This is a genomic window from Plantactinospora sp. CNZ321 (genome assembly GCF_004217235.1).
This window is the reverse complement of record NZ_SHKQ01000001.1, coordinates 1,907,140-2,020,665: the sequence shown is the minus strand read 5'-3', so window position 1 is coordinate 2,020,665 and position 113,526 is coordinate 1,907,140. Positions and strand designations below refer to the sequence as shown.

Genomic DNA, 113,526 nt, shown 5'->3' with positions numbered 1-113,526 from the left:
GAACAACCCGCGGGCCCGTACGGGCCGCAGACCTCGTGGCTGACCGACCCCGACGGGTACCGCATCGAGCTGGTCCAGTGGCCACCGGGGCACCCTGACGGAATAACCGCCGCCGACTTCGGATAGCCCGCCGTCCGGTCTGATCAGGGCAGCATCGTCAGATCCCTTCCTCGGTCATCCGTTGCAGGGTGTCCCTGGCCACCACCCAGCTGGTGCCGGCTCCGGCAGCGTTCTTGAGCGCCGGCTCGGTCCACGGTCCTTCCCGCCACCATCCATCGACCTGGTAGTCCTGGAAGGTCCGGCGACCGTGCGGCGTCGAGCACGTGTACACCACGTGGTAGATCGACGGGTGCCAGTCCATGTCGCCCTCGCTCGGGACACAGCTCGGCTCCAGCCGGTTGACGATCGCCTGCATCGCCGCCCGGTAGTCCGGGAGGTACGTGGTGGTGGGAAGCCCTGCCGCGACCCGCGCCTGGAGCCCGACCGCGTAGAGCGAGGAGATGGCGAAGCCCAGGTGGTCCGCTTCGGCGTCCGAACTGACGGCGGCAAAGACGCTCCTGGCCTGGCGCGCGTGCAGCGCGACCTCAAGCGCATAGTCCTGCAAGGGGTCCTCGCCGAGTTCGGGCAGGGTAGGGACCTCCAGGATCGCGTGCCGGGCTGCGCCGACCCACGGCGCCGCGGCGACCGCGTCCAGATGCGTCATGATCGCGTTCTCGGCCTCGCTGACCGCCGTGACAAACTGCTGTAGCGCCTGGATGATCTGCTGCTCGGTCAAGTTCCCACCGCGAGCCTCCAGGAACAGGTGGAAAGCGATGTCGCCGAGCTTCTTGATTGAATCGACGCCGGTCGCTCGCACGGGCGCGGCCGTACCGGACAGGGTCATTGCTGCCGTTAGCAGCAGTACGCTGATGCCGCGTGACAATCTCGGTCTCACGCCAGGACTCCCTCCTCTGTGGCCGCGACAAGCTCAAGCCCGTCAATGCGGCACCGGTTGCGGGGTAACGCTGCCAAGCGCGACCGGACAACGACTGAACGCGACGCCGACGAGTCCCGGACCGCTCGGACCAGCGCGAACACCTTCACCGGGTAAGGCGACGACCCCTGTTGGGGAAAAGTGACCTGACGTAGCTGAGAAGACCAGGGACGGCGGCCCGCTACGGCGGTCGAACTTCCGGCGCCGGGTCTGGCTGCCCTCGCTGATCCGGGCCGGGCTGCTCGGCCGGATCATCGCAGTGCCTCCGTCCGTCCGTTCGGCGAACTCCTCGTCAACCTTGGGCGGCAGCGGTGGCAGGCAAACTGGTCGGATAACAATGGGGTAACCCTGTCCGCAGAGTTCACCACCGAGCGGGCTGCGGTGGCTCATGTGGCGCAGAACGCTATAGGCGCGGGTGATGGGCCATGAGCAGGCGTCGACCCCGCTCAACCGATACACCCACACCCCGGACGACTACGCCGACCGGGTCCGCCGGACCTTCGCTGACGACTCGCTGCCTTTCGAGCCTCCGAATCCTCCGGAGCCTCCGAAGCAGCCCGACAGACCCGCGAACAAGGCGGCATGACCAGCGTGAATGCGCTTCACCCTGACAAGCGACGACCCCCGTCGGGGGGAGACGGGGGTCGTCTGGGGTTCGGCTCCGGGGGGGTCGAGCCGAACCCGCCCGGCGGTCACGGGGGGTGCGACCGCCGAGGTCTGCCGCGCACAGAGGATATGAAAGTTCGTCGTAACTACAAGCATGCCTGAGTCGACCCGTATACGTCGAGTGGCGTTAACTTCCACTCCCTGCGAAAGTCAGCTCCGGCGCTGTGACCGTGATCACCCTGGGACTGATCGGCCGATCAGGGGGGAACCGGTCGTCAGGCACCAAAGGTGACCCCGCGCACCCGCTGACCATAGACCATCCAGCTAGACTTTCGCGCCGTGGGCCGAAGCGCCGCTTTCTTCGATCTGGACAAGACCGTCATCGCCAAGTCGAGCGCGTTGGCGTTCGGTCGGCCGTTCTACCGGGACGGGCTGATCACACGCCGCGACGTGGTCAAGTCCGCGTACGCCCAGCTCATGTTCCGGCTGGGCGGCACCGACGAGCAGACGATGGCGCGTACCCGCGACTATCTGGCGGCCCTGTGCAAGGGCTGGCGGGTGGAGCAGGTCCGGCAGATCGTCGCCGAGACGCTGCACGAGCTGATCAACCCCTACGTGTACGCCGAGGCGGCCGCCCTGATCGAGGAGCACCAGGCGGCCGGCCGGGACGTCGTACTCGTCTCCGCCTCCGGCGAGGAGATGGTCCGGCCGATTGGTGAACTGCTCGGTGTCGCCGACGTGATCGCCACCCGGATGACCGTGGTGGACGGACGGTACAGCGGCGAGGTGGAGTTCTACGCCGCCGGCCCCAGCAAGGTCGACGCGGTCAGCGAGCTGGCCACTAAGCGTGGCTACGACCTCTCCGCCTCGTACGCCTACTCCGACTCGGTCAGCGACCGGCCGCTGCTGGAGTGTGTCGGGCATCCGAGCGTGGTGAACCCGGACCGGGCGCTGCGCAAGCTCGCCGTGGAGAACGGCTGGCCGGTGCTGGAGTTCCGGCACCCCATTCCGCTCGGTCGCCGGCTCCGGGAGCGTCCCGCCGTGCCGGTGGCGGCGGCGGCCATCGGGGTCGGCGTCGGGGTCGCCATCGGCATCGCCTGGTACGGCCGGCACCGCCGGACCCGCGCCACCACCGCCTGAAAGGTGTCAAGAAGGGCCCCTTCATCTACAGAATGCGATAAGAAAGGGCCCTTCCTTACGCCAGTACCTCGTCGCCGATCTCGGCCAGCCGCTCCGCGCCGACCTCCACCGCCGTCGCATAGTGCCGCAGCCACGATCGGAGCCCGTCCGGCGTACCGGTGGCGAAGGCGCCGGCCGCGCCCACATACTCCGGTTCGCGCTCCGCGTGACCGAGGTCGACCGCGACCAGGCCGCGCGGGTCGAATCCGGTGGAGATGAGGGTAAGCCGGGCGGCGGCCCGGGCAACCACCCCGGACGGTCCGGCGAAGGGCCGCAGCGCCAGCAACTCCCCGTGTACGACGGCAGCCAGCACCACCGGCGACACCGACGTCCCACGGGCGACCAGTCCGGCCAACCCGTCCAGCCGGACGCCGAGTGCGTGCGGCACGGCAGGCGAGGCCGCGGCGGGCCCCGGCTCCGGGGCCGGCCGGCCGAGTGTCTCCTCCGGCACCGTCCCTCGGGCGGCCAGGGTGTGCAGCCGGGCGAGCACCTGACGGGGGACCTTCGGCCACAGGTCGACCAGCCCGGGCAGCGCCCCGGCGACCCGGAGGGCTCCCTGCAGCACCGGGTCGGTCACGGTGCCGGCGCGGACCGCTTCGCGCTCGTGGGCGTACCCCTCCAGGGCGGAGCTGGCCACCGCGGACCTGAGGCTGACCTCGGCCGCGACCTGGCCGCCGTGCCGGCGCAACGCGCGATGCCGCAACGCCTGGTCGACCCGCTCGCGCGCCCGGTCGACGGCGGGCGCGACGTCGGCGAGGTCCAGCAGCGGGGCGAGCGGGTCGGCGGCCATGCTGTCACCGTAGTTGCCGGCCCGGCGGGCCGGCGCCGAGCACCCGAACCCGACCGGCGAGCGCCGTAGCGCGGCCATTCGGCGCGTCGGGTGGCGCGAGTGGTGCACACCCCTCGCCCCGGCTACCAGGCCCGATTAACCTCCTACCGAACGACCCTGACGCGACGCCTGAGGAGCCACCACCATGAGCGAGACTCTGGCAAACCTGTTGCAGGAGACCCGGCAGTTCCCGCCGCCGGCCGACCTTGCCGCCGCCGCCAACGTCACCGCGGACACCTACGACTCCGCCGCCGCGGACCCGTTGGCGTTCTGGGCGCGCCAGGCGGGCCGGCTGGACTGGTCGAAGGAGTGGGACCAGGTCCTCGACTGGTCCAACCCACCGTTCGCGAAATGGTTCGTCGGCGGCCGGCTCAACGTCGCCTACAACTGCCTGGACCGGCACGTCGCGGCCGGGCACGGCGACCGGGTGGCCATCCACTGGGAGGGCGAGCCCGGCGACAACCGCACCATCACCTACGCCGACCTGCTGGCCATGACCAGCCAGGCGGCGAACGCGCTCACCGACCTCGGGGTCACCGCCGGTGACCGGGTGGCGATCTACCTGCCGATGATCCCGGAGGCGGCGGTCGCGATGCTCGCCTGCGCCCGGATCGGCGCCACCCACAGCGTGGTGTTCGGCGGTTTCTCCGCCGACGCGCTGACCAACCGGATCCAGGATGCCAGCGCCAAGGTCGTGATCACCGCCGACGGCGGGTTCCGCCGGGGCAAGCCGTCGGCGTTGAAGCCGACCGTCGACGAGGCGGTCGCCAAGTGCCCGACGATCGAGCGCGTACTGGTGGTCCGGCGTACCGGGCAGGAGGTGGCCTGGAACGACGACAAGGACCTCTGGTGGCACGAGGCGGTGGAGACCGCCTCGACCGAGCACACCGCCGAGGCGTTCGACGCCGAGCATCCGCTGTTCATTCTCTACACCAGCGGTACGACGGCGAAGCCGAAGGGCATCCTGCACACCTCCGGCGGCTATCTGGCGCAGACCGCGTACACCCACCACGCGGTCTTCGACCTGAAGCCCGAAACCGACGTCTACTGGTGCACCGCCGACATCGGCTGGGTGACCGGGCACTCCTACATCGTGTACGGCCCGCTGGCCAACGGTGCCACCCAGCTCATGTACGAGGGCACCCCGGACACCCCGCACAAGGGCCGGTTCTGGGAGTTGGTGCAGAAGCACAGGGTGACGATCCTCTACACCGCGCCCACCCTGATCCGCACGATGATGAAGTGGGGCGACGACATTCCCCGGGGGCACGACCTCTCCTCGCTGCGCCTGATCGGCAGCGTCGGCGAACCGATCAACCCGGAGGCGTGGATCTGGTACCGGGAGAACGTCGGCCGCGGCGAGTGCCCCGTCGTCGACACCTGGTGGCAGACCGAGACCGGCGCCATCATGATCTCCCCGCTACCCGGGGTGACCTCGGCCAAGCCGGGCAGCGCGATGCGTCCGCTGCCGGGGATCACCGCCGACGTGGTGGACGACCGGGGCCAGTCGGTGCCTAACGGCGGTGGCGGCTTCCTGGTGCTGCGCGAGCCGTGGCCGGCGATGCTGCGCACCATCTGGGGCGACGACCAGCGGTTCATCGACACCTACTGGTCCCGCTTCGAGGGCCTCTACTTCGCCGGTGACGGGGCGAAGAAGGACGACGACGGCGACCTGTGGCTGCTCGGCCGGGTCGACGACGTGATGCTGGTGTCCGGGCACAACATCTCCACCACCGAGGTGGAGTCGGCGCTGGTCTCGCACCCGTCGGTCGCCGAGGCGGCGGTGGTCGGCGCGACCGACCCGACCACCGGGCAGGCGATCGTCGCCTTCACCATCCCGCGCGGCACCGTCGACGCCGAGGGTAATGCGGGCGAGGCGCTCATCGCCGAGTTGCGGGAGCACGTCTCGAAGACGCTCGGCCCGATCGCCAAGCCCCGGCAGATCATGCTGGTACCGGAGCTGCCGAAGACCCGGTCCGGGAAGATTATGCGCCGGCTGCTACGCGACGTGGCCGAGAACCGTTCCCTGGGTGACGTCACCACCTTGCAGGACTCCTCGGTGATGGATCTGATCTCGTCCGGGATGCGTTCCGGCAAGTCCGACGAGGACTGAGCACACCGGCGAGGACTGAGCACACCGGCGAGGACTGAGCGCACGATCACGCGCGATGGGCGGACCCGACACGGGTCCGCCCATCGTCGTTCCAGGGCCGGCCGGCAGAGGCTTGCAGGGTCGCGGACACCGGCAGACCTGGAGCGATCTAGCGAGGTTCCGGTCGTGGCCGAATCGTGATATTGAGATGCCCGAAAATAGGCGACCGTTAGAACGCTTTCGCCCTGATTAGACGTAGATCGGATCACCCGGACGAGCAGTTCCGGACCCGTGACAGCCTCCGATGGATCTGCAAGGGTGGTGAACGCTTCCTGATGACAGTGCCCGCCATGAGCTGGCCTGTCCTGTAACACTTCCACAAAGGAGGAGGACCTTTGAGGAGACGAGTCACAGCGGGTCTGGCGGGCGCCACGGCCGCGCTGTTGGCCGCGAGCGCGGTCGGCGCGCCGGCCTATGCCGCTCCGTCGGCGCCAGCTCCCGTGGACCGGGAACCCCAGGGTGCGGCCCACCGCGCAGACAACCTGCCCGACCCCCTCGCTGACCAGCACCAGCAGGCCCGGCGAGAGGCGATCGCCGCCCTTCTCTCCGGTAAAGCCAAACTGCAGACCCGGAACGGTTCGAAGGTCATCCAGATCAAGGCCGACCGGTTCGTCGAGTACCAGCAACCGCCGAAGACGGACCCGATCTTCACGATCCTGGTCGAGTTCGGCAACGAGAAGGATCCGCGGACCGGCGGTACCGACGGTCCGCTGCACAACCAGATCGCCGCGCCCGACCGGGTGTACGACGGCGGCGCGACTGACGACAACAGCACCATCTGGAAGCCGGACTTCAACCGCCAGTCGTACCTCGACCTGTTCTACGCCAAGGGCAAGGAGTCGATGGCCGACTTCTACCTGAAGCAGTCGGGTGGCCGGTACTCGGTCGGCGGCGACGTCAGCGACTGGGTGAAGGTCCCGTTCAACGAGGCCCGCTACGGCAGCAACGAAATCCCGGAGCGGGACGGCTACTGGAACTTCGTCAAGGACACCGCGACCTCCTGGTACGAGTCGCAGGTCGCCGCGGGCAAGACCCCCGAGCAGATCCAGCAGTACCTGGCCCAGTTCGACGTCTGGGACCGGTACGACTACGACGGTGACGGCGACTTCAACGAGCCCGACGGCTACGTCGACCACTTCCAGGCGGTACACGCCGGCGAGGGCGAGGAGGCCGGCGGCGGCGCCCAGGGCCCGGACGCGATCTGGTCGCACCGCTGGGCCGCCTTCCCCGACCTGCAGGGCAGCGCCGGGCCGGACTTCAACAAGCTCGGTGGCGTGCAGATCGGTGACACCGGTATCTGGATCCGGGACTACACCACGGAGCCGGAGAACGGCGGTCTGGGCGTCTTCGCCCACGAGTACGGCCACGACCTCGGCCTGCCGGACCTGTACGACACCCGGGGCGGCGACAACGGCGTCGGCTTCTGGAGCACGATGGCGTCCGGCTCGTGGCTGAACCACGGCAAGCAGGACATCGGCTCGACGCCGGGCTACTTCGACCCGTGGTCCAAGCTGTACATGGGCTGGCTGAACCACTCCACCGTCGAGTGGGACAGCGGCACCACGTACGCCACCCTGGGTGCGGCCGGCGACACCGACGGCCTGGCCCAGGCGATCGTGGTGAACCTGCCCGACCAGGAGGTCTCCACCGAGTTCAACACCCCGTTCGCGGGTGAGTACGAGTGGTGGGGCGGCAGCGCCGACGACCTCAACAGCACCCTGACCCGGACCCTCGACCTCACCGGGGCCAGCACCGCCGCCATCACGGCGAAGGCCCAGTACGAGATCGAGGAGGACTACGACTTCCTCTACGCGGAGGTGTCGACGAACGACGGCTCGACCTGGACGCCGCTGCCCAACGAGCTGATCGAGCCGGGCGAGACCGGCATCGACGGCTCGACGAGCGGCGAGTGGATCGACCTGACCTACGACCTGTCCGCGTACGCCGGGCAGACCGTGCAGTTCCGCTACCGCTACCAGACCGACGGCGGCCTGCACTTCGAAGGTCCGTTCCTGGACAACATCTCGCTGGTCGTCAACGGTGCGGCGGTCTGGACCGACGGTGCCGAGACGGTCGACCCGGCGTGGACCGCCCGCGGCTTCACCCGGTTCACCGGCACCCAGACGGAGCTGGCTCGGCACTTCTACATCGCGGAGTTCCGGACCTACTACGGGTACGACAAGACCCTGAAGACCGGTCCGTACAACTTCGGCTGGCAGAACAGCAAGCCGGACTTCGTGGAGCGGTTCAAGAACCACCAGGGTCTGCTGATCTGGTACGTGAACTACGCGTACGGCGACAACAACACCATCGAGCACCCGGGCTTCGGCCTGAACCTGCCGGTCGACGTCCGGCCGGGTCCGATCACGGTGCCCGGGGTCGGCAACATCACCAACCGGCGGGGCGGCTACGACGCCACGTTCAGCCGGTTCGCCAAGCCGGCGCAGACGTTCCACCTCAACGGGGTACCGACCACGGTGCCGAAGTTGAACCCGGTGACGGTCTTCAACGACTCGGACCCGAACCGGTACTGGTCGGCGCAGAACCCGATGAACTCGGTCAAGGTCGCCGGTACCGGCACCAAGATCGAACTTCTGTTGCAGAACCACCTGATCGCGGACCTGGCGATCATCAAGGTCTCCAACTGAGTCCTTGAGGAACGTTCGGTGACCCGATGTTCTGACGTTCACTGATCCGCTGATCTGACGTACCACGGTCGGGGCCGGAGGCGCATACCGCGCTTCCGGCCCCGCTCGGTTCCGCCTCAGGGTGTCCCCGATCGGCGTAGGCGGCGGGCTCACCCGCGCTGGGCCAGCCGGCCGAGGCTCACCCGCCGGGGCGGGCGGTCAGGTCGAGCCAGCCGTAGCGGTGTGCGCAGGGCGGACCGGCCGCGATGCCGAGCCGCCGGTCGTCCAGGTCCAGCAGCACCGAGTAGACCGTCTCGGAACGCTCGGCCGGCGGCATCCGCTCGTCGACGTGCCGACAGATGCTCTGTGGAAAGCTCGCGTGGTCCCGGAAGAGCCCGGCGAGGTCGTCCTCGCCGATCTTGCCGGCCGCCGCCTTCGCCGCCAGTAGCCGCCTGGCCCGGGCCGACCGGAACAGCGACGAACCGCCCTCGTCCTTGATCGTGTCGTAGACCGGCAGCCCCGTCTCCAGGTGATTGGCGTGCGTGAGGTACCCGTCCACCGGGTGCAGCCAGCCCACGTCCCCGGGCACCAGCTCCAGGTCGATCAGCTCGCCGCCGACCTCTGCCGCCTGCCCGAGCAGCAGGTTGATCGAGCTGTTCCGGGTGCCCCGGCAGGCCGCCTTCACCGCCTCGGCCAGGCAGTCCGCCTCCAGGGCCGCCCGCAGCAGCACGTGGTACGGCACGCCCGGCTCGACCCCGGGCCCGGGCAGTCCGTCCCGGTCACAGCCGAGCATGTTCACGCAGACGCCGACCCCCGCCGAGTTCAGCCCGGTCTTGGCGACCATCCCCGCCTCGGTCAGGGTCAGCACGGTCAGTCCGCGCTCGTCCTGGGTGGCCAGCAGCAGCATCACGTCCCGCTGGTCGGGATGCCAGTCCCAGTTCTGCCCGAGCAGCAGGTGCCCGTTGCCGGTGTGGGTACCGAGCACGGCGACCGCGGTACAGCCGCCGGCATCCGCATGCGACTGGGTACCCGCGCCTCCCGGCGGCGTACCGGCACGTCCCGGCGGCGTACCGGCACGTTCCGGCGGCCCACCGGCGGCTCCGGTCGGCGGGCCGGAGCCGAGGTCCCGGTGCCGGCCGTAGATCAGCTCGGTACGCGCGTTCAACGCGTAGATCTGCTCGACCCGGGCCCCGGCGCCCTCGGCCACCCCGTCCAGCAACTCGGCGACCCGGGGATGGTGCCGCCGGGTGGCCTCCCGGAAGGCCCGCCCGGCGAGGGTCACCGCCGCCTCGTCCCATCCACCCTCCGCACGGAACCGGCGCAGGTAGAACTCCAGGTTGGCGGTGATCAGATCACGGGCTGCGGCACCATACCCCGTACCGCACTCGGTCGGGGTGCCCTGCACCCGGATCAGCGGCACGGGCAGGTCGGAGTGGTCGAGCCGACGCGCGGGAGTCATTCCAGCACGCTAGCCCGGTCGCCCGGTAGACGTCACCGGTGTTCCTGACCTGCCGGTCAGGAATTTGCAGCCGGCACACCCACCGGCTCGGGGACTTCCCGGACGATCCCCTGATCCGTAGGTTGCGCCGGATCAGTTTCGTGCCGGTGGCCCTAGGCTGGGGACATGTGGGAGCGAACCGGCCGGGTCAGCGAGGACCGGCGAGGCGGGCGCGGCGCGCTGTGTCCCGAGACGGGAAACCCCGGCGAGCGGGCTCCATCGGCCGGACCGGCCTTGAGAGGTGGGACGGCCGGACCCGCCCTGGAAGGTCGGGCGGCATGAGCGAGCACGGTGCCGGCCGCAGGCCGGTCGTCGACGAGTCCTGCGTACTTGTGGACGGTCCGTGGACGCACCGCTTCGTCGGCGCCAACGGCAGCCGGTTCCACGTCGTCGAGGCCGGCAGCGGACCGCTGGTGCTCTTCCTGCACGGCTTTCCCGAGTTCTGGTGGGCCTGGCACGAGATGCTGCCGGCGGTAGCCAACGCCGGTTACCGCGCGGTCGCGGTCGACCTGCGCGGCTACGGCGCGAGCGACAAGCCGCCCCGGGGGTACGACGGCTACACCCTCGCCGCCGACGTGGCCGGACTGATCCGGGCCCTCGGCGAACGCTCGGCGGTGCTGGTCGGCTCGGGCGCCGGCGGCATGATCGGCTGGACCGCCGCCTCCTTCCACCCGAGCCTGGTCCGCCGGCTGGTGGTGCTCGCGGCACCGCATCCGCTGCGGCTGCGCGCCGGGATCTTCGCCGACCCGCGCGGGCAGTTCGCGGCGGCCACCCCGATGCTGAAGTTCCAGATCCCCCGGTACGAGCACGTGCTGACCCGGGACGACGCCGCGCTGGTCGGCTACTTCCTGCAACGCTGGGGCGGACCGCGCTGGGTCGACAGCCCCGGCTTCGCCGAGTACGCCGAGCGTTGCCGGCAGGCGATGCGGATCCCGCAGGCCGCGTTCTGCGCGATGGAGGGCTACCGGTGGGCGTTCCGGTCGGTACTCCGGCTGCACGGCTACCGGTTCGTCAAACTGATGCAGAAGCCAATGGTCACCCCGACCCTGCAACTGCACGGCGCGCTGGACGAGGCGTCGCTGCCGCGTACCGCTCAGGGGTCCAGCCGCTACGTGGTGGCCCCGTACGAGTGGCGGCTGCTCGACGGCGTCGGGCACTTCCCGCACGTCGAGGCGACCGACCTGGTGCTGGGCGAGGTGCTGCGCTGGGCCAAGTCCTGACCGCCGGTCCGGCCCGGCCTGCGGCGAGCGGGTCAGGCGCGGTTCTCACGCAGGTCGGTGACCTCGGCCGCCGGCGCCCAGCCCTGGTAGACCCCGAAGTCGAACGCCTCCAGCCCCATCGCCTCGGCGACCGGCCAACGTCCGCCGGTGTACTCCACCCGCAGCCAGTTGTCGTGCTGGGCGAGCACGATGAACGGCTGGCCCTGCCACGAGCACCTGGTCCGGACGTAGACCAGCTCGCCGACCTCGGCCGCGGCCACCACCCGGACGTACCGCCCGGGTCGGACCTCCTCGAAGCCCTCGCCCGGTTCCGCCTGGTAGAGGCGTACGTCGTCACCGGCCGGGCTGGCTTCGTACTCCCGGCCGCGCCACTGGGCCAGGTAGCCGTCGCGCATCAGCCCTCCTCGGCCCGGCGCCAGACGGGTACGTCGCAGTCCAGCGTCGCCACCAGCCGCTCGGTGCCGTCGATCCCGATCCGGTACAGCTGTGCACCGTGCGGCAGCCTTACGCTGTCCACCTTGAACTCGGCCACCACGTCGCTGCTCTCGCCCGGCGCGAACCCGTTGCCCCGGAAGGGCGGTCGCTCGATCACCCAGCCTTCCATCGCCCGCATGGCGGCCTCGTTCTGCCCGCCGTACGGGATCCGGTAGAGGCTTGGCCGGTACGCCGGCCAGCGGAGCACGTAGATCTCCTCGGCGTCCCGGTCGAAGGGCGAACCGGGGTGGTTGAGGCCGAGCGCGGCGTGGAGCTTCCCCGGGGTACGCAGATGGGCCACCTCGGATGCCCGGTGCACGAAGCCCGACACCCGGTCGTAGCCACGGTCGAGATAGTAGGAGAGCTGGCTGGGCGCGATGGTCTTCTGCATTATCGTCGGTCGCCCCGGGTCCTCCCGATCCGGCGCGTACGTCGACCGGGGCACCTCCTCCTCGACCGGAGCCTGCGGCGCCGGCTCGCCGGTGTCGTCGCCGAGGCCCACCTCGGCGGCCCAGTTCGCCAGCGCGACGATCTGACCACCCGGCAGCTTCGCCCCGACCGGCGTGCCCGGGTTCACCGCGAACGAATAGTTGTCGTCCGGCCACCGCCGGATCAACTGGGCAAACTTGACCTCGACCGTGTCGATGGTCTCCGGCAGGTGGTCGCCGAGCCGTTCCGGGGAGGTGAACACCACGACGTAGCGCTCGCCGTCCAACAGCTCGGTACGCCACTCGAAACCGTCGTCACCGGGCCGGGCGCCCGGGGCCGAGTTGAACGCCACCGGCAACAGCACCCTGGCGAGCAGCAGGGTGGAGAGGAAGGTGTCGGTACTGCCGTCCCCGGCGGCGTCCAGCAGGCTCCGCTCGACCTCGTTGGCCGGCACGAACTCCGGCACGAGCCGGCGAGCGGGAGCCGGCTCGGCATGAGCCGGCGGCTCGGCCACGGCCGGCCGATCAGCGTAGGCCGGCGGCTCGGCGATGGTCTGCGGCTCGGCGGCGACGGGGCCGGTCGTAGCCGGGTCGGCGGTCGGCGACGGACTCCGCGGCGCGCCCGCGGTCGCCTCGGTCGGCGCCGCCCCGGGGACGAACTGCTCGGTGGGGAACGAGCCCACCGTCAAGGACTCCGCCGTGAACGGAGAACCGGCGAGCGACTGGCTCAGGCCCGTACCGGTGCGGACCTGTTCGGTGGGTCGGACCTCGGCGGGTGCGGCCTCGACAGGTTCCGCTCCGGCGGTAAACGGGCTCGCCGGATCCGGCCCGGCGGGCTGGTCGACGGCCGTCTGGTAGCCGATCGTCGCTCCGTCGGCGTCCGCGCCGGCCCACGACTCGCCGGCCCACGACTCGCCGGCCCACGACTCGCCCGCCCCGGACGACGACGCGACGGGCTCAGACGACGGATCGGCGGCCCCGGACGACAACACGCCGGCCTGGGACGACGGATCGGCGAGTTCGGACGACAACACGCCGGGCTCAGACGACGGGTCGGGGGCGCCGAACGGCGACGCGCCGGCCTGGGACGACGGATCGGCGAGTTCGGGCGACGGCACGCCGGACGAATGCCGGGAGACCGGGGTGAACAGTGACGGTTCCGAGCGCGGGCCTGGCGGATTCCATACCTCTGCCGGCGGAGCCTCCGACGGCGGCACCTGCGGGGCAACGGCCCCGCTCGCCAGTTCCTCCGCCGTCCCGGTCTCGACCGGTTCGGCTGGCGGGTCGAGCGGCTGACCGGCGGGTGGGCCGGCCGGCTCCGCAGCGGGTGGCCCGGCCGGCTCCGCAGCGGGTGGGCCGGCCTGATGGGGAGCGGGTGGGCCGGTCTGATGGTCGGCGGAGCCGTGCCAGGCCGGTGGCGGGCCGAACGGTGGGCCGGACGGCCCGCTGTCGGACGGCGGTGCGGATATCGACGACGCCGGACCGGCCGCTGCCCCGACGCCGGCCGAACTGCCGTTCGTCGTGTTCGACGAGGTGGCTTGATCCGGACCCGCCGGCGTCATCCAGCCGGCCGAGGTGTCCGCCGAGATCTGGCTGCCGAAGTCTCCGCCCAACCCGCCCCGGACCGGCGTCGGCGCGATCACCGGCACCGTAGCCGGGGTACCGCTCGGCGGGGCTGAGACCGGTTCCGGAGACGGCGGGACGGCTGTGGTCTCGCCGGTCGGGGGCATCGCCGGGTCCCGTTCGCGTTCGCCCTCGATCGACCATGACGACTCGACCGGCTCCCGCGACGACCCGGGTGACCGCAACGGCAGTCCCGACGGGTGCGAATGCATCTGCCGCAACGGGTCAGCGTGCATCTGCCGGAACGGCTCGGCGTCCGTCGACCGGAACGGCCCGGCGTCCGGCGACCGGTACCGGTCGGAATCCGTCGACCGGTACGGGTCGGCGGAGTCCCGCAGCGTGCCGGGCCAGCCCGAGCCCGGGCCGTCCGGGTCGGCCGGCCGGAACGGCCGCCCGTCCGGTGCCGACCGGAACGCACCGGCTGGTTCGGGCTCCGCCCTCGGCCCGTCCGGTGCCCTGCGCGGCACGGCGGCCGTGGCCCGGGCCCGGGCGGTCCGCTCGACCTGCTCCAGGCGCGCCCGCGCGCCCATGCTGCGGCCGGGCAGCCGTACGTCGCCGCGGGAGAGTTGGGAGACGAACCAGGCGGGCAGGTAGCCCTCGATCGGCAAACCCGGGTTCACCGCGAGCCACCACTCCGGATTGGGCCATCCGGCGGCCAGGTCGGGGTAGGGTGCCCGCCGGGTCGATCCGGCATTCTCGGCGAGACACGCGCGCAGCGCGGCGGTGGATGTGAATGCGAGTACGTGGGTCCGACCGCCGGTAGTCCAGGTGCCCCAGCCCATCGGCGCGCGACCGGCGAGCGCCTCGGCGGAGACCGGAAGCAGAAGATCGGTACGGGCGAGAATACGGAAATAGAGTTCCTGGTCGCCTGCGCGCAGTGCGTCCCGCATCGCGGCCTCGGTCTCGGTGGCCGGCTCCCATTCGGTCACGGCCACCTCCCTCTCGCCGAACAGGCCACAAGCATCGCGTACAACCTACAAGGTGGGGACGGGATCACAATGGTTGGCTGGCGGTGGATGCCGTCGCCGACGATCCACCGATAGCATCCGGTGGGCAGGGCGGGACCGATGACGATCCGGCCCGCTGGCGGACCGAACCGATTTCGGAGGCGATCCATGCCCGGCCGGACAATACGACTCACGCTGATGGGCGCGATCACCGTGCTGGTGGTCCCGCCGATCGCCGCCGGTCCGGCCACGGCTGCGCCGCTCGCCCCACCGGCCGCCCAGCGGGCCCTGCCCGGCTGTGACAACGACACCCCACCGGCACAGCCCACCACCACCCTGCCGTGGGCGCAACAGCGGTACGCCCCGGAGCGGCTGGCGCCGCTGGCGACCGGAGCCGGCGTGACGGTAGCGGTGATCGACTCCGGTGTCGACAAGACCCATGCCCAACTGCGGGGACGGGTGCTGCCGGGGCGGGACTATCTCGATCCGGGTCGGGACGGGACGCGGGACTGCGCCCGGCATGGCACCGGCGTGGCCAGCATCATCGCGGCCACGCCCCGCGAGGGCACCCCGTTCCGGGGACTGGCGCCGCAGGTCAAGATCCTTCCGGTACGGGTGAGCGAGAAGAAGGTCATCGAGGGCGAAGAGAGGGGAGAGAGCGTCAACGCCGAGACATTTGCCCAGTCGATCCGCTGGGCGGTCGACAACGGGGCGGACGTGATCAACCTCTCCGTCGTGTACTACAGCGACAACGCGGCGCTCAAACGGGCGGTGGAGTACGCCCTGGAGAAGGACGTCGTGATCGTCGCCGCCGCCGGCAACCTGTACCCGGACAAGAACCCGAGGCCGTACCCGACGTCGTACGACGGGGTGATCGGGGTGGGCTCGGTCGGTGAGGACGGGGTGATCTCCCCGTTCTCCCAGCGTGGCGACTACGTGGATCTGGTCGCCCCCGGTGGCAACGTCGCGGTGGCGGTGCCGGAGCGCGGGCACGTGTTGGACAACGGCACCAGTTTCGCCACCCCGTTCGTGACCGCCACCGCGGCGCTGATCCGGCAGTACCGGCCCGACCTCAACGCGCGGCAGGTGGCGCAGCGCCTGATCGCCAGCACCGACCCGGTACCGGGCTCCGACCCCCACGCCTACGGGGCCGGCATGCTCAACCCGTACCGGGCGGTCACCGACACGGCGGCGCCGGCCCAGCGCCCGGAAGCCGCCGGGCTGCCGCCGTATCAGGTCGACCCGGAGGAGGTGGCGCAGGCGCAACGGCGGTCGGAGAGCCAGGAGCGGGCGCTGTGGGTGGCCGGCCTCGCCGGCACCGTCGCGCTGGTGGCGCTGCTGCTCGCCGTGGTACTCCCGCGGGGAGCGCGCCGTGGCTGGCGCCCCGCCGGCCCGACGTCCTGACCCCCGGGCCCGACGTCCTGACCTCGGGGCCCGACAATCCTGAACGCCGGGCCCGACATCCTGACCACCAGGTCAGCAGCGGTGCGCCCAAGCAGATGCCCCGGGGTGCGGCGCGATGGCGCGGCAGCCCGGGGCAGTCTGGGTGGTACGCGGGGCCTTACTGGAACAGGCCGGTGTTCTTCTTCTCGGTGCTGAGGTAGTCGGTAGCCGACTCGTCCATCGCCGACTTGATGGACCGCAGCATGTTGGCCAGCTCCTGCGCGCCCTGCCGCCACTTGGTCTGGCGCTGGAAGTACGCCTGCTGCGCCTCACCCTCCCAGGTGTTGACGAGCGGCGCGGCGTCCGCCTCCAGCTGGTCGAGCTGCGAGTCCAGCGTGTTCAACGCCTTCTGGATGTCCGCGCCAGCCTGCTGCAACGCGGCAAAATTGACGACAAGAAGGCCGTCACTCATCGGATCTTCCCTCCCCGGTTCACATCAGAGCGGCAGCGTTATGCCGCCGGCGTTGGTGGCGTTCATCCGGCTCGACGCCTCGGTGTCGGAAGCGTCGTACTGCTGGCCGGAGGTACGGATCGCAGTCGCGGTCTCACGCAGCGCGCGGTGGATCTGCTCCTGGTTCTGCGCCCACTGCTGCTTGACCTGCTCGAACGAGCGGCCACCCGCACCGCGCCACGCGCTCTGCAGCACCTCGAGCTCACCCATGAGGCTCGTCAGCATGCTCTGCAGCGACTGGTCCACCGTCTCGAACTTCGTGGCGGTTTGTTCCATCACCGCGGCTTCTGCCTGCGTCTGGGACACCCCCGAAGTCACCCCGCTTCCCTAACTCGTCGTCGATCCGGGAGCCCACTGTGGACTTCCCGGCTCGTGTCCGGTCCCTTTCGGGGGCAGGACACAACCTGGCAATTACTTCCGTAGCCGACGGTAGCGGGCCGGGGCAAGCCTTGGATACCCCTTGAGGTCACCCCTGTGGACAAACCCGTACCGCAACGAACCGGACCAGCGGCTACCGACGGTCACCGAATATTCTTCCCCATCCGGGCACCGTCCCGCTGTCCTATTGTGTGCCGGCCCGGGCACGGGCCTTCTCGGGATCCAGTGCCGGTCCGTCCGGAATCAGCGTGACCAGGGTACTCGGCATCCTCACCCGCTTGGCGGCGCCGTAGCCGAGGTTGCCCAGCACCTCGCCACTGGTCACCGGATGCCGCCGCCCCTGGTCGGTGACGACCGAGATGGCGCCGCCGGTGGCACCGGGCGCGGCGGCGGCCTCGACCACCACACCCCGGCCGGGCTCCAGCACCACCTGGTCGGCGAGCGCCCCGCCCCGGGCCGACTGGGCCGAGGTCGCGGGCGGATCGGCGATCCCGGACATGTCTGCGCCGATCCGGATGGCCTGCACGCCCCGGTCGTCCGGCACGTCGCCGCAGACCACGCCCCCCTCCGCCGCCGCGATCTTCGGCGTGGTCGCGGGTGCCGCCGCATCGTTGCCGGGCACCAGGTCGCCCTTCTTCGGCAGCGCGCCGTACTGGCCCTGTGAGAGTTTGGTCGCCGGGCCCTGGCCGGCGGCGTCGGAGGTCAGCAGGATGTTGGCCTGCAACTGGGTGATGTTGTAGAGGCCGTCACGCTTGGCAACCGCGTACTGGCCGCCGCCGCCCTGCCGCTCGACCAGGAAGACCTCGCCGATCTTCGCGCCGTCCACCGCGTCGGACGGCTCCCCCGCGTCGGGAATCCGGATCTCGCCCAGGTCCGCCCCGGCGGGCAGGGCGTTGAGCAGGGCCGGCGCCACCGCTATCTGCCGTTCGCTGCCCCAGGTCAGCGCGCTGATGACCAGATCGGGATTCTGGATCAGGTGCCGGCGGTTGTGCCAGATCAGGAAGAGCTGGCCGTTGGGATGCACCGCCAGCAGGCCCTCGTCGCCCAGCTCCTCGCCGCCCGGGGCCGCCTTGCCGATCAGCAGTGTCGACTGTGGCTGGCCGGCGGCACCGGCGCCCTTGCGCGGCTCGGAGCAGATGGTCCAGCCGCCGGTGACCAACCGGTTGCTCGGGGCCAGGGACTCCGGCAGGTCGCGGATGCCCAGCGTGACGCCGCGCGGCTGGCCCTCCAGCGACTTACGGGAGACCGACACCGTCTTCGGTGCGGGCTGACCGACGATGAGCAGCGCCGATGCGTAGTTGAGCACCGGATGCAGGGTGTTGTCGACGTAGACGTACTGCGCGCCGGACTCCTTCTCGACGATCACCACCGACTCGTTCTTCCACTTGGTCGCGCCACCGCCGACGAAGACCCCGTAGACCACCGAACCGCCGATGCCGATCAGCGCGATCAGCACACTGGCCAGGGTGGCGCCGGCCGCCCGCCGGAACGGCGACTGCGCGGGATCGGTCTCCCGCATCACCAGCGCGCCCACCACCCGCTGGACCATGAACTGGTAGGAATGCAACTGGTCCTGCCGCGACGGCATGCGGGCCCCCTCTCCGGTTGGTCCGGCCCATACGATAGGCCCCTGAGCGAATTGCGGGGGGCGGGCCCACCGCCGACACCCATCGGAGGGAGGCTATCGCGGTGACGCTGACTGCGGCAGACAACCGGACCCGGCCCACCGGCACCCCGAGCAGCCGGATCGACCGGTCGCCACCGGCTCCGCTGCCGGCATCGTCGACCCCGGCCCGGTCCGGCCTGTTCGGCGTACGGGCGGGACAGATCGTCGCCCTCCAGGTGGCGCTGGCGCTCGTGCTCGCCGCCGCCACCCAGGGCCCGCTGCCGCTCGTCGGGGCGGCGCTGCTCGCCATCGTCCTGGTGTTGCTGACCTGGGTCCGGATGCGCCGACGCTGGCTGTTCGAGTGGGTCGCCATCGGGATGCGCTACTCCTCCCGGCAGCGCACGCTCCCGCAGGCCGCACCCCCGGAGGCCCTGCTGGACCTGGTCAACCCCGGCGCGGTGGTGCTGCCGGTCGACCTCGCCGGCGACGCCGCCTGCATGGTCAGCGACGCCTACGGCCTGACCGCCGTACTCGAACTCGGTGACCAGGTCGGGATGCTCGCCGACAGCCCGCAGTCGCTGCTCTCCCCGGCCGGCCTGCTGCCGGCGGCCAGTGCGGAGACCCCGCCGATGCGGGTGCAACTGGTGCTGACCGGCGCTCCGGCGCCGACGCTGAGCGCGGGCGGCGGCACTCCCGCGACGTCGTACCGGCAGCTCACCGACGGGCGGCTGCTCGGGCACGAGCGGGCACTGCTCGCCGTCCGGGTGCTGCGCGCCGACGGCTGGTCCGAGGAGGACCTGCGCCGGGCCCTCTCCAGCGCCGTACGCAAGGTGCGCCGCCGGCTCGCCCCGGTGCCGACCCGGGTGCTCGGCGAACGCGCCGCGCTCGGCGTACTGGCGGAGACGGTGCACCACGACGGCGCGCAACCGGCCCGGGAGAACTGGCAGGGCGTCAGCCTGGGCGGGCTGTTGCAGACCACCTTCCGGCTGCGCCGCTGGCCGGATCTGCGGACGGAGACCGGGCGCCGCTTCGTGCCCAGGTTGCTGGCGCTGCCGGCGACCGCCACCACGGTCTCGGTGAGCGCCGGCCCGTGGGCGGGCGGCGGCACCGACAGCATCCGGGTGGACGTCACCGTACGGCTGGCCGCCGACAGCCCGCAGACGCTCGGCACCGCCGTCCAGGCGCTGCGCCGGCTGCTCTCCGCCGAGCACGCCGTCGCCCGGCGGCTGGACGGCGAGCAGCTCGACGGTGTCGCCGCCACGCTGCCGCTGGGGGTGCTGGGTGCCGGCCCGACCGCCCCGGCGCCGGCCACCGTGCTGCCCGCCTCCTCTGTGGACGCCCTCGACCTGCCGATCGGCCTGGCCGGGCTGATGCTCGGCGCCAACCGGCACGGCGCGGCGGTGGTCGCCCGGCTCTTCCGGGCCGAGACCACCCGGGTGGTGCTGATCGGCGGCGTACGCGCCGCGCAACTCATCGCGCTGCGGGCGATGGCGCTCGGCGCCCGGATCGTGGTGCAGACCGCCAGGCCGCGTGCCTGGGAGCCGTTCGTCCGCGGGGCCAGCGGGCCGGGCTCGCCGATCGCGATGATCCCGCCGGGGCGACCGATCGGCGGTCCGCCCGGCACCCAACTGCACCCGCTGCTGGTGGTGGTCGACGTCGGCCCGGTCGCCGCCGACTCGCAGCCGGGGCCGGGCTGGCAGACCAGCCTGGTGGTACGCGACGAGCTGGCCCCGGTCGACGTCGACGCGGTCTCCCGCGCCGACCTGGTGGTGTTGCAGCCGCTCCGGTCGCACGAGGCCCAGCTTGCCGGCGTGGCGCTCGGGCTCGGCGACTCGGCGGACTGGTTGACCCGGATCCGGGCCGACATGGTCGGGGTGATCAACCGTCGGGTGCTGCGCTGGGCACTGCTCTCGGCCACCCCGATCGAAGCCCAACTGATCGGCCCGCCGGCCCGGTAGTCGCGCCCGCGATCACATGGCACTATCTGCGGGCATGGGTTTCCTGAAAGGTCTTATCGTCCGGCTCGCCGGCACCGCACTGGCCTTCTGGCTCGCCACGCTGATCATCCCGGGGATCACCCTGGACACCGACTCGATCGGCGGTGCGGTCAGCACGCTGATCCTGGTGGCGATCATCTTCGGGGTGGTCAACGGCGTCCTCCAACCGATCATCAAGACTCTCGGCTGCGGGCTCTACCTGCTCACCCTCGGCCTGATCGCGCTGGTGGTGAACGCGCTGCTGTTCATGCTCACCAGCGCCATCGCCGGCGGGCTCGGCCTGCCGTTCGAGGTCGACGGGTTCTGGCCGGCGGCGGTACTCGGCGCCCTCTTCGTGAGCCTGGTCACCTGGCTGTTCGGCATGCTGATGGACCGGGACTGAACCTTCCGCCCCGGGGCGACGCCGACCACAGGTCGGGAATTGGTCCGGGGCGGCCGGCCGGGTCGGGGATAGCGTCGCGGTGTGCTGACCGTGACACGAGAAGACGGGTACGAACTCTCCACCGATCCCGGGCGGGTGGATGTCGACCGGGTGCACCACTGGCTCTCCACCGACGCCTACTGGGCACTCGGCCGGCCCCGTGACGTACTGCTCCGGGCGATCGAGGGCTCGACCGTCTACGGGGTGTACGCCCCGGACGACCGCCGCCAGGTGGCGTTCGCCCGGGTGGTGACCGACGGGGCCACCTTCGGCTGGCTCTGCGACGTCTACGTCGACCCGGCTGCCCGGGGCCGGGGGCTGGGCCGCTGGATCGTGCGTACCGTGCGGGAGGATCTCGACCGGCGGGGCCTACGCCGGATCCTGCTCACCACCCTGGACGCGCACGGGGTCTACGCCGAGGTCGGCTTCGCCCCGCTGGCCAACCCCGGCCGGTGGATGGAACTGATGTTGCGGCCGGTGCCGGCCGACCCGAACGGTGCCGGCGGCCGGGCGGCCAGCGGCGCCGACGGTGGCGCCGGTGCCGCCGCCACCGTCGGCGGCGGGACGGGATCGAACGGGTGACACCGCCCACTGGAAAGGACTCCAGGCCGGTCTCGCCCCTTACGGTGGGGCAATGAGCCAGGCCCGGCGCGGATACCTCTACGGCCTCGGCGCGTACACGCTGTGGGGTTTCTTCCCGCTCTACATCCGGCTGCTGGAGCCGGCCGGGCCGATCGAGATCCTGGCCCACCGGGTGGTCTGGTCGGTGATCTTCGTCGCGCTGCTGCTCGCGGTGGCCCGCAACTGGGGCTTCCTGCGCGAGCTGCGGCACCGACCGGCCAAGCTCGCCGGGATCGGGCTCGCCGCCGCGCTGATCGCCGTCAACTGGGGCACCTACATCTATGGCGTGAACTCCGAGCGGGTCGTCGAGACCGCGCTGGGCTACTTCATCAACCCGCTCGTCGTCGTCCTGCTCGGGGTCGTCGTGCTGCGGGAGCGGCTGCGGGCCGGCCAGTGGGTCGCGCTCGGCATCGGCGGGCTCGCGGTCGCGGTGCTGACCGTCGACTACGGCCGGCTGCCGTACCTCGCGCTCACCCTGGCGGCGAGCTTCGGCGGGTACAGCCTGGTGAAGAAGCGGCTCGGGCTGCCCGCCGCCGAGGGCATGTTCATCGAGTCGGCGGCGCTCACCCTCCCGGCAATCGGCTACCTGGGCTGGCTCACCTGGCATTCCGAGTCCAGCTTCGGTCAGGTCTCCGCCGGGCACACCGCCCTGCTGATGCTGGCCGGCGCCGCCACCGCCACCCCGCTGCTGATGTTCGCGGGTGCGGCGAACCGGCTCCCGCTGACCGCGCTCGGCATGTTGCAGTACCTGGCGCCGATCCTTCAGCTCGGTTTCGGGGTACTCGTCTTCCACGAGCCGATGCCACCGGCCAGGCTGGCCGGATTCGCGCTGGTCTGGCTGGCTCTGGTGGTCTTCACGGTGGACGGGATCCGCAACGTCCGGCGGTCCCGTGCCGCGCTGCTCGCCGCCACCCCGGAGCCGGCGGCGGCCACCGCCGCCCGCTGACCCGAAACCACCGGCCGGAAAGTGCCGAGCGGACGTTCACCGATCGGTGGGCAGGCCGTCGAGCAGGTAGGCCAGCCCGCGCCGGAAGGTGTCGTCCTCGTCCCGGTCGTCCAGGTGTCCGGTCTCGACCAGGGTGGGATAGCGCTCCCGCTGGGCAGCGAGGTGCTGCCGGGCGGCCTGCCGCGACTCGGGATCGTCGAGCCGCTGCCACGACGAGAGCGTGACGGCGGCGCCGATGACATAGTTGGCCAGCGCGTGCGTGGCGGCGGTCAGGTCCGGTTCCACCAGCCCGGCCCGGCGCAGTGCGGACTGGAGGAACTCGGTCCGGGCCAGTACGTTCGGCCCGATCAGCGGTCGGCCGACCAGCGCCGCCGACCACGGGTGCCGGAGCATCGCCGCCCGCCAGCCGAGCAGCAGCGTCTCGGCGTCGGTCCGCCAGTCCCCGCTGGGCGACGCGGGCAGGACCACCTCACCGAAGATCTGGTCCAGCGCCAGGTCGAGTACGTCGTCCTTGTTGGTCACGTGCCAGTAGAGCGTGGTCGACCCGGCGCCCAGCCGTTCGGCCAGCCGACGCATGGTGAGCCCGGCGACGCCTTCCCGGTCGAGCAGTTCGACCGCCGCCGCGACGATCCGGTCCCGGCGCAGCGGCGGCCCACTGCGGCCCGGGGAGCGGGGAGGCCGCAGCCAGACACCTGTCATGTCCGGGAGTCTAGTCCACCGTTCCGGCTCTAGAACATTGTCCTAGACTCTAGAACATTGTTTTAGAAGCTTCGCCGGAGGTTGCCGTGGCACACGTCGAGATCAGGCACCTGCACCACCGGCTGCCGGACGGGCGGCCGCTCCTGCACGACGTCTCGTTCCGGGTCGCCGACGGAGTCACCGCCGCACTGGTCGGACCGAACGGCGCCGGCAAGACCACTCTGCTCCGGCTGGTCGCCGGAGACCTGACCCCGACGGCCGGCGAGATCGTCACCTCCGGCGGGCTCGGCGTGATGCGCCAGTTCATCGGCACGATCCGCGACCACCGCAGCGTCGCCGACCTGCTGCTCTCGGTGGCACCCGACCGGATCCGCCGGGCCGCCGCCGAACTCACCGGCGCCGAGCGGGCGCTGCGGGTGCGCGACGACGAGTCGACCCAGCTCCGCTACGCGCACGCGGTCACCGAGTACGTCGAGGCCGGCGGCTACGACCTCGAAGTCGTCTGGAACGCGGTGACGACGGAGGCGCTCGGGTTGCCGTACGAGCGGGCCGCCGGGCGGGACGTCAACACCCTCTCCGGCGGCGAACAGAAGCGACTCGTGCTGGAGGCCCTGCTGCGCGGCTCCGACCAACTGCTGCTGCTCGACGAGCCCGACAACTACCTCGACGTACCGGGCAAGCAGTGGCTGGAGCGGCAACTCCGGGCCAGCACCAAGACCGTGCTGCTGGTCTCGCACGACCGGCAACTGCTCGCCGAGGCGGCCGACCGGATCGTCACGGTCGAGAATCGGCAGGTCTGGGTGCACGGCGGTGATTTCGCCAGCTATCCGGCGGCCCGACAGGACCGGATCGACCGGCTCGACGACCGACACCGCCGATGGGCGGAGGAGCACGCCCGGCTCCGCCGCCTGGTGCACACCGCCCGGCAGGGCGCCGCCCGCAACGACGCGCTCGCCTCGGCGTACCGGGCGGCGCGGAGTCGACTGGCCCGGTTCGAGTCGGCCGGACCGCCGACCCGGCCGCCGAAGGAGCAGAACGTTCGGATCCGGCTGCGCGGCGGGCGTACCGGCAAACAGGCCCTGATCTGCCAGCAGCTCGAACTGACCGGCCTGATGCGCCCCTTCGACCTGGAGGTCTGGTACGGCGAACGGGTCGCCGTGCTCGGCTCCAACGGCTCCGGCAAATCCCAGTTCCTCCGGCTGCTGGCCGGCGCCCGCGACGTCCAGTACCGGGGTGAGGTACGGCTCGGCGCCCGGGTCGTACCCGGGCGGTTCGCCCAGACCCACGCCCGCCCCGACCTGTACGGCCGCACCCCCGCCGAGATCCTGATGACCGGGCACGCCCTGCTCCGCAACGACGCGATGGCGGCACTGGCCCGTTACGAGATCGCGCCCGCCTGGGACCAGCCGTTCCAGAGCCTCTCCGGCGGCGAGCAGGCCCGGTTGCAGATCCTGCTGCTCGAAATGGCCGGAGCGACCCTGCTGCTGCTCGACGAGCCGACCGACAACCTCGACCTGGCCAGCGCCAATGCGCTGCAACGCGGTCTGGAGGGCTTCGCCGGTACGGTCGTCACGGTCACCCACGACCGCTGGTTCGCCGCACACACCGACCGCTACCTGCTGTTCGGAGCCGACGGCCGGGTGGTGGAGACCGACGAGCCGGTCTGGACCGAGGGACGGGTCAACCGCCCCGCCGCACACCAGCCCCCGGCGACCTCATGATCCGATAGCGTCCGGCCGGTTAGAGCGAGCCGGGCGCTACGGGACCAGGTAAACAAAGAGTCTCGCGGACCGTGGGGGACGGTCCGCGAGACGGGAGGGGAGTCGTGGGCCACCGCCGGGGCGACCCTCGGTTGGTCAGATCATCCAGCGGTGCCGCTGCACGAAGGGCAGCCGCGCCCACACTCGACCCAGTCCCCAGGTGTGTCCGGCATACGTCGCGGCCAGCACGACCAGCACCGCGGCGTAGATCAGGTGGTAGTCCATGAACGGGTTGGTGGAGCCGGTGGGCTCACCCGCGCTGTTGTGCTGGGCGAGGGGGAACTCGGCGAACCACATCAGCACCATCATCAGCGCACCCGAGGCGGCGGCGACCCGGATGCCGATGCCCGCGATCAGCGCGACACCGACGCCGAGCAGGCCGAGCATGAAGAGCCCGTTGGCCCACCAGGTGCCGGCGATGCTGTGCGCGACCGACTCGAACGGCCCCACCGAGACGTGCGAGAGGAAGCCCTCGGTCGGCGAGCCGCCGTTGATCCAGGCCCGCTCGCCGGGGGTCGAGTAGCCGAGGCCGAAGAGCTTGTCCAGGAAGGCCCAGAGGAAGACGAAGCCGGTCGAGACGCGCAGCACGGCGAGTGCCTTGGCACCGGTCTTGGTCAACATCGCGCCGGGCGAGTCGGCCCGCTCCAGCGGCGTGGTGATCGGGCGGATGGAGTGGCGGGTGGTCATCGTGACCTCCGAGGTCGACCCTTGTCCTGACACCCATTACTTTCCTCGGTACGGCGCCGCCGCACCCGGGTCCGAGTGCACCACTGCCCGGGACCAAAGACCCGGCCGGGTCCCGGGACCAACGACCCGGCGGCGTCGACAGCGCGTACGGCGACCGGACCCGACCGGTGCGCGCTACGGCACGTCGTAGGCGAGCAGCGGGGTGTTGTCGTACCGGAGGAGTTCGAGGCGGACCAGCTCGGACCTGGTGAACCGGGTGACGCCGGTGAAGGTGGCGTCGTCGCCGGGCGCGGCGAGCCAGGAGCCGACCTGCTCCGTCTCGCCGTTGGGGCCGTGCGCCACCAGCCGGAACGTGTACGCCTTGGTGTAGTCCCTGGTCTCCGCGTACTGGCAGCGCATCGTGACCACGGTGCCCCAGCGGGTACCGTCGAAGCCGATCTCGGCGGTGACCGGTACGTTCCCGCCGACCGGCTGCATGGCGACCATCCGTACCTCGACGTCGGTGCCGGGGTTCCGGTCACCGACCACCGGTACGGCGACCCCGAACCCGAGCACGGCGGCCAGCGCCGCGGCTACCAGGGCCAGCCCAGCGGTGCGGAGCCGGCCACGTCGGCTCTCCCGGTGCCGGCGGACCCGGGCCTCGTCGAGCAGCTTCGGCAGCCTCTCGGCGGTGCTCGGCGGGGTGCCGATCTCGGCCAGGCCGGCCGGGTCGAGCCGGCCCAGCAGTCCCGGCAGGACGGCGATCTCGGCGACCGCCTCCCGGCAGGCCGGGCAGCCGGTCAGGTGCCGCTCGTACCCGGCCCGTTCGGCGGGAGAGAGGGCGCCCAGCACGTACGCTCCGTCGTCGTGTGCGTACTCGCAGTTCGTCACCCGGTCACCCCCATCTCCGCCAGGATCAGCCGCAGCGACCGCAGCGCGTAGTGCGTCCGCGACTTCACCGTGCCCGGCGGTACGCCCAGCCGGGCGGCCGCCTCGGTCACCGACCGCCCCCGGTAGAAGCACTCCACCAGCACCTCACGGTGTGACGGCGAGAGCCGGTTCAGCGCCTCCGCCACCGTCCAGGCCTCCACCGCCCGATCCGTCTCGTCGTTCGTCTGCGGCGGTTCGGGAAGCTCGGCGGTTATCACCTCGCCGATCCTGGCGCTGCGCCGCCGCCAGGCGTCGATGGCGAGGTTGCGGGCGGTGGTGAAGAGCCAGGCCCGCACCGATCCCCGGTCCGGGTCGAGCGCCCCCGGATGCCGCCACGCCCGCAGCAGCGTCTCCTGCACCAGGTCCTCGGCCCGCTGCCGGTCGCCGCCGGTCAGGCGCAGGGCGTGCGCGAGCAGCGCGTCGCCGTGCTCGTCGTGCATGGCGCGCAACAGTTCGGCGTCCTGCTCGCTGATGTCGTCTCGCCTCCCGCCCGCTGGCCCCGGCTCTCGGTACCACGCACCCACCACCGGACCGGTTCAACCGAAAGCATCGCCTGCTCCGTGGTCTCCTGCTGCCCTTCCAGGGGCAGCAGGAGACCACGTTCCGGTTCGGGGACCGGGCGGGCCGGTCAGGGTTCCGAGGCGAGGCCGTCGGCGACGGCCCTGGCCACCGCGAGCAGCTTCGCCCGGACCACCCGGGCCGAGGTCATCATCTCTGCGGCCGGCAGCGCGCAGGCGAGCACCACCCTCCGCTCCATGTCCTTGTCCGGGGCGACCAACACCGCCGCGCACGCGACGCCGTGCCGGAACTGGCCCAGCTCCAGGTGCATCCCGCGCCGGTCACCGGCCGCCAGGTCCGCCTCGAACGCGTCGGCGGCGACCAGGGTCGCCGAGGTGAACGGCCGCATGCCGTACTCGCGCAGGTAGCGGAACCGCTGCTCCGGGGTGAGGGTGGCCAGCAGCGCCTTGCCGAGCGCGGTGGCGTGGGCGCCCTCGTCGAAGCCGGGCACCAGGTCCTCCAGGTACGGCGACCGGGGGCCCTCGGCCACCGCGGTGACCGCCACCTGCCCGCCGACGAACCGGCCAAGGTAGTGGCTGTAGCCCGTGTCCGAGGCGGCCCGGCGCAGCGACTCACCGACCGCCGGGGGCCCACGGAAGGCGGTGACGAGTTCGCGATACCGGTCCGCCACCTCCAATCCGACGATGTACGTGCCGTCTTCGCGCCTGATCACGTAGCCCTCGTAGGCGAGCGTGCGCACCAGGTGGTACGTGGTGGCCACAGTCAACTCGCAACGCCGGGCAATCTGTTTCACGGTCAGGCCCTTCGGTGCCCGTCCCACCGCTTCGAGCACGCGCAAGGCACGCGACACGCTGCGGATCAGGTCCGAAGGTTCCGCCAAGGGGTCGCGCACAACCACCTCCGCCGCCGGGGGCTTACAGAATATGAAAAACCGGGCGCCTGCGAAATGCCCGGCCGGATTGAGGATGCCAGATCTACAGCGACCGTGCGTACGTCCATCGACACGATCGGTTCATACGGGCGGCTCGCGTAGGCTCGTCCCAAATGGCCGATCTAACCGATGACACCCCGCAGGCCGCAACCCACGCCTCGCCGACCCGCACCATGCTCGCCGCCGCCGTCATCACGGTCGCCGGCGTACTGCCGGTCTTCCTGATCGGCGGCCTCGCCGTGCAACTCGGCGCCGAGCTGGACTTCTCCCCCGCCCGGCTGGGGCTGGCCGTCGCCGTCTACTTCGGGGTGAGCGCACTCGGCTCCGTCCCGTCCGGCGCCCTCGTCGAGCGGTACGGCCCGACCACCGCCGCCCGGGCCAGCCTGCTGCTGGTCGCCGCCACCATGCTCGCGGTCGCCGCCGTGGCCCGCTCCTACCCGGTGCTGCTCGTCCTGCTGGCGGTGGTCGCCGTGGCCAACCCGCTCGGCCAGATGGCCAGCAACGCCATGCTGGCGCACCAGGTACCGCCCGAGCGACAGGGCATCTCCTTCGGCATCAAGCAGGCCGCCGTACCGGCCGGCACCCTGCTCGCCGGTGCCGCCGTACCGGCCGTGGCGCTCACCGTCGGCTGGCGCTGGGCGTTCGTCGTCGCCGCCCTACTGGCGCTGGCCATCCTGCCGGCGGTACCCGACCGTCCGGTACGGGTGACGGGCCGGGCCCGGGGGCACGGCGGCCGGGCGTCCTGGGGGCTGGTCGCGCTCGGCGTGGCCGGCACCCTGGCGGCGGGCTCCGCGAACGCCCTCGGCACCTTCCTGGTCGACTCGACGGCGGCCCGTGGCCTCTCACCGGGGGCCGCCGGGCTGCTGCTGACCCTCGGCGGTGCCGTCTGCCTGCTCTCCCGGGTCCTGATGGGCGCGCTGGCCGACCGCCGCACCGGGGGGCACCTCAACACCGTCGCCGGGATGCTGCTGGTCGGTGCCGGCGGGCTGGGACTGCTGCACCTGGCCGGCCCGGTGCCGTTGGTGATCGGCGTGGTACTCGCCTTCGGCCTGGGCTGGGCCTGGCCCGGGCTGCTCAACTTCGCCGTGGTCCGGCTGCACCCGCAGGCGCCGACCACCGCCACCTCGATCACCCAGACCGGGGTGTACGCGGGCGGCTGCCTCGGCCCGCTCGGCCTCGGCACCCTCGCCGAGCAGTCCGGGTACCCGGCGATGTGGCTGGTCGCGGCCGCGGCGATGCTGCTCGCCGCCGGGCTGATGCTGACCGGCCGGCGGATGCTGCTGGCCGACCTCCGCCGCCGGCGCGGGCTGAGGCCGGGTCGCGGTGGTGCCTCCCGCCCGGCGACCCACGGCGCCCCGGCCGCCGCCGCGCCGGGACCCGGCCAGCCGGCACGACCGGATCCCGCCGACCAGGACGACGACCGGACGGGGTCAGCCGGGCGGCAACCCGGCGTCAGCCGGTGCGGTCGGCGATGAAGTCGCAGAGCGATTCGAGGGCCTGCCGGGGGGCGCTGTCGGGCAGCGGGGCGAGCCGGGAGCGGGCCTCCTCGGCGTAACTGCGGACCGTCTCCCGGGCCCGCTTCATCGCCGGAGACTCCCGGAGCAGGCCGAGCGCCTCGGCGTGCAGCGCGTCGTCGGTGATCGGACCGAGCGCCAGGATCTCGCGCAGCCGTACCGAGGTCGCGTCCCCGTCGTCGGCGCCGAGCGCGTAGAGCACCGGCAGTGTCGGTACGCCCTCCCGCAGGTCGGTGCCGGGGGTCTTGCCGGACTGCTCCGACTCGGAGGCGATGTCGAGCAGGTCGTCGGAGAGCTGGAAGGCGATCCCGATGGTTTCGCCGTACCCGGCCAGCGCCTCGACGTACGGGGCGGGGGCGCCGCCGAACATCCCGCCGAACCGGGCCGAGGTGGCGATCAGGGAACCGGTCTTCTCGGCTATCACGTCCAGGTAGTGCGCGACCGGGTCGGCGTCGCGCGGGCCGACGGTCTCGGCGATCTGCCCGTGCACCAGCCGGGCGAACGTCCGGGACTGCAACCGGACCGCCTCGGTACCGAGGTCGGCGGCGATGTCGGCGGCCCGGGCGAAGAGGTAGTCACCGACCAGGATCGCCACCGAGTTGCCCCACCGGGAGTTGGCGCTCGGCGCACCCCGGCGCACCGGCGCCTCGTCCATCACGTCGTCGTGGTAGAGCGTGGCGAGGTGGGTGAGTTCCATCACCACCGCGGCCGGCACGACCTGCGGGGCCGCCGGATCACCGAACTGGGCGCCGAGCGCCACCAGCAGCGGCCGGAACCGCTTGCCGCCGGCGTCCACCAGGTGCCGCGCGGCCTCGTCCACCATCGGATCGGCGCTGGCGACGGTGTCGCGCAGCTCCGCCTCCACCCTGGCCAGCACGCCGGCCACCGATGCCTCCAGGCGGGCATCAACGAACTCGAGCCCGATCGTGTCGAGCCCGAGCGCCGCCATGCCGCCTGCCGTTCCCCCCACGCCTTCAACCATGCCACACCCACCGGCCTACCCCTGGCCGGGGGCGGTTGACCTCGGGAGGGGCGTGGGGCTGACCGGTCATCGGACGAATTCGGCGGCGCCGTTGGCGAGATCGAGCAGCGGTGCCGGGGCGACCCCGAGGACCAGCGTGGCGACCGCCCCGATCATCAGCGCCGCCGCGGTCAACCCACCCGGCAGCGACACCGTCGGAGTGGACTCGCCCGGCTCGGAGAGCCAGAGCATCACCACGACCCGCAGGTACGGGAAGGCGAGGATCATGCTGGTCACGACACCCACGATCACCAGCCAGGTCTGCCCGGCGTCGAGCGCCGCCCCGAAGACCGCGAACTTGCTGGTGAAGCCGCTGGTCAGCGGGATGCCGGCAAAGGCGAGCAGCAGCAGGGTGAACAGCCCCGCGTAGAGCGGCGAGCGTCGGCCCAGCCCGGCCCACCGGGACAGGTGGGTGGCCTCGCCGTCCGCGTCCCGGACCAGGGTCACCACGCCGAACGCGGCGAGCACCGTGAAGCCGTACGCGACGAGGTAGAACATCGTGCTGGACAGCCCGTCCTTGGAGAGCACGATCGCACCGACCAGCAGGTAGCCGGCGTTCGCCACCGAGGAGTACGCGAGCAGCCGCTTGATGTCGGTCTGGGTGACCGCGAGGATCGCCCCGACCAGCATCGTCAGAACCGCGATGGCGCCGAGCACCGGAGTGAAGTCCCAGCTCGCCCCGGAGAACGCGACGTGCAGCACCCGGAGCAGCCCGCCGAACGCGGCGACCTTGGTGCAGGCGGCCATGAACCCGGTGATCGGAGTCGGGGCGCCCTGGTAGACGTCCGGGGTCCAGACGTGGAACGGCGCCGCCGCGATCTTGAACAGCAGCCCGATGGCGAGCAGCGCGAGCCCACCGAAGAGCAGCACCTCGCTGGCGGCCGAGTCGGTGACCGCGTTCCGGATGGTGCCGAAGTCGACCCCGCCGCCGGAACCGCTGCCGCCGGCCCCGACGGTGAAGCCGTACACCAGCGCCATGCCGAAGAGGAAGAAGGCCGAGGAGTATGAGCCGAGCAGGAAGTACTTCAGCGCGGCCTCCTGGCTCAGCAGCCGCCGGCGCCGGGCCAGCGCGCAGAGCAGGTAGAGCGGCAGCGAGAACGCCTCCAGCGCGATGAACATCGTCAGCAGGTCGTTCGCGGCGACGAAGAGCAGCATGCCGGAGACGGCGAAGAGGGTCAGCGGGTAGACCTCGGTCGCCCCGCCCTCCTCGGCGGCCTGGCGCTGGTCCTCCGGTGCCCCGACCGGCACCGCGGCGTGCGCCACGAACGCGCCACCGCGCTGTACCGACCGCTCGCCGATCAGCATCAGCGCCATCGCGGCGAGCACCAGGATCGCGCCCTGGAGGAAGAGCGTCGGGCCGTCGACCGCGACCGCCCCACCGGCGGTGAGCAGCCGGTCGTGCGCGTTCATCACCACCGCGACCAGCGCACCGGTCAGGGCCAGCAGGCCGAGGACGAGCTGGGTCAGGTGCCGGCGCTTACGGGGTACGAACGCCTCGACCAGGACGCCGACGACGGAGGCTCCGAACAGCACCAGGATCGGTGCCAGAGCCGCGTAGTCGATAGGCGGCAGCTTGAGATCCATTATCGGACCTTCCTTACGTACGCGACTGGCAGCCGGCTCACCGGTGTGCCTCCTGGACGGTGCCCACCGTCGGCGCCGGGTCCTGCTTGCCGAGGTCCTGCTCCATGGTGGCCTGGACGGCGGGGTTGATGACGTCGGTGACCGGCTTCGGGTAGAAGCCGAGCAGCAGCAGTAGCGCGATCAGCGGGGCGACCACGACCTTCTCCCGTACCGACAGGTCCCGCCGCATCGCCGCCACCCCGGGCAGCGCCGGGTTGAGCGTGCCCTGGGTGGTCCGCTGGATCATCCACAGCGCGTACGCGGCGGCCAGGATGATCCCGACGGTGGCGATGATCGCGACCGGCTTGTTCACCGTGAAGGTGCCGATCAGCACCAGGAACTCGGAGATGAACGGTGCCGTGCCGGGCAGCGCCAGCGAGGCGAGACCGGCGAAGAGGAACACCCCGGCGAGCAGTGGTACCAGCTTGCCGGCGCCGCCGAAGTCGGTGATCAGCGCGGAGCCGCGCCGGGCGACCAGCATGCCGACCACCAGGAAGAGCAGGCCGGTGGCGAGGCCGTGGTTGACCATGTAGAGCACCGCACCGGTACCGGCCTGGGTGGTGAAGGCGAAGATTCCGACGCCGATGAACCCGAAGTGCGCGATCGAGGTGTACGAGACAAGTCGCTTGAGGTCGTTCTGCCCCACCGCCAGCAGGGCGGCGTAGAGGATGCCGACCAGCGCCAGCGCGATCGCCCACGGGGCGAACCACTTCGCCGCCTCGGGGAAGAGCGGCAGGCAGTACCGCAGGATGCCGAAGGTGCCGACCTTGTCCAGCACCCCGACCAGCAGCGCGGCCGCGCCGGCCGGTGCGGCGCCACCGGCGTCCGGCAGCCAGGTGTGGAACGGGAAGAACGGCGCCTTGATCGCGAAGGCGAGGAAGAACCCGAGGAAGAGCCAGCGCTCGGTGCCGGTGGAGATGTCCACCTGGGTCAGCGCCTGCCAGTCGAAGGTCTTGCCGCCGACCACCCAGAGCCCGATCACCGCGGCCAGCATGAAGAGGCCGCCGACCAGCGAGTAGAGGAAGAACTTCACCGCCGCGTACTGCCGCTGGTGGCCGCCGTAGCTGCCGATCAGGAAGTACATCGGCACCAGCATGACCTCGAAGAACACGTAGAAGAGGAAGATGTCGGCGGCGGCGAAGACGCCGATCATCGTGCACTCGAGGAAGAGCAGCAGCGCGAAGTAGACCGGCACGGACCGCTTGGACTTCTCGGCGTCGTGCCAGGAGGCGAGGATCACCAGCGGCACCAGCAGGGCGATCAGCATCAGCATGACCAACGCGATGCCGTCGGCGGCGAAGGTGAAGTTCACCCCCCAGCGCGGGATCCACGAGTACGACTCGCGGAGCTGGAGCCGGTCGCCGCCGGCCTCGAAGGCGACCCACATGAAGACGGAGAGCACCAGCACGGCCAGCGACCAGCCGAGCGCGATCCGCTTGGCCAGCTCGCCCCGGCTGGCCGGCAGGAAGACCACCACCAGCGCGCCGACCAGCGGCGCGACGGTGAGCACCGAGAGGAAGGGGAAGTCGGACATTATTCGGCCTTACCTCCGTCGTCAGTGCCCGGCCGGTCGGGGTCGCCCGGCCGGTTGCGCGCGGCCGGTGGGTTCTGGTGGGTCACGCGAACCACCCCAGTTGGACGGCCAGGAACGCCGCCACCACCAGCACCGCGCCGGTCATGATGGACATCGCGTACGACCGGACGTAGCCGGTCTGCAGCCGGCGCAGCCGGCCCGATCCACCGCCGACCGCGGCGGCGAGCGCGTTGACCAGCCCGTCGATGCCCCGGTTGTCCAGGAAGACCAGTGCCCGGGTGAGGAAGATGCCCGGCTTCTCGAAGACCGTCTCGTTGAACGCGTCGGTGTAGAGGTTGCGCCGGGCCGCCCGGACCACCGGACCGGCCGGCTGCTCCACCAGGGCGGTGCCGTTGCGGAACAGCAGCCAGGCCAGGCCGGCGCCGAGCACGGTCAGGACGATCGAGAGCACCTTGATCACGTTGTGCGGGATCACCGGATCGTGGTGCGCGCCGTGGCCGAGCACCGGGGTCAGCCAGTCGGCGACCGGGCTCGCCATCAGGCCACCGGCGACCACCGAGCCGAGGCCGAGCAGGATCAGCGGTACCGTCATGATCAGCGGTGACTCGTGCGGGTGCTCAATGTCCTCGGTCCAGCGCTTCGGGCCGTGGAAGGTGAGCACGAAGAGCCGGGTCATGTAGAAGGCGGTCAGCCCGGCGCCGAGCAGTGCGGCCCCGCCGTAGAGCCAGGAGGTCCAGTCGCCGCGGTCGAACGCCGCGACGATGATCGGCTCCTTGGTGAAGAAGCCGGAGAACGGCCACATGCCGATGATCGCCAGCCAGCCGAGCCCGAAGGTGATCCAGGTGATCTTCATGTACCTCGCCAGCCCGCCGAACCGGCGGATGTCCACCTGGTCGGACATGCCGTGCATCACCGAGCCGGCCCCGAGGAACATGTTGGCCTTGAAGAAACCGTGCGCCAGCAGGTGGATGATGGCCAGCGCGTACGCACCGCCACCGAGCCCGACGCCGAGGAACATGTAACCGATCTGGCTCACCGTCGACCAGGCGAGCACCCGCTTGATGTCGTCCTTGGCCGCGCCGATGATGCAGCCCATCAGCAGGGTGAGCGCACCGACGCTGACCACGATGGTCTGCAGCGTCGGGTCGAGCGAGAAGATCGGGTTGGACCGGGCGATCAGGTAGACGCCGGCGGTCACCATCGTGGCGGCGTGGATCAGCGCGGAGACCGGGGTCGGACCCTCCATCGCGTCCGGCAGCCACGCCTGGAGCGGGAACTGGCCGGACTTGCCGGTCGCACCGAGCAGCAGCAGCAGGCCCATCGCCAGCACGGTGCCGCCGGCGAGCGCTCCGGCGCCGTTGAAGACGTCGGCGTACTGGGTGCTGCCCAGGGTGGCGAACATGATGAAGATCGCGATGGCCAGGCCGGCGTCGCCGACCCGGTTCATCAGGAACGCCTTCTTGCCGGCGGTCGCCGCGCTCGGCCGGTCGGTCCAGAACGAGATCAGCAGGTACGACGCCAGACCGACGCCCTCCCAGCCGACGTAGAGCATCACGTAGTTGTTGCCGAGTACCAGCAGCAGCATCGCCGCGACGAACAGGTTGAAGTACCCGAAGAACTTCCGCCGGCCGGCGTCGTGCGCCATGTAGCCGACCGCGTACACGTGGATCAGGAAACCCACACCGGTGATCAGCAGTACGAAGACCGCGGCCAGCGGGTCGAAGAGCAGTCCGAAGTCGACGCGCAGGTCACCGACGGCGATGAAGTCCCAGAGGCTCAGCTCGACCGAGCGGTTCTCCAGCCCTCGCAGCGAGAGGAAGTAGCTCAGGCCGAGCACGAAGATGACGCCGACGCTGGCCACGCCGAGCCAGTGCCCCCACCGGTCGGCACGCCGGCCGAGCAGCAGGAGGATCGCCGCGCTGACCAGCGGGATGGCCACCAGCAGCCACACGCTGCCCAGCAACCCCGTGGCGTGGGCGTACTCCACAGAATGTTCCACTGGTGGGCCCCTCTTAGTACTTCAACAGGTTGGCGTCGTCGACGCTCGCCGAGCGCCGAGTCCGGAAGATCGTCATGATGATGGCCAGCCCGACCACGACCTCGGCGGCGGCCACCACCATGACGAAGAACGCCATGATCTGACCGTTCAGGTCGCCGTTGATCCGGCTGAACGTGACCAGCGCGAGGTTGGCCGCGTTGAGCATCAGCTCGATGCACATGAAGAGGACAATCGCGTTGCGCCGGACCAGTACCCCGACCGCGCCGACCGTGAAGAGCAGGCAGGCGAGGATCAGGTAGTGGTTCGGCGACACCGAAAGAAAGTTCGACATCCTATTTCTCCGTCCCCTTCAGCGCCCGCTCCTCGGCGGAGAGTTCCCGCTGCGGCAGGATCCGCGGAACGCTCCGCTCGGTCAGCACGCCGTCCGGCAGCCGGGCCGGGGTGGCGACCGAGGACGATGTGGCGTACACACCGGGGCCGGGCTTCGGTCCCGGGTAGGTGCCGGGGCGGAACCGCGCCCTCATCGTGGCGATCTGGTCCATCCGGTCCTGGCGACGCCGCTCGACGTGGGCCAGCACCATCGCGCCGACCGCCGCGGTGATCAGCAGCGCCGAGGTGACCTCGAAGGCGAAGACGTACCTGGTGAAGAGCAGCGCGGCGATGCCCTGCACGTTGCCGTTCGCGTTGGCCTGCTCCAGGCCGGCCGCGTCCGCCTGGCCGAGCGCCCGCCACAAACCGCTGGCGAGCAGGGCGCCGAAGCCGAGGCCGAGCAGGATCGCCGCGACCCGCTGCCCGCGCAGCGTCTCGATCAGCGAGTCCGACGAGTCCCGGCCGACCAGCATCAGCACGAAGAGGAAGAGCATCATGATCGCGCCGGTGTAGACGATGATCTGCACCATGCCGATGAACGGCCCGGCCTGGAGCACGTAGAAGACGCCCAGGCAGAGCATGGTCAGCACCAGCCAGAGCGCGGAGTGCACCGCGTTACGGGCCCAGACCGTGCCGATCGCGCCGATCAGGGCGAGCGGGGCCAGGACCCAGAAGGCCACCTCTTCCCCGCCGGTCACCCCGCCGGCCGCGGCGAGCACCGCTTGTCCGGTCATGCCCCCTCCTCGCTGCGCTCGCTCATGACGCCGTCTCTCCCGTCGTACCGGAGCCGTCGACCGTGCCGGTCTCGGACCAGGGCGCCCGCTCCGCGCCGGCCGAGGTGCCCGGGTTGGTCAGTGCGCCGACGTAGTAGTCCTGCTCGGTGTCACCGAGCCGCATCGGGTGCGGCGGCTGCTCCATCCCCGGCAGCAGCGGCGCCAGCAACTGCTCCTTGGTGAAGATCAGGTCCTGCCGGTTGTCCCGGGCCAGCTCGTACTCGTTGCTCATGGTCAGCGAACGGGTCGGGCAGGCCTCGATGCAGAGCCCGCAGAAGATGCACCGGGCATAGTTGATCTGGTACGTGCTCGCGTACCGCTCGCCCGGGGAGAAGCGCTGCTCCTCGGTGTTGTCGCCGCCCTCGACGTAGATCGCGTCGGCCGGGCAGGCCCAGGCGCACAGCTCGCAGCCGATGCACTTCTCCAGCCCGTCCGGGTGCCGGTTGAGGATGTGCCGCCCGTGGTAGCGCGGCGCGGAGACCGGCGGCTTGAACGGGTAGTCGGTGGTGACGACCTTCTTGAACATGTGCGAGAAGGTGACCCCGAAACCCTTGAACGATCCGGTGATCGCGCCCATGTCACACCTCCTTCTCGTCGTGGCCGGTGCCCGGCCCGTCGGCGCCGGCCGGCTGCCCGGCTCCCACGTTGGCGGGTTCCCGCTCGGCGACCGCCCGTCTGGTCCGGGGGCTCGGCGGCACCTGGAGATCCATCGGCGGCAGCGGGAAGCTGCCGGCGGGCCGCCGGTTGACCTTCTCCTGGAGGGTCCGCTCGGGCGGCCGCGTCTTGCTCGGCCAGAGCAACGTCACCAGCAGGACGACCAGCACCGCACCCGCGATGATCGTGTAGCGGTGGGAGTCGGCGATGTCCTGCTTCTGCAGGGTGCGGATGCCGGCCAGGACCAGGATCCAGACCAGGTTGATCGGCAGCAGCACCTTCCAGCCCAGCCGCATGAACTGGTCGTAGCGGAACCGGGGCAGCGTGCCGCGCAGCCAGACGAAGACGAAGACCAGCGCGATGACCTTGCCCATGAACCAGAGCAGCGGCCACCAGCCGGAGTTCGCGCCCTCCCAGAGGGTGATCGGCCAGGGGGCCCGCCATCCGCCGAGGAAGAGCGTCGTGGTGACCGCCGACATCGTCACCATCGCGACGTACTCGCTGAGCATGAAGAGCGCGAACTTCAGCGAGCTGTATTCGGTCATGTAGCCGGCGACCAGCTCCGACTCCGCCTCGGGCAGGTCGAACGGCGCCCGGTTGGTCTCACCGACGGTGGAGATGAAGAAGATGATGAAGCTCGGCAGCAGCAGGATCGCGTACCAGCCCGGTGCGGGCAGGTCGACCACGCCGAAGAGGTTCAGCCGGGTGCCGTCTGCCTGGGCGCTGACGATGCCGCTGGTCGACATCGTGCCGGCGGTCATGAAGACCGCCACGATGCTCAGACCCAGCGCCACCTCGTACGAGATCATCTGGGCGGTGGAGCGCAGGCCGCCGAGGAGCGGGTACGTCGACCCGGAGGCCCAGCCGCCGAGCACGATGCCGTAGATGCCCATCGAGGAGCAGGCCAGCAGCACCAGTACGGCCACCGAGACATCGGTGACCTGGAGCGGGGTCCGCTCGCCGAAGATGCTCACCATCGGGCCGAACGGCACCACCGACAGGGAGGTCACCGCGCAGATCACCGAGATGGTCGGCGCGAAGAAGTAGACGACCTTGTCCGCGCCCTTCGGCAGGATGTCCTCCTTGAAGGCCATCTTGAGACCGTCGGCGAGGGTCTGCAGCAGACCGAACGGACCGATCTGGTTCAGACCGGGCCGCTGGGCCATCCGGGCCACCACCCGGCGCTCGAACCAGACCCCGAGCAGCGTGGCCAGGACCGCGAAGGCGAACGCCGCCACGATCTTGATCAGGACCAGCCACCACGGATCCTTGCCGAAGTCCTGCAGCGTCGGATCCTGGGCCAGGTAGGTAAGGCCGCTCATCGCGCACCTCCAGCGCTGTTCAGCAGCGGGCCCGGCATGCCGGCGGCGTCGGCCGCGACCGGAGTGGCCGGGCCGGCGCTGAGCCGGACGATCGCGCCGGACGTGACGCCGAGGCCGCGCCGGACGTTCGCGCCGGGCGAGTTGGTCGGCAGCCAGACCACGTCGTCGGGCAGGTCGGTGATCGCCGCCGGCAGGGTCAGCGCGCCCCGGTCGGTGCCGACCGTCACCGCGTCGCCCTCGCCCACTCCCAGCGCCTCGGCGGCGGCCTTGCCGAGCCGGACCACCGGCGGCCGGGCGGTGCCACCGAGCGCCGGGTCACCCTCGGTCAGGGTGCCGGCGTCGATGAGCTGGTGCCAGGTGGCGAGCACCGCCTCGCCCGGACCGGGCCGGACCGGCTCGGCCGGCTCGACGGCCGGGGCGGCGGCCCGGTTGGCCCTGGTCGCCGGCAGCGCACCCAGGTCGCGGCGGACGCTGTTCACGTCGGCGGTGCCGAGTCGCACGCCGAGCTGGGCGGCGATGGCGTCCAGGACCCGGCCGTCGTTCATCGCGGTGGTGCTCAGCACCGCCTCGAAGGTCCGCAGCCGGCCCTCCCAGTCGAGGAAGGTGCCGGCCTTCTCCACCACCGGGGCGACCGGGAAGACCACGTCGGCGCGGCGGGTCACCGCGTTGTGCCGCAGCTCCAGGCTGACCAGGAACGGCACCTTCTCCAGCGCCGCGTCGGCGAGTCTCGGGTCGGCCAGGTCGGCCGGGTCGACCCCGGCCACCACCAGCGCGCCGAGCCTGCCCTCGGCGGCCGCCGCGACGATGCCGTCGGTGTCCCGGCCGGGCTGGCTCGGGATGACCCCGGCGGCCACGTCCCAGGCGCCGGCCAGCTCGGCCCGACCGGCCGCGTCGGTCACCGGACGCCCGCCGGGCAGCAGGTTCGGCAGGCAGCCGGCGTCAACCGCGCCGCGGTCCCCGGCTCGCCGGGGCACCCAGGCCAGCTTGGCGCCGGTACGCTCGGCCAGCTCGGCAGCGGCGGAGAGGCCGCCCGGCACGGTCGCGAGCCGCTCGCCGACCAGCAGCACCGCGCCGGGCTGGCGCAGCGCCTCGGCGACCGAGGCGTGCCCGGCGAGCAGCTTCGCCTCGTCGCCGGGGGCGGCGGTCAGCACCGTCGCGCCGATCTTCGCAAGTCCCCGGGTCACGAACGGGGCCAGCGCGAGCACCTTCAGCCCGCGCTTGCTGTACGCCTTGCGCAGCCGCAGGAAGAGGATCGGGCACTCCTCCTCCGGCTCCAGCCCGGCGATCACCACGACCGACGACCGCTCGATGTCGGCGTAGGTCACCTCGGTCGTCCCGGCCACCGTGCTGGCCAGGAACTGGGCCTCCTCGGCCGAGAGCGGGCGGGCCCGGAAGTCGATGTCGTTGCTGTGCAGCGCCACCCGGGCGAACTTGGCGTACGCGTACGCGTCCTCGACGGTGAGCCGGCCGCCGGTCAGCACCCCGACCCCGGAGCCACCGTCCCGCGCCTCGCGCAGCCCGTCGGCGGCGACGGCGAACGCCTCGCTCCAGGACGCCTCGCGCAGCTCACCGGTCCTGGCGTCCCGCACCATCGGAGTGGTGATCCGCTCGTTCGCGGTGGCGTACCGGAAGCCCCAGCGACCCTTGTCGCAGTTCCACTCCTCGTTCACCGCCGGGTCGTCGCCGGCCAGCCGGCGCATCACCTTGCCGCGCCGGTGGTCGGTGCGCTGGGCGCAGCCGGCCGAGCAGTGCTCGCAGACGCTCGGGGTGGAGACCAGGTCGAACGGGCGGGCCCGGAACCGGTACTGCACACCGGTCAGTGCGCCGACCGGGCAGATCTGCACCGTGTTGCCGGAGAAGTACGAGTTGAACGGTACGTCGCCCTCCTCGCCCTCCTCACCGCCGTAGACCTCGTCCCGGTAGACGTTGATCTCCTCGGCGGCGGACCGGCCCATCAGGTCGATGAACTTGTCCCCGGCGATCTCGTCGGAGAACCGGGTGCAGCGCTGGCAGAGTACGCAGCGCTCCCGGTCCAGTAGGACCTGGCTGGAGATGTTGATCGGCTTCTCGTACTCCCGCTTGTGCTCGTAGAAGCGGGTGTCGGCGCGGCCGGTGGACATCGCCTGGTTCTGTAGCGGGCACTCGCCGCCCTTGTCGCACATCGGGCAGTCGAGCGGGTGGTTGATCAGGAGCATCTCCATGATGCCCGCCTGTGCCTTCTTGGCGACCGGCGAGGTGAGCTGGGTGCGTACCACCATGCCGTCGGCGACCGCCTGGGTGCAGGAGGCGACCGGCTTGCGCTGCCCCTCCACCTCGACCAGGCACTGCCGGCAGGCGCCGGCCGGGGCGAGCAGCGGGTGGTCGCAGAACCGGGGGATCTCGATGCCGAGCTGCTCGGCGACCCGGATCAGCAGGGCACCCTTCGGCGCCGTCACCTCGATGCCGTCGATGGTGAGCGTGACGGTCTCGGCCTGCTTCGCAACGTCCGTCATTTAATGGGCTCCTACCAGGGTCTTCTCCGACAGCTTGGGAGCCGTCCGGCCCTCGATGTAGTCGAGGTAGTCCTGCTTGAAGTACTGCAGCGAGGAGGTCACCGGGCTGGTCGCGCCGTCACCGAGACCGCAGAACGCGCGGCCGAGGATGTTGTCGCAGGTGTCCAGCAGGGTGTCCAGGTCCTCGTGGGTGCCCTGCCCGGCCAGGATCCGCCGGTAGATGCGGACCATCCAGAAGTTGCCCTCCCGGCACGGCGTGCACTTCCCGCACGACTCGTGGTAATAGAACTCCAGCCACCGGTAGGTGGCGTAGACCGGGCAGTCCTGGTCGGAGAAGATCTGGGTCGCGGTGGTGCCGAGGATCGAACCGGCCGCCGCCACCCCCTCGAAGTCCAGCGGCACGTCCAGGTGCTCGGCGGTGAGCAGCGGGGTCGAGGAGCCGCCCGGGGTCCAGAACCGCAGGTCGTGCCCCGGCTGCATGCCGCCGGCCAGCTCGATCAGCTCCCGCAGCGTGATGCCGAGCCCGGCCTCGTACTGCCCGGGGTTGTTGATCCGGCCGGAGAGGGAGTAGATCATCGGCCCGGAGGACTTCTCCGTGCCCATGCTCTTCCACCAGGCGGCCCCGCCCAACACGATGTACGGCACGCTGGCGATGGTGCCGACGTTGTTCACCACGGTCGGGCAGGCGTACAGGCCGTGGGTCGCCGGGAACGGCGGGCGCAGCCGGGGCTGGCCCCGGAACCCCTCCAGCGAGTCCAGCAGCGCCGTCTCCTCGCCGCAGATGTACGCCCCGGCCCCGCTGTGCACCACCAGGTCCAGGTCGAAGCCGGTGCCGAGGATGTTCTCGCCGAGGTAGCCGGCCCGGTACGCCTCCTGTACGGCGTTGCGCAGCCGCCGGGCCGCGTGCACCGCCTCGCCCCGGACGTAGATGTAGGCGCGGTTGGCCCGGATCGCGTACGAGGCGATGATCACGCCCTCGACCAGCGAGTGCGGGTCGTGGGTCATCAGCGGCAGGTCCTTGCAGGTGCCCGGCTCGCCCTCGTCGGCGTTCACCACCAGGTAGTGCGGCTTGCCGTCACCCTGCGGGATGAAGCCCCACTTGAGCCCGGTCGGGAAGCCGGCGCCACCCCGGCCGCGCAGGCCGGAGTCCTTGACGAGCTGGATCAGGTCGTCCGGGTGTGCGGCGAGCGCCTTGCGCAGCGCCGCGTAGCCGTCCAGCCGCTCGTAGACGTCGAGCCGCCAGGCGTCCGGCGACAGCCAGCGCTTGGTGAGTACCGGGGTCAGCTTCTCCAGCGTCTCCCGCCGAGGCGTCGTGGTCACCTGTCAGCCTCCTTCTCGCTCTCCGCCGACTTCAGCGAGCGCTCCTGGGCGTCGGTGCCGCCGTCGCCGGCCGGCTTGGCGTCGCTGGCCGGCTGGTTGGCGGCGGCGCCGGCCGCCTCGGCGGCCTTCGCGTCGGCCGGTCCGGCCGGTGCCCCGTCGACCGGCGGCGTCGTGCCGGGCGCGTCCGGGACGGCGGTCTTCGCGTCCGGGTTGCGGGTCTCGGCGGTGCGGATCTGTGGCGACTTGTCATCCGGCGCCTTCACGTCCGGGGCGGTGCTGCCGGTGGCTGCGGCCGGCCGGGTGGTCGCCGGGGCCGGCTTGTCACCGGTCTGGCTGCCCTTGATCGGCGTGTTCGGGTCGTAGCCGGCCACCGAGACGCCGTGTTGCTGGGCCAGGCGCAGCCCGGCCAGCGTCGGGTCCCCGGGCACCCCGTCGGCCACCGCCTCCTCGCGCGGGTCGGCGAAGCCGGCCAGTTGCAGCGACATCTCCCTGAGGGTGCAGAGCCGGGCGCCCCGGCTGGGCTGCGGTCGGCCGCCCGCGCGCAGCTCGTTCACGACCGCGACGGCCGAGTCCGGGTCGACCCGGTCGAAGAAGTCGTAGTTGACGGTCATCACGGGCCCGTAGTCGCAGGCCGCGAGGCACTCGGCGTGCTCCAGGGTGATCTTGCCGTCCGCGGTGGTCTCGTCGTGCCCGACCCCGAGATGCTCGGTCAGCGTGTCGTAGACCCGCTGCCCGCCGAGCACGTTGCACATGGTGTTGGTGCAGACGCTGACCAGCCAGTCGCCGGTCGGCCGGCGCTTGTACATGGTGTAGAAGGTGGCCACGGCGCCGACCTGCGCCTTGGTCAACCCGAGTACGTCGGCGCAGAACTCCACGCCGGCCGGGGAGACGTACCCCTCCTCGGACTGCACCAGGTGCAGCAGCGGCAGCAGCGCCGAGCGGGACCGGTCGGCCGGGTAGCGGGCGACGATCTCCCGCGCCTGCTCGTCGAGCTTCGCGTGCAGGTCGGCGCTGCGCGGCCCGGCGTCGCGCTGAGCCGGCACCTCGCTGCCGGGCCCGGTCACCAGGCCGTCGAGCCGGGACGTTGCGTTGCCAAACTGAGACTGAGTCATTTAGCGATCACACCCACCCATCACCGGGTCCAGCGACGCGCCGCCCGCGATCACGTCCGCGATCAGGCCGCCCTCGGAGATCGCCGGCAGCGCCTGGAGGTTGACGAAGCTGGGCTCGCGGTAGTGCACCCGGTACGGCCGGGTGCCCCCGTCGGAGACCGCGTGTACGCCCAGCTCGCCGCGGGGCGACTCGATTCCGACGTAGACCTGGCCCGGAGGCACCCGGAAGCCCTCGGTGACCAGCTTGAAGTGATGGATCAGCGACTCCATCGACTGACCCATGATCTTGGCGACGTGCTCCAGCGAGTTGCCCATCCCGTCGACGCCGATGGCGAGCTGCGCGGGCCAGGCGATCTTCTTGTCGGCCACCATGATCGGGCCGGGGCGGAGCTTGTCCAGAGCCTGCTCGATGATCTTGAGCGATTCCCGCATCTCGGCCATCCGGACCAGGTAGCGGCCCCAGACGTCACCACTCTCGGTGGTCGGCACGTCGAACTCGTAGTTCTCGTACCCGCAGTACGGCATCGTCTTGCGGAGGTCCCACGGCAGGCCGGCCGACCGCAGCACCGGACCGGTGACGCCGAGCGCCACGCAGCCGGTGACGTCCAGCACCGCCACGTCCTTGGTCCGCTCCTGCCAGATGGGCTGGCCGGAGAGCAGGTCCTCGTATTCCTTCAGCCGCTTCGGCAGCATCTTCAGGAACTCGCGGATCTTGACGATCGCCTCGTCCGGGACGTCCTGGGCGACCCCGCCCGGCCGGACGTACGCGTGGTTCATCCGCAGGCCGGTGATCAGCTCGAAGATATCCAGCACGTACTCGCGCTCGCGGAAGCCGTAGAGCATCATGTTGACCGCGCCCAGCTCCAACGCCGTGGTGGCGATCCAGACCAGGTGCGAGGAGATCCGGTTCAGCTCCATCATCAGCACCCGGATCACCGAGGCCCGCTCGGTCACCTCGTCGGTGATGCCGAGCAGCTTCTCCACCGCGAGGCTGTACGCCGTCTCGTTGAACAGCGGCGAGAGGTAGTCCATCCGGGTGACGAACGTGCTGCCCTGCACCCAGTTGCGGTACTCGAGGTTCTTCTCGATCCCGGTGTGCAGGTAGCCGACCACCGCCCGGACCTCCCGGACGGTCTCGCCCTCCAGCTCCAGGATCAGCCGGAGCACGCCGTGCGTCGACGGGTGCTGCGGGCCCATGTTGACGATGAGCCGCTCGTCGTTGATCGGGTCGTGCCCGCTGACCACCTGGTCCCAGTCGCCACCGGTGACGGTGAAGACCCGGCCCTCGGTGGTCTCCCGGGACTCGGCGTAGCTCGGGTTCGTCGAGGTGCTCATTGGTACGACCTCCGCTCGTCGGGCGGTGGAATCTCGGCGCCCTTGTACTCGACCGGCACGCCACCGAGCGGGTAGTCCTTGCGCTGCGGGTGGCCCTCCCAGTCGTCCGGCATCAGGATCCGGGTCATGCCGGGGTGGCCGTCGAAGACGACGCCGAACATGTCGTACGTCTCCCGCTCCTGCCAGTCAGCCGTGGGGTAGACCGAGGTGACGCTCGGCACCCGGGGCTCCTCGGCGGTCACCGCGACCTCCAGCCGGATCTGCCGCCGGTAGGTCATCGAGGTGAGCTGGTAGACGACGTGTAGCCGGCGGGCGTCGGAGCCGAGGTAGTCGACCCCGGAGACCGAGGAACAGAGCTCGAAGCGGAGCGAGGCGTCGTCCCGGAGCACCTGGCAGACCTCGGCGATCCGCTCCGGGCGGATGTGCAGGGTCAGCTCGCCCCGGTCGACCACGACGTTCTCGATCGCGTCGGCGAAGCCCGGGTACGCCTCCTCCAGCGCGTCGGTGACCTCGTCGAAGTAGCCGCCGTACGGCCGGGGGCTGCTCACCACCGCGACCCGCTGCCGGACCAGGCCGCCGAAGCCGGAGGTGTCGCCGGTGCCGTGGACGCCGAACATGCCGCGCCCGGCCGCGCTGGCCGGCGGGTACTCGGCCGGCGCCCCGCTGGTCGCCCCGATTGGCGGCCGGCTCACCGGCACGCCGCCGCCCGGCTGCTCGCTGGGCCGGTTGGGCTCGGTCATGCCGTCCCTCCGCTACGCTCCGGGCCGCCATGAGGCTCAATCGCACCGAGCCGGCTGGTTCGCTCGCTCCGCTCGGTCATCGGTCGCCACCTCCGCTGCCGACCAGGTGGTTCTGTGCCTTCATCCAGTTCTCGATCCGGAGCTGCTCCTCGCGCCCCTCGGCGACCGCCCGGGTCCACTCGGCCCGCCGGGCCTTGTCGTTGCGGTACGACGAGGGCATCGCGCCGGGCGCCACCAGCGGTACGGCGCCGCGCGCCTGGCGTGCCTCGAGCATCTTGCGGCCGTTCGGGCCGAGCGGCTCGTGGCCGATCTTCTCGCGCAGCTTGAGGATCGCGTCGATCAGCATCTCCGGCCGGGGCGGGCAGCCGGGCAGGTACATGTCGACCGGTACGACGTGGTCGACACCCTGCACGATCGCGTAGTTGTTGAACATGCCGCCGCTGCTGGCGCAGACGCCCATCGAGATCACCCAGCGGGGCTCGGCCATCTGGTCGTAGATCTGGCGCAGCACCGGGGCCATCTTCTGGCTCACCCGGCCGGCGACGATCATCAGGTCCGCCTGTCGCGGCGAGGCGCGGAACACCTCCATGCCCCAGCGACCGAGGTCGTAGTGGGCGCCACCGGCCGCCATCATCTCGATCGCGCAGCAGGCCAGGCCGAAGGTCGCGCCCCAGAACGACGACTTCCGGGACCAGTTGACCAGCTTCTCGACCGAGGTGAGCAGGATCCCGGACGGGAGCTTCTCCTCGATACCCATCTGACGACCTCCCTCAGTCCCAGTCCAGGCCGCCGCGCCGCCAGACGTAGGCGTAGGCGACGAAGACCGCGACGATGAACAGCACCATCTCCACGAAGCCGAACAGCCCGAGGGCGTCGAAGCTGACCGCCCACGGGTACAGGAAGATGATCTCGATGTCGAAGACGATGAACAGCATCGCCGTCAGGTAGAACTTGATCGGCATCCGGCCGCCGCCGGGCGGCTGCGGGCTCGGTTCGATGCCGCACTCGTACGCCTCGAGCTTGGCTCTGTTGTAGCGCCGAGGGCCGGCGAAGCGCGCCGCGGCGACGGAGAACAGCGAAAACGCCGCGGCGAGGGCGAACAGCCCGATGATGGGTACGTACGGCGAGAGCGACATCGTTTTCCCCTGCTCGTCCTTCCCGGCCCTCGGTCAATTTCCAAATTCACACTATTCACGGTCCTCCGGGCGACGCTGCCCGGGGGTGCCACTGGTCGCCCGCGCGCGGGCCCGGCGACTGATCACACGGCCGGAGCCACCTTCGTCATCGCGTTGATGACCCGGTCCATCGCGTCCCCGCCGCGCGGATCGGTCAGGTTCGCCAGCAGCTTGAGCACGAACCGCATCAGGGTCGGGTGCGGCATGCCGTGCTTGGTGGCGATCCGCATCACGTGCGGGTTGCCGATCATCTTCACGAAGACGTTGCCGAGCCGGTAGTAGCCGCCGTACCGGGCCTTCAGCTCGGCGGGGTAGCCGGCCAGCGCGCGTTCCCGCTCGGCACCCGCCGGACGGGCCAGCGCCTGCACCACGATCTCGGCGGCGAGTTCGCCGGACTCCATCGCGTACGCGATGCCCTCGCCGTTGAACGGGTTGACCATGCCGCCGGAGTCGCCGACCAGCAGCAGCCCCCTGGTGTAGTGCGGCACCCGGTTGAAGCCCATCGGCAGGGCGGCGCCGAGGATCGGCCCGGCGGCGTTGGTCTCGTCGGTCATGCCCCACTCGGCCGGGGTGCCGGCGAGCCAGTCGACCAGCAGCCGGCGGTAGTTGGTCTTGCCGAACGCAGCCGAGGAGTTCAGCGCGCCCAGCCCGACGTTGACCCGGCCGTCTCCCATGCCGAAGATCCAGCCGTACCCGGGGAGCAGCTTGTCGGGGTGCTCCTTGCTCCGCAGTTCCAGCCACGACTCCAGGTAGTTGTCGTCGTGCTTGGCGGGCGAGCGGTAGTAGCGGCGGACGGCGACCCCGATCGGCCGGTCCTCCCGCTTGTTGAGGCCGAGCGCGACCGGGAGACGCCCGGAGACGCCGTCGGCGGCGATCACCAGCGGGGCGGCGAAGCTGGCCGGAGCCTTCTCCGGGCCGCTCTCGGCGACGACCCCGATCACCCGACCGTTCCCGTCGAGCACCGGGCCGGTCACGTTCACCCCGGTACGCAGTTCGGCGCCGGCCTCGACCGCCCGCTTGGCCAGGAGGTCGTCGAAGTCGAGGCGGGTGCGCACCAGTCCGTAGTTGGGGAAGCTGGCCAGTTCGGGCCAGTCGAGTTCCAGGCGTACGCCGCCGCCGATGACCCGCAGGCCCCGGTTGCGCAGCCAGCCCGCCTCGGGCGAGGTGTCGACGCCGAGCTTGACGAGCTGCTTGACGGCCCGCGGGGTGAGCCCGTCACCGCAGACCTTCTCCCGGGGGAACTCCGTCTTCTCCAGCAGCAGCACGCGTAGGCCCTGTCGGGCCAGGTGATAGGCGGTTGTCGATCCACCCGGACCGGCGCCGACAACGATGACGTCCGCGTCGTACTCGACCGTGGCCATCCGCGCCTCCCCTCCCGATCGCTCGTGAAATGCTTCACAAGCCTCGTTCGGGGAGGAGTCTAGAGCCGCGAGGAGGCCGGCGACCGGTTAGGTGAACCTAAGTTGCCGAGGTAGGCGTACTGACTACCTGCCCGGACCCGTTCCGCCACCCGGACGCACACCCTCGTCCCGCCCACGTTGGGACATACCTCACCGGCGAAATAGCCGAACTGTCCCGGATGTGCATCTGCTCACAGCCGACCCTGCTCAGGGTCGCCTGCCCGCCCCGCTGCTCACGTGCGGTCCTCGCCGCTGCGCTGCGCCGGACGCCGTCTCGTCGGTCCCGGAGTGACCGGCCCGGGCTCGGTCGGGTGTGGATCGGTGGGGCGTGGCCGCACCGGGTGCGGGTCGCTGGGGTGCGGCTCGGCCGGATGCGGCCGCCCCGGGCCGGGTGCCGGCGGGTGCGGGTCGGCCGGACCGGGCCAGCCCGGCCGCGGTTGCCCCGGCTGGGGTTGCGCCGGGTGCGGCTCCGGCGGGTTCGGCTCGACCGGGTGCGGCTCGATCGGATACCCGCCGGTCGGCGCCGGGTCGTCGTCCGGGCTCAGTTCGTGCCCGTACGGCAGTTGCTCCCGCAGCGTGCCGCCGCTGACCCGGTCGAGCGCGGCCAGTACGTCGGCGACGACGGTCCGGATCGCCTCCGGGTCGGGTCCGGCGAGCTCCCGGATCTGCGCGATCAGGTCGGCCGCCTCGGCCGCCGGGTCGAGCGCCTCGGCCGCCGGATCGGCCGGGTCGAGCGCCTCGGCCGCCGGCGTCTCCTCGGCCGGCCGCCCGTCGCCGTCGCCTTGCCGGTCTGCCCCCGCCATGGGCGCAGCCTACGGCCTGGAAAGCTACTTCATGGATGAAAACCGACTAAAGAAGCATGAAACCGGAAATCAGCGACGCACCCCGCGGTGCAGTGCGACGATGCCGCCGGTCAGGTTCCGCCAGGCGACCCGGCGCCATCCGGACCGGGCGATCTGGTCGGCCAGCCCGGCCTGGTCCGGCCAGGCCCGGATCGACTCGGCCAGGTAGACGTACGCGTCCGGGTTGCTCGCCACGGCCCGGGCCACCGCCGGCAGCGACCGCATCAGGTAGGAGAGGTAGACCGTCCGGAAGACCGGGTTGGTCGGGGTGCTGAACTCGCAGACCACGAGCCGACCGCCCGGCCGGGTGACCCGGGCCATCTCCCGGAGCGCCGCCTCGGTGTCCACCACGTTGCGCAGCGCCAGCGAGATGGTGACCGCGTCGAACGTCTCGTCCGGGAACGGTAGCCGGAGTGCGTCGCCGGCCAGCAACGGCAGCTCGGGGCGGCTCCGTCGGCCGGCCTGGAGCATCCCGATGGAGAGATCCAGGCCCACCGCGTCCGCTCCCGAGGTGGCCAGCTCGGCGGTGGAGACTCCGGTGCCGGCACCCACGTCGAGCACCCGGTCACCGGGGCGCAGCTCGAGGGCGGCCAGGGTGGCGCGGCGCCACCGCCGGTCCCGCCCGAACGAGATCACGGTGTTGGTCAGGTCATACCGGGACGCCACCTCGTCGAACATCGCCGCCACCTCGTGCGGCTGCTTGTCCAGGCTGGCCCGGCGTCCGGACGGGGTACGGGTCACGCCGGAAGAGTCTGCCAGACCGGCCGAGCCCGAACACACCACGGGCGAGGTGGCTCCCCACCTCGCCCGCGATGCCGTGCGTTATATGAACGGCCCTCATGGACCGATAGAGGACGACCCCGGTGCGCCGCGTCCCGGCCCGGGGGCCGGTCCGTCCACGACGGTCAGCGGGTACGTGTGCCGGCACGTTATCGGTTCGACGGGCCCGGTCGCGCTCCCCTTGATCCAACCGTTATGACTGCCCGCACGGGCCCGGCTTCCAAGAATGTCCTGGTCACAAGCCATTTATCCGACAGGCTCGACGTTTTGCCGGCGGATCGGAGCCAAGGACCGACCCCTCGCCCAGCCGGCGGTGGCCGAATGGACGAGGGTAGTTCAGCGGGTCCGGACGAGCGGGAGACTCCGGCCCGCGCCGCCACCGGGCAGCGCGATGGAGGAGAAGTGCGACACCACCCGGTCGTCGGTCGGGTCGTCGGCCGGGGTGTGGTGCACCGCCAGGTGCCGGTAGAGGGTGTCCCGCTGGGCGGGGATCCGGCCGGCGGAGCGGATCATCCAGATCAACTCGTGCAGGTTGGAGCGGTGCCGGGCGCCGGCCGAGGAGATGACGTTCTCCTCCAGCATGATCGAACCGAGGTCGTCCACACCCATGTGCAGGGCGAGCTGTCCGGCGTCCTTGCCGGTGGTCAGCCAGGACGCCTGGAGATGCGGCACGGTGTCGAAGAAGAGCCGGGCCACCGCGACCAGCCGCAGGTACTCCAGGGTGGTCGCCTGGGTCCGGCCCTTGAGGTGGTTGTTCTCCGGCTGGTACGTCCACGGGATGAAGGACCGGAAGCCCCGGGTGCGGTCCTGCACGTCGCGGATCATCCGCATGTGTTCGATCCGCTCGGCGTTGGTCTCCCCGGTGCCCATCATCATGGTCGCGGTCGACTCGACGCCCTGCCGGTGTGCGAGTTCCATCACCTCCAGCCAGCGGGCGCCGGACTCCTTCAACGGGGCGATCGCCCTGCGCGGCCGCTCCGGCAACATCTCGGCACCGGCCCCGGCGATCGAGTCCAGTCCGGCCGCCTTGATCCGGCTGATCGCCTCCTCCAGGCTGACCCCGGAGACCTTCGCCATGTGCAGGATCTCGCTCGGCCCGATGGAGTGGATGACGAGCTGCGGGTACGCCCGCTTGACCGAGGAGAAGAGCTCCTCGTAGTACTCCACGCCGTAGTCGGGGTGGTGACCGCCCTGGAGCATCACCTGGGTCGCGCCCAGCTCGACCGCCTCGGCACAGCGGCGCAGGATCTCCTCGGTCGGGTGCGTCCAGCCCTCCCGGTGCTTCGGCGCCCGGTAGAAGGCACAGAACTTGCACGCGGTCACGCAGACGTTGGTGTAGTTGATGTTGCGATCGATCAGGTACGTGACGATGTTGTCCGGATAGCGCCGCCGCCGTACCGCGTCGGCCGCCTCACCCAGCGGGTGCAGCGGCGCGTCGGTGTAGAGCAGCAGCGCCTCCTCGGGCGTGATCCGCCCGCCGTCCGCGCCACGTTGCAGGATGCTGTCGATCTCCCGGCTCACCGTCACGTACCCGAGGGTACGTCGCCGACCCGGCCCACCTCGACCGCCACCCGAGCAGTGTGACGGGAGTCAGGTGGCGCAGCTGCCGTTGTCCGGGTTGACGCACTTGGCGCGGGCCCAGAGGGTCTCGAAGTTGTCGTGGAAGTCGTTCCAGACCGTCGGGTGCTCGATCTTCACCAGGGTCTCGTCGTGGTCGGTCAGCGCCGGGTCGGTGATGTTGTGCGAGCCGGTGAAGACGACGCTGCGCCCGGCGACCCCCGCGAAGGTGCCCCGGATGATGATGTTCTTCGAGTGCACCGTCACCACCCGGCCGTCGACGTTGCTGGCCTCGGCGTCGTGGTACTTCTTCAGCGAGACGTTCGGCTGGCCGTTCAGGGTGGCGTACGCGGTGCTGCCCATCGAGCCGTACACCACCCGGACCCTGCAGCCCATCCGGCCGATCCGGCGCAGCTGGGTGGCGACCTGCGGGCGGGCGTCGGTGAACTGGGCGTGCGCCACGTCCACCGCGCAGCCGCTGGCGTACGCGTTCACCTCGGCCAGCCGGTTCGCCAGGGTGTCGCTGTCGGCCCGGGGCGAGTGGTAGACGGTGACCGCGGTGTTCGGCGACTTGTAGTAGCCGTTGGCGGCGTTGAAGTAGTCGTTGTTCTTTCGCTGCGCCCGCATGTCGTTGAAGTACCTGGTGAAGTGGTCGTAGAGGTCGTAGTCCTCGTGCACGACCAGCGCCGTGTTGAAGAGGTTGTTCTGGCTGAAGGTGAGGTTCTGCGAGCTGACGAAGACGACCCGCTTCATGGTGCCGCTGGTGGAGAACGTGAAGACCTTGTTGTGGTTGATCGAGTTGCTCTTGTTGCCGATGCACGCCGTCGAGCCGGCCACCGTCGACGAGGTCTTGCCGCAGATCACCAGGTCGTCGAGGTTGGCCGACCTGAGCAGCGGTACCGCGGTGTTGTCGGCCCGGGTGTTCACCCCGCCGCCGGTCTCGTCCAGCACGATCCGGACGACCACGCCCCGGGCCGCCGCCCGGGCCAGCGCCTCGGCCACCACCGGGGAACTCCAGCTGTACATGATGCCCCGGATGTAGCTGCCGGCCGGCACGCCGTCGGCCAGCCGGACCAACTCGTCCTCGATGGTCCGGTCCCGGGTGCCGTCCTCGGCCGGGACGTTGAACCGGGTGTACGCCGGGAACGGGTCGGCCGCGGTGACCGCGCCGTCCCCGGCGTCGGCCGGGGTGGGGGCGGCGGCCACGGCGGGCGGGGTGAGCAGGATGCTGCTCAGCAGTCCGAGCGCCGCGCAGGAGGCGACTCCGACCCGGGTGCGACGCGTACGGAGCATCGTCATGGTTACCTTGGTAGTACAGATCCTTCGATGGAGCAACGGCCGGCGAAGAAATTCTTCAATACCGCCGACGGTGATCTCGGTTGCCGTGGCGAGGGATCTCAGTTGTACATGGTGAGGTAGTAGTACCCCTGCGGCTCACCGCTGCGCCACTCGTAGACGCAGGTGTAGTAACGCCAGGCGCCGGCCGCGACGAGGCTGTCCCCGAAGTACCGACAGGCCGAGAGGGTGTAGTAGGTGCCGAACGGGTACGGAGAGGGATTGTCGGCCACCGCCTGCCGGTGTACCGGCACCGCCGCCTGGGCCGGCGCACCGGCCCCGGCCAGCAACGCGGTGCCGACGAAGGCGAGCGCCAGGACAGCCCGAACTCGACGCATGGGTCCTCCTCGAAATCGGCGCCGCTACCGGTTCACCAGCGGCGCGCCACCGACTCTCAAGATAGAGAGTGATCGATCTCGTACCGGTCGCGCGCGGCAAGGTTTCCGTCATCCGCGCAACGCGTCGAACCCACCGATGGCGCTCCATGTCCGTCCGCACCAAGACGGATCCGGGACAACCCGCCTCAGCCGTCGTAGTCGACCACCAGGGTGTCGGTGACCGGGCTGGCCTGGCAGGTGAGCACGTACCCGGCGGCCACCTCGTCCGGCTCCAGGGCGTAGTTGCGGGCCATCGACACCTCGCCGGCGACCACCCTCGCCCGGCAGGTCGAACAGACCCCGCCCCTACAGGCGTACGGCAGCTCGCCCCGGACCCGCAGCGCCGCGTCGAGCACCCGCTCGTCCCGCCCCATCCGGAAACTCGACGCCCGGCCGTCCAGCCGGATCGTCACCTCGGTACCGGCGCCGGCGGCCGTCTCCGCCGGGCGGGCCGGCGGCGCGGGCGGCGCGTCCACATGGAACAGCTCGGCGTGTACGGCCCGCTCCGGCACCCCCCGCCCGGCCAGTACCCGCCGCGCGTCGCGCACCATCCCGTACGGGCCGCAGAGGAACCACTCGTCGATCCGCTCGGCCGGCACGACGGTGTCGAGCAGCCGGCCGAGCCGCTCGGCGTCGACCCGGCCGTGCAGCAACGGCGACTCGCCCGGCTCCCGGGACAGCACGTGCACCAGGTGCAGCCGCTCCGGATAGCGGTCCTTCAGGTCGGCCAGCTCCTCCACGAACATCACGGTGCGGCCGTGCCGGTTGCCGTACACCAGGGTGAAGGTGCTGGCCGGCTCGACCGCCAGTGCGGTCGCGACCAGCGACAGCACCGGGGTGATGCCGGACCCGGCGACCACCCCGGCGTAGTGCCGGACCCGGTCCGGCGCGAACGCCGTGCCGAACGTCCCCAGCGGCGGCAGCACGTCCACCGTGTCGCCGGCCCGCAGCGTCGAGACCGCGAAGCTGGAGAAGGCGCCGCCCGGCACCTCCCGGACCCCGATCCGGAGCCGTCCGGTCGCGGCCAGCTCGGCCGGGGTCGAGCAGATCGAGTACGACCGCCGCACCTCGGCCCCGTCCGGCGGGACCCGCCGTACCGTGAGGTGCTGGCCGGCCCGGAAGGCGAAGGTCTCCCGCAGCTCGGCCGGCACCTCGAAGGTGACCGCTACGGCGTCCTCGGTGAGCCGGTCGACCGCCTGGACCGGCAACGGGTGGAAGACCGGCCGGCGGCGGACCGGCCGGTTGATGGTCACGCTCAAAACGCCCTCAGATGGTCGAAGGGTTCCCGGCAGGCCCGGCACCGCCACAGCGACTTGCAGGCGGTCGAGCCGAACCGGCTGATCTGCTCGGTGTCGCCGCTGCCGCAGTGCGGACACCGAACACTCAACCTCACCCGCACCGGGCCGGTAGGGAAGGGCCCCCGCATATCGCTTTCGGTGGTGGAAGGGCCCCTGCCCAGCACCTCGGGGCGGCCGCTCGCCGGGCCCGGCGGGGCGATCCCGGCGGCGGCCAGTTTGGCCCGGCCGGCCTCGGAGATCCAGTCGGTGGTCCAGGCCGGGGCGAAGACGGTGACGACCTCCGCGTCCGGGTGCCCGACGGCGGCCAGCGCGGCCCGGATGTCGGCTCGGATCACGTCCATCGCCGGGCAGCCGGTGTAGGTCGGGGTGATCGTCACGGTGACCCGCCCGGTCCCCGGGTCCTCGGTCACGTCCCGCAGCACGCCGAGGTCCTCGATGGTCAGCACCCGCAGCTCGGGGTCGACCACCGCCGCCACGGCCCGACGGGTCCGGGAGAGTCGGCCCGCGCTCACCAGCGGGCTCCCGGATGTGCCCGGTGCAGCACCTGCAGCTCGGCGAGCAGGTAGGAGAGGTGCTCGGTGTGCAGGCCGGTCCGGCCGCCGGTCGGCCCCCAGCCGTCGGCCGGACGCGCCAGCGTGGCGGCCTCCAGCACCGGCTCGACGTTCGCCAGGAAGGCGGAGCGCAGCCCGGCCGGGTCGACCGGGGCGGCCGGGTCGGCCGCGAACAGCTCGCCGGTGTACGGCCACAGCTCGTCCACCGCCGCCCGCATCCGCCGGTGCGACTCCTCGGTGCCGTCGCCGAGGCGTACCGTCCAGAGGCTGGCGTGGTCGAGGTGGTAGGCGACCTCCTTGCGGGCCTTGCCCGCGATGGCCGCCAGCCGCTCGTCGGCGCAACCGCGGAGCGCGGTGTAGAGCGGGAGCTGGTATGCCGACAGGAAGAGCAGCTTCGCCATGGTCATCGCGAAGTCGCCGTTCGGTAGTTCGACCAACAGGCAGTTGCGGTACTCCCGGTCGGAGCGCAGGTACGCCAGCGTGTCCTCGTCCCGGCCGGCCCCCTCCAGCTCACCGGCGTAGCTGAGCAGCAGCCGGGCGGCGCCGAGCTGGTCCAGGGCGATGTTGGCCAGCGCGACGTCCTCCTCCAGCTCCGGCGCGGCGGTGACCCACTCACCGAGCCGCTGGGCGGCGACCAGGGCGTCGTCGCCGAGCCCGAGCAGGTAGTCGACGGTGGTGTTCGCGGGTGTGCCAGAGGTGTTCACAGGTGCGTCAGAGGTGTTCACAGGTGCGTCAGAGGTGTTCACAGGTGCGCCGCCCCGTCGGGCACCGGGTAGAACGTCGGATGCCGGTAGACCTTGTCGGCCGCCGGCTCGAAGAAGGCGTCCTTCTCGTCCGGGCTGGAGGCGGTGATCGCCCCGGCCGGTACGACCCAGATCGAGACACCCTCCTGGCGGCGGGTGTAGAGGTCCCGGGCGTTGCGCAGCGCCAGCTCGGCGTCGGGGGCGTGCAGGCTGCCGACGTGGGTGTGCGACAGTCCGCGCCGGGCCCGGACGAAGACCTCCCAGAGCGGCCAGCCGGCCCGGCCCTGGTCCGGGGCGCTCACGCCGGCACCGCCGTTTGCTCGGCGGCCCGCGCGGTGTGCTCGGCGGCCCGCGCGGTGTGCTCGGCGGCCCGCTTGGCCGCGTACGCCTCGGCGGCCTCGCGTACCCAGGCGCCGTCGGCGTCGGCCCGGCGGCGGTGCGCGATCCGTTGCCGGTTGCACGGCCCGTCACCGGCGATCACCCGCATCAGCTCGGCGTAGTCCGGCTGGGTGTAGTCGTGCGCCTGCCGCGACTCGTTCCAGCGCAGGTCGGGGTCGGGCAGGGTGAGGCCGAGCACGCCGGCCTGCTGCACGCACATGTCGACGAAGCGCTGCCGCAACTCGTCGTTGGAGAACCGCTTGATCTTCCAGGCCATCGACTGCTGGGAGTGTGTCGAGTCGCCGTCCGGCGGGCCGAACATCGCCAGCGACGGGTACCACCAGCGGTCCACCGCGTCCTGGGCCATCGCGTGCTGCTCGGGGGTGCCGCCGGCCAGGGTGTGCAGGATCTCGAAGCCCTGCCGCTGGTGGAAGGACTCCTCCTTGCAGATCCGGATCATCGCCCGGGCGTACGGCCCGTACGAGCACCGGCACAGCGGGACCTGGTTGACGATCGCCGCGCCGTCCACCAGCCAGCCGATGGCGCCGACGTCGGCCCAGGTCAGCGTCGGGTAGTTGAAGATCGAACTGTATTTCTGCCGACCGGAGAGGAGCAGCTCGACGAGTTCGTCCCGGGTCACCCCGAGGGTTTCGGCGGCGGCGTAGAGGTAGAGCCCGTGCCCGGCCTCGTCCTGCACCTTGGCGAGCAGGATCGCCTTGCGCTTGAGCGAGGGTGCCCGGCTGATCCAGTTGCCCTCGGGCTGCATGCCGATGATCTCGGAGTGGGCGTGCTGGGCGATCTGCCGGATCAGAGTCTTCCGGTACGCCTCCGGCATCCAGTCCCGGGGCTCGATCTTCTGGTCCGCTTCGATCAGGGCGCTGAAGTAGTCCTCTGGGTCGGTGTCGGCGGCCGGGTCGTCCCCGGAGCGGCCACGGTCGGCGGCGGACCGCAGCGCCGCCTCCGCCGCCTCGACCTGGCCGAGCAGGCTGCCGGCGGGTCCGTCATCCGGAACCGGGAAGTCATGTCCGTACACACAGCAAGTGTTACAGCTCAACTAGCCACTTACCAAGACGTGTAATAGAAATGCCACCCAGACCCGACCGTGAGCTGGAGAGGTACCAACACGAAATGTCCGCACTGGTGGGTGAATGAGACTGGTCACACTCGTCCAGATATTCACCATCTATCAGCACGGACCCGGTCATTTCCGGCGACACCGGGGAACTCCCCGGCCTTCGCTGTCTGGCGGATTGGATCGGGCCACGTAAACTTTCCCCGTCCCGGCCTGCCACCTCCCCCCGGCAGCTCGGGCGCGGAGCAGACCGCCGGTGTGGGGCTGGCGGAGGCACCGCCGACACACGCAACACCGCAAGCGCCCCGGACACCGCGGCCCCCCGGCCTTCACCCTTGGAGCCCCATCCTCATGCGTCCCCGCGTGACCCTGGTGCTCGCCATCACGGCAGTCGTGCTTGGCGGCCTGCTGCTCGTTCCCTCCGCGTACGCCCGGCTGGTCGACTCCGGCGGAGTCACCTCCTCGGCCGAGGATCCGCCGGTCGGGATCGAGCCGTCCGCGCCGCCGCCGCCGACCCTGGCCGCCGCGCCGGTGACGGTGAAGGGCGTCGACGGCTTCTTCTCCTGGGCTCTGCTCGACCGGAAGGCCGGGAAGATCTCCGGCGCCCGGAACATGACCTCCACCAACTCGACCGAGTCGATGATCAAGGTGTGGATCGTCTCGGACTACCTTCGTCGACTGAAGGACAAGGAACCTCCGTCGAGGCTGCTGAAGATGGCCAGCACCGCCATCCGGGACAGCAACGACGACGCCACGAACACCCTGTACAACGCCGCTGGCGGTGTCGGCAGCCTGGACCGCTTGATCAAAATGTGCGGCCTCACCGAGACCTCGAAGGAGATTCCTCCCGGCGACAACCGCGTTTGGTGGAGTTACACCAGTATGTCCCCCAGGGACGCGGTCCGGATGGGAGAGTGCCTGAAGGACGGCACAGCCGCCGGACCGAAGTGGACCGACTGGGTATTGGACGAGATGAGCAAGGTACGCGGCACGACGGCCGCCAAGGATCAGCGGGCCCGGCAGGGCGGCGGTCGCTGGGGCATCATCGACGGACTGCCGCAGGGAATCCTCGGGCAGGGGCGGGTCAGCATCAAGAACGGCTGGACGCTGATCAACGCTGACGGGAAGTGGCACCTGAACTGCCTGGCGATCACCGACGACTGGGTGCTCTCCGTGATGACGCGCTACTCCGGTGCCAAGGGGCTCGACTTCGGCGCCGACGTCTGCGCCAGCGTCGCCAGCCAACTGGTCCCCCCGCAGCCGGGCGCCGTGCTCAAGGTGCCCCGGCCACTCACCGTCAAGCGGTCCTGATGGGCACCAGGGAACGCACCGCCGAGCGGCGGGCCCGGTCCAACCGGTCCACCCTGCTGCGGCTGACCCTGATCACAGGCGTACTGCTGGTGCTGGTACTGGTCGGGCTCCGGCTGATGCCGGGCTCGCCGTTCGCGAGTACCGCCGCCGCCGAGTGGGGCGAACCGGCCGGACCAGGCGGTTCGTCCGCCACCACCCCGGGCAGGCCGGCCACTCCCACCCCGACGCCCAGCCCCACGCTGCCGGCGCTGTCGGTGGCGCCAGCCAAGGTGAAGATCAACAAGGACGGCTGGTGGAACTGGGCGCTGATGGACACCCGGACCGGCGAGATCTCCGGCTCGGCCAACATGGACGAGACCAACCCGACCGCCTCGATGATCAAGGCGTGGATCGGGGCGGACTTCCTGCGCCGCGCCACCGAGAAGGGCGAGACCCCGAGCGACACCCGGATGAACCAGGTCTCGATCATGATCCGGGACAGTGACAACAACGCCGCCCAGACCCTCTACGAACGCAACGGCGGCACGGCGTCGATCAAGCGGCTGATCAGCATCTGCGACCTGACCGACAGCAGCCCGTCCGCCGACGGCGGTTGGAGCCGTACCGCGCTCTCGGCCCGGGACACCGCCCGGATGGGCGCCTGCATCGCCGACGGCCGGGCCGCCGGGCCGGAGTGGACCGAGTGGCTGCTCGACGAGATGCGCGCCGTACGCGGTGTCGGCAACTTCGGTATCCGCAAGGCGTTCCCGGCGGCCGAGCAGAAGACCATCGCGGTCAAGAACGGCTGGGTGGACCGGCAGCGCGAGCAGAGGTACACGGTGAACTGCCTGGCGATCGGCGACGGTTGGACGATGGCCGTGGAGACCCGGTACGCGCTCGACCTCGGCTACACGTACGGGGCGAAGATCTGCGAGGACGTGGCCCGGCAACTTCGCGCCGCCGCCGCCGCGACCTGAGCGGGCGCCCGGGAGAGCGGGAGTCAGCCGGAGAAGAAGACCGGCCCGCCCGCCGGCAGCGGCGGTACGCCGGCCAGGTCGACGGCGCGGCGGGCGAACTCCCGCAGCCCCGCCACCTGGCGCTCGCCGAGCGAGAAGTCCAGCGTCCGGAAGTACGTCGCCAGGGTCGACGCGTCGAACGGCTCCCACCGGGCCGCCGCCTCGGCGACCTCGTCCAGCTCGGCCAGACAGAGGTCCCGGGAGCGCAGGAACGCCTGGTGCACCTCCTTGACCTGCCCGGGGTGGCTGGCCGCGAAGTCCCGGCGTACCGCCCAGACGGCGAAGACCATCGGCAGTCCGGTCCAGTCCCGCCAGGCCTGGCCGAGGTCGGTGACGGCCAGCCCGCGCCCGGGCGCCTCGTAGAGGGCGCGCAGCGCGACGTCGCCGATCAGCACCCCGGCCTCGGCCTCCAGCAGCATGGTGGTCAGGTCGGGCGGGCAGGTGAAGTACTCCGGGTCGACACCGTACTGCTGGGCCAGCAGCATCCGGGCCAGCAGCACCCCGGTCCGGGAGGTGGAACCGAGGGCGACCCTGGCGCCGTCCAGCTCGGACAGCGGCCGGGTGGAGACGATGTTGACCGAGAGCACCGGGCCGTCGCTGCCGACCGCGAGATCCGGCAGCAGCAGCAACTCGTCGGCATGCCTGAGATATTCGACCAGGGTGATCGGCCCGATGTCGAGGTCACCGGCGACCAGGGCGGCGCTGAGCCGTTCCGGCGAGTCCTTGTGCAGTTCGACGTCGATCAGCGCACCGGAGCGCATCAGCCCCCAGTAGATCGGCAGGCAGTTCAGGAACTGGATGTGGCCTACCCGGGGTCGCCGCAGCTCGGTCATGCCCCGACGGTAACCGCCGGCTCGACCGGCCGCTCGGCCGACCGGAACGGAAGTGGCCCAGGACGCAGCGTGGCCCGCTCACGCCGGGCGGCCCGCAGCACCACCGGGGTCACCGCCGCGACCACGGCCAGCCCGGCCAGCCCGGTCGCCGCGACCAGCGGGCGGGGTGGAAAGCCGGTGAGCAGGAGGCCGCCGGCCAGGTAGCCGAACATTCCGGCACCCTGGATCGCGGCGCCCTGCGCGGCGAAGGCCCTGCCGCGCGCCTCCGGCGGCACCCGATTGGCCAGCACCAGGTTGCTGAATACGTTCAGCCCGCCGTTGGCGACGCCGCCGACCAGCCAGAGCGGGAGCAGCCAGCCGGCGGCCGGCACGGTGGCGCCGAGTCCGACCAGCAGGCAGGCCGCGCCGAGCATCCCGAGCACGCCCTTGACTAGGGCACCGTCGTCCCGGGCCCGCCGGGCGGTGCCGGCGAGCAGCCAGGCGCCGGTCAGCATGCCGGCGGTCCAGGCCGCGCTGACCAGTCCGAACATCGTGGTCGAGGAGTGCAGGGTCTCGCGGACGTAGAAGACCTCGATCACGTTGACCGCGCCGACCCCGGCCACCGTCGCGGCGATCGCGGCCACCATCGTCCAGAGCAGCGGGTCGCGACGCAGCCGCCAGGCCGGGGTCGTCGGCGTCGTACCCGTCCCGCCAGCCGTTCCCGCCGCCCGTCGGCCGCCCCGCCGCGTACCCAGCAGCAGCCCCGCCGCGATCAGCGCGAGATAGCTGCCGGCGTCGAGCAGCAGCGGAATCCGGGCACCGAACTGGCCGACCAGCAGCCCGGCCAGGGCCGGCGCGACGAGCATGCCGACCGAGCCGGCGGTCTGGTTGATCGCGCTCGCCCGGGGCAGGTCGTTGCGACGCACCATCTCGGGGAGCAGGGCGGCCAGGGTCGGCTGGGTCACCGCCAGCCCGCAGGCGAGCAGCGCGGCGAGCAGCAGGATCACGGCGGTGCTCTCGGCGAAGGCGAGTGCCGCGCAGACCGCAGCCTGGCCGACGCCGGCCCAGACCAGCAGGGTGCGGCTGTCCACCTGGTCGGCCAGTCGACCGGTCAGCGGGGCGAGCAGCACCAGCGGCAGAGTGGCGGCCAGCATCACCCCGGAAACAGCCAGTCCGCCGGCGCCGGCGGACTGCAGGGCGAGTGCCAGCGCGGTCGCGGCGAGGAAGTCCCCGCAGGTCGAGATGGCCCGGGCACCGGCGGCCAGATAGACGTCCCGCCAGTGCGAGACCGCCGGTGTGCCGTGGTCGGGCATGCCAGGACCGGCAGTTGTGAAGGACATACTTCGAAAGTAACCCTTCACAATTGCCGTACGCAACCCCGGCCCGGCCTGGGCCGGATTCACTCCATCGGCAGCGCCGCGTAGTGGACCATCACCGGGCGGGAGCCCTCGGGCGGCCCGACCCGCTCCCGCCGCCGGTACGGCCGCATCAGCTCGCGGATCCGGCCGTTCAGCTCCGTCAGCTCCTCGGCGGTCAGCATCAGCACCGCGCTGCCGTACTGGGCCGCGTCGTACCACTCCTTCGACTCCTCGCCGAACCGTCGCGCCCAGTCCCGGACCCGGGCCATGTCGCGGGCGGCGTACACCTCGATCAGGGTCTCCTGGGCGGCCCGCGCCTCCGGCGACGCGTCCTGGCCGACCTCCACCCCCACGAGCCGACGCTGCTGCGCCAGAGCCGCTCACGGGCGTCGCCCCGGCTCGGCGCCTGCTCGACCAGGCCGAACTTCGCCAGCTCCCGCAGGTGGTAGCTGACCGCGCTCGGCGACAGACCGACGATCTCGGCGCACTCAGTCGCGGTGACCGCCGTCCCGGTCGTGGTCAGGTGCTCCATGATGCCCAGCCGGGCCGGGTGCGCCAGGGCCCGCATCACCTGCGGATCGCTGATCATCATCGGCCGCTGCTCGACGGGCTGCTCGGTCATGCGCCAATGATTCCGCCTCCGGGCCGGCCGGTGGCAACGACCCGGGCGCACCGGGGAGCCGACGCCGGCGGCCTACTACAAACTGTTTGTACTACAACCAGCCAGTGCTACAAACAGTTTGTAGTAGGCTGGCCGCATGCCGATCGTGGGACGGGCGGCCGAACTGGCCGAGCTGACCTCAGCCTGGCAGCGGGCCACTGAGGGACATCCCGAGCTGGCGGTGGTCTGGGGCCGCCGCCGGGTCGGCAAGACGTACCTGCTCACTCACTTTGCCAGGGACAAGCGAGCGGTCTACTTCACCGCCACCCGGCAGGACGCCGACGACCGGCAGCTCCGCCGGTTCGCCGAGGCGCTGCGCGAGCAGCTCGGCGACGAGGTGGCCGATCTGGCCCCGACGACCTTCCCCGACTGGGAGGCCGCACTGCGGTTCGTCGCCCGACTGGCCCGCACCGATCCGCTGCTCGTGGTGCTCGACGAGGCGCCCCGGCTGACCGGCGGGCACGCCGACTTCGCCGACACCGTCTCCGCCGTCTGGGAGAACCACGTCCGCGACCAGCGGTTTCTGCTGGTGCTCTCCGGGTCGGCGGTCGCGTTGATGGAGCAGATGCTCGGCCCGCAGGGCGGGCTGCACCGGCGGGCCGGCGTCGAGCGCCGGATGGATCCGTTCCCGCTGCTGGACGCCAGGGCCTTCCTGCCCGACCTGGCGCCCGAACAGTTCCTCGAGGCGTACGCGGCCTGCGGCGGCTACCCGCTGCACCTGAGCCGGTGGTCGGCACGGCGCTCCACAGAGGAGAACCTGCACGAGTTGGCCTTCACCCCCGGCGGCCTGCTGCTGCGCGACGCGCCGGACATCCTCTCCGAGGACCTCGACTGGCGGGGCGGCTACGAGCGGGTGCTGACCGCGATGGGCGGAGGCGCTCGGCGACGGTCCCGGATCGCCGGCCGGGCCCAGCAACGGATCGACTACACCCTCGACCGGCTACGCCGAGCCGGCTACGTCCGAGCGGTACGCCCGGTCGGCGCGGGCAGCTCGGCCGATCCGCTGTACGAGATCGCCGACGACTACCTCGCATACTGGTTCGCCGTGCTGCGCGACGACGCCGACCTGATCGACGGCGGTCAGGGGCCCGCGGTCCGGCGACGCACCTGGGGGCGGTGGCAGACGCACGTCGCGCGGGTGTTCGAGGCGGCGGCCCGGGATCACGCCCAGCGCCTGGTGGCCACGGGTGCGCTGCCCGCCGAAACGGTGGTCGGCCGCTGGTGGAAGGACGAGACCGTGGAGATCGACGTACTCGGCCGGGCCGGCGACGATCCCGTACTCGTCGGCGAGGCCCGGTGGCAGGCCAAGCCGCTCACCCTGCGCGACCTGACGGACCTGCGGCGCCGGGCCGGCCACCTGCCGCCACCCGGACCGGCCGGCCTGACCTTCGGGTTCTGGTCACGCGGCGGTGGCGACGAGACGCTGGCCAACCACCCGGAGGTCCGCACCTTCACTCCAGGCGACATGCTGGCGAGCACACCCGGCCGGCGGTCCGGCCGGCGCGGCGGATGAAACTCGGTGGAACGGGAACCGAGCCGCAGGTAGGCTGGCTGGCCGCTTGACGGCCGAGGTGAGAAAGCACCGCAGCGGACGTCCCCGCGCCGGGAGCCGGCCATCCGCCCCCGGACACGCGAGCGAGCAACCGACGCGCTGACGCGCCGATGGGATACCAGCATGCCCGCACAGGACCTCGACACCGACCTGGAGTACGAACGCGCACACCTGGCCGCCTCCCGGGCCGCCCTGCGGCGGATGCGGGAGCACGCCGAGTCACTCTTCGCGACCGGCCAGGACGTGGCCGGTGACGCGTACGCGGCCGAGACGCTCGGCCGGACCCTCTCCCGGCGGGTCGCCGAACTCGCCGACGACCCGAACACCCCGCTCTTCTTCGGCCGCCTCGACTTCGCCGACGCGAGTCACCACATCGGGCGGCGGCACGTCACCGACCCGGCCGGCGAGCCGATGGTGCTGGACTGGCGGGCCCCGATCTCCCGCTCGTTCTACCGGGCCAGCGCCCGCGACCCGCAGGGGGTGCGGGTCCGGCGGCGGTTCGGCTTCGGCGCCGGCCAGCTCACCAGCTTCGAGGACGAACACCTCGACCGGGGCGAGGAGTACGGCACCGCGAGCCGGATCCTCACCGCCGAGATCGAACGTCCCCGGGTCGGGCCGATGCGGGACATCGTCGCCACCATCCAGCCGGAACAGGACGAGCTGGTCCGGGCCGAGCTGGCCGACTCGATCTGCGTGCAGGGTGCACCGGGGACCGGGAAGACGGCGGTCGGGCTGCACCGGGCCGCCTACCTGCTCTACCTGCACCGGGAGCGGCTGCGCCGGTCCGGGGTACTCGTCGTCGGGCCGAACCGGGCGTTCCTGTCGTACATCTCGGCGGTGCTGCCGGCGCTCGGCGAGGTGGAGGTGACCCAGGCGACCGTGCAGGACCTGCTCGGCACACCGGTCCGGGCGGTGGACCCACCGACCACCGCCGCGCTGAAGCACGATCCCCGGATGGCCGAGGTGCTGCGCCGGGCCCTGGCCCGGCAGGTGCGGGCGCCGGAGGAGCCGATCGTGGTCTCCGACGGCTCGTACCGGTGGCGGGTGACGGCGGAGGCGCTGCGCCGGATCGTCGAGGATGCCCGCCGGGAGGGGCTGCCGTACGCCACCGGCCGGGAGCGGGTCCGGGCCCGGGTGGTCGGGCTGCTGCAACGGCAGTCGGAGGCCCGTCGGGGCGACTCCCCCGGCGATGGCTGGCTGCGCCGGATGGGCCGGTGCAAGCCGGTCACCGAGTTTCTCGATCACTGCTGGCCGGCGGTCACCCCGGACGGGCTGCTGCACCGGCTGCTGGCCGACCCGGAGGCGCTGGCGGCCGCCGCCGACGGACTGCTCAGCGAGGCCGAGCAGGCGTTGCTGACCTGGCCGAAGCCGCCCCGCACGGCAAGGGCGACGAAGTGGACCGCCGCCGACGCCGTACTCGTCGACGAGGCGGCCGGGCTGGTCGAGCGGCTGCCCAGCTTCGGGCACGTGGTGGTCGACGAGGCGCAGGATCTCTCCCCGATGCAGTGCCGGGTGATCGCCCGGCGCAGCGAGCACGGCTCGCTCACCCTCCTCGGCGACCTCGCCCAGGGCACCGCCCCGTGGGCCGCCACCGACTGGCGGGAGTCGCTGCGGCACCTCGGCAAGCCGGACGCCTCGGTGGTGCCGCTCACCATCGGGTTCCGGGTACCGGCGGCGGTGGTGGCGCTGGCCAACCGGCTGCTGCCGGCACTGGCCGTGGACGTACCGCCGGCCGAGTCGCTGCGCTCGGACGGCGCGCTGGACATCCGTACCGTGGCCGACCTGCCGGCGGCGACGGTGGCCGAGGTGCGGGCGGCGCTGGCCCACGACGGTTCGATCGCGGTGATCGCCGCCGAGGCCGAGGCGGCCGGGCTGCGCGCCGCGCTGGCCGGTGCCGGGATCCCGACCGCGAGCGCCGACGAGGTGGAGGCGGCGGCCCGGGTCACGGTCGTGCCGGCGACCCTGGCGAAGGGCCTGGAGTACGACCACGTGATCGTCGTCGAGCCGGCCCGGATCGTGGCGGCCGAACCGCGCGGCCTGCACCGGCTCTACGTGGTGCTGACCCGGGCGGTGTCCCGGCTCGCGGTGCTGCACAGCGAGCCGCTGCCCGCACCCCTGTGACCGGGGCGTCACATTTTCCGGCTCCACCTCACGGGGGAGCCGGTCGGTGGAGGGCGGGGCGGCCGGCTCGTCCACGGTGTCGAGTCGTACCTCGGCACCGAAGTGGACGAGCCGGCGCCCGGGGCGGGTCAGAATCCAAAGGGAACCGACCAGCCTCGACCTGGGGAGGACACTTGTCCGCGTACCGTGCACACCAGTCCCGCCGCGACTTCCTGCGTACCGTCGCGGGTTCGGCCCTGACCGCCACCGCGCTCGCCGCCGGCGCCTCCCCGGCCCTGGCCGGCCCGGCCGGCGCCACCCGGACCGGCTCCGGCGACGCCCTGCCGGACGGGGCGCTGCGCGACGCCCTGCGCGCGATCACCGACGCCGGGATGCCCGGCGTCTTCGCCGAGGTGCGCGACGGTCGCGAGACCTGGCGCGGGGCCAGCGGGGTGGCCGAGGTGACCACCGGCCGGCCGATGCGACCGTACTTCCAGCACCGGATCGGCAGCATCACCAAGACGTTCGTCTCGACGGTACTGCTGCAACTGGTCGCCGAACGTCGGCTCTGGCTCGACGCGCCGCTGCGCCGCTACCTGCCCCGGCTCGCCCCGGCCGGGGTGACCGTGCGGATGCTGCTCAACCACACCAGCGGGATCAACGACTTCGACAACGTGATCTTCGGCTCGGTGGAGAACATCGAGAAGTACCAGCACACCACCGTCCGGCCGCTGGAGCTGGTCGCGATGGGAATGGGCCAACCGCCGACCAACGCGCCGGGCGAGCGGCACTCCTACTCGAACACCAACTATGTGCTCGCCGGGCTGCTGCTGGAACGGGTCACCGGGCGACCGGCCACCGTCGAGATCACCCGCCGCGTGTTGCGCCCGCTCGGACTGCACCGGACCTACTTCCCGGGTACGGACCCGCGGATCCACGGGCCGCACGCGGCCGGGTACGTGCCCTGGGTCGACGGAACGCTGCGGGACTTCAGCGTCTACAACATGTCCTGGGCCTGGATGGTCGGGGACATCGTCTCCACCACCGCCGACCTGAACCGGTTCTTCCGGGGGCTGCTCGGTGGCCGGCTGCTTCGCCCGGCCCAACTGGCGCAGATGCGGCGTACCGTTCCGGTCAACCCGGCCGCCCCGGACGGCGCCCGGTACGGGCTCGGCCTGCTCACGGCACCCTTGCCGGACGGTCCGGTCTGGGGGCACGACGGTGTCGTACTCGGCCACCACACCGTCTCGCTGCACTCGCCCGACGGGCGCCGCCAGGTCAGCGTCGCGCTGAACGCCACCCACTACTGGGTACCGGGGCAGCCCGATCCGATCGGCATGGCGCTGAATGCCTTCCTGTTCACCGCGCTCGGCGGTACCGCGACACCGGAGACGACCCTCCGGGGCCGTACCCCGGCAGGCCCGCTGGCGAACGGGCCGCTGACCGCCGCTCCGGGCACGGCGGTGCTGCACCGGCCGCTGCCCCGCGCGCACGTCGCCGGCTGACGGCCGGAGCACCGCACCGCGCTCGCACCCCTGGTTGGCGCGGCCATGGACTTTGTGTTGTAAACTCGTTTACGTGACTGGGAACTTTGATGACAACCGCACCGGCGAACCGGCCCACCACGACGAGCTGCCGCCACCCGACCCGGCCGCCGCGCTCCGGCTGATCGTCGCGCAGCAGGCCGAGGCGGCCCGCAAGCTGAGCCCCAACCTGCTCTGGTACTACTGGCCCTGGGGCCTGGCCTGGCTGATCGGCTTCGGCCTGTTCTTCCTGCGCTTCGGGCCGGACGGCCGGGTCTTCGTGGACCTGCCCGGCTGGCTGCCACTGGTCACCCTGCTCGCCCTGCTGGTCGCCGCCGGGATCACCTCCGGGATCGTCGGTGGCCGGACCTACGGTCAGGTCACCGGCGACTCCCAGCGGCGCGGCCTGTGGTACGGCCTGGCCTGGGGCCTCGGGTTCAGCAGCGTCAGCACGGCGCTCGGCCAGGTCTCCGACCACCTGCCCGAGGACGTCGCCGGACTGCTCTGGGCCGGCGTCACCGTCGGGCTCACCGGCGCCCTGCACATGGCCGGCGGTGCGGTCTGGCTGGACCGCAACCTGTTCCGGCTCGGCGTCTGGATCAGCGTCATCAACATCGTGGGGCTGGTGGCCGGCTCCGGCTGGCACGCCCTGTTGATCTCGGTGGCCGGAGGTGGCGGGATGCTGGTGGCCGGCGTCCACTTCCTGCTGCGCGACCGGCGTCACGGCCGGAACCTCGCCGCCGGCGCGTCGGGCACCCCGAGCGGGAGCGCGCGGAGCGACTCGTGACCGGCCTGCCCGAACTCGACCCCGTGATCCACGCGCAGGCCCGGCTACGGGTGACCGCGACCCTCGCCACCCTGCGGGGCAACGACCGGATCACCTTCCCGCGACTCCAGGACATCCTCCAGATGACCGCCGGAAACCTCTCGGTGCACCTGCGCAAGCTCGAAGAGGCCGGCTACGTCGAGATCGTCAAAACCCACCACGGCCGCACCCCGACCACCCTCGTCGCACTCACCCGACGCGGCCGGTTCGCCTTCGAGGAGTACACCCTGGCCGTCCGCGCCCTGCTCGACCCGCCACAGACCGAGGAGAAGCAATGATTCTCGCCCGCGCCGTCCAGGCCACCCGCCGATACGGCGACGTCACCGCCCTCGACCGGGTCGACCTCGACCTCCCGGCCGGGGAACTGGTCGGGCTGCTCGGCCCGAACGGCGCCGGCAAGAGCACCCTGCTCAACCTGCTGGTCGGGCTGCGCCGGGTCAGCTCCGGCCGGGTCGAACTCTTCGGCGGCGACCCCCGCGACCCGGCCTGCCGTCGGCAGATCGGGATGACGCCGCAGGAGACCGGGCTGCCGCCGACCCTGCGGGTCGGCGAGGTCGTCGACTTCGTCTCCGCGCACTACACCGACCCGGTCCCCCGAGCCGAACTGCTCGGCCGGTTCGGCATCGGCGACCTGGTCCGGCGGCAGACCGGTGGGCTCTCCGGCGGGCAGAAGCGCCGGCTGGCGGTCGCGCTCGCCTTCGTCGGGCGTCCCCGGCTCGTCTTCCTGGACGAGCCGACCACCGGGCTGGACGTGACCGCCCGCCGCGAACTCTGGGACGGCATCCGCCAGTTCCACGCCGAGGGCGGCACGGTGCTGCTGAGCAGCCACTACCTGGAGGAGATCGAGGCACTGGCACACCGGGTGGTGGTGCTCGGCCACGGCCGGGTGCTGGCCGACGACAGCGTCACCGCGATCCGTGACCTGGTCGGGGTCCGTCGGGTCAGCCTGGTCGCTCCAGAACTGCCGGCCCTGCCCGGAGTACGCGCCGTGGAGCGGGTCGACGGCGTCACCCACCTGCTCACCACCGACGCGGACCGGCTCGTCCGGGACCTGGTGCACAGCGGCGTCTCCTTCGCCGACCTGGAGATCCGGCCGAGCAGCCTGGAGGACGCCTTCCTGGCCATCACCGAGGCACAGCCCGACCCCCGGACGCGGCCGAACCCGGCGCAGTCCCACCCCCAGCCCGCCCAGACCGCCGACCTGTGACGGAGACCCAACCGTGCGACTCTCACTCGTGCACACCAGATTCCAACTGCTGGAGACGATCCGGATCCCCATCGCGCTGGTCGGTAGCGCCTTCTTCCCGGCCGCCTCGATGCTCTTCTTCGTCGTGCCGTTCAGCGGCGACGACCCGGTGATGGCCACCTACGCCACCGCCTCGATGGTCACCTTCGCGGTGATGAGCACCAACATCTTCCAGTACGGCATCGGGGTGGCCGAGGACCGCGCGCAACCCTGGGATCCGTACCTGCGGACGCTGCCGGCCGGAGCCGCGCCCCGGTTCGCCGGCCGGATCCTCGCCGGCCTGATCCTGACCCTGATCTCGCTGCTCCCGGTGGTGGTGATCGCGGCGGTGGCCACCGAGGCCCGGGTGACCGGCCCGGCGTTCCTGGCCGCGCTCGGCACCGTGGTGGTGGTCGCGGTGCCGTTCACCCTGATGGGGCTCGCCATCGGCTACTCGCTGCCGAGCAAGGCGGCGATCGTGGTCGCCCAGGTGGTCTTCTTCCCGCTGGCCTTCGGCGGTGGCCTGCTCTTCCCGCCCGGCAGCTCGCCAGGGTTCATCGAGGCGATCGCCCCGTACCTGCCGACCCGGGGAGCGGTCGAGCTGATGTGGGCGGCCGTCGGGGAGTTTCCGGTCGACCGGCTCTCGCTGGTGATGCTCGGCGTCTGGATCGTGCTGTTGGCCGCGGTCGCCGGCTGGGCGTACCGGCGGGACGAGGGGCGGCGGTTCAGCTAGTCGCGGCGTTCCCCCGCCGGGGAGGTGGCCCGCCGGGTCCGGACCGGGACGACGAGAGGGCCGTGCTCCCCCTCGATCACCCGGACCCGGGCCCGGTAGTGCATACCGAGCAGCTCGTCGGTGAGCACCTCCCGGGGTGGGCCGTCGGCGGCCACCGCACCGGCGGCGACCAGCACCATCCGGTCGGCGTACTCGCCGGCGACCGAGAGGTCGTGCATGGTGGCCAGCACCGTCAGCCCGTGGTCGGCGCGGAGCTGGTCGACGAGTTCCAGCACCTCCTGCTGGTGACCGATGTCCAGCGCGCTGGTCGGCTCGTCGAGCAGCAGCAGCGGGGCGCCCTGGGCCAGCGCCCGGGCCAGGAAGACCCGCTGCCGCTCGCCACCGGAGAGCGTCGCCAGCGGGCGGGCCGCGAACCCGGTCAGGTCCAGCCGGTCGAGCACGTCGTGCGCGGCCGCCAGGTCGGCGGCGGACTCCCGGCCCAGCGGCGGCACGTACGGGGTGCGGCCGAGCAACACGTAGTCGAGTACCGCCATCCCGGCCGGCACGACCGGGGTCTGCGGCACCGTCGCCACCATCCGGGCCCGGTCCCGGCGGCGGAGCTGGGCGATCGGCGTGCCGAAGAGGGAGACCGAGCCGGTGCTGGCCGACAGCAGCCCGCCGACCGCGCGGAGCAGGGTCGACTTGCCGGCGCCGTTGGGACCGATCACGGTGACCCACTCCCCGGTCCGGACCGACAGGTTCACCCCGGCCAGGATGGGTGCCCTGCCGAATGTGACGCCGAGGTCGGTCACCTCGACGGCGAGGCCGCTCGGCGGGCTCGGGACGCCGGTCATTCCGCCACCCGCCGGGTGGTGCGCAGCACGATGGCGAAGAACGGGCCGCCGAGCAGCGCCGTCACCACGCCGATCGGGATCTCGGCCGGCGCGGCGACGGTCCGCGCCGCCAGGTCGGTCAGGGTCAGGAAGGCGCCGCCGAAGAGCACCGACAGCGGCAGGATCGCCCGGTAGCTCGCCCCGGCCAGCATCCGTACGACGTGCGGGACGATGACGCCGACGAAGCCGATCAACCCGGAGACCGAGACCGCGGCGGCGGTGGCCAGCGAGGCGGTGGCGACCAGCAGCAGCCGGGAGCGCTGCGGGTGCAGTCCGAGGCTGCTCGCCTCGTCGTCGCCGAGCGCCAGTACGTCGAGTTCACGCCGGTGCACCAACACCACAGCGGTGGTGAACACCGCGTACGGCAGCACCACCAGTACGTCGTGCCAGCCCGCCGTGGCCAGCCGGCCGAGCATCCACGAGTAGACCTCCTGGATGCTCTCCGCGTTGCGCTGCAACAGGTAGGTCTGGCCGGCGGCGAGGAAGGCCGAGACCGCCACCCCGGCCAGGATCAGCGTGGCCGGGGAGCGGTCCCGGCCGCCGGCCGCGCCGAGCAGGTAGGTGAGCAGGACCGCGCCGAGCGCGCCGACGAACGCGGCCAGTGGCACGGTGACCGGCAGCCCGACCGTGACGTCCGCGCCGGTGACCCCGCGTACCACGATCACGGCGGTCACCGCGAGACCCGCTCCGGCGGCGACGCCGAGCAGGTGCGGGTCGGCCAGTGGGTTGCGGAAGACGCCCTGGTAGCAGCCGCCGGCAAGGGCCAGCATCGCGCCGACGAGCAGGCCGAGCACCACCCGGGGCAGCCGCAGCTCGGTGACGATGGCGACCTGGCGCTCGTTCAGGCCGCTGTGCAGGCGCACTCCCGGTATCAGGTTGAGCAGCTCGACCGCGACGCTGCCCGGTGGCAGGCTGACCGGCCCGAACGCGATGCCGGCCACCGCGCTGACCAGTACCGCGACGAAGCCGGCAACCAGCCACCAGCGACGCAGCCCGGCGGGCCGGGCCGGCCGGCCGCCCCTGGCGCCCCGGCCGGCGACGACCGGGACGTCGGGGCGGGCCGGGGCGTCGGCTCTGCTCAAGCGGGCACCTTGGCGACCGCGTCCACGATCGTGCGGAGCAGGTCGACCACCCGGGGGCCCCACCGGGACGCGATGTCGTCGTCGAGCCCGACGATCTGGTTCTGCTTCACCGCGGTCATCCCGGACCAGCCCTTGCGGGCCGCGACGGTCTGCGCGGACTGCTGGCAGCACTTGGTGTCGGCCAGGAAGACCAGGTCCGGGTCGGCGTTGATGATCGCCTCCTCGGCGAGCTGCGGATAGCCGCCCTTCGAGCCGTCGGCGTCGGCCGGGTCGGCGATGTTCTCCAGCCCGACCATCCCGAACAGCGAACCGACGAACGTCTTGCTGGTCAGCGAGTAGTACTCCGGGCCGAGTTCGTAGAAGTAGCTCAGCTTCTCCGCCCGCTGCGGCACCTCGGCGACCAGCTTCTCGATGTCGCCCCTCATCCGGCCGACCAGCTCGGCCGCCTCGCTCGGATGCCCGGTGAGCGTGCCGAGTTCGGTGATCTGCCGGTACGTGTCATCCAGCGTCTTCGCCGCCGACGCCAGGTAGTACGGGATCTTCAACTGGCCGAGCTGGTCCACGATCTTGTTCAGATCGTTGGTCAGCACCACCAGATCGGGGTCCTTCGCGGCGATCGCCTCGGCGTTCGGCGTGAACGCCGACAACTCCGTCTTCGGCGCCTCGGCCGGATAGTTCGAGTTGTCGTCGGCGGCGGCGACCTGGCTGCCCGCGCCGATCGCGAAGAGCATCTCGGTGGCGGTCGGCCCGAGTACGACGATCTTCTCGGGGCGCTTGTCGAGGGTGAGGGTGCCGACCGTCACCGGATAGCTGGCACCGCTGGCGCTCGGGGGTGCCTGCTGGCCGGGGTCGTCGGTGGCGCAGCCGGCCAGGGCCAGCGCCGCGCTGACCAGCAGCGCGGCCAGCAGTCGAGGGGTACGTCTCATCGGTCCTCCTGTCGGACGAGGTCTGGTGCTCCGCCGACAGGTGCCTGTGCCCGTCCACGGGGCGCCCTTCCTCGAAGGCGCATTCCGCGACCGCACCGCAGGCGACCTGGCTCGTCCTCCGCACCGGCTCGGATCGCCCGAGGGCGGCGAGCAGGGTGCGGGGGCATCACAGTTGCGGGACAGCGCCGGTTTCACACCGGCTTCGCTGCGGGGTGGTCGGGGCAACCGTAACGCATCCGCTCCGTGACCCGGCAGCGGCACAGCGCCGTCGGGTTCCCCTTCCGCCTGGTCAGAACCGGCCGAGCGGCGCCGTCGAAGCGCCGCGCCGCCGGTCGGGTCCGATGCCTCGTAGAATCCGCTGGATGGCCCTCCCCACCGACCAGCGGACCGACGAGACCGAGCAGCGGACCGGCGACGCCGCCGACCGGCGGACCGGTGACGCTCTGGACGCCCTGCGCCGGGTCTTCGGCTACGACAGCTTCCGAGGCGAGCAGCGCGAGATCATCGATCAGGTGGTGAGCGGCGGCGACGCGCTGGTGCTGATGCCGACCGGCGGCGGCAAGTCGCTCTGCTACCAGATCCCGGCGCTGGTCCGGGACGGGGTCGCGGTGGTGATCTCGCCGCTCATCGCGCTGATGCAGGACCAGGTCGACGCCCTGACCACCCTCGGGGTACGCGCCGGCTTCCTCAACTCCACCCAGGACCTCGACGCCCGGCGGCTGGTCGAGACGGCCTTCCTCGCCGGCGAGCTGGACCTGCTCTACCTCGCCCCCGAGGCACTCCGCTCGGAGTACGTGCTCCGGCTGCTCGACCGGGGCACGATCGCGCTCTTCGCGATCGACGAGGCGCACTGCGTCGCCCAGTGGGGCCACGACTTCCGCCCCGACTACCTGGCGCTGTCGATGCTGCACGAACGGTGGCCGGCGGTCCCCCGGATCGCGCTGACCGCCACCGCCACCCCGGAGACCCACGCCGAGATCGCGGCGCGACTCAACCTCAAAGACGCCCGGCACTTCGTCGCCAGCTTCGACCGGCCCAACATCCAGTATCGGATCGTGCCGAAGCGGGAGCCGAAGAAGCAGCTCCTCGACCTGCTCCGCACCGAGCATCCCGGCGACGCCGGCATCGTCTACTGCCTGTCCCGGGCCTCGGTGGAGAAGACCGCCGAGTTCCTGGTGCAGAACGGCATCCCGGCACTGCCGTACCACGCCGGGCTGGACGCGCCCACCCGGGCCGCCAACCAGCAGCGGTTCCTCCGCGAGGACGGGCTGGTGATGGTCGCGACGATCGCCTTCGGGATGGGGATCGACAAGCCGGACGTACGCTTCGTCGCCCATCTCGACCTGCCGAAGTCCATCGAGGGCTACTACCAGGAGACCGGTCGGGCCGGTCGGGACGGCCTGCCCTCGACCGCCTGGCTGGCGTACGGGCTTCAGGACGTGGTGCAGCAGCGCAAGTTGATCGAGAGTTCCGACGGCGACCTGGCCCGGCGCCGGGTGCTCGGCAGCCACCTCGACGCCATGCTGGCGCTCTGCGAGACGGTGCGGTGCCGGCGGATCCAACTGCTCGACTACTTCGGGCAGCAGAGCGGGCCGTGCGGCAACTGCGACACCTGCCTGACCCCGCCCGAGTCCTGGGACGGCACCGTCGCGGCGCAGAAGCTGCTCTCCACGGTGCTGCGGCTGCACCGCGAGCGCGACCAGCGGTTCGGTGCCGGCCAGTCCATCGACATCCTGCTCGGCCGGCGGACCGAGAAGGTAACCCAGCACCGGCACGACACACTGAGCGTCTTCGGCATCGGCACCGAACTGACCGAGTCCGAGTGGCGCGGCGTGGTCCGGCAACTGCTCGCCCAGGGACTGCTGGCGGTCGAGGGCGACTACGGCACGCTGGTGCTCACCGAGGCGAGCGGCGACGTACTCGGCAGGCGGCGCGAGGTGATGATGCGCCGCGAGCCGCCCCGGGCCGCCGCCGGCCGGTCCGCGAAGCCCCGCGCCGCCGGGGCCGCCGCCGTCGCGCTGCCGCCGGCCGCCGAACCGGTCTTCGAACGGCTCCGGGCCTGGCGGGCGGCGACCGCCAAGGAGCAGGGGGTGCCGGCGTACGTCATCTTCCACGACGCGACGCTCCGGCAGATCGCGGCCGAGCCGCCGACGAGCCTGGCCGAGCTGGCCCGGTTCAACGGCGTCGGGGAGAACAAGCTCGCGAAGTACGGGCAGCAGATCCTGGACACCCTCGCGGAGTGAGGCGCCGTCGACGACTCACGACGGCAGCAGCAGGCGCTACCGTCAGTCCTGATGGTCGGCCGCCGGGCGCGACTTGTGGACGAGTCGGGCCGCTGTCTCGAACGCTGCCGTCCAGGGGAAGACTTTCTGTCGGTCGTTGCCGCTGCCCGGTGGGTGAGGTTCCCAGCCGTCGTACTCGCCGAGCAGGATGCGTACGTGTTCGCGGCGGAGGTCGGCCACGGCGCGTTGGAAGGGCGCGCGGGTGGCCAGGGCGGCGTTGACGAACGGGACGATGACGGTCGGCACTTGGCGTCCGATCAGTTCGGCGACCGAGGTCATGGCGTAGTTGTCGGCGATGCCGAAGGCGATCTTGTTGATGGAGTTGTACGTGGCGGGGGCGATGACGAGCGCGTCGGCGCCAGGAAGCGTACGGCGAGTACCCGGAGACGACTGGTAGGTGGACCTGACCGGGTGCCCGGTCATCGACTCGATCGCGTGGGCGTCGATGAAGTCGATGGCGCTCGGTGTGGCGGTGACCGCCGCCGTCCAGGACCTTCCCTCGGCGGTGGCGATCAGTCTTGTGACGTCTGTGGCGGGGCCAGCGCCGCAGACGACGATCTGTAGGTGACCGGCGGTCATACCGGTATCCCGACGTGGTGGGCGAACTCGACGACGGCGGTGCGGACGTGGCCCCGGCTGAGGGCTGCCAGGTCGCCGGCGATGCGCTGGACCGCTGGTCGGCACCGGAGTTCCTCGGGCGCCACTTCGTACGCGATGCGTAACGCGTGCAGGCCGTGCTCGTAGCGTCCCCACTGGGTGTAGGCGCGTGCCACGTCGACGAAGAGCGAGGCTTTGCGTTCGGTGAGGCGGATCTTGTCCAGTGGCACCTGGCGGGCGAGGGCGATTGCGGTACCGGCGTCGCCCAGGGTCAGCGCGATGTTGACCTGGTGGAGCAGGACGTTGGTGGCGCCGAAGCCGGTCCACCGGTCGTTGCCGTCGTAGCCGAGCCGGGCGGCTGCGTGGGTGGCCTCGTCGATCATGGTCTGTGCGCTGTCCCGGTCGTCACTGCGCGCGGCGGCGATCGCACCACGGAGCAGGAGAGCGCCGTAGACGGCCACCTGGTCGGCGGACGCGAGGCGTGTGTCCTGTTCGAAGGCGCCGGCCACGTTCTCGGCCAGGTTTCTCGCCTGCTTGGTGTGGCCGTTGCTCATCAAGGCATGGGTCATGATCCGCGCACTGGTTGCCATCGCCACCGGCTCCTGGCTGGCCGCGCCTGCCTGGGCACTCTTTTCCGCTGCCACCAAAGCCATCCCTCGGTTACCGACCTTGAGTAGCACGCTGCCCACGACGTGGTACAGGTCGCTGACCAGGGCATCGATCCGTGTCCGTCGATGACCCTCGGCTTCCGCCCGTGTCGGTCCCAGTGCGGGCAGCAGGGTTGTGAGGCCACCGAGAACCTGCTCGTACCGGCATGCCTGATAGGCAGCCTTGGTGACGGCCACGTCGCGGGCGAACTGCCGGAGGGGCAGGGCAACCGGCTCGGCCTCGTGAGCCATCGGTAGAGAGACCAGCGCGTCGAGTAGTGGCGTAATGCCGGGCAGCGCAGCCATGCCGCTGGCCGTGGCGCCCCGCAGGAACTTTCTACGCTGCACGTCACCGTCCGAGTCGGAGCCAGGTTCGTCCTTGCCAGTATCGGCGTTTGCTGCGGCTAGTGGTCTGGCGGCATCGGCAAGTGCACCGCTGGTGCCTCGTCTCCGCAGGGCCTCGAAGCGTTCCAGAACGTCGGGGGCGGCCCGCGCGAGCACCGTATCGAGCGCGGCCTGCATGTCGCCTCGTAGTTGGACCTTCTCGCCCTGGCTGCTCCACTTGGTCACTGTGCGTCGGGCCGCGCCCAGATGTTCGGCGAAGCCGGTGACGCTCAGCCGTAGGGCCTGCCGCAGGGCGTTTGCCTCCCGGCCGGTCCAAGTGGTCACTGCGGCCATCGGATGTCCCTTCGATGGGGCCGTGTCAGCTCGTCGATGGTAACGGCACGTGGCGTGTTGGCGGGTGCACCGCGAGTGCACCGATAGGACATTCCCATCGTCCCGCTTTCCGGCAAACCTGAATTCGCCCGACGCGCTCCGTCGTGACGACTGGCCAGGGAGGGTCGAGATGAAGGATGCGGCGAGTCGAGGTCAGAAGCGTCTTTGGACGCCTCGGCCGGCAACGCCTCAGAAGACCTCCTTGCCTGCTCCCGAAATTCCCCGTCTGCGTACCGCCACGAGGGCTGCGTGGGCGGGTGAGCGGCGGTCTGCTCCCAGCCGCCGCACTGCAGCGGTGGGCTCGCCGTCCCCCAGGCGAGCCCACCGCCTGCCGGTGTCCACCCGCGTCCGGGAGCGGCCATGACGGTGTACGTCTCGCGCAACGCGACGACCGGCCGACCGTGGTGTCGGGATCCACCTGAGCACACCGGTCCGACGACGCTGGAGCAGATGCCCGAGCCGCCGCTGCTCACTCACGGGTGGCACCGGCATTTCGAACGACAGGCACGGGAGGGAAAGCGCCCATGACGAAGGCTCAGCGCGACGCTGTACCTCTGCACCACCGCGCTATGAGGCAGGGGAAGCAAGCGCCGAGGGAGCACTTGCCGATGCGTCCGCTTTGGTTATGCCGGACCTGCGGTCAGCCGTGGCCGTGCGGCCAGGCGAAGCTGGATCTTCTTGCCGAGTACCAGGGCAGCCGTGTGAGTCTGTGTCTCTACCTGGCCGCTCTGCTCTGCGACGCCATCGACGACCTGCACCAACTTAACCCCAGCGTGACGGGAACCACCGCCGACTTGTTCGACCGATTCCTTGGTTGGCTACGCGCATCCCGCCCGGTAGCACCGAGTGACCACGACGACTGTGAAGAGGCCAAGGAGACGGGACAGTGAGCGGCATCGGTGTCATCACCGCTGATGGGCGGACCGCCATAGCTCCCACATTCCATACCTTGGTCTTGCAACCCACCAGCTTCTGCAACCTGGACTGCACCTACTGCTACCTGCCCGACCGACGATCCCGACGACTCATGACGGTCCCAGTCGCCGCAGGGTGCGCCCGATCCGTAGCAGAGCAGGATAGCCCGTATCCAGTGAGCGTGGTGTGGCACGGCGGCGAGCCCACCGCCACGCCTCTCGGCCCCTTCCGGGAACTGCTTGCCCCGTTCGAGGAGCTGAGGCAGGCCGGACAGGTACGCCACGAGATCCAGACCAACGCCACCCTCATCAATCAACGATGGTGTGAGCTTTTCGCTGCCTACGAATTTGCAGTTGGTGTGAGCATCGACGGCCCCGGCGCTCTGAACCGCAACAGACTCGACCGGGCCGGCAACCCAACAACGGCCCGGACCCTTCGAGGTATGCGGACTCTCGCCGAGGCAGGACTGCCGTATTCAGTAATTTGCGTTGTCACCCCGGAAACCATCGATCACGCCGACGACCTCGTTGACTTCTTCACCACCTTGCCCGGGTGTCGCTCTGTGGGCTTCAACATCGAGGAACAGGAGGGTGCGGCACGGACACCGGTATCGGAGGAAGCGGCCTACCAGTTCTGGCACCGACTCGTCCAACGACGGATCGACGGCAGCCCCTTGAGAATCCGCGATGTGGACCGCCTGGTCGACTACCTCACCGCCACGCGTGCCAGGATCGTCAACGACGCCCCGTACGAACCGATTCCCACCGTCTCCTGGGACGGGCACGTGGTCCTTCTGTCACCGGAACTCCTTGGAGTCAAGGACCCGCAGTACGGAGATTTCATCGCGGGGAACGTGCTCCGCCAGCCGATCACCGACCTCCTGGCCCGGGCCGACGATCTACGGTATGTCACCGAGTTCATCACGGGACTTAACGAGTGTGCAAGCCATTGCACGTTCTACAGTTTCTGCAGAGGTGCTCAGGCCGGCAACCGCTACTTCGAGCACCAAACCTTCACCGCCCGCGAAACGCGCTACTGCCGCACCACCCGGCAGGCCCTCGTCCGCGCCACCGCAAACCACCTCGTCAGCTAGGAGGATCACCGTGACCAACGCCCTTGCGAGCCTCGTGGACGCCACGCCGGAGCGCCTCGCGCGCCTCGGCGTCGAGCCGTCTCGGGCGGTAGCGTCGATCGACGCGGCCAAGTTCGACAACCGCCCCACCTGGAACAACAAAGGAGGGTTCGACAGCCGGCCCGGCTGGGACAACTGGAACAAGAAAAAGTGAACCGTTGACACTGGAGTAGGGGTTCGAACGCGGGGTGGCGCCGCCGCCCGCGTCCCAAACAGACTGAGGACTCATGCGGACAACCACCATCGGTGACGTAAGGATTCTGCTCCCGGATCTCGACCCTGAAGATCTTGATACCGTCCACAATCCGGCGACTGACCTCAACGAGGGTAGCATCGAGGGTGTGTCCTGGCGCGGTACGCAACTGGACGATGTCAGCATCCGTAGCAGCCGGATTACTGGCGCGGACTTCAGCGAGAGCACCTGGGAATCCGGAACCATCTGGGGCAGCGAGATTACTCGCACCGACCTTTCCGGTGCGACTCTGTCCGGGGTAACCATCGAACGCTGCGCATTCACCGGCTCGCGGTTCACCGGTACCCGGCTGACAGATGTACGCCTCAAAGACATCCTCTTCGACGGCTGCCGTTTCGACTACGCCACCTTCGAGCGCGTCGTCGCCGTCGGAGCCACGGCCTTCATCGACTGCACGCTCACCAACGCCACATGGTCGTCCTGCCGACTACCCAGAATCGCCATCAGGTCCTGTCAGTTGGCCAACCTTGAAATCGAATCCTGCCAGCTCCAAGGCGCTGACCTCCGGGGCAACCGCCTCCACAACCTCAAGTCGGCACTCGTCAACCTTGACGGGATTACCCTCCACGAAGACCAGCTCCCCGAACTTACTCAGTTCGCCATCGAGGAGCTACGCCTTGATGTGCGAACCGACTGAAACGCGGTCCGAGCCGGCTAGATCGGAGGACCCGAGCAGGCTCAGGCTCCATCCGGGGCCCCGCCGACACCTCGTCATGTTCGGCAGGGCCCCGGGTCGCACTGCTACGAGCTGGTGATCGTCACGTTGTCGATCGCCGCCTCGACCAGGCTTGCCCCGGAGGCGTCGGCGGCCTGCACCAGCAGCCGCACCGACTGCCCGGCGTACGCCGACAGGTTGGCGGTGGCGATGCTCCAGCTACCGTTGCGGTTGCTCGCCGCACCGGCCTGGTTGAGCAGCTGGGTCGTCCCACCACTGTGCACCACGCTGACCCGCAGGTAGTCCGCGGACGACGAGTTCGACCCGTGCGCGAGATACCAGGCCAGGGAGAGGGTCAACGTGCCGCTCGCCGGCAGCGTGATCGCCGGTGACTGTGCGCTGGTCACCCCGCCGTCGATGTCGTGGTCACCGGCCCCCGAGCCGGCCAGCCGGCCGGTGACCAGGTCGTTGCTGCCGGCGTACGGGGTGAGCTGCTTGGCACCGCTGGAGGTGGTCGCCTGGGCGGCACCCCGTTCCCACGCCCCCGTGGTGGCGGTGTCGGTCCCGGCCGGGTTGGTCGTCCAGCCGGTCGCGGTCTCGAAGGTGTCCGACCAGACGGTGGTGCCGCCACCGCTGCCGCAGTACGTCGCCTGGAGCCCGGCCACCCGGTACGGGCAGTCGGCGTACTCGCTCAGGATCAGCACCGCCTCCCGGTTGCGGGAGGTCTGCGCCGGGATCACCTCGTCCGGCGGGTAGAAGCCGCCGCCGGACGCCGAGCCCGGGTACATCTCGAAGGTGTACGCGAAGATGTTGTGGGTGGCCCACATCCAGTCCAGGCTGTCCCCGTCGGTGATGTAGAGGTCGCTGGACTGTTCCGGGGTGTAGCCGTTGGTGGCCGCCATCTGCTGACCGAGGGTGCGGAAGGTCCGTTCCTGGTCGGCGTTCAGCCCCGGGCCGGTGTTCGAGGTGGTGTAGCCGTACGGCCAGAGCACCAGCTGCGAGTACGTGTGGAAGTCGATGTTCACCGTGATCTGCTGGGTACCGCCGACGACCCGGCTGTTGACGAAATCGCGCAGCCGGGCGGTCTCCGGCGCGGAGAACGCCGACGGGCCCCGGTAGGTCTCCGAGGAGGTCGAGCCGGAGGAGCCGCCGCAGCAGCCCCAGTTGTAGCCCCAGTTCCGGTTCAGGTCGGTGCCGACGTACGACGATCCGCTGTTCGGTTGGCGGTTCTTCCGCCAGGACCGGTACGAGCCGGTGGCGATGTCGTACTCGCTGCCGTCCGGGTTGACCGTCGGGACGATCCAGATCTCCCGGGTGTTGACGATGTTGGTGATCCGGGAGTCCGAGCCGTAGTTGTCGGTGAAGAGGTCGAGCAGGTAGATCGCCATCTCCACGGTCAGGTGCTCGCGGGCGTGCTGCTGCGAGTTGAACAGGATCTCCGGCTCGTTCTCGTCGGTGCCGACGTTGTCGGAGATCTTGATGACCGGCAGGTCGCGCCCCTCGTAGGAGGTGCCCATGCTGGACCGGCGGGCGATCGTCGGATGGTCGGCGACGACCTGGTTGATCACCGCGTTCAGCTCGGCGTAGTTGTGGTACGCCGAGTCGGCCGGCGGGAAGTCGAGTACGCCGATGTCGCCGTGCTCGTGCTGGCCCCGGTCCGGCGGTGCCGGTACCGCCGCCACCTCGAAGCCGAGCGCGGTGATCGCCTTCACCTCGGCCGGGGTCGCGGTGACGTAGAGCGCGCCGTGCTCGGCGTAGTCGATGCTGGTACCGGTGGCGGCCACCGCGTTGCGGTCGGCCAGGGTGCGCGGACCGGTCACCCGGTATTCCGCGCTGGTGGCGGGCTCGGCCTCGGTCAGGTCCGGTCCGGCGCTGGCGGTGCCGGTCGGGCCGAGGCCGGCGACGACGAGTCCGAGCACGACGGTGCCGGCGAGGGCACCGGCCCGGGCCCGGTGCCGGATCGACGGCCCGGACATCCAGGTGCGGAAGGGCATCTGAACCTCCTGGGGGTAGGGAGGACTGCGCTGGGTAGTGCACACTGCACCATCCGTACCATGGTCATATCAACATTGATCACTTTGCACCCCATGCCAGTTACACCCTCCTCGCGGCAAAGATTTTCCTGGCGTGAACATCTGGCGAAAGTTCCTGCCAAGCGGAATAGTGGCGACAGGACCCCGACCTTCGGCCCCGCGGAGCATCGATGGCCAGTTCCCCGAACCCGATCAGCCGACGTACCTTCACCCTCGCCGGCCTCTCCGGCCTGGCCCTGCTCGGCACCGGCATGCCGGCCCGGGCCGGCACGACGACCGGTCGCCCCCGCCCAATGCCACACGACGAACAGATCACCTGGCAGGAGTTCTCCAGCTACCCCGACTGGCGACGCGGCACCCACCGGGGCACCGTCGCCGTCCCCGGGATACGGACCGGGATCACGATGCTTCGCCCGGCCGGCACCACCGAATACACCGACCCGCACACCGGCACCACCCGCACCTGGTCGTACGCCACCTGGACCTCGCCGGTCACCCCGATCGGCTTCGACGCCAGCGAACTGGTCGCCTCCTGGAACGCCGAGACCCCGGCCGGCACCTGGATCCAGGCCGAACTCCAGGGCACCTACAACACCGGCGCGCTGACCCCGTGGTACGTCATGGGCCGGTGGGCCGCAGGTGACCAGGACATCCGGCGCACCTCGGTGAACCGGCAGGGCGACCCCTACTCAACGATCTGGACCGACACCTTCTCGATCGACGACGTCACGACCGGGGTGCTGCTGCGGGCCTACCAACTGCGGCTGACCCTCTACCGCGCGCCGGAGAGCCGCCGGTCACCCCGGGTCTGGATGGTCGGCGCGATGAGCTCACTGGTGCCGGACCGGTTCACCGTGCCGGCCAGCACCGGCCGGATCGCCTGGGGCCGGGAGCTGGCCGTGCCCCGCTACTCGCAGAACATCCACGCCGGGCACTACCCGGAGTACGACGGCGGCGGCCAGGCCTGGTGTTCGCCGACCTCCACCACGATGGTGCTGGAGTACTGGGGCCGGAAGCCGTCGGCCGAGCAGACCTCCTGGGTCGATCCCAGCTACCCGGACCCGTCGGTCAACCACGCCGCCCGGATGACCTACGACTACGCGTACGAAGGATGCGGCAACTGGCCGTTCAACACCGCGTACGCCGGCTCGTACGGGCTGGACGCCAAGGTGACCCGGCTGCACTCGCTGGACGAGGTGGAACACTTCATCGCCGCCGGCATCCCGGTGGTCACCAGCCAGTCCTTCCTGGCCGAGGAGTTGGAGGGGGCCAACTACGGCACCTCCGGGCACCTGTTCGTGGTGGTCGGCTTCACCCGCGACGGCGACGTGGTGATCAACGATCCGGCGTCGTCCGGCAACGACGTGGTGCGCAACGTCTACCGGCGGGACCAGTTCGAGCAGATCTGGCTGCGGACCAAGCGGATCAACGCCAGCGGCGGGGTCTCCGGCGGGTCGGGCGGGATCGCGTACCTGATGAAGCCGTGGTGGAAGCCCTGGCCGAAGCTGGCCGGCTCGACCAACTGGTAGCCGCGCCGGCGTCAGCTCACCTGGGGAGGATCACCGGCCCCGTACCTGGCCAACGATGTCCGGGCACGGGGCCGGTGCCGTGCCGGGGTCCGGGCTGGTCCGGGCCGGACGCACGGGCCTCAGGACCTGTCGGTCGGCTTCCCCGCGTCCGTCGGCTCACCTGTGTCGGCCGGCTTCCCTGTGTCGGCCGGCCTGCCTGTCTGCGTCGGCTTCACCGTGTCCGTCGGTTGGTCGTCGCCGGCCAGTGCGGCGCGCAGCCGCTCCCGTTCGGCCCGCCGCTTCTCCGCCGCCGTGGCCAACTGCTGCGCCATCTCGTCCCGCCAGCCCCGCAGCAGGAAGAACGCCAGCGCGGCAGAGAACGCCACCGCCAGCATCAGCTTGAGGAAGATGTTCATCTCGACCGGCCAGAGCGCCAGCGCGACCGCCAGGAACAGCCCGATCCGGCCCAGCGTGTACTTCACGGCGGGACTCATCTGCGCAACTCCGATCAGCTCGTCCGGCCGGCGAGCCAACGGACGCCGGCAAACCAGACCAACGCGTACCCCATGGCGAAAACCGCCGCGGCCAACCCGCCCGAGACCAGCGGCGGGGTCGAGGCGGCCAACCCGGCGGCGAGCAGGCCGGCGGCGATCCCGACGGCCGCGGCCACCAACGCCGCCGCGACCCGGGCCGGACCGAACTGCCAGGCCCGGAACTCCTCGACGAAGATCCACGCCGGCAGCACCACCGCGAGCCAACCGCTCGCCCGGCCGAACTCGCCCAGGCCGACCAGGGAGGCGCCGAGGTCGATCACGAGCAGCGCCACCAGCCCGATGACCACCCCGACCAGGGCGACGCCGAGCAGGTCGGCCAGCACGACGATCCGCCCCTGGTCGTCCCGCCGGGGAAAGGGCGCCCGTTCGCTCCGCTCGGCCATGCCGCCTCTCCCGCTGCGCTCCCCACCGGCAGACGTCGACCCGCTCCCGCCCGCTCCTGACCAGTCGAGGGTACGTGAGCGGGCCGGAAACCACCCCCGCCGGGCCGCGCTCCCGCCCGACGCGGGGCTCAGGCCCAGATCCGCTGCGGCTCGGCCCGACGCTCGGCCAGACTCGGCGGGGCGTCGTAGTCACGCAGCACCTCGTACCCGCTGTTCCGTTCGGCGGGACGGAAATCGGCGTCCCAGATCAGCCGGAGCAGATCCTCCCGGGGCAGCACTGTCGGCGTACCGTCCCGGTCGACGCCGTGGCTGATCCGGTGTCCGGCCGCCGAGGCGGCCAGGTCGTCGACGCCGAAGTTGAGTGCGAGCTGCGCCACGGAGTACCCCTGGGTGGCCCAGCAGCACGTCAGGTGGGGCACGTTGTCGAGGAGGAGCCGGGACACCGCGAAGGTCTTCAGCGACTCGGCCGGCGACGCCGTCCCGGTCGGCTGCCCCGCCCCGATTCCATCGCCGGTCGGTACCGCGAGGTCATGCTCGTAGCGCAGCGGCAGGAAGCTGGTGAAGCCGCCGGTCTCGTCCTGTAGCTCGCGCAGCCGCAGCACGTGGTCGACCCGGTGCCGGGGCTCCTCGACGTGCCCGAAGCGCATCGTCGCCGGGGTGCCGATCCCCTTGGCGTGGGCGAGCCTGTGGATCCGGGACCAGTCCTCCCAGGCACGGTCGGCGAGGCCGAGCCGCTGGCGTACCTCCGGGTCGAAGATCTCGGCCCCGCCGCCGCTCGGCGCCGACAGACCGGCGGCGACGAGTTCGTCGAGGATCTCGTCGGCGGGCATCCCGGTGCTCTTCCCCAGCCAAAGCAGCTCGATGGCGGTGAACCCGGTCAACCGGACGCCGGGCAACGCCACCGTCAGCGCGCGCAGCAGCTCCGGATAGTGCCGCCACGGCAGCGCGGGATGCACCGGGTCGACGAGGTCCAGCTCGGTGAGCCCGTCGGCGGCCAGCTCGGTGGCGCGCCGGACAGCCTCGTCGACCGAGAGCGGGACGCTGTCCCCGCCCTCCGGCCGGGCGTGCCCGTCCGGCCCGGGGCGGAGGGAGCAGTACGCGCAGCCACCGACGCAGAGACCGGTCAGCCGCAGCCGCCGGTTGACGACGAACAGCACCCGATCGCCGTCGCCGGTCCCGGTACGCCGGTGGTGCGCCAGCCGGCCGAGCCAGACCAGGTCGTCGCTGGCGTACAGCGCCTCGCCGTCGGCGCGGTCCAGCCGAACTCCCGCGTAGACCTTCTCTTCCAGCTCACGCTTGCGTCCGGCGTCCATCGCAGCACGTCCCTCCAGGCACGATCTCCGGTAGGAGCGTACGTCGAGCGGCGGAGGTGCCGACGGAGGCAGCCGGCGGCAGCGATCTGGTTCACCGGTCACAGGTACTCTTAACCGGCTTCTCAGCGTCTCGTTACCCGCCGTCGCATCGACATCCCCGACGCATTGAGGTAAGACAAAGTGGGACGCGACACAGCACGGATGGCCATTCCACAGCAGCGCCGGGAGCGCCGCTGTGCACGGGACGGGAGCGGTATGACCGACAGCAGGCGCGGACGACCGGACCGGCTCGGCAAGGCGGTCTCCCCGGTGCTACGTCCGCTGGTCTGGTCGGCCCTGGTCGGCGCGATCGTGGCGGGCGCGATGGCGACGCCCGTCTATGCCGATCCGCCGCTGCCGAACACGGTCCCCGACGCTGGGATACGCCCACTGCCCGGTGGAGCGCCCAACGTGCCCACCGGCACGCCGACGACGACCTCCTATCCGCTGCCGCCGAGCGTGAACGGCCCGCTGGCGAGCCAGATCATGACATTGGAGGTCGAGGTCGCCCAGCTCGGCGACCAACTGCTGCAACTGCGCCAGGAGCGGGACAGGGCCACCACCGAGCTGACCGCCGCCGACGGCGTACGCAGGACGGCTCGGCTGGAGCTGGCCAACGCCCGTACGGCGGCCGACAACGCGGCGGCGGGCGCGCTGAAGGACGCCGCCGGGCTGCCGCCGGGCGCGTTCGGCTCCGACCTGCACGGGTTGGACCTGCTCAGTCGGATCCAGCGCGGCGAGGAACGGTCCGGTGACACCGAACTGGCCGCCGGTGAGCTGGCCCGGGCTCAGCAGGCCGAGCAGCAGGCGGAGGCGGCCTACCAGGCCGCGTCCAGCGCCTACCAGCAGAAGGTCGCCGCCTTCACCGACGCGGAGAAGCGGTACAAGGAACGCTCTGCCGCCCTGGTGAAGCTCAAGCGCGACAACGCCGAGCAGCTCAAGGCGATCGAGCGCGCCAGGGAGGCCGCCGAGCAGCGCATCGGCGAGACGATCGGCAGCGACAGCGTCGCCGGGATGGTCGCGCACCCCAAGGCGCTGGCCGCGATGCGTTACGCGCTCGCCCAGCGGGGCGACCCGTACCTCTGGGGCGCCGAGGGCCCGGACCGGTTCGACTGCTCCGGCCTGATGCTCGCCTCCTATCTCTCGGTGGGCAAGCGGATCCCCCGGGTCTCCCGGGACCAGTACAACGGCACTCGCAACCAGAGCGTGGCCCGGGAGGCACTGCTCCCCGGCGACCTTGTCTTCTTCGCCTCCGGCAGCAACTGGACCAGCATCCACCACGTCGGCATGTACATCGGCGGCGGCAAGATGGTGCACGCCCCGACCACCGGTGACGTGGTCAAGGTCTCCACCGTCTGGTGGTCGCGGTTCTACGCCGCGACCCGGATCTTCCCGGCGGTGCCGGCACCGAACGCGACCACGCCGCCGCCGACCACGAGGCCGCCGGCCACCCCGCCGCCGACCACCACCCCGCCATCGAAGCCGCCCACCACCCCGCCGACCACGCCGCCCACGACGCCACCGGCGACTCCGCCCACCAGCACGCCGACCACGCCCCCGGCAACCCCGCCGGTGACACCGGCACCGATCCCGCAACCGCCGGAGCCGACGGAGCCGCAGACGCCGCCGGTCACCACCTCGGCCGCCGAGCCGAGCAACGGTACGTCCAGCGCCAGCGGATCGACTCCGACTGCGGACGGTAGCCCGGAGGGCGACTGAACGTACCGGTCGCCGGCCGGCTGTGCGGCTGTGCCGCGATATGGCACGGTGAGGGTTGACGTACTTCCGACCCGGCCTACCGGCCCGGGTGTGGGCGCGGGAGGCAACAATGGACGAATCGCAGGTCAAACCGGCTTTCGGGGAGGCATCCCCGGATTCTGACGGTCAGGCTGCGGCCACCCGCCCGGAACGGGACAGCGTGGACGAGAGCGAGCTGCCCCCACTGCCGCCGCCACCGCCGGTCGGAACAGCGCTCCCGGAGCCCTCGGCCGAGGAGGAGTTTCCCGAGGCCTACCAGGCGCCTCCGCCGCCGCCGGCCGCCGGAGCGCTCTGGGCAGACGCGCCGCAGGATGCGTCCGTAGACGCGCCCGCAGGCTCAACGGCCGCCGAGACGGTCGATGCGGCTTCTCCGGATTCCATACCGGACCCGGACGCCGCCAGCCCGGTCCCGGACGCCGCGAACTCGGATGCGGACGCTGTCGATGCCGTCCCGGACACCGCCGACGCCGTCCCGGACTCGGCCGAGCCGAAAGCCGAGACCGCCGATGAAGTGCAGGCCGAGGCCGACGACCCGAGCCCGGAAGCCGACAGCCCAGAAGCACAGGCCGGAGCCGACGACCCGAACCCGGAAGCCGACAGCCCGGGAGTGGACCCGGGAGCCGCCGTCGGTCCGACGTCGCCGGTACGCGGCCGGGCCGTGAGTAGGCAGGCCACCACCCCCACCGCAGCCGAGATAGCCGCGATGCCCGCCGGGTCCTCGGGAAGCCGCACCTACCGGGCCGGCGAGCTGGCGAAGTCGGTCACCCGGGCGGCCGCCGCCCCGACGCCGGTCACCCCGGCAGCCGCCGCCTCCGCGCCCAGCACCCCGGCGGCGTCCGCGGTCGCGGCGTCCCCGGCTGCGGCATCCCCGGCCGCGGCATCCCCGGCCGCGGCATCCCCGGCCGCGGCATCCCCGGCCGCGGCGTCCGCGCCGACTCCGGCGCCTCCGGGTAGCCCGGTGCCGCCGCTGCAACGGCGGCGTCCACAGACTCCGGCTCTCGACTCCCCGTGGTCGGCGTTCGCCAACGCCGTCAGGTCCCCGGCGGGCCCGCCGAGCGGGTCGGCCGCCGTGTCGCCGGCCGCTCCGGCGTCCGCACCGCCCATGGGGTCAGCCGCCGTGTCGCCGGCTGCCTCCGGACTGTCCGGGTCGCCCTCGGCCGAGCCGGTTCGCCAGCCCCGGGACCGGCCCGGGGCGGTGCACTTCACGGCTCCACCGGCAGCCAGCCTGTCGGCACCGGCAGCCACCCCCGACCAGTCGTCCCGGGACACCGGCGCACCCGCTGGTGGTACGCCGTCCTACACGGTGCCGCCGCAGCGCAGCGCCGCGCGGGGCCGCGCCGGCACCACCCGGGCCAGTGCCTCGGTGCCGGGGCTGTCTCCGGTACTGCCGAACGAGGCCGCCGCGGCCGCCGTGGTACCGGGAGTGGCGAAGGTCTACCGGAGTACCGAACCGGATCCGGCCGGCGCGTCGGCGCCGACACATCCCCCGGATCAGGCCGGCCCGCCCGAACCGGGACATCCGCCGGCATCACCGGCGTCCGAACCAGCCAAACCCAAACCGACCCCGGAGCCGGAGCCGGAGCCGGGACCGGTGCCCACGCCGTTCCCCGCACCGGAACCCCCGGCACCCAGTCCGGACCCCGAGCCGGTGCCACCGGCTCCGTCGCCGTTCCCGCCGGCCCCGCCCCGGCCCGCTCCGGTACCCCCAGGCCCGCATCCGGTACCCCCAGGCCCGCATCCGGTACCCCCGGGGCCCACGCCGTTCCCGCCTACTCCACCCGGTCCCACTCCCTACCCGCCGCACCCCGAACCTGTGCCCCCCGGCCCGGTGCCGTACCCGCCGACGTCGGCGGGGACCTCGGTCGCCTACCCGACAAGGCCGGTGTCGGGCGGACCGAGTGGCCGCCCGACAGATCCCCCGGCATCTTCCCCGCTGGTGGTTCCGGCGCCCGCCCTGCCGAGCTGGCCACCACCGACCAACCCGATGTCCTCGGCCAACCTGGCCAGCGGCGGTGCGCCGGGTTACTCGCTGCCCACCGCCGACCCCGGTCCGGCCGTCGCCGCCGAGCCGGCCGGTCGGACCCCGACCGGTGGCCGCGCCTCGGGAACCCGACCGGGCGCGCCGCACCCGCCGGGCGCCGGCCCGACCCCACCGCACCCGCCGGGCGCCGCTCCCGCCGCTTCGCACCGACCGGGCGTCAGCCCGACCGCTGCGGACAAGCCGGGGACCGGCCCGGCCGTGCCGGACTCCCCGGGCTACCAGGAGCAGCGGGCGGCGGGCACCGTTTACGGCGGCCCGGAGGGTCACGTCACCGTCTCGATGCCCACCAACCAGGTCGAGAACTCGGGCTCGCTGACCGGACACATCCTGGCCCAGGGTTGGACGGACACCCCCGCGCAGAGGACGGACACCGGCAAGGTGGTGCTGGTACTGCTGATCGGGCTCGGCATCCTGGTGGTGATCGGGCTGCTGGTGGTGCTCCTGGCCGGCGACGCGTTCAACAACCTCTTCGACGGCCTGCTGACCAGCTGACGGGGCCGTCGGCGGGTGCGGGGCGACCCGCGCGGGTGGTGAGCCTGCCCACTGGCGTGCGCGGCGAGGTGGCGGTGGCCGCTGCTCCCCGTACACTCGGGTGGATTGTTGACCTGGCGCGTGCCACGCGCCTCTGGGCGATCTTGCGGGCGAATCGGCAGCGACCTCCGTCGCGGCGGGCCATCGCGAAGATGCGCCCCGCTTGAGAGGTATCCTTGACGACCTTTGCTGATCCCAGCATGTTTCCATCCGTATTCGACGCGCAATCCGGTTCCGTTTCGGCAGGACCGTCCGCTTCTGCCGAGCAAGCCGCTCTGAATGTGCCGGCTGTCGCCGACCCGCGCACTGAATCCGCCGACGCGGTGACCGCCGACGATTCCCGCACCCCCAGCGACGTCTCGGCGAACGAGGTTGCCGGGCAGGACGCCCTCGCCGTCCCCGCTGACATCGCCGTGCCCGCTGACATCGCCGTGCCCGCTGACATCGCCGTGCCCGCTGACATCGCCGTCCCCGCTGACATCGCCGTGCCCGCTGACAGCGCCGGTGATGTCAACGAGCCCGTCGACTTCGCCGCGCTCGGGCTGCCTCGGCAACTCGTCCGGGCGCTGCTGCGGGAGGGCATCGACACTCCGTTCGAGATCCAGCGGGCCACCGTGCCGGACGCGCTCGCGGGGCGGGACGTACTCGGCCGGGGGCAGACCGGCTCCGGCAAGACGCTGGCGTTCGGACTGCCCGTACTGGCTCGGATGGCGGCCGGCCCGCGGGCCCGGGCACACCACCCGAGGGCGCTGATCCTGGTGCCGACCCGGGAACTCGCGATGCAGGTCAACGACGCACTGATGCCGCTCGGCCGGGCACTCGGGGTGTTCCTCAAGACCGCCGTCGGCGGTGTGCCGTACGACCGCCAGATCGACTCGCTGCGCCGTGGCGTGGAGATCGTGGTGGCCACGCCGGGACGGCTGACCGACCTGATCGAGCGGGGCGTCTGCCGGCTCGACGACATCGAGGTCACCGTGTTGGACGAGGCCGACCAGATGGCCGACATGGGATTCCTGCCGGACGTCACCGACCTGCTGGCCAAGACTCCGGCGGACGCGCAGCGACTGCTCTTCTCCGCCACTCTGGACAACGACGTCGACGCGCTCGTCAAGCGGTTCATGACCGACCCGGTCACCCACTCGACGGCACCGCCGACCGCCACCGTGTCGACGATGGACCACCACATGCTGCTGATCCCGCCGCACGACAAGTTCGCGGTGGCGGCCTCGATCGCGGCCCGGCAGGGGCGCACCATGATGTTCGCCCGGACCCAGATGGGCGTCGATCGGCTGGTCGAGCAGCTCGCCGCGGTCGGTGTCCGGGCCGGTGCGCTGCACGGCGGAAAGACCCAGCGGGTACGCACCCGCACCCTCGCCGAGTTCAAGGAGGGCCGGACGAACGTGCTGGTCGCCACCGACGTGGCGGCCCGGGGAATCCACGTCGACGGTGTCTCGCTGGTGGTGCACGTGGACCCGCCGAAGGATCCGAAGGACTACCTGCACCGAGCCGGGCGGACGGCCCGGGCCGGAGAGTCGGGTGCGGTCGCCACGCTGGTACTGCCGAAGCAGCGCCGGTCCACCCTGGCCATGTTGCAGAAGGCCGGTGTCGAGCCGGAGCAGACCCGGGTGCGCTCCGGCGACGCCGCGCTGGCCGAGGTGACGGGAGCCCGGGAGCCGAGTGGCGTGCCGGTGGTCGACGAGCCGCCGGCGTCGCGCCGAGGGTCGGGCACCCGCCCGGACCGTCCCCGCTCCGACCGCCGTTTCGGTGACCGTCCCCGGGCCGACCGCCGCTACGGAGACCGCCCGCAGGACGAGCGCCGGCACAGCGACGGTCCCCCGGGTGAGCGCCGCTACGGAGACCGTTTCCAGGGTGAGCGCCGGTACGGTGACCGGCCGCAGTCCGAGCGTCGCTACGGCGACCACCGGTTCGGCGACGGCGGCGGCACGTCCCAGGGTGGCCGGGCCGAGCGGGGCGGCGAGTGGCGCTCCGGCGGGCGGCAGGGCGGCTTCCGGCACGAGGGCCGCCCGCACACCGACCGGCCCGGCCGGGACCGGTCCCGGGACGAGCGTCCGCGCGACGAGCGGGCCGCCGGGGAGCGGTCGGACGACCGGTGGGGCCGCCGCGACCACCGGTTCGACGGCCGGCGCCCGACCCCGACTCGCTGACCGGTCCGCAGCACCGCCGACCGGTGCCGGCCCCGGTCCGGTTACCGGGCCGGCGGCGGTAGCCGGTCCGAGTGGCGCCGCCAGCCGGTCCGAGTGGCGCCGCCAGCGGCCGACAGGCCGACCTCGCGTCGTCGCCGGCCGTCGGCCGGATCGGCGCCGTCGCCGGCCGTCGGCCGGATTCGCGTGGTCGGGCATACCTGTCGGCTGGCGGCGGTAACGTCCATGGGCATGTCGAGCATGCCGAAGACGTTGTTCTGGAGCCGCACCGACGTGCCCGGTGCCGATCACGCGCTCATCACCGACCATCGCGGCCTCACCGCCCGGGGCACGGCGCTCGCCGTCGACCCGATCGCCTTCACCTGTCGCTACGAACTGCGTACCGACGAGCACTGGGCGACCGAAGGGCTGGAGGTGAGCTGCGAGGGAGCCGGGTGGCTACGTACGCTGCGGCTGGAGCGGGCCGCCGGCCGATGGCGGGCGAGCACGGCGGAGCAGGGGGACCTGGACGCGGCGCTGACCGCCGTCGGGCAGCCCGGTGCCGGGCTGCCCGGGATCGAGGAGCCGGAGCGGCTCGCCGAAGCGCTCGACGTCGACCTGGGCGCCGCGCCGCTGTTCAACACCCTTCCGGTACGTCGCCTCCGGCTGCGCGACGCCGCACCGGGCAGCTCGCACCGGATCGTCACGGTCTGGGTGCTGGTGCCCAGCCTCCAGGTGGTGCCGGCCGAGCAGACCTACACGGCGCTGGCGGACGGCAACGTCCGGTACGCCAGCGAGAGTTTCACCGCCGACCTGACCCTCGACGCCGACGGCTACGTGCTGCACTACCCCGGGCTGGCGCACCGACGCTGACCCGTGCCGGTCGGGCCGGCCCGTCGGCCCGGCCACTGCTCGGCAGCCCCTGTTGATCAGCAGCCCCTGCTGATCAGCCCGGCCACTGATCACCCCGGCCACTCACCGGTCGCCAGGAAACGTTCGACTGTGGACCGGTGCGGTGCCAGGTCGAGGCCCCGGCCGGCCACCCACTCGTCGGAGTAGTACGTGTCGGTGTAGCGTTCGCCGCCGTCACAGAGCAGTGTCACGACCGACCCGGTTCGGCCGGCGGCCCGCATCTCGGCGATCAGGCCGAACGCGCCCCAGAGGTTGGTGCCGGTCGATCCACCGACCCGCCGGCCCAGTACCGTCGACGCGACGCGCATGGCGGCCAGCGAGGCCGCATCCGGCACCCGCACCATCCGGTCGACGACGCTCGGCTGGAACGACGCCTCGACCCGTTGCCGTCCGATGCCCTCGATCCGGGATCCGGCGTCGGTGGTGGCGGACCAGTCGGCCGAGGTCCACGCGGGATAGAACGCGGAGTTCTCCGGGTCGACCACGCAGAGCCGGCTCGACAGCCGCCGGTAGCGGAGGTAGCGGCCGATCGTCGCGCTGGTGCCACCGGTGCCGGCGCCGACCACGATCCAGTCCGGTACGGGATGCCGTTCCAGGGCGAGCTGCGCGTAGATCGACTCCGCGATGTTGTTGTTGCCCCGCCAGTCGGTGGCGCGTTCGGCGTACGTGAACTGGTCCATGAAGTGCCCGCCCAGGTCCTCGGCGAGCCAGCGGGCCTCGACCACGACGGCGGCCGGATCGTCCACCAGATGGCACTTTCCGCCCTGGAACTCGATCAGCGCGATCTTCTCGGCCGAGGTGCTGGCCGGCATCACGGCGATGAACTGGACCCCGAGCATGCGGGCGAAGTAGGCCTCGGAGACGGCGGTCGATCCCGACGACGCCTCCACAATGGTGGTGTGCGGTCCGATCCAGCCGTTGCAGAGCCCGTAGAGGAAGAGTGACCGGGCCAGCCGGTGCTTCAACGACCCGGTAGGGTGCACCGACTCGTCCTTGAGGTAGAGGTCGATCCCCCACTGGCGGGGCAGCGGAAAGCAGAGCAGGTGGGTGTCGGCGGATCGGTTCGCGTCCGCCTCCACCGCCGCGATCGCCTCGGTGACCCAGGCGCGTTCGGCGTCGTCGCACCGGTCGAGCTGTTCCATGACCAGGAACGTAGCAAGCTGCTCCGGTGACCGGCCGAACCCGTCCCGGCGCTGGTCCGGCACCGGCAGGGGTCAGGACGGGCCGAGCGGCTGGGGGCGATCCTCCCATTTGGTCGAGAGTGCGACGGCCGTCCGGGTCGAGGCGACTCCGGCGGTCCGGTTCAGCCGCAGGATGAGCTGCTCCAACTCGGCAATTGTGCCAACTCGCGCCTTGAGCAGGAACGATTCCACCCCGGCCATGAAGTAACAGGATTCGATTTCCGGCATGCCCCGGATCGCTTCGAGTACGTCGTCGGTGTCCCCTCCGGAGTCCTGCACGATGCCGATCAGCGCCGTCACGCCGAGCCCGACCGCCTCCGGCTCGACGTCGGCCCGATAGCCCCGGATGACGCCGCCGGCCTCCAGTTTGCCCACCCGCTCGTGCACGGCCGGCGCGGAGAGGCCGACCTGACGGGCCAGTTCGGCGTACGAGAGTCGGGCGTTGCCGCGCAGCAGTTCGACGAGGCTCAGGTCGATCGCGTCCACGTTCTGAGACCCTAGTCCGGGTCGGTCGACGGGCCGTCCGCGGTGGCCAGCATTGTTGCTGACATAGCGGTTAAATGCCGTGAATCAGCCCGGCTAACCTCACAGACAGTACGTTTTCGCGTTTGCCGGACACGGCACTCCGGCGGTGTTGTAATTGCCGTACGTCCCTTAAACGAAGGCTCTGGCAAGCATGTGTTCTGGGGGCGGTCCTACCAGTCCGGGGGCTTCGTAGACGCGAGGAGGGGGCTGTGGACACTGGAGATCGTCTGCTGACGCCGGGCGAGGTGGCAGCGCTCTTCCGCGTCGATCCGAAGACCGTGACACGCTGGGCCGCGGCCGGGCGGATCGGCAGCATCCGAACACCGGGCGGACACCGCCGCTTCCGCGAGTCGGAGGTACGCGCGCTGCTCGAAGGCGAGGGGATGCTCGACGAGGTGGACGAGGACATCGCCAACCGGCCGCGCAACGCCGGGCCCGCCACCCCGAGTGGCCCCGGCCCGGCCGGGGCCGGAAACGTCGGCCTGCACTGAACCACCGCAACCAGGACAGCGGCTGAGCCGGGGTTCGGCGCCGGGGCGGTCAGCCCCGGTCGGCCCCCAGCTCGCCGGACCAGCGCCGGAACAGCGAGTGTGGCACGTCGAGCGCGTCGAGCACCTTTCCGGCCACGAAGTCGACGAGCTGCCGCGCGGAGGCGGCGGCTCCGGCACCGTAGAAGCCGGGGCTCGCCGGCAGCACCACCGCTCCGGCATCGTGCAGGGTGAGCAGATGCTCCAGGTGGCTGCGGGTGACCGGGGTCTCCCGGGGCACCACCACCACCGGCCGGTGCTCCTTGAGGTTCACTTCGGCAGCCCGTTGCAGCAGGTCCTTGGAGAGGCCGATGGCGATGCCGGCGCACGCCGCCGTACTCGCCGGCACCACCACCATGCCCCGGGTCGGGTACGACCCGCTGCTCGGCCCGGCCGCGAGGTCCCCGGCCGGCCAGTACGCCACGTCTGCGCCGGTCAGGTCCCGCCCGAGCCAGGCGGCAAGGTCGTCCTTCCAGTGCGCGTCCCGGAACGGACGGCCGGTCTCGTCCAGGATCGTCAACCGGGCAGCCCGGGAGACGACCAGATCCACCGGCTCGCCCGCGTCGAGCAGCCCGCCGAGCACGGCGGCCGGATACGGCGTACCCGATGCCCCGGAGACGCCGACCACCCACGGCCTTCTCATGCCCACCAGCCTGCCGCAAGCCTCGGCGCCGGCCCCGACCGCCCCCGGCGCGACCTGCGGGGAGTGGTCAGCGGGTATCCGGATCATCACGTTCTGCAAAATAGGACGTACGCGACGGTGATCACAGACGAGCCCGAAACTGCAATGCTGCTCACGTCTGCCCACGGGTTGCCGACGAAGGGGGCCGGGCATGTACGGGATCAGCTCGTGGGCGACCGAGCTGAGGTGTCCCATTCCGGCACGCCTCTGCCCGCACGCCGACGCGGTGCAGGACTGGCTGGTGGACTGGGCGGACCGGATCATCGGCCCGCTCGACGCGGCGGGTCGGGAGCGGCTCGCCCGGGGCGGGGTGGCCCGGTACGCCGGTCGGCTCTACCCCGATGCCAGCGAGTCCGACCTGCGGGTCCTCGCCGCTCTCTTCACCTGGTTCTTCCTGCTCGACGACGCCTGCGACGCAGCCCGGCGCCCCCGACCGACCGAGGTGGCCGCGCTCTGCGACGGAGTGCTGCGCCTGCTCCGGTCCACCCCGCCGTCAGCCAACTCACCCTCGGCAGGCGCACCCCCGCCCGGTTCGCCACACCCGGGGCCGACCCGCCGGGCGACCGCACACCCTGGGCCGACCGGCCGGACGACGACCGCACACCCCGGGCCGACCGGCCGGATCACCGCACACCCCGGGCCGATCGGCCGAGCCGCCGGGCACCCCGGGGCGGCGCAGGTCCGGCCCGCACACCACCCGTTGGCGGCCGCCGGCGGCCGGTCGGCCAACCAACCGGCGCCCCGACTCACCGTCCCGCCGCAGAGCCGGGCAACCAACCAGCCGACGCCGAGGTCGGAGGCGTTCGACGGGCCGCTGCGGCGGATGCTCGCCGACGCCTGGCGTGTCCCGTACGAGCGGATGTCGGCGGCCTGGCGGGAGCGCTTCGTCGACGCGGTGGCACACCACCTGGCCGGCGTGGTCACCGAGGCCACCAACAAGGCGAGTGGGCGGCTGCCCGGGGTCGCCGAGTACATCACGTTGCGCCGGGCGACCTCCGCCGCGTACGTCTCGTACGCCCTCATCGAGTTCGCCACCGGCCGCCCGGTGCCGGACGCGATCTACCACCACCCGGCGGTACGCGAGGTCGCCGACACCGCCAACGACCTGCTCAGCTGGTTCAACGACCTGCTCTCCCTGGAGCGGGACGCGGCCACCTCCGGCGGGCACAACCTGGTGCTCGCACTCGCCCGGGAACAGCGGATCCCGGTCGAGGCGGCGATCGAGGCGGTGGTCCGGCGCTGGCAGCACAGCATGCGGCGCTTCCTCGAACTGCGCGACGCCGTACCGTCGTTCGGGCCGGCACTGGACGGGCCGCTGCGGCAGTACCTGGACGGGCTCGGCAACTCGGTACGCGGCACCATCGACTGGTCCATGGAGAGCGCCCGCTACCGGGACGCCCTGAGCGCCACCCGCCCGACCGGACCACTCGTCGAGGCCGACCGACAGCGCCACCCGGACTGACAGAGCTCCGCTTGCCGCGAGCGGCTACATCACGCTGCTCTGCTTTGGGATAGGTCCGGGCCGGGTGGAGAGCCCACTTGTCATGCGCGGTTGTGGTACCGGCCCGCCCCGCCGGCCGCGCCCGATCGTGGCCCCGACCTTCGCACTGGCTGGCCGATCGGCCGAGCCCGGGCCGACGGGGACTCACGGATCACGCGCAGCCCGGCAAGCTGGACGAACACATCACGCTTGTCGACCGCCTCGCCGCACCCGTCGAGCACGTAACCGGACAGCCAGACCCAACCGTGGTACGTCGGCTTCGGATCCACCGACGCCACCCGAAGCACCAACGCCCGGGACCCGGAGAACTGCACCGACGCCCGGCCGTCGATCCGCAACACATCCCCCGGCTGAGGACTACCGGGCATGCCGGGCCAGCACGTCCACCCGGGCCAGCAACTCCATACACAACCTGTGCGGCGGCACCGACTCCCAATGACAACACAACGGATCATGTCCACGTACCCACACCCACAGGTAGCCGCCGTCGAATCGAGTGACGCCCTTGTCCACCTGCACGATCCGAATATCGACATACCCCACAACGTCCGCACCCTGGTAGTAGTGAGACCACTCACCAGGCTCAAACCGGACCCGGGTATCCACCGGCAGATCCGGAATCTCCGACGGTGGAATGTGCGGCGGCCGGCTCACCGGTTCGGCCCCGACACCCGCAACCACCGCCGACCATCCCGGCGGTAATCCCGAACCCGGCCCCGGCAGAACCAGCGGGGGGTCCAGCGTCGTACGGTCGTCAACATGTCGTGACCTCCAGGTGCGCCACGACACCCCGGAACACCAATTCACGGAGCGCCGCTCAGCGGTGTGGATGACTGGTGCCGGCCCGGGGCGTCCGGGGGACGGGGGCTCCGGACCGGCCGGGACGCGGGCGGTAGGCCGACGCCGGCGGTCACCGCGCCAAGCTGGGGATGCCGCTCGTTATCCCGTGTGGGTACCGTCGCAGGTACCGAGCGCAACCGCGAGCAGTGAGCAGTGGTCCCCTGTGGGCCATACAGCAGCCCACACCACTCGGGGAGGGTCTGTGGAAGACTTCGGCCAGATGCTTCGTCGCCTCCGGCGGGAACGCGGTATGTCCCTGCGCCGGTTCGCCGAGGTCGCGGGAATTGACTTCGGTTACGTCGGGCAGATCGAGCGGGGCGAACGCCGCTGCTCGCCGGAGTGGGCCGAGATCTGCGACCAGACGGTCGGCGCCGGCGGCGCCCTGGTGGCGGCACACCGGACGGAGAGCGCGACGAGAACGGGGGCCGAGGTGCGGCGGCGGACGGTTCTGATGGGGCTGGCGCTCGGCGCGTCGACCCCGACGGTTGCGGTAGAGGCCATCCGGCACGGGCTCGACAGCAGCATCGGTGCCGGTCCAGACGAGTGGAACATGATCGCCACCGACTACGCCCGAGACTTTTACACCACCCCGCCGGCTCGGCTGGTCGAGCAACTCGGACTGGACCTGACCGTGTTGCAGCACATGCTCGCGGCTGAGCCCGCCAACCGCGATTTACTCCGGGCCGCCGGACAGCTCGCCGTCATCATGGCGATGGCGCTCGCCTCTACCGGCCAGGTTGACCTGGCTCGCCGGTGGTGGCGTACTGCCCGACGGCAGGCCGACCAGTCCGGTGACCTTGATACCCGGCTCTGGGCCCGAGACTGGGAGACCGTCAACGGCACCTACGAGCGCCGGCCCATCCGACAGATCCTCGCTCTGGCCGACGAGGCGGTGACGTTGGCGAACGGCCGCCCTTGCCGGGGTACCGCCGGGGTGTTGTCCGGCCGGGCTCAGGCGCTCGCCGTCGCCGGCCGGGCCGACGAAGCGACGGCCGCGCTCCAGACGCTCAGCGATGTCACCGACCGACTCCCGGCTGCCGTCGTCGCCGACGCCGATTCGATGTTCGGCTGGCCGGAGGTCCGGCTGCGCTACACCCAGTCGTACGTGCATACCCACGTCGGGGACACAGCGTCGGCAATGGCCGCCCAGGATCGGGCGCTGGAGCTGTACCCGGTCGACCTGGCGCGCGAGCGGGCCCAGTTGCAGATGCACCGGGCGTCGTGCCTGATCCAGGCCGGGCACGTCGCCGACGGGCTTCGGTACGCTGCCGACGTCTTGGACGAGCTGCCCGTCGACCAGCACAACGCGCTGTTGTACGAGGTTGCCCGGCAGGTTGTCGCGACGGTCCCGGACGCGGATCGGCGCCGGGTCGAGGCCGAGGACCTGCGGGACCGGCTGGTGGCCCTGCCGGCTCGGTAGGCTGCCGGCCATGCCCGCCCTGGTGTACGAACTGCTCGACGCCGACCAGGCCCGTCCGCTCTCGCTGGAGCTGGAGCGCCTGTACGCCGAGGTGTACGCGGAGCCGCCGTACGAGGAGGGTCCGGAGCACACGGCCCAGTTCCGGCGTTGGTTCCGCGACCACTGCCGGCAATCCGGATTCAGTCTGGCCCGGGCCATGGACGGGGAGCAGCTCGTTGGCGTGGCGTACGGGCACACGATGCCGGCCGGCGGGTGGATGGAGCCGCGAGTCGACGACCCTCCGGGGCACCTGCTCGACGTGCCGAAGTTGACGATCCCGGAGTGGATGGTCCGACGACCGTACCGAGGCCGAGGCGTCGGACGGCGGTTGCTGGCGATGCTGCTCGCCGACCGGCCGGAGCCGTGCGCCATCCTGGCCAGCAACCCGGCGGCCCCGGCCCGCCAGCTCTATGACCGGATGGGCTGGCAGCAGTACGGCACCATCCGGCCGAAGCTGATTCCGCCGATGGATGTGCTCGTACTTCCGCTGACAGGGAAGCTTTCCTAGGCGGTGAGGTGCGGCCGCCCGACCCACCAGAGCCAGTCCAGCCCGACGAGTTCGCCGTACCAGACGACGGACCCTCTCCGCCTCGCGCTCGCCAGTGCGAAGATGACCGAAGCTGACCTAGCGTCCGCTGTCGGTGTCGACGAGAAGACCGTGTCCCGATGGGTGGCAAACGCCAGTCGGACGCCGCATCCGCGTCACCGGTACGCGGTGGCCGCCGCACTGGAGGTCGACGTGGAAAACCTGTGGCCCGTGGCCGTACGGACCGCCGTGAAGACCGGCTACGACCGAGAGATCGTCAGCGCGTACCCGAACCGGTCGCTGGTGCCCCGATCGCTGTGGCGGGACCTGATTGGCGACGCCAAGGACGAGCTGCTCTTCGCTGGATACACGAACTACTTCCTGTGGCTGGACTTGCCCGGCCTGCGCGGCGTGCTGCGCAAGCGCGCCGACGCCGGGGTGCAGGTGCGCTTCCTGGTGGGCGACCCGGACAGCCCGGTCACGGCCGAGCGCGAGCGGATCGAGGGAGTACCGCTGACCGTCTCGACCCGGATCCGGGTGACGCTGGACGAGTTCGGGAAGCTCCGCGACAGCGCGCCATCGGTGGCGGGCCGCTACTCGGACCGGCACATCGCGCTGTCCGTGTTTCGGTTCGACGCGGACATGCTGGTGTGCACGCACCTGGCCGACCAGATGGGCCACGACTCCCCGACGATGCATTTACGTCGCCGGCAGGACGGCGGGTTGTTCGACCGTTACGCCGCCCACGTCGAGCATTTGTGGGCGGCAGGCCGCCCAGTCCAGTGACCCGATGCCCGACTCTGGGCCCGAGAGCAGGAACCTAAGTCTCAGGCCGCGAGGTGCAGCCGGACCACCAGGTCGAGCAGGGCGAAGACGAACAGGGCGATCCCGACGAACCCGTTGGCGGTGAAGAACGCCCGGTTGACCCGGGACAGGTCGGTCGGGGTGACCACCACGTGCTGGTAGCCGAAGGCGAGCGCGGTGAGCAGCAGCCCGACCCACCAGAGCCAGCCCAGCCCGACGAGTTCGCCGTACCAGAAGAAGAGGCCGAAGGTCACGACGTGCGCGACGGTCGACGCGTGCAGGGCGAACCGGCGGCCGTAGCGTGCGGGGACGCTGCGTACCCCGATCTGACGGTCGACCTCGGTGTCCTGACAGGCGTAGATCAGGTCGAAGCCGCCGATCCAGAGGCCGACCGCCGCGCCGAGCAGCCAGGCCGGGCCGGACCCGGCGAAGGTGCCGGTGACCGCGAGCCAGGCGCCGACCGGGCCGACCGCCTGGGCCAGGGCCAGGATCGCGTGCGGCCAGTCGGTGAACCGCTTGCCGTATGGGTAGACCACCAGCGGGATCGCGGCGAGCGGGGCGAGGGCGAGGCAGAGCGGGTTGAGCGCCGCCGCAGCGGCGAGGAAGACCAGCAGCGCGACGACCGCGCCGGTCCAGGCGGTCCGGACGCTCACCGCCCCGGTCACCAGTTCCCGCCCGGCGGTACGCGGATTGCGCGCGTCGATCTGCCGATCGATGATCCGGTTCGCCGCCATGGCGAAGGTCCGCGCCCCGACCATGGCGACGGTGATCAGCAGCAGGTCGAGCCAGCGCACCTGGCCGCCGTGCCGCTGCATCGCGGTCAGCGCGGAGAGGTAGGCGAACGGCAGCGCGAAGACCGAGTGCTCGATCGCCACCAGCCGGAGGAAGGACTTGACCCGCCCCGGCGACCCCGCCACGGCGGTCACCCGAGCCGCCTTCCGTTCGCGACTGCGGGGCTCGCAAGCTCACTCCTCGCGCTCACGAGATGCCGTACTCCTTCCAGCGCTTGTCCACCAACGAGCGGATCTCCGGCGACATGGTCATCTCCTCCGGCCAGCCCCGGGTGTAGCCCTCGGTCGGCAGCTTGCGGGTGGCGTCCACCCCGGCCTTGCCGCCCCAGAACTGCTGGTACGACGAGTGGTCGAGGTGGTCCACCGGCCCCTCGGTGAGCAGCAGGTCACGGGCGTAGTCGACGTTGCCGAAGGCCCGCCAGGCCACCTCGGCGTAGTCGTGCACGTCGCAGTCCTCGTCGACGATCACGATCAACTTGCTCAGCGACATCAGGTGGGCTCCCCAGATGGCGTTCATCACCTTCTGGGCGTGCTTCGGATAGCGCTTCCGGATCGAGATGATCGCGCAGTTGTGGAAGACCCCGGCGGCTGGCAGGTCGTAGTCCACGATGTCCGGGATCAGCAGCTTCAGCAACGGCTGGAAGATCCGTTCGGTGGCCTTGCCGAGCCCGTAGTCCTCCTGCGGCGGCTTGGAGGTGATGATCGAGTGGTAGACCGGCTCCCGCTGGGTGGTCATCGCCTCGACGTGCAGCACCGGGAACGGCTCGACCGGGGTGTAGTAGCCGGTGTGGTCGCCGAACGGCCCCTCCGGCAGCCGCTCACCGGGCTCGATGTAGCCCTCCAGCACGATCTGGGCATGCGCGGGCACCTGGAGCGGCACGGTCAGGCAGTCGACCATCTCGACCCGCTCGCCCCGCAGGAAGCCGGCGAAGAGGTACTCGTCGATGTCGCCGGGGAGTGGGGCCGAGGCGGCGTAGCTGACCACCGGGTCGCAACCGATGGCGATCGCCGCCGGCAGCCGCTGACCGAGGCGTTCCGCGACGGCGTGGTGCGCGGTCGAGTCCTTGTGAATCTGCCAGTGCATGCCGAGGGTGTTGTGCGAGTGCTGCTGCAACCGGTAGAGCCCGAGGTTGCGCTTGCCGGTCTCCGGGTGCTTGGTGTGGGTCAACCCGTAGTTGTGGAAGATCCCGCCGTCGCCGGGCCAGACCTGGAGCCCGGGCAGCCGGTTCAGGTCGACGTCGCCGCCCCGGTAGACCACCTGCTGGCAGGGGGCGGTCCTGACCTTCTTCGGCGGTACGGACTTGAGCTGCATCACCTTGCCCAGGCCCTCGCGGATGCCGGACCAGCCGACCGGCAGCTCCGGCTTGACCAGCGCGCCGATCCGCTCGCCGATCTCGTCGAGCCGGTCGACGCCGAGCGCCATCGCCATCCGCCGCTCGGTGCCGAAGAGGTTGATCGCGACCGGCATCTCACCCCGGGTGGGGCGCTCGAAGAGCAGGGCAGGTCCGTTCGCCCGGACGGTACGGGTCACCACCTCGCTGATCTCCAGCGTCGGGTCGACCGGCACCGGGACCCGGCGCAACTCGCCGGCGCCCTCCAGCACGGTGAGGAACTCCCGGAGGTCGGTGTACGGGAAGCCACGAGCCGCCATGGCCGCTAGTCTGTCGCACCGCCGGTCAGGGCGGCACGGCCGGGTCCCCTCGCGGTGACCGGGCTCCCCGTCGACGGCCCTGGTGGCCGCGCCCAGACGGTCACCGCCCGAGCAGGCCGACGCCGAGCAGCAGGGTGCCGACCGTCAGGCTCAGCCCACCGGCTCCGACCAGCCAGATCAGCTTGTTGGGCCTGGTGTCCGAGGGGCGTACGACGGAGAGGAAGAAGCCGAGCGGCATCAGGATCGGCGCGGCGACCAGCAGGACCCGGATGAGCGTCAGCATGCCGTCGCCGTAGTCGGCCCGGTCCAGGTAGAGGAGCGCGACGAGCGCGAACAGCACGAGTACGCCCGCGTGGGCGTGCCCGGCGGTCCAGAGCGCCCGCCGGACGGGGTTGTCCAGATAGCCGGGTATCCGGCGGACCAGGTGCATGAGCAGCGACAACCCGCCGAAGGCGATGGTCGAAACGGTGATCAGCAGGATGGCGGCGGTGTTCTGGGTGGCGGACGACATCACACTTCTCCCCGTCGGCGCGACGAAACCGAACTTTACATCGTCTAGATTTCCATCCAGCAGCTATCTTGTCAACAGCAAGACTCTGTGAGGCCGGCCGGAAGGGTGCGGGATCGGTCTACCGCTGATCGAACCGGCGTCGGGTCTCCTCGTCGGCTGGCAGGAACGTCTCCAGATGCAGCCCTTCCAGGGCGACGTCGGTGGCGGTGCTGAGCGTGGCGGAGGTGCTGAAGAACCGGAGCGGGAAGCCGTCCACCTCGATCTCAAGGGTGATCACCGGTCCCGTGCGGAGGGGGACGGCATCGGGCTTGTCGAGGTACCCGGCGATCTCTGCGGCCAGCTCGCGGTGCCGCTGGTCATGGGTGCGGTCGGCACGGTGGCGCACCTGCTGCAGCAGATGACCGCCCCACTCCGCGCGATTGCCGATCCGACCGGCCAGCCCATCCGGGTGCAGACAGACCCGGACCACGTTGATCGGCGGCTCCAGCAGCTCCGGCGCGCAACCGGCCAGCAGCTGATCGACGGCAGCATTGGCGTCGACGATGTCCCAGTACTCGTCCAGCAGCAACGCGGGGTACGGCAGGTGGGCGTCGAGGAGTCGGCGCAGGCCGTCCATCACCACCGCGATCGACGAGTCGTCCAATTGACGATCCTGATAGCGCGGTGCGTAGCCGGCGGCCAGCAGGAGCCGGTTGCGATCCCGCAGCGGCACGTCGAGGTTGTCGGAGAGGCGCATGAGCATCTCCGGTGTCGGGCGCGCCCTGCCGGTCTCCACCCGGCTGAGGTGTCGGGTGGAGACCCTCGACCGGTTGGACAGCTCCTGCTGGCTGAACCGGCGCCGTTCACGCCAGGTCCGCAGCAGCGCGCCGACCGGCGGGACCTCGAATGCAACGCTCATGTCCGTGAGCTTAGGAGGCCGGGTGCGGGAGGCCATGACCTGCGAGGTCATGGATTGGATGCGCGGCCCCGGCCAGAATTCTGGACGTCAGCCGATCGAGACGAACGGGAGAAATGAGCATGAACGGCATCGTCCAGCAGTACCTGGCCACCTGGAACGCGACCGGTGACGAGCGGGCGAGGCTGCTCTCCGAACATTGGTCGCCCCGGGCGACCTACACCGACCCGATGGCCGAGGTCGCTGGCCACGAGGGGATCGACGCGGTCGTCGACGGCGTCCAGGCGCAGTTTCCGGGGCTCGTGTTCACCCAGGTCGGTGAGGCCGACGCCCACCATCGCCAGGTGCGATTCCGCTGGGGCCTGGGTCCGGAGGGAGCCGAGCCGCTGGTGATCGGATTCGACGTCCTGGTGCTGGACGAGTCGGGCCGGATCCAGGACGTGCGCGGTTTCCTGGACAGGGTGCCGGCATGACGGCGCCGCGCGGGTACGTGATCGGTTACCTGGAGAACGTCGAGGTCGGCCCGGAGATCGTGGAATACATCGAGCGGATCGAGGCCACGATGGCGCCGTACGGTGGTCGCTATCTCGTGCACGGCGGGCAGCTCGTCGGGCATGAGGGAACCTGGAACGGCGACGTCGTGCTGCTGGAGTTCCCCGATCTGGCGAGCGCGCAGGAGTGGTACGGGTCGCCGGACTACCAGGCGATCCTGCCGCTCCGCACCGCGCACGCGACCTCGATGGTCGCACTGGTCGAGGGGGTGCCCGAAGGCCATCGCGCGGTCCACAAGGTCCGGCAGCTCCTCCCGGACCAGCATGCCCCCACCAGGCAGGCGAGCTGAGCGCGGACCGGCCACCCGCCGGTGGGCCACGGCCTCTGGTGGGCGTCGCCGGACGTCCCGACTGCGGTTCCAACTGGTCGGGATGTCCGGCGACGTCGCCGGGCAGCATCGTCGCACCGCTGGCGGGCTGATCGAGCGCGGGCACGACCTGAAGACACTCCCGGCGGTGCCCCGGACGGTCGTCGCGTCCCACCGGTCAGGCACAGGGCCGACGGGAGTCAGGCCCGCTCGGTGGCGAGCCGGACGCTGAAGCCGAGCATCGCGACCCCGGTGCCGGCGTCCATCGCCCGGCGCACCCGGCGTCGGGACAGCACCCGGCGTGCCCGGTGCAGCAGCCCGACCAGGGTCAGCAGGTAGAGCAGCGAGAGCACCGCGTGACTCAGCGCGAAGAGCAGCAGTACGCCCAGCGGGGCGCGCTCCCCGACGAACTGCGGAAGTACCGCGAGATAGAAGGCCAGCACCTTGGGGTTGGTGATGTTGGACAGGAAGCCCTGTCGCCAGCCGGCGAGGGCCTGCCCGGGCGGGGCGGGCTGGTTCCCGCCGATCGGGGCGTACCGGCCGCGCCAGGCCGAGCGCAGCGCCTGGAGCCCGAGGAAGGCGAGGTAGCCGACGCCCACCCACTTGATCGTCTGGAACAGCGGCTGGGAGCCTACGATCACCGCCCCCAGCCCGGCCGCGGCCGCACTGCCCTGTACGGCGTTGGAGCAGGCGACGCCGACTGCGCTCCACCAGCCCCGCCCGCGACCGGCGGCGAGCGTGTTCCGGGTGACCACCGCGAAGTCCGGGCCGGGGACCACGATCAGCACCACCGCGAAGAGCAGGAAGGTGCCATAGGTCGTCCAGGACATGGCCCCGAGCCTACGACCGGCCGCCCCGACGGCACGTTTCGGGCAGATCCGGCCACCACTCGTCGGTGCCGCCGGTGGCCCTGGTCCGAGCCGCGCCGCGCCGCTCGGGTCGGGTCGGGTCGGGTCGGGCGAGCTTCTCGGAGAGGTCACCCGAAATTCCTCGGAAAAAGTCAGGCAGAGCTGTCGGATCCGTCGTCGCCCGTTCGAGGCAGAGGTAGCGGCCGGTCCGGGCGACGCACCGGCCCAGTGGAACCGAGGAGGACGACGATGAACCAGTACGGCACGACGACCCAGGACACCGGATCCGGGCCGGCCGCCCCGTCGGCCGGGCAGCCGTGCGACCCGGCGACCGGTGTCACGAGGGCCCTGTTGGCGTACGGCGTGCTCGCCGGGCCGAGCTACGTCCTGGTGTCACTGGCCCAGGCCTTCACCCGGGACGGATTCGACCCGACCCGGCACGCCTGGAGCCTGCTGGCCAACGGCGGGCTCGGCTGGATCCAGATCACCAACCTGGTGCTGACCGGGCTGATGACCTGCGCACTCGCGGTCGGACTGCGCCGAAGCCTCACCCGGGGCACCGGAGCCGGCTGGGCGGCCCGCCTGATCGGGGCGTACGGGATCAGCCTGGTCGCGGCCGGCGCGTTCCGGGCGGACCCGGCCCTGGGTTTCCCGATCGGCACCCCGGAGACCGGCACGGCGGTAACGTGGCACGGCACCCTGCACCTCGTGGCCGGCGGCATCGGTTTTGGCTGCCTGATCGCGGCCTGCCTGCTGCTCGGCCGGCGGTTCTCGACCGAGGGGCGGCGGGGCTGGGCGGCCTTCTCCCGGCTGACCGGCGTGCTGTTCCTCGCCGGCTTCCTGGCGATGGCCGCCGGAGCCGGAGCCGTCTGGTCCAACCTCGCCTTCACCTGCGCGATCGTGCTGGCCTGGGCCTGGGTCTCGGCCCTGGCCGTCCACCTGTACCGCCGGGCCACGCCCGCCCGGGCCGGCTGACCCGCCCGGGCCGGCTGACCCGACCGGGCCGGCTGACCCGACCGGGGCGGCCCGGCGACCGGCAGCACGGCATACGACGTACCCGCCAGACAACGAACCGAAGGAGACCGGAAGATGCGATACCTGACACTGTTGCGAGCCACCCGGACCATTGCCCCGCCGCCACCGGAGCTGATGGAGGCGATCATGCAGCTCGGTGAGGAGGCGACCGCGGCCGGCGCCCTGCTCGACCAGGGCGGACTGGCGCCGAGCGCGGAGGGCGCCCGGATGCAGGTCGCCGCCGGCAAACTCAGTGTGACCGACGGGCCGTTCGCCGAGGCCAAGGAGATGATCAGCTACGCGGTCTACGAGGTGCGCTCGAAGGAGGAGGCCGTCGAGTGGGTCTCCCGGTTCCTGAAGCTGCACCGCGACATGTGGCCGGGCTGGGAGGGCGAGAGTGAGGTTCTCCGGGTCTTCGGCCCCGAGGACTTCGCGCCGCCCGCCTGAGCCCACGCACTCCCGCTCCCGACAACCCGATCTGCGTGCTTGGATCGGGAGTCATGGGGGTGGCAGGGCGAAAGCGGCAGGCCAGCCGGGAGGCTGTCGAGGCGGTCTGGCGGATCGAGTCCGCCCGGATCGTCGCCGGGCTCGCCCGGCTGGTCCAGGACATCGGGCTCGCCGAGGAACTCGCCCAGGACGCGCTGGTCGTCGCACTGGAACAGTGGCCCCGGGAGGGGGTCCCGGCGAACCCTGGTGGCTGGCTGATGTCGACCGCCAAGCATCGGGCGGTCGACCTGCTCCGGCGGCGCACGACGTACCAGCGGAAACTCCAGGAGCTGGGGCGGGAGGTGGAGAGCCGACCGGACCCGACCGAGGCCGAGCTGGCCGCCGCACTGGACTCGGAGCGGATCGACGACGACCTGCTGCGGTTGATCTTCACGGCCTGCCATCCGGTGCTGCCGACCGAGGGGCGGGTGGCGCTGACGCTGCGGCTGCTGGGCGGGCTGCGTACCGACGAGATCGCCCGGGCGTTCCTGGTGTCGGAGCCGACGGTCGGGCAGCGGATCACCCGGGCGAAACGTACCCTCGCCGCGAAACGCGTACCGTTCGAGTTGCCGCCCCGGGCCGAGTTGGCGGACCGGCTCGGCTCGGTGCTGGAGGTGGTCTACCTCGTTTTCAACGAGGGTTACTCGGCGACCGCCGGCAACGACTGGACCCGGCCGGCGCTCTGCGCCGAGGCGCTACGGCTCGGCCGGATCCTGGCCGGGCTGATGCCGGAGCAGGCCGAGGTGCACGGCCTGGTGGCGCTGTTGGAGTTGCAGGCGTCCCGGATCCCGGCCCGGACCGGGCCGGACGGCGAGCCGGTGCTCCTGCCCGACCAGGACCGCCGACGGTGGGACCGGCTCCTGGTCCGGCGCGGGCTGGCCGCCCTGGACCGGGCCGAGTCGCTGGGCATCGGCCCGTACACCCTGCAGGCGGCGATCGCGGCCTGCCACGCGCGGGCCCGGACCGCCGCCGAGACCGACTGGGTACGCATCGCCGCGCTCTACCGGGTGCTGGTGCACGTCTCGCCGTCACCGATCATCGAGCTGAACCGGGCGGTCGCGGTCGGGAACGCCACCGGCCCGGCGGACGGTCTGGCCATCGTCGACACGCTGCTCGCCGAACCCGTCCTTGCGGCCTATCCGCAGCTACCCGCCGTCCGGGGTGACCTGCTGGCCCGGCTGGGCCGGCAGGAGGAGGCGCGGCGCGAGTTCGCCAGGGCGGCCGAGCTGACCCGGAACGCCCAGGAACGGGCACTCTTCCTCCACCGTGCCGCCGCCCCCGACGCGGACGCGGCGCCCGGCCCGGTGGAGTGAGGGGTGGGTGGGGCGCGGCGGGTTAGGCCGGGGCCGCCCCGGTCGGCAGGGTGAGCTGCCAGGAGACGCCGAAGCGGTCGTTGACCCAGCCGAACTTGGCGCTGAAGCCGTACGAGCCGAGCGGCATCAGCTCCTGGCCGCCCTCGACGAGCGCACCGTAGAGGTGGTCGATCTCCTTCTCCGACTCGCAGGTCACGTAGAGCGAGACCGCCGGGGTGAAGCCGAACCCGTGCGTGACGCTGCTGTCGATGCACATGTACTGCTGGCCGCCGAGCCGGAAGGTGGCGTGCCGGACGGACCCCTCGGCGCCGTCCTCGCCGGAGCCGTACCTGTCGACGGCGAGGACCTCGCCGTCGTCGAAGAGCGACGTGTAGAAGGTCATCGCCTTCTCGGCGTTGCCGTCCTGGAACATCAGGAACGTGGTGACCTTCTGGGGCGCGATCGCAGACACTTCGCGGATCTCCTTCCCGGTACGGGTGGCAGGTGGGTACGCGCGATCGACCGCACGTACTACCCCTATCTTTCAGGTCTCGCTTATATAAGTCAAGCCTGAAGATGCCCCAGCGGCGACGACGGATCAGTCGAGGCCTCCGTACGAGTGCAGGCCCTCGAAGAAGATGTTCACGCCGTACAGGTTCATCTGCATGGTCAGGAAGCCGAGCACGGCGATCCAGGTCGCCACCGGACGCTTCACGCTCGGCGTCGCCCGGGCGTGCAGGTAGCCGGCGTAGACCACCCAGGAGATGAAGGCCCAGATCTCCTTCGGGTCCCAGCCCCAGTACCGTCCCCAGGCCGCCTCGGCCCAGACCGCGCCGGCCATCACCGCGAAGGTGAAGATCGGGAAGGCGAACGCGTGCAGCCGGAAGGTCAACCGCTCCAGCGTGTCGGCGGCCGGCACCCGGGCCCCCAGGCTGTACGGGAAACTCCGCTTGCCCTGGTCGTGGCCGTGCCGGATCAGGTACATCACCGCCGGCACGGCACCCAGCAGCAGGATGCCGGACGAGACCGCGATCGTCGCCACGTGCACCACGAACCAGTACGAGTCGAGCGCCGGCACCAGCGGCACGATCGGCACGTAGAGCAGCAGCCCGGCGACGGCCAGCAGCAGCACCATGGCGAGCGCGACGAAGAGCCCGAGGTGCCGCAGCGTCGGGCGCCGGTAGAGCAGCACCAGCCAGCCGACCACCCCGACGAAGGTGACCGAGAGCAGGTACTCGTACATGTTGCCCCACGGCATGCGCTCGGCGGCGATGCCCCGGGTGACCAGCACGGCGAGGTGGACCAGCGCGGCGAGCCCGGTGAGCGCGACGGCGGTCCGGCCGGCCAGCACCGCCCGATACGGCCCCGATCCGCCGGCCGGCACCGACGCGTCCGAGCCGGAGAGCGCCGTGTCGGGAAGCGCCGTGTCGGCGACCGGGCCCGGCTCGTCGGCCGGGCCGGTTCCGCCGGCCGCGCCGACACCGGCCCCGACCAGCACCCGCGCGCGCTCCGGCCGGGCCGCCGCCCGGCCGATGACACTGCGGGTGCCGAAGGCGTACTCCACGGCGTGGCAGATCATCGCCAGCAGGTAACACAGGATCGCGACCACCAGGAGTTGGTCGGAGAGCGCAGCCATCAGTCGGTCCCCTCTTCCGTCGCCGGATCGGGTCGCGTCGCGGCGACGAGCCGGTCGAACTCGTCGGCGAACCCCGCGTACTCGGTGCGCGGCAGACCACCGATCTCCAACAAACTACTACGACCTGTCGTGGTCGTGTCGGCCGGTGCCGGAGAAAGCCGGAACCAGACCCGGCGCCGCCGCCCGAACAGCGACGTCATCAGTCCGACCAGCAGCAGTGCCGAGCTGATCAGCACGATCCGCTCGCCCGGGTCGTACCGGGCCGAGATGGTGACGTACTGGCGGGTGCCGAGGAACTCCACCGACGTACCGTCGTCGAGCGTCCACTTCTCACCCGGGCGCAGCAGCTTGCCCTCGCCGATCTGCGTCAGCCTGCCGCTGCTCACCTGGCGCTGGTCGAGCCGGTAGACCGACCCGGGAATCCCGGCGTCCATCCCCAGGTTGCCCCGGTACGCGAAGAGCATCACCGCCGGGGAGCGCTCCGCCGGGTACATCGAGCGGGTGAAGGGCGGCGAGTCCGGCGCGGTCGGGAGATACAGCCCCTCGAAGGCGACCTGGAGATCGGGGTTGCGCGCACCGGTCACCGGGTCCAGGTTCACGTCCGGGAAGGCCGCCACACCCTCGCTGGTGAGGTTGCCGTCGATGCTGAGGAACGCCTCGTCGCTGGTCTGCGACACGCCGTTGCGGTCGGTGTAGCGCAGGATCGGCGCATAGCCGTGCCCGAGCAGGTAGACGCTGGCCCCGTCCAGCCGCAGCGGATCGTTGACCGAGAAGCTCGCCCGGTACGGCGCCCTGTCACCCTGCTCCACGATCGTCTCGGCCCGGAACGACTCCGGCTGCCCGCTCGGCAGGAACGTCGCCGTGAAGTCGGTCAGTTCCAGGCAGAACGGCGGCAGGTCGGCGGCGTCCACCCGGTGTCCGAGCTCCGACTCGGCGTACTGCTGGAGGGTGTTGCAGTACGCGTTCTCCGGGCCGGCGACCAGCAGCAGGTTGCCGTGCCAGCCGTACCAGGAGCCGAGGCCGACCCCGAGCAGCACGCCGAGCAGCGAGAGGTGGAAGAGCAGGTTGCCGGTCTCCTTGAGGTAGCCCTTCTCCGCCGAGACGGTGTCGCCACGGACCGCCACCCGCCAGCGCCGCCCGCGCAGCGCCGCCGCGATCCGGGCCAGGTCACCGTCGTGGTCGGTCAGCACGGCGTGCCGGGGCAGCCGGTCCAGCCGCTTCGGCGCCGGTGGCGGGGCGGCGCGCAGCGCCCGGAGGTGGTCGCGCAGTCGGGGCAGGATGCAGCCGACCAGCGAGGTGAACAGGAGTACGTAGATCGCCGAGAACCACGGCGAGGCGTACACGTCGAAGCCGCCGAGCCGGTCCAGCGCCGGGAAGAGATCGGGATGCTCGGCGGCGAACCGGTTGACGTTCTCGATGTTGATGTTGCGCTGCGGCAGCACCGAGCCGGGGATCGCGGCCAGGGCGAGCAGGAAGAGCAGGATCAGCGCCGTACGCATGCTGGTCAGCTGCCGCCACGAGTTGCGCAGCAGGGCCAGCGGCAGCGGGGTCCGGCGTACCCCGGAGGGCCGGCCGCCCCCGGCCGGGCCGCCGGGCGCCGGCGGCTCGGCCTCGGCGACGCCGGTCGGCGCGCCCGCCGACCCGGTGCCCCGACCGTGCTGCTCGATCGACATCAGATGCTCACCTCGCCGACCCCGAACGTGGTCTGCAACCAGATGACCAGGTCCTGCCAACCGCCGGTGACCAGGGCCAACCCGATCGCGATCAGCAGTGCCCCGCCGACCCGGGTGACCCAGCGGCTGTTCCGGCGCACCGCCCGGAACAGCCCGAGCAGCCGGGAGAAGCCGAGCCCGAAGGCCACGAACGGCAAC

The 113,526-nt window shown here is 71.4% G+C and carries 108 protein-coding genes and 1 riboswitch (2 of these 109 cut by a window edge); of the genes, 42 read left to right on the top strand and 66 right to left on the bottom strand.

The genetic code is table 11. The features are described from left to right. Positions 1 to 126, top strand: partial view of a VOC family protein gene (locus tag EV371_RS08980; RefSeq protein WP_130461645.1) — the 3' end only. 288 nt of this gene lie to the left of the window's left edge; only the last 126 of its 414 coding nucleotides appear in the window; its start codon lies off the left edge, out of view; it ends in the stop codon at positions 124 to 126. A gap of 31 nt (positions 127 to 157) precedes the next feature. Here the strand turns inward: EV371_RS08980 and EV371_RS08975 are convergent, their stop codons facing one another. Next, entirely contained in the window at positions 158 to 856 is a 699-nt protein-coding gene (locus tag EV371_RS08975; RefSeq protein WP_130461644.1) for a hypothetical protein, read from the bottom strand. A gap of 1,062 nt (positions 857 to 1,918) precedes the next feature. On the opposite strand from EV371_RS08975, the gene EV371_RS08965 reads away from it, so the two are divergent. Next, the gene (locus EV371_RS08965) at positions 1,919 to 2,719 is read left to right on the top strand and encodes an HAD-IB family hydrolase (protein ID WP_130461643.1); all 801 of its coding nucleotides are present in this window, start codon (positions 1,919 to 1,921) and stop codon (positions 2,717 to 2,719) included. A 55-nt stretch (positions 2,720 to 2,774) separates the two neighbouring features. Here EV371_RS08965 and EV371_RS08960 read toward each other — a convergent pair whose 3' ends face one another. After that, positions 2,775 to 3,548, bottom strand: coding sequence for an oxidoreductase (locus EV371_RS08960; protein ID WP_130461642.1), 774 nt, complete (start codon positions 3,546 to 3,548; stop codon positions 2,775 to 2,777). Between the two features lie 184 nt (positions 3,549 to 3,732). On the opposite strand from EV371_RS08960, the gene acs reads away from it, so the two are divergent. Further along, positions 3,733 to 5,700 carry an acetate--CoA ligase gene (gene acs / locus EV371_RS08955; protein WP_130461641.1) on the top strand — a complete coding sequence of 656 codons (1,968 nt, stop codon included), beginning with the start codon at positions 3,733 to 3,735 and terminating at the stop codon, positions 5,698 to 5,700. 374 nt (positions 5,701 to 6,074) lie between these two features. Continuing rightward, positions 6,075 to 8,387 (top strand): immune inhibitor A domain-containing protein, encoded by a 2,313-nt coding sequence (locus EV371_RS08950; protein WP_207230443.1) that lies wholly within the window; start codon positions 6,075 to 6,077, stop codon positions 8,385 to 8,387. A gap of 178 nt (positions 8,388 to 8,565) precedes the next feature. On the opposite strand, the gene EV371_RS08945 is transcribed toward EV371_RS08950, so the two are convergent. After that, positions 8,566 to 9,825 carry a C45 family autoproteolytic acyltransferase/hydrolase gene (locus EV371_RS08945; RefSeq protein WP_130461640.1) on the bottom strand — a complete coding sequence of 420 codons (1,260 nt, stop codon included), beginning with the start codon at positions 9,823 to 9,825 and terminating at the stop codon, positions 8,566 to 8,568. A gap of 317 nt (positions 9,826 to 10,142) precedes the next feature. On the opposite strand from EV371_RS08945, the gene EV371_RS08940 reads away from it, so the two are divergent. After that, on the top strand, positions 10,143 to 11,084 hold the full coding sequence (locus tag EV371_RS08940) for an alpha/beta fold hydrolase (RefSeq protein WP_130461639.1): 942 nt from the start codon (positions 10,143 to 10,145) through the stop codon (positions 11,082 to 11,084). Positions 11,085 to 11,116: 32 nt separating this feature from the next. Here the strand turns inward: EV371_RS08940 and EV371_RS08935 are convergent, their stop codons facing one another. Together EV371_RS08935 and EV371_RS08930 are read right to left on the bottom strand one after the other, a co-directional pair. Then, positions 11,117 to 11,482, bottom strand: coding sequence for a hypothetical protein (locus tag EV371_RS08935; RefSeq protein ID WP_130465758.1), 366 nt, complete (start codon positions 11,480 to 11,482; stop codon positions 11,117 to 11,119). Beyond that, complete coding sequence (locus tag EV371_RS08930) at positions 11,479 to 14,538, bottom strand: SseB family protein (RefSeq protein WP_130461638.1); 3,060 nt, start codon at positions 14,536 to 14,538, stop codon at positions 11,479 to 11,481. Before EV371_RS08930 ends, EV371_RS08935 begins: the two co-directional genes overlap by 4 nt. A gap of 186 nt (positions 14,539 to 14,724) precedes the next feature. Between EV371_RS08930 and mycP the strand changes: the two genes are divergently transcribed. Next, positions 14,725 to 15,960, top strand: a complete 1,236-nt coding sequence (gene mycP / locus EV371_RS08925; RefSeq protein ID WP_486484545.1) for a type VII secretion-associated serine protease mycosin — start codon at positions 14,725 to 14,727, stop codon at positions 15,958 to 15,960. A 157-nt stretch (positions 15,961 to 16,117) separates the two neighbouring features. Here mycP and EV371_RS08920 read toward each other — a convergent pair whose 3' ends face one another. The 3 genes from EV371_RS08920 to eccB form a co-directional block, all read right to left on the bottom strand. Continuing rightward, positions 16,118 to 16,411, bottom strand: coding sequence for a WXG100 family type VII secretion target (locus EV371_RS08920; RefSeq protein WP_130461637.1), 294 nt, complete (start codon positions 16,409 to 16,411; stop codon positions 16,118 to 16,120). A gap of 24 nt (positions 16,412 to 16,435) precedes the next feature. Continuing rightward, positions 16,436 to 16,756 carry a WXG100 family type VII secretion target gene (locus EV371_RS08915; RefSeq protein WP_130461636.1) on the bottom strand — a complete coding sequence of 107 codons (321 nt, stop codon included), beginning with the start codon at positions 16,754 to 16,756 and terminating at the stop codon, positions 16,436 to 16,438. Between the two features lie 256 nt (positions 16,757 to 17,012). Beyond that, complete coding sequence (gene eccB / locus EV371_RS08910) at positions 17,013 to 18,416, bottom strand: type VII secretion protein EccB (RefSeq protein ID WP_130461635.1); 1,404 nt, start codon at positions 18,414 to 18,416, stop codon at positions 17,013 to 17,015. Between the two features lie 101 nt (positions 18,417 to 18,517). Here eccB and eccE point away from each other — a divergent pair, with 101 nt between their 5' ends. The 4 genes from eccE to rarD all read left to right on the top strand — a co-directional run bounded on the left by eccE (position 18,518) and on the right by rarD (position 22,419). Beyond that, a complete protein-coding gene (gene eccE, locus EV371_RS08905) occupies positions 18,518 to 20,392 on the top strand; it encodes a type VII secretion protein EccE (protein WP_349339466.1) in 1,875 nt (624 codons plus the stop codon). Positions 20,393 to 20,426: 34 nt separating this feature from the next. After that, positions 20,427 to 20,813, top strand: a complete 387-nt coding sequence (locus tag EV371_RS08900; RefSeq protein ID WP_130461634.1) for a phage holin family protein — start codon at positions 20,427 to 20,429, stop codon at positions 20,811 to 20,813. A gap of 81 nt (positions 20,814 to 20,894) precedes the next feature. Then, positions 20,895 to 21,434, top strand: a complete 540-nt coding sequence (locus EV371_RS08895; RefSeq protein ID WP_130461633.1) for a GNAT family N-acetyltransferase — start codon at positions 20,895 to 20,897, stop codon at positions 21,432 to 21,434. A gap of 52 nt (positions 21,435 to 21,486) precedes the next feature. Next, complete coding sequence (gene rarD, locus EV371_RS08890) at positions 21,487 to 22,419, top strand: EamA family transporter RarD (protein WP_130461632.1); 933 nt, start codon at positions 21,487 to 21,489, stop codon at positions 22,417 to 22,419. A gap of 36 nt (positions 22,420 to 22,455) precedes the next feature. Here the strand turns inward: rarD and EV371_RS08885 are convergent, their stop codons facing one another. Beyond that, entirely contained in the window at positions 22,456 to 23,118 is a 663-nt protein-coding gene (locus EV371_RS08885) for a TetR/AcrR family transcriptional regulator C-terminal domain-containing protein (protein WP_130461631.1), read from the bottom strand. Positions 23,119 to 23,204: 86 nt separating this feature from the next. Here EV371_RS08885 and EV371_RS08880 point away from each other — a divergent pair, with 86 nt between their 5' ends. Then, positions 23,205 to 24,839 (top strand): ATP-binding cassette domain-containing protein, encoded by a 1,635-nt coding sequence (locus EV371_RS08880; protein WP_130461630.1) that lies wholly within the window; start codon positions 23,205 to 23,207, stop codon positions 24,837 to 24,839. A 135-nt stretch (positions 24,840 to 24,974) separates the two neighbouring features. On the opposite strand, the gene EV371_RS08875 is transcribed toward EV371_RS08880, so the two are convergent. From EV371_RS08875 to EV371_RS08860, 4 genes are all read right to left on the bottom strand, one after another. After that, a complete protein-coding gene (locus EV371_RS08875) occupies positions 24,975 to 25,565 on the bottom strand; it encodes a DoxX family protein (RefSeq protein ID WP_130461629.1) in 591 nt (196 codons plus the stop codon). Between the two features lie 174 nt (positions 25,566 to 25,739). After that, positions 25,740 to 26,435: a zf-HC2 domain-containing protein gene (locus tag EV371_RS08870; RefSeq protein WP_130461628.1), complete on the bottom strand. Its 696-nt coding sequence runs from the start codon at positions 26,433 to 26,435 to the stop codon at positions 25,740 to 25,742. Further along, positions 26,432 to 26,947: a sigma-70 family RNA polymerase sigma factor gene (locus tag EV371_RS08865; RefSeq protein WP_130465755.1), complete on the bottom strand. Its 516-nt coding sequence runs from the start codon at positions 26,945 to 26,947 to the stop codon at positions 26,432 to 26,434. The genes EV371_RS08870 and EV371_RS08865 overlap by 4 nt, the downstream gene beginning before the upstream one ends. Positions 26,948 to 27,102: 155 nt before the next feature. After that, positions 27,103 to 27,885 (bottom strand): helix-turn-helix domain-containing protein, encoded by a 783-nt coding sequence (locus EV371_RS08860; protein WP_130461627.1) that lies wholly within the window; start codon positions 27,883 to 27,885, stop codon positions 27,103 to 27,105. 152 nt (positions 27,886 to 28,037) lie between these two features. On the opposite strand from EV371_RS08860, the gene EV371_RS08855 reads away from it, so the two are divergent. Further along, positions 28,038 to 29,399 (top strand): MFS transporter, encoded by a 1,362-nt coding sequence (locus EV371_RS08855; RefSeq protein WP_207230442.1) that lies wholly within the window; start codon positions 28,038 to 28,040, stop codon positions 29,397 to 29,399. Here the strand turns inward: EV371_RS08855 and EV371_RS08850 are convergent. From EV371_RS08850 to paaA, 26 genes are all read right to left on the bottom strand, one after another. Beyond that, on the bottom strand, positions 29,377 to 30,420 hold the full coding sequence (locus EV371_RS08850; RefSeq protein WP_130461626.1) for a polyprenyl synthetase family protein: 1,044 nt from the start codon (positions 30,418 to 30,420) through the stop codon (positions 29,377 to 29,379). The two genes, EV371_RS08855 and EV371_RS08850, sit on opposite strands and share 23 nt — an antisense overlap. A gap of 66 nt (positions 30,421 to 30,486) precedes the next feature. Next, the gene (gene nuoN, locus EV371_RS08845; protein WP_130461625.1) at positions 30,487 to 32,046 is read right to left on the bottom strand and encodes an NADH-quinone oxidoreductase subunit NuoN; all 1,560 of its coding nucleotides are present in this window, start codon (positions 32,044 to 32,046) and stop codon (positions 30,487 to 30,489) included. Positions 32,047 to 32,080: 34 nt separating this feature from the next. After that, positions 32,081 to 33,616: an NADH-quinone oxidoreductase subunit M gene (locus EV371_RS08840; protein WP_130461624.1), complete on the bottom strand. Its 1,536-nt coding sequence runs from the start codon at positions 33,614 to 33,616 to the stop codon at positions 32,081 to 32,083. A gap of 82 nt (positions 33,617 to 33,698) precedes the next feature. Continuing rightward, positions 33,699 to 35,615 carry an NADH-quinone oxidoreductase subunit L gene (nuoL, locus tag EV371_RS08835; protein ID WP_130461623.1) on the bottom strand — a complete coding sequence of 639 codons (1,917 nt, stop codon included), beginning with the start codon at positions 35,613 to 35,615 and terminating at the stop codon, positions 33,699 to 33,701. Between the two features lie 13 nt (positions 35,616 to 35,628). After that, a complete protein-coding gene (gene nuoK, locus EV371_RS08830) occupies positions 35,629 to 35,946 on the bottom strand; it encodes an NADH-quinone oxidoreductase subunit NuoK (RefSeq protein WP_207230441.1) in 318 nt (105 codons plus the stop codon). 1 nt (position 35,947) lies between these two features. After that, positions 35,948 to 36,718 carry an NADH-quinone oxidoreductase subunit J gene (locus EV371_RS08825; protein WP_130461622.1) on the bottom strand — a complete coding sequence of 257 codons (771 nt, stop codon included), beginning with the start codon at positions 36,716 to 36,718 and terminating at the stop codon, positions 35,948 to 35,950. A gap of 22 nt (positions 36,719 to 36,740) precedes the next feature. Beyond that, positions 36,741 to 37,334: an NADH-quinone oxidoreductase subunit NuoI gene (gene nuoI, locus EV371_RS08820; RefSeq protein ID WP_130461621.1), complete on the bottom strand. Its 594-nt coding sequence runs from the start codon at positions 37,332 to 37,334 to the stop codon at positions 36,741 to 36,743. A gap of 1 nt (position 37,335) precedes the next feature. Continuing rightward, positions 37,336 to 38,733 carry an NADH-quinone oxidoreductase subunit NuoH gene (gene nuoH / locus EV371_RS08815; RefSeq protein WP_130461620.1) on the bottom strand — a complete coding sequence of 466 codons (1,398 nt, stop codon included), beginning with the start codon at positions 38,731 to 38,733 and terminating at the stop codon, positions 37,336 to 37,338. Continuing rightward, on the bottom strand, positions 38,730 to 41,225 hold the full coding sequence (locus EV371_RS08810; RefSeq protein WP_130461619.1) for an NADH-quinone oxidoreductase subunit G: 2,496 nt from the start codon (positions 41,223 to 41,225) through the stop codon (positions 38,730 to 38,732). Before EV371_RS08810 ends, nuoH begins: the two co-directional genes overlap by 4 nt. After that, positions 41,226 to 42,545 carry an NADH-quinone oxidoreductase subunit NuoF gene (nuoF, locus tag EV371_RS08805; protein ID WP_130461618.1) on the bottom strand — a complete coding sequence of 440 codons (1,320 nt, stop codon included), beginning with the start codon at positions 42,543 to 42,545 and terminating at the stop codon, positions 41,226 to 41,228. It abuts the gene before it with no gap. Further along, complete coding sequence (nuoE, locus tag EV371_RS08800) at positions 42,542 to 43,657, bottom strand: NADH-quinone oxidoreductase subunit NuoE (RefSeq protein ID WP_130461617.1); 1,116 nt, start codon at positions 43,655 to 43,657, stop codon at positions 42,542 to 42,544. Before nuoE ends, nuoF begins: the two co-directional genes overlap by 4 nt. Beyond that, complete coding sequence (locus EV371_RS08795) at positions 43,658 to 44,992, bottom strand: NADH-quinone oxidoreductase subunit D (protein ID WP_130461616.1); 1,335 nt, start codon at positions 44,990 to 44,992, stop codon at positions 43,658 to 43,660. Next, positions 44,989 to 45,732: an NADH-quinone oxidoreductase subunit C gene (locus EV371_RS08790; protein ID WP_130461615.1), complete on the bottom strand. Its 744-nt coding sequence runs from the start codon at positions 45,730 to 45,732 to the stop codon at positions 44,989 to 44,991. Before EV371_RS08790 ends, EV371_RS08795 begins: the two co-directional genes overlap by 4 nt. A 76-nt stretch (positions 45,733 to 45,808) precedes the next feature. Continuing rightward, positions 45,809 to 46,489, bottom strand: a complete 681-nt coding sequence (locus EV371_RS08785; protein WP_130461614.1) for an NADH-quinone oxidoreductase subunit NuoB — start codon at positions 46,487 to 46,489, stop codon at positions 45,809 to 45,811. Positions 46,490 to 46,502: 13 nt separating this feature from the next. After that, entirely contained in the window at positions 46,503 to 46,868 is a 366-nt protein-coding gene (locus EV371_RS08780) for an NADH-quinone oxidoreductase subunit A (RefSeq protein ID WP_130461613.1), read from the bottom strand. A gap of 122 nt (positions 46,869 to 46,990) precedes the next feature. After that, positions 46,991 to 48,268 carry a geranylgeranyl reductase family protein gene (locus EV371_RS08775; RefSeq protein WP_130461612.1) on the bottom strand — a complete coding sequence of 426 codons (1,278 nt, stop codon included), beginning with the start codon at positions 48,266 to 48,268 and terminating at the stop codon, positions 46,991 to 46,993. 272 nt (positions 48,269 to 48,540) lie between these two features. Continuing rightward, a complete protein-coding gene (locus EV371_RS08770; RefSeq protein WP_130461611.1) occupies positions 48,541 to 49,110 on the bottom strand; it encodes a hypothetical protein in 570 nt (189 codons plus the stop codon). 69 nt (positions 49,111 to 49,179) lie between these two features. Beyond that, positions 49,180 to 49,890 carry a demethylmenaquinone methyltransferase gene (locus EV371_RS08765; protein ID WP_130461610.1) on the bottom strand — a complete coding sequence of 237 codons (711 nt, stop codon included), beginning with the start codon at positions 49,888 to 49,890 and terminating at the stop codon, positions 49,180 to 49,182. A gap of 375 nt (positions 49,891 to 50,265) precedes the next feature. Next, positions 50,266 to 51,456 (bottom strand): cyclic dehypoxanthinyl futalosine synthase, encoded by a 1,191-nt coding sequence (mqnC, locus tag EV371_RS08760; protein ID WP_130461609.1) that lies wholly within the window; start codon positions 51,454 to 51,456, stop codon positions 50,266 to 50,268. 63 nt (positions 51,457 to 51,519) lie between these two features. Beyond that, the gene (locus EV371_RS08755; protein WP_130461608.1) at positions 51,520 to 52,785 is read right to left on the bottom strand and encodes a phospholipase D-like domain-containing protein; all 1,266 of its coding nucleotides are present in this window, start codon (positions 52,783 to 52,785) and stop codon (positions 51,520 to 51,522) included. 98 nt (positions 52,786 to 52,883) lie between these two features. Further along, a complete protein-coding gene (locus tag EV371_RS08750; RefSeq protein ID WP_130461607.1) occupies positions 52,884 to 53,159 on the bottom strand; it encodes a hypothetical protein in 276 nt (91 codons plus the stop codon). Positions 53,160 to 53,344: 185 nt separating this feature from the next. Then, positions 53,345 to 54,457 carry a 1,2-phenylacetyl-CoA epoxidase subunit PaaE gene (gene paaE / locus EV371_RS08745; protein WP_130461606.1) on the bottom strand — a complete coding sequence of 371 codons (1,113 nt, stop codon included), beginning with the start codon at positions 54,455 to 54,457 and terminating at the stop codon, positions 53,345 to 53,347. Further along, positions 54,454 to 55,008, bottom strand: coding sequence for a 1,2-phenylacetyl-CoA epoxidase subunit PaaD (gene paaD / locus EV371_RS08740; protein ID WP_349339448.1), 555 nt, complete (start codon positions 55,006 to 55,008; stop codon positions 54,454 to 54,456). The genes paaE and paaD overlap by 4 nt, the downstream gene beginning before the upstream one ends. After that, a complete protein-coding gene (gene paaC, locus EV371_RS08735) occupies positions 55,005 to 55,751 on the bottom strand; it encodes a 1,2-phenylacetyl-CoA epoxidase subunit PaaC (protein ID WP_130461605.1) in 747 nt (248 codons plus the stop codon). The genes paaD and paaC overlap by 4 nt, the downstream gene beginning before the upstream one ends. Positions 55,752 to 55,789: 38 nt before the next feature. Continuing rightward, a complete protein-coding gene (paaB, locus tag EV371_RS08730) occupies positions 55,790 to 56,092 on the bottom strand; it encodes a 1,2-phenylacetyl-CoA epoxidase subunit PaaB (protein ID WP_130461604.1) in 303 nt (100 codons plus the stop codon). Continuing rightward, on the bottom strand, positions 56,089 to 57,201 hold the full coding sequence (gene paaA, locus EV371_RS08725) for a 1,2-phenylacetyl-CoA epoxidase subunit PaaA (protein ID WP_130461603.1): 1,113 nt from the start codon (positions 57,199 to 57,201) through the stop codon (positions 56,089 to 56,091). The genes paaB and paaA overlap by 4 nt, the downstream gene beginning before the upstream one ends. Before the next feature lie 390 nt (positions 57,202 to 57,591). Here paaA and EV371_RS08720 point away from each other — a divergent pair, with 390 nt between their 5' ends. Both EV371_RS08720 and EV371_RS08715 read left to right on the top strand, forming a co-directional pair. Continuing rightward, positions 57,592 to 58,551, top strand: a complete 960-nt coding sequence (locus tag EV371_RS08720; protein WP_130461602.1) for a serine hydrolase — start codon at positions 57,592 to 57,594, stop codon at positions 58,549 to 58,551. Next, positions 58,551 to 59,507: a serine hydrolase gene (locus tag EV371_RS08715; protein WP_130461601.1), complete on the top strand. Its 957-nt coding sequence runs from the start codon at positions 58,551 to 58,553 to the stop codon at positions 59,505 to 59,507. Before EV371_RS08720 ends, EV371_RS08715 begins: the two co-directional genes overlap by 1 nt. Before the next feature lie 23 nt (positions 59,508 to 59,530). Here the strand turns inward: EV371_RS08715 and EV371_RS08710 are convergent, their stop codons facing one another. From EV371_RS08710 to EV371_RS34210, 4 genes are read right to left on the bottom strand one after another with little or no spacing between them, the layout of a single operon-like run. Beyond that, positions 59,531 to 60,379, bottom strand: a complete 849-nt coding sequence (locus EV371_RS08710; RefSeq protein WP_130461600.1) for a menaquinone biosynthesis protein — start codon at positions 60,377 to 60,379, stop codon at positions 59,531 to 59,533. Beyond that, positions 60,376 to 61,698 carry an MFS transporter gene (locus EV371_RS08705; RefSeq protein ID WP_349339444.1) on the bottom strand — a complete coding sequence of 441 codons (1,323 nt, stop codon included), beginning with the start codon at positions 61,696 to 61,698 and terminating at the stop codon, positions 60,376 to 60,378. Before EV371_RS08705 ends, EV371_RS08710 begins: the two co-directional genes overlap by 4 nt. A gap of 59 nt (positions 61,699 to 61,757) precedes the next feature. Further along, positions 61,758 to 62,063, bottom strand: coding sequence for a hypothetical protein (locus EV371_RS34215; RefSeq protein ID WP_486484544.1), 306 nt, complete (start codon positions 62,061 to 62,063; stop codon positions 61,758 to 61,760). Then, positions 62,009 to 62,338, bottom strand: coding sequence for an ArsR/SmtB family transcription factor (locus EV371_RS34210; protein WP_486484543.1), 330 nt, complete (start codon positions 62,336 to 62,338; stop codon positions 62,009 to 62,011). Before EV371_RS34210 ends, EV371_RS34215 begins: the two co-directional genes overlap by 55 nt. A gap of 136 nt (positions 62,339 to 62,474) precedes the next feature. Between EV371_RS34210 and EV371_RS08695 the strand changes: the two genes are divergently transcribed. The 7 genes from EV371_RS08695 (at position 62,475) to EV371_RS08665 (ending at position 70,336) form a co-directional block, all read left to right on the top strand. After that, on the top strand, positions 62,475 to 63,890 hold the full coding sequence (locus EV371_RS08695; RefSeq protein ID WP_130461599.1) for an ATP-binding protein: 1,416 nt from the start codon (positions 62,475 to 62,477) through the stop codon (positions 63,888 to 63,890). Between the two features lie 162 nt (positions 63,891 to 64,052). Continuing rightward, the gene (locus tag EV371_RS08690; protein WP_130461598.1) at positions 64,053 to 66,050 is read left to right on the top strand and encodes an AAA family ATPase; all 1,998 of its coding nucleotides are present in this window, start codon (positions 64,053 to 64,055) and stop codon (positions 66,048 to 66,050) included. Between the two features lie 335 nt (positions 66,051 to 66,385). After that, positions 66,386 to 67,534, top strand: a complete 1,149-nt coding sequence (locus tag EV371_RS08685; RefSeq protein ID WP_486484922.1) for a serine hydrolase domain-containing protein — start codon at positions 66,386 to 66,388, stop codon at positions 67,532 to 67,534. A 73-nt stretch (positions 67,535 to 67,607) separates the two neighbouring features. Further along, the gene (locus tag EV371_RS08680) at positions 67,608 to 68,339 is read left to right on the top strand and encodes a transporter (protein ID WP_207230440.1); all 732 of its coding nucleotides are present in this window, start codon (positions 67,608 to 67,610) and stop codon (positions 68,337 to 68,339) included. Further along, on the top strand, positions 68,336 to 68,656 hold the full coding sequence (locus tag EV371_RS08675) for a transcriptional regulator (RefSeq protein ID WP_130461596.1): 321 nt from the start codon (positions 68,336 to 68,338) through the stop codon (positions 68,654 to 68,656). The genes EV371_RS08680 and EV371_RS08675 overlap by 4 nt, the downstream gene beginning before the upstream one ends. After that, positions 68,653 to 69,585 carry an ATP-binding cassette domain-containing protein gene (locus tag EV371_RS08670; protein WP_130461595.1) on the top strand — a complete coding sequence of 311 codons (933 nt, stop codon included), beginning with the start codon at positions 68,653 to 68,655 and terminating at the stop codon, positions 69,583 to 69,585. Before EV371_RS08675 ends, EV371_RS08670 begins: the two co-directional genes overlap by 4 nt. A gap of 13 nt (positions 69,586 to 69,598) precedes the next feature. Beyond that, positions 69,599 to 70,336, top strand: a complete 738-nt coding sequence (locus EV371_RS08665; RefSeq protein WP_130461594.1) for an ABC transporter permease — start codon at positions 69,599 to 69,601, stop codon at positions 70,334 to 70,336. On the opposite strand, the gene EV371_RS08660 is transcribed toward EV371_RS08665, so the two are convergent. From EV371_RS08660 to EV371_RS08650, 3 genes are all read right to left on the bottom strand, one after another. Next, the gene (locus EV371_RS08660) at positions 70,333 to 71,169 is read right to left on the bottom strand and encodes an ATP-binding cassette domain-containing protein (protein ID WP_130461593.1); all 837 of its coding nucleotides are present in this window, start codon (positions 71,167 to 71,169) and stop codon (positions 70,333 to 70,335) included. The two genes, EV371_RS08665 and EV371_RS08660, sit on opposite strands and share 4 nt — an antisense overlap. Then, on the bottom strand, positions 71,166 to 72,200 hold the full coding sequence (locus EV371_RS08655) for an iron ABC transporter permease (protein ID WP_130465751.1): 1,035 nt from the start codon (positions 72,198 to 72,200) through the stop codon (positions 71,166 to 71,168). Before EV371_RS08655 ends, EV371_RS08660 begins: the two co-directional genes overlap by 4 nt. A gap of 86 nt (positions 72,201 to 72,286) precedes the next feature. Beyond that, positions 72,287 to 73,216 (bottom strand): ABC transporter substrate-binding protein, encoded by a 930-nt coding sequence (locus EV371_RS08650; protein ID WP_130461592.1) that lies wholly within the window; start codon positions 73,214 to 73,216, stop codon positions 72,287 to 72,289. 105 nt (positions 73,217 to 73,321) lie between these two features. Then, positions 73,322 to 73,417: riboswitch (cobalamin riboswitch) on the bottom strand. Between the two features lie 161 nt (positions 73,418 to 73,578). On the opposite strand from EV371_RS08650, the gene recQ reads away from it, so the two are divergent. Further along, on the top strand, positions 73,579 to 75,459 hold the full coding sequence (gene recQ / locus EV371_RS08645) for a DNA helicase RecQ (RefSeq protein ID WP_130461591.1): 1,881 nt from the start codon (positions 73,579 to 73,581) through the stop codon (positions 75,457 to 75,459). A 42-nt stretch (positions 75,460 to 75,501) separates the two neighbouring features. On the opposite strand, the gene EV371_RS08640 is transcribed toward recQ, so the two are convergent. Next, on the bottom strand, positions 75,502 to 76,077 hold the full coding sequence (locus EV371_RS08640; RefSeq protein ID WP_130461590.1) for a flavoprotein: 576 nt from the start codon (positions 76,075 to 76,077) through the stop codon (positions 75,502 to 75,504). Then, on the bottom strand, positions 76,074 to 77,420 hold the full coding sequence (locus tag EV371_RS08635) for a hypothetical protein (protein WP_130461589.1): 1,347 nt from the start codon (positions 77,418 to 77,420) through the stop codon (positions 76,074 to 76,076). The genes EV371_RS08640 and EV371_RS08635 overlap by 4 nt, the downstream gene beginning before the upstream one ends. A gap of 399 nt (positions 77,421 to 77,819) precedes the next feature. Between EV371_RS08635 and amcA (EV371_RS34205) the strand changes: the two genes are divergently transcribed. From amcA (EV371_RS34205) to EV371_RS08610, 5 genes are all read left to right on the top strand, one after another. After that, positions 77,820 to 77,987 (top strand): multiple cyclophane-containing RiPP AmcA, encoded by a 168-nt coding sequence (amcA, locus tag EV371_RS34205; protein ID WP_486484542.1) that lies wholly within the window; start codon positions 77,820 to 77,822, stop codon positions 77,985 to 77,987. A gap of 41 nt (positions 77,988 to 78,028) precedes the next feature. Further along, positions 78,029 to 78,349, top strand: coding sequence for a hypothetical protein (locus EV371_RS34200; RefSeq protein ID WP_486484921.1), 321 nt, complete (start codon positions 78,029 to 78,031; stop codon positions 78,347 to 78,349). Then, positions 78,346 to 79,467: a cyclophane-forming radical SAM peptide maturase AmcB gene (gene amcB, locus EV371_RS08620; protein WP_130461587.1), complete on the top strand. Its 1,122-nt coding sequence runs from the start codon at positions 78,346 to 78,348 to the stop codon at positions 79,465 to 79,467. The genes EV371_RS34200 and amcB overlap by 4 nt, the downstream gene beginning before the upstream one ends. A gap of 10 nt (positions 79,468 to 79,477) precedes the next feature. Then, a complete protein-coding gene (gene amcA, locus EV371_RS08615; RefSeq protein WP_130461586.1) occupies positions 79,478 to 79,660 on the top strand; it encodes a multiple cyclophane-containing RiPP AmcA in 183 nt (60 codons plus the stop codon). Between the two features lie 73 nt (positions 79,661 to 79,733). Continuing rightward, a complete protein-coding gene (locus EV371_RS08610) occupies positions 79,734 to 80,396 on the top strand; it encodes a pentapeptide repeat-containing protein (RefSeq protein WP_130461585.1) in 663 nt (220 codons plus the stop codon). Positions 80,397 to 80,500: 104 nt separating this feature from the next. Here the strand turns inward: EV371_RS08610 and EV371_RS08605 are convergent, their stop codons facing one another. Continuing rightward, positions 80,501 to 82,408 (bottom strand): M14 family metallopeptidase, encoded by a 1,908-nt coding sequence (locus EV371_RS08605; protein WP_130461584.1) that lies wholly within the window; start codon positions 82,406 to 82,408, stop codon positions 80,501 to 80,503. A gap of 209 nt (positions 82,409 to 82,617) precedes the next feature. Between EV371_RS08605 and EV371_RS08600 the strand changes: the two genes are divergently transcribed. Next, positions 82,618 to 83,976, top strand: coding sequence for a C39 family peptidase (locus EV371_RS08600; protein ID WP_130461583.1), 1,359 nt, complete (start codon positions 82,618 to 82,620; stop codon positions 83,974 to 83,976). Between the two features lie 119 nt (positions 83,977 to 84,095). On the opposite strand, the gene EV371_RS08595 is transcribed toward EV371_RS08600, so the two are convergent. From EV371_RS08595 to EV371_RS08585, 3 genes are all read right to left on the bottom strand, one after another. Continuing rightward, positions 84,096 to 84,449, bottom strand: coding sequence for a DUF4229 domain-containing protein (locus EV371_RS08595; RefSeq protein ID WP_130461582.1), 354 nt, complete (start codon positions 84,447 to 84,449; stop codon positions 84,096 to 84,098). 14 nt (positions 84,450 to 84,463) lie between these two features. Further along, positions 84,464 to 84,892: a hypothetical protein gene (locus EV371_RS08590; RefSeq protein WP_130461581.1), complete on the bottom strand. Its 429-nt coding sequence runs from the start codon at positions 84,890 to 84,892 to the stop codon at positions 84,464 to 84,466. Positions 84,893 to 85,020: 128 nt separating this feature from the next. Continuing rightward, complete coding sequence (locus EV371_RS08585; RefSeq protein WP_130461580.1) at positions 85,021 to 86,205, bottom strand: radical SAM protein; 1,185 nt, start codon at positions 86,203 to 86,205, stop codon at positions 85,021 to 85,023. Positions 86,206 to 86,460: 255 nt separating this feature from the next. Between EV371_RS08585 and EV371_RS08580 the strand changes: the two genes are divergently transcribed. Continuing rightward, positions 86,461 to 87,963 (top strand): NlpC/P60 family protein, encoded by a 1,503-nt coding sequence (locus EV371_RS08580; RefSeq protein WP_130461579.1) that lies wholly within the window; start codon positions 86,461 to 86,463, stop codon positions 87,961 to 87,963. A gap of 771 nt (positions 87,964 to 88,734) precedes the next feature. On the opposite strand, the gene EV371_RS33335 is transcribed toward EV371_RS08580, so the two are convergent. Beyond that, the gene (locus tag EV371_RS33335) at positions 88,735 to 89,271 is read right to left on the bottom strand and encodes a hypothetical protein (protein ID WP_165436637.1); all 537 of its coding nucleotides are present in this window, start codon (positions 89,269 to 89,271) and stop codon (positions 88,735 to 88,737) included. Between the two features lie 667 nt (positions 89,272 to 89,938). Between EV371_RS33335 and EV371_RS08565 the strand changes: the two genes are divergently transcribed. The 3 genes from EV371_RS08565 (at position 89,939) to EV371_RS08555 (ending at position 93,588) form a co-directional block, all read left to right on the top strand. Next, the gene (locus tag EV371_RS08565; protein WP_130461576.1) at positions 89,939 to 90,535 is read left to right on the top strand and encodes a hypothetical protein; all 597 of its coding nucleotides are present in this window, start codon (positions 89,939 to 89,941) and stop codon (positions 90,533 to 90,535) included. 239 nt (positions 90,536 to 90,774) lie between these two features. Next, positions 90,775 to 92,739 (top strand): DEAD/DEAH box helicase, encoded by a 1,965-nt coding sequence (locus tag EV371_RS08560; protein ID WP_486484541.1) that lies wholly within the window; start codon positions 90,775 to 90,777, stop codon positions 92,737 to 92,739. 228 nt (positions 92,740 to 92,967) lie between these two features. Then, positions 92,968 to 93,588: a putative glycolipid-binding domain-containing protein gene (locus EV371_RS08555; RefSeq protein WP_486484540.1), complete on the top strand. Its 621-nt coding sequence runs from the start codon at positions 92,968 to 92,970 to the stop codon at positions 93,586 to 93,588. Between the two features lie 89 nt (positions 93,589 to 93,677). Here EV371_RS08555 and cds1 read toward each other — a convergent pair whose 3' ends face one another. Continuing rightward, positions 93,678 to 94,769, bottom strand: coding sequence for an L-cysteine desulfhydrase Cds1 (gene cds1, locus EV371_RS08550; RefSeq protein ID WP_130461575.1), 1,092 nt, complete (start codon positions 94,767 to 94,769; stop codon positions 93,678 to 93,680). Between the two features lie 72 nt (positions 94,770 to 94,841). After that, positions 94,842 to 95,294: an Lrp/AsnC ligand binding domain-containing protein gene (locus EV371_RS08545; protein ID WP_130461574.1), complete on the bottom strand. Its 453-nt coding sequence runs from the start codon at positions 95,292 to 95,294 to the stop codon at positions 94,842 to 94,844. A 248-nt stretch (positions 95,295 to 95,542) separates the two neighbouring features. On the opposite strand from EV371_RS08545, the gene EV371_RS08540 reads away from it, so the two are divergent. Then, complete coding sequence (locus EV371_RS08540; protein WP_130461573.1) at positions 95,543 to 95,824, top strand: BldC family transcriptional regulator; 282 nt, start codon at positions 95,543 to 95,545, stop codon at positions 95,822 to 95,824. Between the two features lie 49 nt (positions 95,825 to 95,873). On the opposite strand, the gene EV371_RS08535 is transcribed toward EV371_RS08540, so the two are convergent. Beyond that, a complete protein-coding gene (locus EV371_RS08535; RefSeq protein WP_130461572.1) occupies positions 95,874 to 96,503 on the bottom strand; it encodes a UbiX family flavin prenyltransferase in 630 nt (209 codons plus the stop codon). 190 nt (positions 96,504 to 96,693) lie between these two features. Between EV371_RS08535 and EV371_RS08530 the strand changes: the two genes are divergently transcribed. After that, positions 96,694 to 98,004, top strand: a complete 1,311-nt coding sequence (locus EV371_RS08530) for a terpene synthase family protein (RefSeq protein WP_130461571.1) — start codon at positions 96,694 to 96,696, stop codon at positions 98,002 to 98,004. A 396-nt stretch (positions 98,005 to 98,400) separates the two neighbouring features. Here the strand turns inward: EV371_RS08530 and EV371_RS08520 are convergent, their stop codons facing one another. Then, on the bottom strand, positions 98,401 to 98,724 hold the full coding sequence (locus tag EV371_RS08520) for a hypothetical protein (protein ID WP_165436558.1): 324 nt from the start codon (positions 98,722 to 98,724) through the stop codon (positions 98,401 to 98,403). A 361-nt stretch (positions 98,725 to 99,085) separates the two neighbouring features. On the opposite strand from EV371_RS08520, the gene EV371_RS08515 reads away from it, so the two are divergent. The 3 genes from EV371_RS08515 to EV371_RS08505 all read left to right on the top strand — a co-directional run bounded on the left by EV371_RS08515 (position 99,086) and on the right by EV371_RS08505 (position 101,654). Next, positions 99,086 to 100,303 (top strand): helix-turn-helix domain-containing protein, encoded by a 1,218-nt coding sequence (locus EV371_RS08515; protein ID WP_165436636.1) that lies wholly within the window; start codon positions 99,086 to 99,088, stop codon positions 100,301 to 100,303. Positions 100,304 to 100,313: 10 nt separating this feature from the next. Next, positions 100,314 to 100,850: a GNAT family N-acetyltransferase gene (locus EV371_RS08510; protein WP_130461568.1), complete on the top strand. Its 537-nt coding sequence runs from the start codon at positions 100,314 to 100,316 to the stop codon at positions 100,848 to 100,850. A gap of 162 nt (positions 100,851 to 101,012) precedes the next feature. Continuing rightward, the gene (locus tag EV371_RS08505) at positions 101,013 to 101,654 is read left to right on the top strand and encodes a phospholipase D-like domain-containing protein (protein ID WP_486484539.1); all 642 of its coding nucleotides are present in this window, start codon (positions 101,013 to 101,015) and stop codon (positions 101,652 to 101,654) included. A 41-nt stretch (positions 101,655 to 101,695) separates the two neighbouring features. Here the strand turns inward: EV371_RS08505 and mqnP are convergent, their stop codons facing one another. The 4 genes from mqnP to EV371_RS08485 form a co-directional block, all read right to left on the bottom strand. Then, entirely contained in the window at positions 101,696 to 102,598 is a 903-nt protein-coding gene (mqnP, locus tag EV371_RS08500) for a menaquinone biosynthesis prenyltransferase MqnP (RefSeq protein ID WP_130461566.1), read from the bottom strand. Between the two features lie 52 nt (positions 102,599 to 102,650). Next, the gene (locus tag EV371_RS08495; protein WP_130461565.1) at positions 102,651 to 104,114 is read right to left on the bottom strand and encodes a menaquinone biosynthesis decarboxylase; all 1,464 of its coding nucleotides are present in this window, start codon (positions 104,112 to 104,114) and stop codon (positions 102,651 to 102,653) included. A 100-nt stretch (positions 104,115 to 104,214) separates the two neighbouring features. Then, on the bottom strand, positions 104,215 to 104,625 hold the full coding sequence (locus EV371_RS08490) for a hypothetical protein (RefSeq protein ID WP_130461564.1): 411 nt from the start codon (positions 104,623 to 104,625) through the stop codon (positions 104,215 to 104,217). Positions 104,626 to 104,743: 118 nt separating this feature from the next. Further along, positions 104,744 to 105,523, bottom strand: a complete 780-nt coding sequence (locus EV371_RS08485; RefSeq protein ID WP_130461563.1) for an MmyB family transcriptional regulator — start codon at positions 105,521 to 105,523, stop codon at positions 104,744 to 104,746. Between the two features lie 119 nt (positions 105,524 to 105,642). Between EV371_RS08485 and EV371_RS08480 the strand changes: the two genes are divergently transcribed. Continuing rightward, on the top strand, positions 105,643 to 105,993 hold the full coding sequence (locus EV371_RS08480; RefSeq protein ID WP_130461562.1) for a nuclear transport factor 2 family protein: 351 nt from the start codon (positions 105,643 to 105,645) through the stop codon (positions 105,991 to 105,993). Further along, positions 105,990 to 106,361: a DUF1330 domain-containing protein gene (locus tag EV371_RS08475; protein ID WP_130461561.1), complete on the top strand. Its 372-nt coding sequence runs from the start codon at positions 105,990 to 105,992 to the stop codon at positions 106,359 to 106,361. The genes EV371_RS08480 and EV371_RS08475 overlap by 4 nt, the downstream gene beginning before the upstream one ends. A 218-nt stretch (positions 106,362 to 106,579) precedes the next feature. Here EV371_RS08475 and EV371_RS08470 read toward each other — a convergent pair whose 3' ends face one another. Then, positions 106,580 to 107,209, bottom strand: a complete 630-nt coding sequence (locus EV371_RS08470) for a LysE family transporter (protein WP_130461560.1) — start codon at positions 107,207 to 107,209, stop codon at positions 106,580 to 106,582. Positions 107,210 to 107,476: 267 nt separating this feature from the next. Here EV371_RS08470 and EV371_RS08465 point away from each other — a divergent pair, with 267 nt between their 5' ends. The 3 genes from EV371_RS08465 (at position 107,477) to EV371_RS08455 (ending at position 110,040) form a co-directional block, all read left to right on the top strand. Next, positions 107,477 to 108,202: a DUF998 domain-containing protein gene (locus EV371_RS08465; RefSeq protein ID WP_130461559.1), complete on the top strand. Its 726-nt coding sequence runs from the start codon at positions 107,477 to 107,479 to the stop codon at positions 108,200 to 108,202. 114 nt (positions 108,203 to 108,316) lie between these two features. After that, positions 108,317 to 108,688 (top strand): YciI family protein, encoded by a 372-nt coding sequence (locus tag EV371_RS08460; protein WP_130461558.1) that lies wholly within the window; start codon positions 108,317 to 108,319, stop codon positions 108,686 to 108,688. A gap of 53 nt (positions 108,689 to 108,741) precedes the next feature. After that, on the top strand, positions 108,742 to 110,040 hold the full coding sequence (locus EV371_RS08455; RefSeq protein WP_130461557.1) for an RNA polymerase sigma factor: 1,299 nt from the start codon (positions 108,742 to 108,744) through the stop codon (positions 110,038 to 110,040). 22 nt (positions 110,041 to 110,062) lie between these two features. Here EV371_RS08455 and EV371_RS08450 read toward each other — a convergent pair whose 3' ends face one another. The 4 genes from EV371_RS08450 to EV371_RS08435 form a co-directional block, all read right to left on the bottom strand. Beyond that, the gene (locus EV371_RS08450; protein ID WP_130461556.1) at positions 110,063 to 110,491 is read right to left on the bottom strand and encodes a VOC family protein; all 429 of its coding nucleotides are present in this window, start codon (positions 110,489 to 110,491) and stop codon (positions 110,063 to 110,065) included. Positions 110,492 to 110,617: 126 nt separating this feature from the next. Further along, positions 110,618 to 111,655, bottom strand: coding sequence for a c-type cytochrome biogenesis protein CcsB (ccsB, locus tag EV371_RS08445; RefSeq protein WP_130461555.1), 1,038 nt, complete (start codon positions 111,653 to 111,655; stop codon positions 110,618 to 110,620). Beyond that, positions 111,655 to 113,328, bottom strand: a complete 1,674-nt coding sequence (locus EV371_RS08440; protein ID WP_130461554.1) for a cytochrome c biogenesis protein ResB — start codon at positions 113,326 to 113,328, stop codon at positions 111,655 to 111,657. Before EV371_RS08440 ends, ccsB begins: the two co-directional genes overlap by 1 nt. After that, positions 113,328 to 113,526, bottom strand: partial view of a sulfite exporter TauE/SafE family protein gene (locus tag EV371_RS08435; protein ID WP_130461553.1) — the 3' end only. Its footprint extends 659 nt past the window's final position; only the last 199 of its 858 coding nucleotides appear in the window; the start codon falls outside the window, past its right edge; the stop codon is at positions 113,328 to 113,330. The genes EV371_RS08440 and EV371_RS08435 overlap by 1 nt, the downstream gene beginning before the upstream one ends.

Coding starts and splice junctions, on each gene's coding strand:
- EV371_RS08960 (WP_130461642.1), bottom strand. CDS start 3,548: ATGGCCGCCGACCCGCTCGCCCCGCTGCTGGACCTCGCCGACGTCGCG.
- acs (WP_130461641.1), top strand. CDS start 3,733: ATGAGCGAGACTCTGGCAAACCTGTTGCAGGAGACCCGGCAGTTCCCG.
- EV371_RS08945 (WP_130461640.1), bottom strand. CDS start 9,825: ATGACTCCCGCGCGTCGGCTCGACCACTCCGACCTGCCCGTGCCGCTG.
- EV371_RS08940 (WP_130461639.1), top strand. CDS start 10,143: ATGAGCGAGCACGGTGCCGGCCGCAGGCCGGTCGTCGACGAGTCCTGC.
- mycP (WP_486484545.1), top strand. CDS start 14,725: ATGCCCGGCCGGACAATACGACTCACGCTGATGGGCGCGATCACCGTG.
- EV371_RS08920 (WP_130461637.1), bottom strand. CDS start 16,411: ATGAGTGACGGCCTTCTTGTCGTCAATTTTGCCGCGTTGCAGCAGGCT.
- eccB (WP_130461635.1), bottom strand. CDS start 18,416: ATGCCGTCGCGGCAGGACCAGTTGCATTCCTACCAGTTCATGGTCCAG.
- EV371_RS08900 (WP_130461634.1), top strand. CDS start 20,427: ATGGGTTTCCTGAAAGGTCTTATCGTCCGGCTCGCCGGCACCGCACTG.
- rarD (WP_130461632.1), top strand. CDS start 21,487: ATGAGCCAGGCCCGGCGCGGATACCTCTACGGCCTCGGCGCGTACACG.
- EV371_RS08885 (WP_130461631.1), bottom strand. CDS start 23,118: ATGACAGGTGTCTGGCTGCGGCCTCCCCGCTCCCCGGGCCGCAGTGGG.
- EV371_RS08875 (WP_130461629.1), bottom strand. CDS start 25,565: ATGACCACCCGCCACTCCATCCGCCCGATCACCACGCCGCTGGAGCGG.
- EV371_RS08855 (WP_207230442.1), top strand. CDS start 28,038: ATGGCCGATCTAACCGATGACACCCCGCAGGCCGCAACCCACGCCTCG.
- EV371_RS08850 (WP_130461626.1), bottom strand. CDS start 30,420: ATGGTTGAAGGCGTGGGGGGAACGGCAGGCGGCATGGCGGCGCTCGGG.
- EV371_RS08840 (WP_130461624.1), bottom strand. CDS start 33,616: ATGTCCGACTTCCCCTTCCTCTCGGTGCTCACCGTCGCGCCGCTGGTC.
- nuoK (WP_207230441.1), bottom strand. CDS start 35,946: ATGTCGAACTTTCTTTCGGTGTCGCCGAACCACTACCTGATCCTCGCC.
- EV371_RS08825 (WP_130461622.1), bottom strand. CDS start 36,718: ATGACCGGACAAGCGGTGCTCGCCGCGGCCGGCGGGGTGACCGGCGGG.
- nuoI (WP_130461621.1), bottom strand. CDS start 37,334: ATGGGCGCGATCACCGGATCGTTCAAGGGTTTCGGGGTCACCTTCTCG.
- nuoH (WP_130461620.1), bottom strand. CDS start 38,733: ATGAGCGGCCTTACCTACCTGGCCCAGGATCCGACGCTGCAGGACTTC.
- EV371_RS08810 (WP_130461619.1), bottom strand. CDS start 41,225: ATGACGGACGTTGCGAAGCAGGCCGAGACCGTCACGCTCACCATCGAC.
- nuoE (WP_130461617.1), bottom strand. CDS start 43,657: ATGACTCAGTCTCAGTTTGGCAACGCAACGTCCCGGCTCGACGGCCTG.
- EV371_RS08795 (WP_130461616.1), bottom strand. CDS start 44,992: ATGAGCACCTCGACGAACCCGAGCTACGCCGAGTCCCGGGAGACCACC.
- EV371_RS08790 (WP_130461615.1), bottom strand. CDS start 45,732: ATGACCGAGCCCAACCGGCCCAGCGAGCAGCCGGGCGGCGGCGTGCCG.
- EV371_RS08785 (WP_130461614.1), bottom strand. CDS start 46,489: ATGGGTATCGAGGAGAAGCTCCCGTCCGGGATCCTGCTCACCTCGGTC.
- EV371_RS08780 (WP_130461613.1), bottom strand. CDS start 46,868: ATGTCGCTCTCGCCGTACGTACCCATCATCGGGCTGTTCGCCCTCGCC.
- EV371_RS08775 (WP_130461612.1), bottom strand. CDS start 48,268: ATGGCCACGGTCGAGTACGACGCGGACGTCATCGTTGTCGGCGCCGGT.
- EV371_RS08770 (WP_130461611.1), bottom strand. CDS start 49,110: ATGGCGGGGGCAGACCGGCAAGGCGACGGCGACGGGCGGCCGGCCGAG.
- EV371_RS08755 (WP_130461608.1), bottom strand. CDS start 52,785: ATGACGATGCTCCGTACGCGTCGCACCCGGGTCGGAGTCGCCTCCTGC.
- EV371_RS08750 (WP_130461607.1), bottom strand. CDS start 53,159: ATGCGTCGAGTTCGGGCTGTCCTGGCGCTCGCCTTCGTCGGCACCGCG.
- EV371_RS08720 (WP_130461602.1), top strand. CDS start 57,592: ATGCGTCCCCGCGTGACCCTGGTGCTCGCCATCACGGCAGTCGTGCTT.
- EV371_RS08715 (WP_130461601.1), top strand. CDS start 58,551: ATGGGCACCAGGGAACGCACCGCCGAGCGGCGGGCCCGGTCCAACCGG.
- EV371_RS08710 (WP_130461600.1), bottom strand. CDS start 60,379: ATGACCGAGCTGCGGCGACCCCGGGTAGGCCACATCCAGTTCCTGAAC.
- EV371_RS08705 (WP_349339444.1), bottom strand. CDS start 61,698: ATGTCCTTCACAACTGCCGGTCCTGGCATGCCCGACCACGGCACACCG.
- EV371_RS34210 (WP_486484543.1), bottom strand. CDS start 62,338: ATGACCGAGCAGCCCGTCGAGCAGCGGCCGATGATGATCAGCGATCCG.
- EV371_RS08695 (WP_130461599.1), top strand. CDS start 62,475: ATGCCGATCGTGGGACGGGCGGCCGAACTGGCCGAGCTGACCTCAGCC.
- EV371_RS08690 (WP_130461598.1), top strand. CDS start 64,053: ATGCCCGCACAGGACCTCGACACCGACCTGGAGTACGAACGCGCACAC.
- EV371_RS08670 (WP_130461595.1), top strand. CDS start 68,653: ATGATTCTCGCCCGCGCCGTCCAGGCCACCCGCCGATACGGCGACGTC.
- EV371_RS08660 (WP_130461593.1), bottom strand. CDS start 71,169: ATGACCGGCGTCCCGAGCCCGCCGAGCGGCCTCGCCGTCGAGGTGACC.
- EV371_RS08650 (WP_130461592.1), bottom strand. CDS start 73,216: ATGAGACGTACCCCTCGACTGCTGGCCGCGCTGCTGGTCAGCGCGGCG.
- recQ (WP_130461591.1), top strand. CDS start 73,579: ATGGCCCTCCCCACCGACCAGCGGACCGACGAGACCGAGCAGCGGACC.
- EV371_RS08640 (WP_130461590.1), bottom strand. CDS start 76,077: ATGACCGCCGGTCACCTACAGATCGTCGTCTGCGGCGCTGGCCCCGCC.
- EV371_RS08635 (WP_130461589.1), bottom strand. CDS start 77,420: ATGGCCGCAGTGACCACTTGGACCGGCCGGGAGGCAAACGCCCTGCGG.
- amcA (WP_486484542.1), top strand. CDS start 77,820: ATGACGGTGTACGTCTCGCGCAACGCGACGACCGGCCGACCGTGGTGT.
- EV371_RS34200 (WP_486484921.1), top strand. CDS start 78,029: ATGAGGCAGGGGAAGCAAGCGCCGAGGGAGCACTTGCCGATGCGTCCG.
- EV371_RS08610 (WP_130461585.1), top strand. CDS start 79,734: ATGCGGACAACCACCATCGGTGACGTAAGGATTCTGCTCCCGGATCTC.
- EV371_RS08605 (WP_130461584.1), bottom strand. CDS start 82,408: ATGCCCTTCCGCACCTGGATGTCCGGGCCGTCGATCCGGCACCGGGCC.
- EV371_RS08600 (WP_130461583.1), top strand. CDS start 82,618: ATGGCCAGTTCCCCGAACCCGATCAGCCGACGTACCTTCACCCTCGCC.
- EV371_RS08595 (WP_130461582.1), bottom strand. CDS start 84,449: ATGAGTCCCGCCGTGAAGTACACGCTGGGCCGGATCGGGCTGTTCCTG.
- EV371_RS08590 (WP_130461581.1), bottom strand. CDS start 84,892: ATGGCCGAGCGGAGCGAACGGGCGCCCTTTCCCCGGCGGGACGACCAG.
- EV371_RS08585 (WP_130461580.1), bottom strand. CDS start 86,205: ATGGACGCCGGACGCAAGCGTGAGCTGGAAGAGAAGGTCTACGCGGGA.
- EV371_RS08580 (WP_130461579.1), top strand. CDS start 86,461: ATGACCGACAGCAGGCGCGGACGACCGGACCGGCTCGGCAAGGCGGTC.
- EV371_RS08560 (WP_486484541.1), top strand. CDS start 90,775: ATGTTTCCATCCGTATTCGACGCGCAATCCGGTTCCGTTTCGGCAGGA.
- EV371_RS08555 (WP_486484540.1), top strand. CDS start 92,968: ATGTCGAGCATGCCGAAGACGTTGTTCTGGAGCCGCACCGACGTGCCC.
- cds1 (WP_130461575.1), bottom strand. CDS start 94,769: ATGGAACAGCTCGACCGGTGCGACGACGCCGAACGCGCCTGGGTCACC.
- EV371_RS08535 (WP_130461572.1), bottom strand. CDS start 96,503: ATGAGAAGGCCGTGGGTGGTCGGCGTCTCCGGGGCATCGGGTACGCCG.
- EV371_RS08530 (WP_130461571.1), top strand. CDS start 96,694: ATGTACGGGATCAGCTCGTGGGCGACCGAGCTGAGGTGTCCCATTCCG.
- EV371_RS08510 (WP_130461568.1), top strand. CDS start 100,314: ATGCCCGCCCTGGTGTACGAACTGCTCGACGCCGACCAGGCCCGTCCG.
- EV371_RS08495 (WP_130461565.1), bottom strand. CDS start 104,114: ATGGCGGCTCGTGGCTTCCCGTACACCGACCTCCGGGAGTTCCTCACC.
- EV371_RS08490 (WP_130461564.1), bottom strand. CDS start 104,625: ATGTCGTCCGCCACCCAGAACACCGCCGCCATCCTGCTGATCACCGTT.
- EV371_RS08485 (WP_130461563.1), bottom strand. CDS start 105,523: ATGAGCGTTGCATTCGAGGTCCCGCCGGTCGGCGCGCTGCTGCGGACC.
- EV371_RS08480 (WP_130461562.1), top strand. CDS start 105,643: ATGAACGGCATCGTCCAGCAGTACCTGGCCACCTGGAACGCGACCGGT.
- EV371_RS08475 (WP_130461561.1), top strand. CDS start 105,990: ATGACGGCGCCGCGCGGGTACGTGATCGGTTACCTGGAGAACGTCGAG.
- EV371_RS08470 (WP_130461560.1), bottom strand. CDS start 107,209: ATGTCCTGGACGACCTATGGCACCTTCCTGCTCTTCGCGGTGGTGCTG.
- EV371_RS08465 (WP_130461559.1), top strand. CDS start 107,477: ATGAACCAGTACGGCACGACGACCCAGGACACCGGATCCGGGCCGGCC.
- EV371_RS08460 (WP_130461558.1), top strand. CDS start 108,317: ATGCGATACCTGACACTGTTGCGAGCCACCCGGACCATTGCCCCGCCG.
- EV371_RS08455 (WP_130461557.1), top strand. CDS start 108,742: ATGGGGGTGGCAGGGCGAAAGCGGCAGGCCAGCCGGGAGGCTGTCGAG.
- ccsB (WP_130461555.1), bottom strand. CDS start 111,655: ATGGCTGCGCTCTCCGACCAACTCCTGGTGGTCGCGATCCTGTGTTAC.
- EV371_RS08440 (WP_130461554.1), bottom strand. CDS start 113,328: ATGTCGATCGAGCAGCACGGTCGGGGCACCGGGTCGGCGGGCGCGCCG.